Below are 103160 nucleotides of genomic sequence, written 5' to 3'. Positions count from 1 at the left end.
TAAACACATCCGCAATGGTTGCATCAATTTGGAAACGAGTTCCTGGTCCATTTGTTTCAACTTTGGAATTACTTAAAAGAGGACGATGCTTTAATTCATATTCTTTAACACTTTTTCTAAACTGCATATCTTTTTTTTGGGTCTTCGAACTTCTTAAACCAATAGTAAAATTGATCAATTGATCATATGAAGGAATTCGATCTGCATCCCAAATACGATACTGATATTCCCCATTTACTTTGATACGATCAGAATAAAAGTCACGTAATACGAAATGATATACATCTCTTAATGTATAGTTATTGGATTTACGATAATATTTATTGATAGCATGTTCAAATTGAACTTTCACTTCATCCGTTATATTAATACCACTCCGATATTCTCCATCAATAGTTACTCTACGTGGACGTCCAACTTTTTCATTAGAGAGCGTTTTTATTTTCCCTTTACCACCAGATTTTGAATAATCTGGCAACATTGCATTTTTATTCATTCCTCGTTGCCAATAACTGCTAAGTAACTTTTTAATTTTTGTTGGAGTAACATGAAGTTCTTCTGCAATTTCTTTAATTTTTGTTTCTCTACCATTCCTTTGAAGTAAGGTTTTTATATCCTTTAACAAGTAATTCTGAATAAATATCCCAATCCTTGTCCCTCTTTTCAATTTGGGTTTTTGTTAATTCTTTTTCTACAACAACACGGGAAAAAGGATCTGCAATTGGAATCAACTTTTTTTGCTCTATATCTGTTATTAACGTTGAATACAATTCTTTTTGAGGCATAGATGTATTAGCATCAATAATGACTACATATACATAAGGTTCATCAATTTCTACAATACGAATTCGAGTTAAATCTTCCGTTAATTGAAAAACTTGATTAATATAAATCATCCGTACCTCACCTTCTTCATCTTGTCTTCATCAATTGACTGAATAACAAGTGGTTCATCAATATTTATAGGTTCTATTATGTCTATTATCAGAATTTTCTGTACAATTAAATGATAAAATAGGGTTAAACCACTACCCAATGGTAAATGCATATCTTTATCAAATAAAAATGCTGTTTCTCTTACACTATAGTCTCCTTGTATAATTCGTTGTAAAAATGCAATCGCAAAATCTTCAATTTGAGAATCATTCATATTTCGAAAGGCATCAAACTGTGTTAAATCATAATAATTATGGATGTAGCTAATATTCCTTGCTATAGCTTTTGGAATCTCTTCTTCCGTTACAATCCCCCATTCAATACCCCTTCTCTCCCAATAAACTCTTTCAATTTCAAATTTTTCAATAACTCGCTCCTTCAATAGCTCATCTTTCATTTTTATCGTTCTTGCAACATCAATAAATCGATTATCTTTTTCTATTGTTAATAAAAAATCAGTAGTCATTACGACTGGTTCATTCGTTTTTGGATTTGTAGGATGTTTAATACCTAATTCGTTGGCAATAACAATTGTTTCTGATTTAGGCAACAATGGAAATTGTTCTCGAATATCAACTACGCAGTCATAAAATTCAGAAATATAAAAATAGTTTCTTTCTAAGTCCGAAAACATTTCGTGTTGCCTATTTATTTTATTTCCTTTTATTCTTGATACCCTTCCTGATGATGGAACGTCTTGAATTGTTAACCAAGGCTTATAATTAGCACCTCGACCAGAACCTCGCCCTTCACGAATCCATTGCTCTTCTTTAGCTATTCTTTTTCGTTTAGACATAAAAAAACACCCCTTTAGAAAATAATAATCTAAAGAGGTGTAACAGTACAACTTTTTTTTAAACGGTATGACTTTTTTTCAAACAGTACAACTTTTTTTCAAACGGTACGACTTTTTTTCAAATCTACACAAAACCCGTTCTTTTCGTTTTACAGCCCGCATTTTAATTGCGCGCCGCAGTTGTCGCATGTGTTGCATCCGCCGATTTCCTTGACTTTCCCCTTCCGGCAGATTGGGCACGTGTCGCCAATTTCGTTGCCGTATGTGACGCTCGTTGTGCGGAGGTCCTGTATCGTATCGACAAGGACAACATGCTGCTTTTCCGGTTTAACCGTTTTTTCTTCCTCTGGTTCTTCGGCTTTCAACGTTAACACCTGTGAATCGCGGCTGCCGTCCACATATACGGTTCCTCCTTTGGCACCGCCTTTATACAGGCGTTCGTACACTTTTTCGACTTGTTCAACCGTATAGCCGCGCGGGGCGTTGACGGTTTTTGAGATCGAACTGTCGATCCAGCGCTGGATCACGCATTGGACGTCCGCGTGTGCTTCCGGGGAAAGGTCCATTGCCGTGACGAACCAGCTTGGCAAATGGTCCGGATCGGCTTCAGGATGGCGATCCAAATATTCCTGGACGATATCTGCCTTCACTTCGATAAATTTGCCGAGTCGGCCACTTCTGTAGTACGTAAAGGAGAAATACGGCTCAAGCCCCGTTGAGCAGCCGATCATAGTGCCGGTGGATCCGGTTGGTGCAACGGTGAGCAGATGCGAGTTGCGGATGCCAAATTTCAGGATATCCTGCCGGATCTCTTCCGGCATTTTTTTCATATAGCCGGTTTCCGTGAATGCTTTGCGCAACCGCATCGTTTCTTCCCTGGTTTCGCCGGTGAGGAACGGGAAGCTGCCTTTTTCTTTGGCAATCTCTATGGAAGCGCGGTAAGCTTCGGTCGCGATCGTTTCAAATACTTTGTCGATAAGTTTGTTGCCTTCTTCCGATCCGTATTCTTTTTCCGTATAAATCAGCAGATCGGCAAGGCCCATCACGCCGAGCCCGACGCGCCGTTCCCCGAGCGCCTGCTTCTTGTTTTCCTTTAAGAAGTAAGGGGTCACATCAATGACATTGTCCTGCAGGCGGACGCCAATGCGCACGGTTTTTTTCAATTGTTCCCAGCGCACTTCTTTCGTTTCCTTGTCCACCATATTGGCCAGATTGACCGCTGCAAGGTTGCAGACGGAATATGGTGCGAGGGGTTGTTCCCCACACGGGTTCGTTGCGACGACTTTTTGGCCGTAGGCTTTCGCATTTGTCATTTCGTTGGCGTTGTCGATAAAGAATACGCCCGGTTCCGCCGAGTAAGTCGCGCAGATGTTGATTAAATTCCAAAGTTCTTTCGCTTTGATTTTGCGGTAAACGCGCACTTTCCGGCCAAGTTTTTCCCACTCACGGACATCGCCGATCTTGTGCCATTCTTCATTGTAAATGCGCATTTCTTCTTCACTGTAATTTTCAACATCCGGGAATTTTAATTCAAATTCTGCATCCGCTTCAACGGCTTCCATGAATTCTTTTGTCAGGCAGACAGAAATATTGGCTCCTGTTAAAAATTCCGGATTATGGACGGTGTAATGGCCGCCGGTTGCCAGTTTTTCTTCCGCTTCTTTCATGACTTCATCAGTAAAGCCGCCTTGGCCGGGGATATGCTTGTAGTTTACAATCCCTTGATACATCGCCCTTTCCATCTCGGTGAGAGGTGTAAACTTCAATTTGTCATGGGCGAGTTTCCGGATCCATTCATCGTTTGTATTTTCAATCAGGAAGCGCAAAATACGCGGGTTCTGCATTTTTGAGATGATAAATTCAACAATATCTGGATGCCAGACAGCCAGCATGATCATTTGTGCTCCACGCTTATTTGTTACGCTCAAACTTAAGCGGCCGGGTCATTTCTGCCCGGCTCTCACACTTTCATGTGAGAGCAGACTATATCATCAAAGAAGCATCCCTGTCTTCTTTGTCTCGCGCCTGATAACCGCGTTGCCGCCGGTTACCATTTACTTTTTCCATGGCTCCTCTCGCCACACCTGTTGGTAAATTTGGTTATTGTAGAGGGAGCTTTAGGAAATTTCAATAGTCGTTGAACGTTCATCTTCGTTTCCAAAGATGCTTCGCTGCTGATTGCCCAATCTTTCTTCTTTTTAAACGGTCACGCCCACCGTTGCCGGTCACGTTGTCGTGAAGAAAGCTCTAAGGGTGTCCCAGCAATTCGCGAGATTTTAATCCCGCCGTATGGAGAGTTAACGGGATCCGCCTTGTTCGACAAGGTGTGTCAATTTTGCGATATCATCCAGCCATGATACGGATCCGGACGATTTGCCGTTTACGCCTCTGGCAAGCGTATTGCGCGGTCTGAGTGTCGAACCGTTCGTTCCAACCCCGCCGCCGCGGCTCATGATTTCCATTACCTGTTTACGGTGCTCGGAAATGCCTTCGCGCGAGTCCGGGACGTAAGGCATCACGTAACAATTAAAGTAAGTAACTTCGGTCCCCGATCCGGCGCCGTACAGGACGCGCCCCGCCGGAATGAAGTTTAAGTTCACGAGTTCATTGTAAAACTTTTCATACCATTCTTTCCGTTTCTCTTCCGTTTTTTCCACTGCCGCTAAGCCGGTTGCATTCCGCTTTGCGATTTGTTCGTAGTAGACCTCAAGGGGCTTTTCGATGATATCAAGCGGCCTCCTGATGATCCCTGTTTCTTTTTCTTTCGGGTGTTCAAGCGCTGAGCGGTAGTCTTCCTCGATCAAAATTTCCGCTTCGTTTTTCTCCCAGTCGATCTCCTTGATGACGCCAAGCCCTCTTGCCGGAAATTTCGGGTCTTCTTTAATCGTCAGTACAACAAAATCGCCCTTGCCCAACGTGACTTTTTCCGTGTCTTTAAATGCGTATCTGTCAATCATTACAAGCCGAGAAACGCCTTTGTACGTGATTTTCATATCTGGGGTGATCGGGTGGACTTGCGGAAATAAGCGGATATCCTCATTCAGCTTCTCAACATCCCATAATTTTTTTATCGATGCAACAGACATTAACGACAACTCCTTTGATCTATATTTCTCTCTGTTTTTCTCAGCTGTTTTCTTTTTCTACTTTAAAATAGCACATGCCGGACAAAAAATGCAAGCAAAAACACTAGATATTGTGTGAATATTTATTTTTTATACACCATATATTGTGTGTTGATCAAACCGCTTTCTTTTTGTCAAATGGAAAATTTAATAATCAGTGTCGAAAAAACGAGAAATCCACAGAAAAAACCGGATTCTTCCCGGATAATGAAAAAATTCACCGCTTGCATCTGCCCCAGTATGAAAAAAGCGCGCCACAAAAGGAAAAAAGCATCAAATCATGCTTTTCTCCAGAAAAAATTTAATTTTCGTTTATCTCTTAAAATTCCATTCAACCGCCTCATAACGCGTTTTCGCAAGCTCCTGGGTATACGTGAGTTGCTCTTTCGTTAAACTGTATGGTTCCAGGCGGATGCCGAGCCCTTCTTCAAAACCCTTTTTAAAAGCCTTTTTCGCTTCATCATATGTAACCGGATCGCTGCGGATTTCGTTGATCGCAACCGCCTTGTTTTTAAAGGTTCTCTTCATTCTCTCTCTCACTATATCATTTGGGTACTTAAACAGGCTGAACAGCTTGTCTTCATCCAAATCAAGTAAAATTGAGCCGTGCTGCAGGATCACGCCTTTCTGCCTTGTCTGCGCACTGCCGGCCACTTTTCTGCCCTCGACAACAAGCTCATACCAGCTCGGCGTATCGAAGCACACAGAGGTATGCGGATGTTTCAGCGCCTCCCGTTCTTTCTCCGTGCGCGGCACGGCAAAATATGCCTCCAAACCGAGCTCCCGGAAGCCCCTCACAAGTCCTTCCGAAATGACGCGGTACGCTTCCGTGACCGTTTTCGGCATGTCAGGATGCGCTTCCGACACGATCACGCTGTATGTCAGTTCATGCTCGTGGAGAACAGCCCTTCCCCCTGTCGGCCGCCGCACAAAACCGAGCCCGTATTTTTTCACGGCATCGAGATCAATTTCTTTTTCCACCCTTTGAAAATACCCGATCGAAAGCGTCGCCGGATCCCAGCCGTAAAAACGGATAGCCGGTGGAATCTTTCCCTCGCTGTGCCAGTCGAGCAGCGCTTCATCGAGCGCCATATTAAAAGCCGGCGGACAATGACCGGAATCGATAAACAACCAAATTTCTTTTCCCATATGTACCCCTCTTTTAACAAAATTCACTCTACCAGTTTACCAAAAAACATTGAAAACCGGCAAAGAACCGGTTTGTGCAAAAAAAGATTTTGATTAAGAGGTGGAACACGAATATAATAATAGATAGCGCTGGCAGGTAAGAAAGGGGGCATACAGATTGTCGCAATCATGGTTTACAGCCATTATCATCATCGCTGCTGTTGTCGCATACACACTCATCAGCTACTACCGGCAGAAAAAAATCATGAAAAGCTTGACGGAAGAAGAATTTAAGGCAGGGTACCGCAAAGCGCAGTTAATTGATGTCCGCGAGCCGAACGAATTTGCGAACGGGCATATTTTGGGCGCCCGCAATATTCCGTTGTCTCAGCTAAAAATGAGATTAAAAGAAATCCGGACCGACAAACCGGTTTATCTATATTGCCAAAACGGGGCGCGCACCGGCCGCGCTGCACAAATTCTTTACAAATACGGCTGCCGCGACCTTTACCAGTTAAAAGGCGGCTATAAAAATTGGACAGGCAAAATTAAAACAAGCAAGTAAACTGTGTAAAATGCCGCAGCAAGCCACTGCGGCATTTGCTTTTTTATTGTTTTACATAGCGCAAAACCGGTTTGCGCGCCGCCCTTGTTTCATCTAGGCGCTTTACAAGCGTGGTATGAGGGGCTTCCTGGACAATTTCCGGATTTTCCTCCGCTTCTTTTGCGATTTGGATCATCGCATCGATAAACGCATCGAGCGTTTCTTTCGTTTCCGTTTCAGTCGGTTCGATCATCATGCATTCTTCGACATTGAGCGGAAAATAAACGGTCGGCGGATGGAAACCGAAGTCCAGCAGCCGCTTCGCAATGTCGAATGTCCTGACGCCGAGTTTTTTCTGGCGCCTGCCGCTTAAAACGAATTCATGCTTGCAATGGCGGTCATACGGCAAATCGTAATAAGGGGCAAGCCTGCGCATCATATAGTTCGCATTGATGACCGCATTTTCGGTTACCGCGCGCAAACCCTCAGGCCCCATCGAGCGGATGTACGTATAAGCCCGGACATTGATGCTGAAATTACCGTAAAACGGTTTAACCCTTCCGATTGAATGCGGGCGGTCTTCATCAAAGTAGTAGCGATCCCCTTTTTTGGCAACAACCGGCTTCGGTAAAAACGGGATCAACTCTCTTTTTACACCTACAGGGCCGGAACCCGGGCCGCCGCCGCCGTGCGGGCCAGTAAACGTTTTATGGAGATTCAAGTGAACGACATCAAATCCCATGTCACCAGGGCGCGCTTTGGCGAGCACTGCGTTCAAATTGGCGCCGTCGTAATACAGCTTGCCGCCTGCTTCATGGACAATCTCCGCAATTTCGAGGATATGCTCTTCAAACAGCCCGAGCGTATTCGGATTGGTGAGCATGAGCGCGGCCGTATCGTCCCCGGCAATCCTCCTTAAGTCTTCCAAATCAACAAGCCCCTGCCCATTCGATTTGACGGTGACCGTGTCAAAACCGGCAACAGTGGCGGACGCCGGATTTGTGCCGTGCGCGGAATCCGGGATAATCACTTTCGTCCGTTTTGTATCCCCGTTTGCTTCATGGAAAGCGCGGATCAGCATCAGGCCGGTCCATTCCCCGTGCGCCCCGGCAGCCGGCTGCAAGGTGACCTCATCCATGCCGGTAATTTCGATTAAATGCTGCTTTAGGTCATACATTAGCTCAAGTGCTCCCTGCACTGTGCTTTCATCCTGGAGCGGATGGATATGGGCAAAACCTGGGAAGCGCGCCGCTATTTCATTGATTTTCGGGTTGTATTTCATTGTGCACGAGCCGAGCGGATAAAATCCCGAATCGACACCGTGGTTATTTTTCGATAATAATGTGTAATGGCGCATTAAATCCAGTTCCGACACTTCCGGCAATTCTGCATCCTGCTTCCGGATGTATTCGGCCGGAAAAATTTCCGCCGGGTCCGCTTCCGGCACATCCAACTCCGGCAGGCTGTGAGCAATCCGGCCAGGTTTGGAACGTTCGAAAATGAGCGGCATCACTTCATTCGCCATGGCAAAATACCCCCAATTCTTCAGCAAATTGATCAATTTCTGCTTTTGTCCGCATTTCCGTTACCGCAATGAGCATATGTCCGGCGAATTCCGGATAATCCCGGCCCGTATCATATCCCCCGATGATTTTTTTCTTTAACAAGTGGTCATTGGCCGCTTTTACACTTTTCGGCATTTTTAGAAGAAACTCATTGAAAAACGGCGTGCCGAATGCCACCTCAAAACCTTTTTCCTCCAATTTCTTTTTTGCGTACTGCGCTTTGGAAATATTGGCAAGCGCCATTTCTTTCACGCCTTTTTTCCCGAGCGCAGCTATGGCAACCGAAGCGGCGAGCGCATTCAGCGCCTGGTTGGAGCAAATATTGGAAGTGGCTTTGTCGCGGCGGATATGCTGTTCGCGCGCCTGCAGCGTCAGCACATAGCCTCTTTTCCCATTCTCATCAACGGTTTCTCCGACAAGGCGCCCCGGGATTTTCCGCATCAGCTTCGATGTCGCGGCAAAATAACCGCAATGCGGGCCGCCGAATGAAGCCGGAATGCCGAATACCTGGCAGTCGCCGACTGTGATATCCGCCCCGAAATCCCCAGGCGGCGCAAATATTCCAAGGGCAAGCAGATTAGCAGAAACAATGAACATTGCTTTTTCAGCGTGCGCCAGTTCCTCAATCTCTTTTAAAAGTTCAATCGAACCAAAAAAATTCGGATATTGGACGATCACAGTGGCCGTATCCCCGTCAATCGATTTTTTGGCCGCATCAATATCGGTCCGGCCGTCCTTCAGCGGAATTTCTTCCACTGTGATGCCCTGCCCTTTGGCATACGTATGTAAAACGGCGCGGTACTGCGGATGGACAGCTTTAGAAACCAGAATTTTTTTCCTGCGCGTCTGCCCTGAGGCAAGCATCGCCGCTTCGGCCATGGCAGTGCCGCCGTCATACATGGAAGAGTTGGCCACTTCCATGCCCGTTAATTCGCAGATCATCGTCTGGAATTCAAAGATCGCCTGCAGCTCCCCTTGGGATATTTCCGGCTGGTATGGCGTATAGGCGGTATAAAATTCGGATCTTGAAATCACATGGTCCACTACCGCAGGGATATAGTGGTCGTATACCCCCGCCCCTAAAAAGGAGGTATATTGCTTTAAATTTGCATTTTTGTCGGCAAGTGCAGCCAGTTCCTTTAACAACGCGGTCTCCGATTTTGCTTTTTTTATGCGGTAATCGCCTTTGAAACGCACTTTTTCGGGAATATCCGCAAACAGTTCATCCACAGAATCGACGCCGATCACGTCCAGCATCTCCCTGCGGTCTTCCTCTGTCATCGGCAAATAACGGTGCATCATTTTTCTCCTCCCACATTCTGTTGCCGTTTATAAAACGGTGTTTTCACCACTTTGGCTTTTAATTTCTTGGAGCGGATGGCCACTTCCACTTCAGTTCCCGGCGCGTTAAAGGGCACATCCAATAGAGCAAGGCCGATATTTTTCTTGAATGTCGGTGACTGTGTCCCGGTTGTCACAACACCGATTCTCTTTTCCCCGGAAAAAACATCATAGCCGTGGCGCGGGATGCCACGTTCGATCATTTCAATACCGGCAAGCTTCCTTTTCAGGCCCTCCGTTTTCAGTTGCTGAAGCGCCGATTTTCCGATAAAATCCGCTTCCTTGTTGAGTTTCACCGCAAAGCCGATCCCCGCTTCAAGCGGAGAAATGTTTTCCGAAAGTTCCTGGCCGTACAGGCACAGCCCTGCTTCAAAGCGGAGTGTATCCCTGGCGCCAAGCCCGCACGGCAAAACCCCGTCTTCATCTCCCGCCGTCAAAATTTCTTCCCACAGGCGGGCCGCATCTTCATTCCGGCAATAAATTTCAAAACCGTCTTCACCTGTGTAACCGGTTCTTGACAGCAGCACTTTACATCCGGAAAGATCGGCATTTTCGACGAATGAAAAAGGCTTAAATGCAGAAACATCAAGCCCCCGGGCAAGTTTTTGCAAAATCCGCGCCGACAGCGGACCCTGCAGTGCCAGCTGGGCCATTGATGCGCTCATATCGGCAATAGAGATTTCTTCCGTGTTGTGATCCCTCAGCCATTCATAATCTTTTTCGGTGTTGGCGGCGTTCACAACTAACAAGTAACGCTCTTTTCCCAATTGGTAAACCAGCAAATCATCCACCGTGCCGCCGTTTTCGTAACACATGGCCGTGTACTGTGCAGCGCCGGGATGGAGTGTCGACACGTCGTTCGTTGCCATCTTTTGCAAAAAATCAAGGCTTCCTTCCCCCTGAACGAGAATTTCCCCCATATGCGAAACATCAAACAGCCCTGCTTTTGTGCGGACGGCTTCGTGCTCGGCTTTGATGCCCGAAAACTGCACAGGCAGTTCCCAGCCGCCAAAACCGGTTGTTTTGGCCCCGTATTTCCGGTAAACATCAAACAACGGCGTCCGTTTTAAATCCGGCATTTGCTTCCCTCCGTTCTTATCATTCAAAATCCTTGTTTGCCCGAAATTTTGCATAAGGGCAAAAAAACAGGGAATATTCCGTTGTATGATCGGAATATTCCCTGTCCTTGCACCTGAAAGTTTACCGAAACGGTTTTCCTCTTTGGTGGCTTCATATAAAAGAAGCACTCTCCAGAGATGCGTCAAATTAAGAGTCTTTTTGCCTGAGAGATTCGCAAACATTGCTTGCTCCGTCGGCGCTGCATATGCAGTCTCTCCCCTTATTCTCATCCGCCAATATTCAGTTAAAAATCGGGCATACTACAAATATCCTGCCGGGTTGGAATTTCCCCTGCGGCAGAGGTAAAAATGATTGATTCAACTTCATCGTATCATGACTCCATTCTTAAAATCAATTGGATTTTTCAAAATGTATTCAACTGTACGAAAAGAAACCCTTTAAAAAATACATAGGCGGAATTTGAGCAGTTTAAACGCTGATGAAAAGGAGTGCGAGTAGCTTGGAAGTCAACTACGAATTCGACCATTCATGGGAAACGGAATTGATGGACCGCTACGAAAATGACGGACCATGGGGGAAATGGGAACTGTACCAGCTTGCGGTGGAAATGGAAAAGAGGCTCGTCATCCCTGAATTTGAAGGGCTGCAGGCGCCAAAGCACCTGGTCAATGTAAACCCGCTTCCCCATCAGTTGGAGACGGCGCGCCAAGTTGTTGAAAAGATGAACGGAAAAGCGATCTTGGCGGATGAAGTCGGGCTCGGGAAGACGATTGAAGCGGGCCTGATATTAAAAGAATATATGATTCGCGGGCTTGCCAAAAAAGTGCTTATTTTAGTACCCGCATCCCTTGTTTCGCAGTGGGTCGCAGAACTAAACCAAAAATTCCATATTCCGGCGGTCGGACAAAAGAAAAGTTACATGTGGGAGCAGTACGACTGCATCGTATCTTCCATCGATACCGCCAAGCGAAGCCCGCACCGCGACATCATCTACAAACAGCAATACGATATGGTCATCATTGACGAAGCGCATAAGTTAAAAAACCCGAATACAAAAAACTATGAATTTGTCCAGGGATTAAAGAAAAAATTCTGCCTCCTGCTCACTGCGACGCCAATCCAAAACCGGGTAGAAGAAATTTTCCATCTTGTGTCTTTATTAAAACCTGGGCATTTGGGGAGCGAAACAAATTTCAGCAAAAAATATAAAAAAAGGGACAGGCACGTAAAAGAAGACGAACATTTAAAGCAGCTCGTCAATAAAGTCATGATCAGAAACCGCCGCATCAACACAGGTCTAGAATGGACGAAACGGCGCGTGGAAACCGTTTTGATCGATTTCAGCAAAGAAGAGCGCGAAATGTACGATGCCCTAAAGATACTCCGCATCGCCCACGACGGTTACTCCTATGCCGGCTTCTCGCTTTTGACACTGCAACGGGAAGCATGTTCGAGCCGGGAAGCTGTTTTTGTCACGTTGAAAAACTTGCTGAAAAAAGCGGAACAGCCGTCCCCCGCTTTGGAAGAGGCGGTCACTAAGATCATCAAAAAAATCGAAGCCATAAAGACCAACTCAAAAGCCGAAAAAGCGCTTGAACTCATTCAAAGCATTCAAGATAAAGTCATTATCTTCACCGAATACCGGGCAACTCAGCTTTATTTGCAATGGTTTTTGAAACAAAACGGCATCACCTCCGTCCCGTTCCGCGGGGGCTTCAAGCGCGGCAAGAAAGACTGGATGCGCCAGCTTTTCGAAAATCATGCACAGGTGCTCATCGCGACGGAAGCGGGCGGCGAAGGAATTAACCTCCAGTTTTGCCACCATATGATCAATTTTGATCTGCCGTGGAACCCGATGCGGCTTGAGCAAAGGATCGGGCGCGTCCACCGGCTTGGGCAGGAAAAAGACGTCCACATTTATAATTTCGCCACAAAAAAAACGGTGGAAGAACATATTTTGCAGCTGTTGTATGAAAAAATCCATCTGTTTGAACGGGTGATCGGTGAACTCGACGATATTTTGACCTGCCTCGAATTCGGGAAACTGGAAGACCATTTGCTTGACGTATTCCAAAACTCACAGTCGGAAGGCGAAATGAAAATTAAAATGGAGAATCTCACGCAAATGATCGAGTTTGCGGAAACGCTTCGGAAACAGGAGGAGGACGCGGATGCTGCAAGAAGAAATACATCAATATCTTGAGCGCTTTTTTGAGGCAAACGGGTGCACGTTTATTGAAAACGGGCCCGGTTGGATGACCGTCCAGCTGACCGTTGAACTCGACAAAGCGTTAATGAACCGCCCTTTTTACTGGTCTTATCTGGAAAAAACGGGCGGCATCCCGAACCCGATGTCAGTGACATTTATCACGGATAAGGAAAAAGCCCCCGAATCCATTAAAGGCGAGGCCATCCATTTCGGCAGCCCGCGCCTGAACCAAATTTTCCGGACGGCAAAACAATTTGCCCGTTACATCCGGCTGTATGAAGACATCAAACCGCAGCAAAAACAGGCGCCGCTCTACCCGTGGCTTTCCATGAACCTCAAAATTTCTTACCGGTGCGATTTGAAGAAAGATGTATTCCGGTCGATCGGCCTGAATTTGATCCACGGCACTTTGGCAGAAAATTTCCAGGACATACTGGAGCAAAGAAACCTTACGCCGAAAATCCCGGACAATTGTTTTACATTAACACCGATCATTATGCCGAAAAGCGCGGTGAGAAGGATTGAAAACTATGTGCGGCAAGGCTTAGCAAAGGAAACGCACGAGTGGGCGGAAGAAGCGGTAATACGGTGGCAGCAGGATCTAAATCTTTTGGACCACTTTTATGAGGACATGGAGGAACTGCCTGAATCGTATGAAATAGAAAAGCAGGCGCTAAAAGAACAGTACGAACCAAAAATCACGGTTGAAGTCGTTAACGGCGGGCTGTTTTACTTAAAAGATGCCCTTATATAAGCAGGCAGCCTGTTCACGGCTGCCTGTTACGGTTTCCTTTTCAAGAATGAGAAAACATACGGGATAATGCCGAACCATCTTTCCACAAATGGCGGCATCTCTTCTTTCTTTTGGTTTCTTTTTTGCTGCCGCTCGCTTTTTGGCGTGCTGATATGCTGCATAACCGTTTGCGTCATAAATTTTACATAATCATTCGTTGACAATGGCGCCACCTTCCTTCAGGCGCCATTATGCCCGAACAACTCCGGTTTTATACGCCCGGCGATCTCAGTCACAATTTCATCGACCGTTTTGCCTGATGTGTCAACCATTAGATCCGCGCACACCCGGTACAGTGGCAGCCTTTTTTCATAAAGGCTGACAAGTTCCGCTACTGTCCGGCCGGATGCCATCGGCCTTGATGCGTCATTTTGAATACGGGCAACAAGGATGGCAGGGTCGCAATCGAGAAAAACCACCAGCCCGTCCCGTTTCAATAGCCTACGGTTCTCTTCCCGCATGACAATACCCCCGCCTGTCATGATCACGCCTTGCAGCATTTTTGCCCGTTTGAGCATTTCCGTTTCTTTCTTACGGAAATACGCTTCCCCTTTTTCCGCAAAAATTTCAGCAGGCGCCATCCCTTCTTCTTTCTCGATCCAGGCATCCAAATCAATCGCATCCATATGCAGCATGGCCGCCAAAGCATGCCCGACTGTCGTTTTTCCGGCTCCCATAAAGCCGGTTAAATAAATCCTTGTCATTTTTCCACCCACCGGATTACCTTTTTTTCTGCGTGATTATATATTATCTCACTTTTAAACTGTTCACCACTCTCATTTTCCGTCTGCAAGGAAATGGCCGCTTCGTCCCCGTCTTTTTTCACCGTATAGGAAACTATCCCATCTGAAAAACGAAGCACCGCTGCACCGAAATCCCCTTCTTCAATCCGGCGAGCGACCTCCCGGATTGCCATCACGGACATCGTGTTCCGGATATAATATTCCTTTACGAGCACAGCGTACTTTTTTTCTCCCAAAAAAATGTCCACGCTTAAAATGAGCATCGTGCACGCCAAGAGCGCTAAAAACAGCGCCATCGGCAAAATAAAGCCTTTTTCGCCCTTCATGAATGGCGTTCCCCCATTTCATCCAAATTTACAGGATGCGCCTGTGAAAAAGTAAAATCCGCTGTTTCTTCCGTGCCGTCCAGAAATTCCACTTCGAGCTCGATCCCATAAGCAGTTTCGGTGAATTTTACATTTTTCACATTTTGAAGCACAATTTGATGCCCCTCGTCATCCACCCTCCGCCTCAGCAGCGCCCCGTACGGTTCATATACAACCGTTTTCCCGTCCCTGTTGAGCGTGAGCCTATTTTGTCCGGCTTCACAGGCGGTACTCATCCGGATTTCTTTGCGCAGCTGCAAAACGAAAAGATTCCACTCATCATCTTCTTTCGGCCTGAACGCGTCGCCGGCCATCCCAAACATTTTCACAGCAGGCGGGAAGAACGAGAAAATAAAGGACAGAACCATCAGTACGAATATACTTTCGAGCAGCGTAAATCCGTTCTCATTGCTGAACCGTAACGCAAATCTTTTTTTCTTCATAGTCCACACATGCCTTCCTGCCTTGATCTTCAATATGGAATGCCATTTTGGCCCCTTCCAACGTTTTTTCTCTTTCCGGCACATTTCCCGTGAAAACCCATTCCTCTGTTTTTTCGTAAAGAAAACGGGCCGCAGCCATTTGCTGTTTTGATTCCTTTATTTGGCCGAACATATTTACAAGCGGCGGAAACAGGGCTGCGGCCATCATACAAAATACGGCGAACGCTGCCACCGTTTCTGCAAGCGTAAAGCCTTTTTCATTCTTCCACATAAAACCGCCCGCTTCCAATATGTGTCACGAGTTTGATTTTATTTCCACCCGCCTGGAAATAAAGCGTGCCAAACTGACTGACATTCCCATCCGGCCCGATCATACACGAAGAAAGCGTTGAACCGTTGCTCAACATTTTCACATCGTCCGGCAGCTTCCTTTTAGCAAGAAAGGCATTTTGCCTTGATTCATAAATAGTATAAGTATTGTTCGGCTGGTAAAATTTTATATATACATTCGTTTGCCTGGCGATTGCATCTGCCTGCGCAAAATACAAATCTCTTTCAAGCTGATTGATCAACATATTTTTGGCGACGGCATCCTTTACCGGTCCAAACCCGGGAAAAGCGAGGGCGGTCATAACCGAAACAACAAGCAATACCACCAGCATTTCCGGAAATGTAAAACCTGCTTCCCCTTTCCAAGGCATCAATTTGACGCCTCCGTTACTGTTCCGTCTGCCCCGATTTCCACCCCGTTGCCGTTCGGGCAAGTTGTTTTCGAGACATACCCGCTATCTTTCAATTGACTGATGGAAGTTGGAAACTCATGATGGTCCATTTCATATGCCTGCACCTGCCCCTGCACCATTGCAATAAAGGCATCGCACCCTTTATTATTGATGGAATCCGTATGTTTGGAAATATTCGGAATCATTAAAAATAAAAGGACAGTAATGACAAGCAGTACGATCAGCATTTCGATCAGCGTGAATGCTTTTTCATTTTTTAAAACAGCCATCTTCATATCCCCTTTCACAGATATTTTGCTGCTGGCGCCAAAAAGGCACCGGCAGCTAATCAATAAATCCGTCCGGACAGGTTTAAACGACATCAATCATTTGAAACATCGGGAGCATGATCGACAAATAAATTGCCACCAAAAAGATGCCGATCATGACAAAGACAACCGGCTGGATGAGCTGGAACAGATTTTGAATTTTTTCTTCCATCTTTTTCATGCTGATTTGGCTGTAGTAATACAATTCCTGATCCAGGCGCCCGTTTTTTTCTCCGTGCCGTACGAGAACGACCAGTTGGGGCTCAATGTAGGACACGGTGGATAAAGCGTTTGAAAACGTCTGCCCCGCCAAAAGCTTATCACGCAGGAATTTTGCGGTATCCCGCAAGAGCGGCCTGAAATTTTGCGATTCCATCATATGGAGGATTTCATATACCGAAAAGCCGCTTTTCAGCAAAAAACTCCATTCTCTTGCCAAAAACTGGCTGTAATAACTTTTATAGTAAAAGCGGGATACGGGAATGTGCGACAGCCATGCCGCCTGGTCAAGCGGATTTTTCCTTTTTAAATAAAAATGGAGGAAGGATGCGGAAAAAAGTGAGGCCAACACAAAGATGAGCATCCATTTCGGGGCTTGTTCCATGACAGCCAAAAACAGCCGGAGATTTCGCGAAGGTGTGTAATCCAAAGACAGGTACATCTGTTCAAACTGCGGCAGCAGGATGCTCCGTACAAAACCCGCTGCGGCAAAAAGGGCAACGATTAAAACAAGCGGATAGCGGACAAGTTTCCAAAACGTATGGTAGTCTTGATGTTTCTTCAGCAAATAAGCGCCGGCCTCTTTCAGCGCAGGCACCATTTCGCCGTGCCGTTCAGCGAAATAAATTTGCGAGCAGGCATTGGCGTCAAACCGGTGCTTTAACAAGACTTCATGAAGCGGCACACCATTTTGCAGCTGTTTGTTCATCGAACCAACATCCTGTTTCGCATCGGCATATTGGAGAAACGAAATGGCTTCCGAAATCGCAAATCCGTTCTCCAGCATTTCACCGATCCGGATAAGAAACCGGCCTTGCGCTTTGAGGCTCCGCCGCTTCTTCCTCTTCAGCAATCCAGCGATGAAACTCTTCTTCAGAAATGTATCCAAGCGCAATCCCCTTTCGCAGCCATTCTTTTAAAGTTGGATAATGGTACCGGACTACTTCCCCTTTTGCTTCCTGCAGCACTTTTTGCAAATTTTTGCCGTACAAAAGCTCATAAACAGCTGTCTGCCGGTTCTTTCGACTGTGCATGCAAATCGGCGAACAGCGGCTGCCGCAAACCGGGCAAAGCAGCGTAATCAGCCGCTGGGCGCTGACAGCAAGGAGCGTCTGCTCGATTTCATGAAGGCTGATCCCAAACTCCATCAGCCGGTAGATGGCCCCCTTCGCATCGCGCGTATGCATTGTTGTCAGAACCAAATGCCCTGTCAGTGATGCGCGGACCGCAATTCTTGCCGTTTCCGCATCCCGGATTTCCCCGACCAAAATGATATCCGGATCATGGCGCAAGATTGCCTTCAGCCCTGTGCTGTAAGTAATCCCGGCCTTTTCATTCACCTGCACCTGCAAGAATGAATCAGTTTGCTTTTCGACAGGGTCTTCCAATGTGATGACATTGCGTAAAAAATGTTTCGAACAATGTTCGACAAGCGTATACATCGTTGTCGATTTGCCACTTCCGGTCGGCCCGCTGAAAATGAGCATGCCGTGCGAATGGTTCAGAAGTGCCATTAATTTTTTTGCACTGGATGGGAAAAGTGAGATTTGTCCGATTTGGTACCTTTCTTCGTGGGGGAGAATCCGGATCACGAGGCTTTCTTTTGACAGAGAGGTTGGAAGCGTCGAAATTCTTAAGGAGACGGTTTGCTGCAAGATTTTCATCTGGACTGACCCGCTTTGGGGCTTCCTTTTTTCGCTGATATCCATGGATGACATAAATTTCAAGTGGGATATCAGCCTTTCCCCGGCTTTAGCGGAAAGGTTGCGGTGGGGGTACAGCCTTCCATACTGCCGGAACTGTACATGGTAACACTGTTGCCTCGGCACAATGTGGACATCGGTCACTTTGTTCTTGACCGCTTGCCCAACCAGCAGTTCTGCCATTTTTTCAACAGACATATGCCATAACATACCACCTTTCTTTTTGGGTTACTTACTTGTTTCGACGCTGCCGGAAAAATTCCTGCAAAAAAAAATAATTTTTTCGGTTTTTTCTTAGATTCAACATTGTTTTTGTGGAAAAGTAAAGTGTGTGATTTTCGTCACAAATTTTGGCGTATTTATTATTTATAATATAGTTAGTATAAAAATTGTAGAGGTGTTTAATATGGAACCAACATTAAAAGTCATTAACGCGCTTTCAGACCCAACCCGCTATTCTATTTACCAATTTGTGCTCAAAAAAAGAGGGGAAGTCTCCGTCCAGGAAGTGGCGAATAAATTTAACATACACCCGAATGTGGCAAGGTTGCATTTATCCAAACTTGAAGATGTAAAAGTCATCACATCTGAACTGAACAAAACTGGAAAAGGCGGCCGCCCGGCAAGGCTGTATAAAAGTTCCGAACAGGTCGTTGAGCTGACCTTCCCGCACCGTGAATACAAACTGCTATCCAATATTCTGCTTGAAGCACTTAATAAATTGAAGCTGGCAAGCGGAGAACTGCTGCAGGATATCGGCAGACAGTACGGCAAACAAATCATTGAAAATATTTTAAAAAGTATGAACAAAACAAAAGACCAGCTGACTTACGATGAAAAATTGTCCGTTTTGGCAAGCGTGTCGACAATGGACGGCTACTGCATTGAAACTTCGGAGTCGGATGAGGCGAACGAATTGGACTACCATGTATACAACTGCCCGTTCAAAGAATTGATCAACCATTCTACGCAAGTTTGCGAAATGCATATTGCCTATATCCACGGCTTATTCGAAGCGCTGTTTGACGATTTTGAAATGAAGCAGCAGGAAACGATACTCCATGAATGCAGCGAGTGCATCTATCATGTGAAAGTTGCAAAAGTTGCGAATTAATTCCCGATTTTATTTACACCCCTTCCGCATTCCATTATAATAAGGTTGAATGGACATAAAAGAAGGGGTGGTTCATTTGGATCGTATGTATCGCGTACTGGGGTTTTGGACCGGTGTCATGGCGGTCATGTTTTATCTTGGCGACATGAAAGAAACCGCCTTATTGTTCCTTGCGCAAACCGGCTTTTTTGTGCTTGTCAGCTATTTGAAATTGTCCGAACGGATGTATATGTACATTTTCGGTGTGTACTTGACCATTTTCTTCGCCGGTTTTACTTATTACACCACTTTTATGCTCACACTCGGATTCGGCGAATAAAACATTTTTCTATAATATTTTATCGTATCCTAAAAAGATCGGCGGACAGTCCGCCGATTTTTTTTACCGTAAAAAAGGATTCAGCGCCGCTTCCTCCCCAATTGTGGTGGCTGGCCCATGCCCCGGCAGCACAGTAATATCCGTATCCAGCACCAAAAGTTTTGTGCGGATGCTTTCAATCAGCTGGGCATGGTTCCCGCCTGGCAAATCCGTCCGCCCGATGCTGCCGGCAAACAGGGCATCGCCCGAAAAAAGGGCATTTGTTCCGTGCAACCTGTACGAAACGCTTCCAGGCGAATGGCCGGGCGTTTCCAACACACGAAACCGGAACGGCCCGATTTTCAAATCTCCTTCACCTGTGAGCAGTTTTTCCGCAGAGCGCGCCGTCACTTCCCCCATCCGGAACAAATGCGAACCGTTCATTCCCGGGTCAGGAAGCCAATCTGCTTCATTTTCATGGACGTAAGCAGGAATTTGGTAAACGTCCCGCACCGCATCCAACGCACCAATATGGTCGAAATGCGCGTGGGTCAACAGCACCGCCAACGGATGCAGCCCTTTATCATCAATAAAGGCCATTAATTTTTCACTTTCCCCGCCCGGATCAAAAATAATGCAGTCTTTTTCACTATTCCACAGCAAATAGCAGTTTGTCTGGATCGGGCCGAGGGGGAGTTGTTCCCATTCCATTTGCATCCCTCCTTCCTTATTGTAACATGTAATAGCATCGGCAATGAGCGGAATTGTAAATACTCGACAAATTGACGGTCTAGTTGTAAAATAAAAATAATTGGATGCATTTTCATTAAGGGGGGATTTCATGGGAACCGTTATCATTTTCGGTCTTGTTTCCATCCTTTCGCTGATCGGGCTGATTACTGCCGCCAAAAACAAAAACATCCTCGGTTTCGTATTCGGGGCAATTTCTTTTGCCCTTTTCGGCTGGTTCACCATCATGACCGTCATCCATTCGGGCTATCCAACTTTCACGTAACTTTCCAAAAAGGCGGCAACTGCCGCTTTTTTTATGCCTGGCAGTTTCAGCGCGTAAAACGGAACAGATCCCCGTAAATGATTTTATCGAAAATTTGCTGTGGCCGGACTGCTTCAGCAAGCCCGATATTGAGTACGCAAAGCAAACAGGCACCCGACCAATTTGTACCCTGAAACAGCTTGGAGAAGCGCAAACCGTATTTTTTCACTGCCTTCATAGTGGCAAAATAAACGGCGATGTCCAAAAAATAAAGAAGATTCCGCCACCTCATTTCCGACAGGACGCTTTCCTTTAAATCTCTGAAATTGCTCGTTTGAAACAGCAATGGAACCGTTAAATAATCGCTGAAAAAAACGGGAAAACACAATATTGGCGTACAAAATAACGGACAGCACGGCCGCCGCGGCCAGACAGAAACGGATTTGCTTTTTCTTTTCCTTAAACAGGTAAGACAACCCGAAAGCAAAAAATAAAAATACGGCGGGATTGATCAGCAAAAAACAAACCGCTGCAGCGGGCTGCCCACTTCAAGATGGAATTCTTTGAAATAAACGATATCCGTTTTCTCCCACATGAATATAACCGCCATAAGCGGCCAAACAACCATTGTGTTGGCAAAGCTGGACAAAAAAACCCCCTTTTTTCATCATATCGCTGTTCTTTATTAAGCCAAACGTAGGCCGATATCATGAAAAAGGGGAATCGTGTTTAAATCGTATTGCCATTTCCCATATTTTAATTTTTATTCAACACAAGCCAGGCCGCCCCAATCACGCCAGCATCATTGCCTAATGTGGCAAGTTTCAGTTTTGTCGATTTGCCGACCGTTGTAAAGGCATATTTGGAAAAATAAGTGCGTAGCGGATTTAAAAGCGTATCCCCTGCTTTTGATACGCCGCCGCCGAGGATGATTTTTTCCGGATTAAATGTATTGGCGACATTTGCCAGCGCAAGCCCCAAATATTTAGCGGTTTCATCCACGACTTCATTCGCCAGTGCATCGCCTGCCGCCGCTAAATCAAACACATCTTTGGAAGTCACGCTTCCTGCCTGGCTATACAAATCTTTTAACGTGGACGGGCTACTGTATGCAGCGATTTTCTTTTTCGCCGTCCTGACGACGCCTGTAGCGGATGCGACCGTTTCAAGGCAGCCTGTTTTGCCGCAGTTGCATGGGGCGCCGCCATCCGGGATCACGGTGATATGGCCGATTTCGCCTGCCGCCCCTTTAACGCCATGCACGATATCGCCGCCTGTAATAATCCCGCCTCCGACGCCGGTGCCGAGTGTGACAAACACCATGTCATCCGAACCTTCGCCGGCGCCTTTCCACATTTCGCCGAGCGCCGCCACATTGGCATCGTTATCAATTACCACTTTTAACCCGGTTAATTGCTGCAACGTATCCACAACCGGATAGTTCTGCACCCAACCGATGTTCACGGATTCGTAAATGACGCCCGCCTCCATATCAACCGGACCGGGCACACCGATGCCGATGCCGGCAATATCCTTTTTATCCCAGTGAAGTGCTGCCAACTGTCCATCTATCGATTTTGCAATATTCGGGAGAATGGCTTTCCCTTTTTCAGACGTATCTGTTGGAATTTCCCATCTATGAAAAATATCTCCTTTTTCATTTAAAAATGCCAGTTTTGTGGTAGTGCCTCCTAAATCCACACCTGTTACCCATTTTTCAGCCATTTGCATCACCCTCGATTTCTTTTCTCTTTTTCCAGGCGTTTTTCCTGCCTGATGATCAGCATTGCTGTTTCGTATTCCCGATTTTCCAGCACCCTTGCCTGGTACAGCTCCCTCAGCTCCAGTTCCATCAGTTCAAGATCAGCAAGCCGGTCCCCGATATAGACAATGATGCCGAATTTTTTTAAAAGCTGCTGTACATCATAAAGCGTTCTCATTTCGACCCAACTTTCAATTGATAAATATCTGCCCAAGAAAAGTATAGTCGAATGTGCAATTTCTAACAAGCGCCAATTCGAGTGCTGCCCGCATAAAAATGGCCATTGGCGCTTCATTGTGTTTTTAACGGACATACAAAAAGGAGGGGAAAGATGGACACAAAGCAAAAATATTTTTTCGTCATCGCCCCTTGACGTAGCCGTTCAGCCCCATATACAGCAAGGAGACGGCCGCCAAAACCGCAACAATAAAAGCCCCGAACTGCACGCCAACCCGCCTCCGTTTCGGGAAATGGACGATCGCGGCCGCCAAAAATCCACCGAAAAGCCCCCCAAGATGCCCGAAATTATCGACGCCGGATACGGAAAAACCGAAAATCAAATTTATCACGACAAGCATGATGACGCTTGAACCCATCGTCCGGAAAAACAGGTCGCGGTAAGCCGTCCCGATATAAAGCAACGCGCCGAACAGGCCGAAAATTGCACCGCTTGCCCCGGCGGAGATGCTGCTTGAGAACAAGAAACTTGCCAGGCAGCCCGAAAAGCCGGCAAACAAATAGATCCATGCAAAGCGCCATATCCCGTAAATCCTTTCCACAAGTGGGCCGATATAATACAATGACAGCGAGTTCATCAACAGGTGCATGATGCCGATATGAATAAAAACCGGCGTGATCAGCCGCCAATACTGCCCGTCGATAATCAGCGGATTATACTTGGCCCCGAATCGGATAAGGTTTTCCGTATTTTGCGTGCCGCCAAAGAGTGTCATCATGATAAAAACGGCAATCTGTACGGCAAGGAATACATACGTAAAAAACGGCCTGCCTGCATCAAACAGCTGCCGCTCCTGCTCTTCCCGGCGGGCGGCGTGTTCAAGGACAATGCGCTGCAGTGCATAGGTATCTTCCCCGCTTGCGCCGGGTGCGGTTTCAAAATTGCCTCCCGTCAAATTGTTCAGGCGCCTTAGCCCTTCCCCCAAATGCCCGCTTTCCAAAAGAATCGTATGGACTTCCGTTCTGCCCCGGTTCACAAGTAGCGGTTCCGCCAAATACATTTGATATTCATCGACGGGCGCATATTCACTGACGTAGATATTCAGGACACGGAATGCATTCCGGCCTGTCTGCCTGCACAAATCCTCCGCGTGCGCACCCGTATACCGGATATCGCGGTACAACCAACTTCCCCAGTCAAGATCATAACGCAATAGCCGTACAAACGGCATTTTTTTATTCGCAGTATTTTCTAGCCACATTTCATCCCGGCCCCCGCTGAGGTAGATGATCCGGTAGCTGTTTTCCACGACGAAATAGTGGCCTAGTTTCCAAAATAAAAAATCTTCCCTACTGCTCACAATTTCCCCTGCCTTTTCCATTCGGTCTTACCCTAACTATAGCGAAAAAAAGGACGGCGTGTAAAGCGATTGCGCATTACACCTGTCCTTTTTCGTTTTTTTATTGGAAAGCGGACTGGATAAATCGGGAACGAATTCCGGGAATCCTCATTGCCGCCGTTACCGCCCACTTTCTGATGAGACCATACCCAAGCACGGCATTAAAAATCCGGTAACGGTTTCTGTACAACCCCGTTAAGAGCAGCAGCATCGCCAGCCATTTGATCCACCCGTTCATATTCCATTCCCCCCTTAAAAATTTTGCCGGAACTTTTATTAGGTTTCCAAAGGGAGAGGAAAATTATCCTTTGGCGAAAGAAAAAACAGCAGGAATTTCCTGCTGCTTACTTTGTTTCGCGGTGTAAAGTTGCGCGTTTGTCCCGCGGGCAGTATTTTTTCAATTCAATACGGTCCGGGTTCGTACGTTTATTTTTCGTTGTAATATAGTTACGCTCACCGCATTCCGTGCAAGCCAATGTTATATTTACACGCATGTTCATCCCTCCAAACCTAAATCTCATCAACTGTTCATACGACTTATCTATCATAGCATTTTTCCGCCCGAATTGCCAGTATGTTTTTTTCATACGCATAAATTCTTGCGCGCAACACCTGCGCCTTCCGGATTGGCTGTACACAATGCCGCAAAATCATGTTATAAATAGGGTTAGTACCTGATTAAAGGAGAGAAAACCATGGCGATTACCATCATCACCTTATTGGCGCTATCGGCCGTATTGTTTGTCATTTCTTTTTTCCATAAAGACCCTGCCCGCTACCTGGAAAAAGAATTGGAAGATTTATCCTTACAATTTTTCCAGGAGACATACAAAATCAAAAAAAGATTGCAGGTACTGGAAGAAGAATTAATGGCTGGTGACCCTTTTTTGCCGGAAAAGCCGTCGGCGCGCATACAGGTAAATGAAATTGTGAAAAACCAGGTGCTGGCTTTGTTCAAGCAAGGCCTGTCTTTCGAGCAAATCGCGAAACAGTCCGCCCTGCCTGTGCAAGAAGTCCGGCTCATTATTTCCGATTACATGAATTAAGCATAGGATAAAAAACGGATAGCGAGGACACCCCGTTATCCGTTTTTTATTCTTAGCCTGTCCGACGTCAGTTGGATTTCGCCTGGCTTTAATTTTGAACAGTTTGTGAAGCCGTATTGGTTTCACTTCCCGCTTCTTTTTTCTTTAAGTCAAAATAGGCTTTAAATACCTGGTTGGCAATTTTCAAGTTCGTATGCGGATCCGTAGCGTTTCCCATATAGGACCAAGGCACGACAACAGAAATCGCGATTTCCGGATGGTTGTACGGGGCATAGCCGACAAATGTCGAGTTCCATGCCTCATTCCAAATTGCCGGCCGGGCTTTGCCTTCAGCTGCATACTGTTCCACTTTTTCCCCGCCGTATATGGCCTGGGCCGTACCAGTTTTGCCCGCTACTTTTAGACTCGAATCAATTCGTCCGTAAGCGGTCCCGTGTGGCATATTGACGACACGGTAAAAGCCTTCTTTAACACGGTTGATGTATGATGCGCTCATATCAACACGGTTCAGGACGGTTGTGCCGATTACTTTTTCAACAGCGCCGAGCGTTTTTCCATCTTTGCTCGGCTTTCTGATTTCTTTCGCAATATGCGGCTGCACGCGGTAGCCGCCGTTCGCGATCGTCGAAATATATTGGCAGAGCTGGAGCGGCGTATAGGTGTCAAACTGCCCGATCGCAAAGTCAAGCACATTCCCGTTATTCGGCGGTACCGGTGTTTGGTATCCGGTCACTTCGCCCGGAAGATCAATACCCGTTTTGACGCCGAGGCCGAATTCGGCAAAATACTTGCGAAATTCCTTAATGGCTTTCATTTTGTTAATATCCAATGTGCTGTTCGGCACATAGTTCTTCTGCCCGCCGAGGCTCATCGCTAGGCGGAACATATAGACGTTTGAAGAATACTGCAAAGCCGTCAGATCATTAATGGCGCCGAACCCGTTCCCGGCTACCCATGACTTTTTGGTAGGTGTGCCAAGAAAATGGAGCGGCTGGTCAACAAATACCTGGCCCGGCTTAATCGCGCCGGTCTGGTAACCGGTCAGGATCGTTGCGCCTTTTACAGCGGAACCGGATGGATAAGACGTTGTCATATTCCCGAGCGCAAAGTCGGCTATTTTTGCCCTTCCGGTTTTCGTGTCCGTTTGCACCTGTTTACCGGCCATTGCCAAAATTTCACCCGTATAAGGATTCATGACCGTAACAAATGCCCTGTCCACCAGCGGATTGCTTGCCCTTGCCGCCGAAATCTCCTGTGTCAAGATTTTTTCAATCTCTTTCTGCAGTTCGATATCAACTGTCAGGACAAGGTCGCTGCCCGGCTGCCCTTTGCTGATAACGGTCGATTTGATCACATTACCTTCTTTATCCGTCTTTGTTTTGATTTTCTCTTTTTCCCCGCTCAGCACATCTTCGTATTCCTGCTCGAGATAGCTCGTCCCGACGCGGTCATTGCGGCTGTAACCGCGGGCCGTGTAATATTGCTCCTTGTCGGAAGGAAGGCCCTCTTTCTCCGTCGAAACGCCGCCGAGGACAGAACCTAAAACGGAATCGCCGTTTGCTTCTTTAAACACATAATTCCGTTCCCAGTCGGTCGTAATGTCCACGCCCGGCAGAGAAGAAAGATTTTCGCTGACCGTTGCATACTCTTTATCCGTAACGCCCGTATTTTTAATAATTTGCGGTGATAAGGCATAGCCGGACGACATCTTCCTGTAAATCGCCAGCTCATTCAAATCCTGTTGGGAAAAAGAGTCGATATCATTTTTTGTGATACGCTTCAACTGCAATTTATAAATCGCGTCACTGTTGTTTTTCAATTTCTCCTGCTCTTTTTTTGAAACCAGCTGTTTCGCTTCGTTCTGGTGGGTCAGGATCCAAAAATCCTTTTTATCCCGATCCGTAATCTGCTTCAAATCGGAAGGCGATGCTTTCACAATTTTGGCCAAAGCCTTGGCGACCTTCAGCATTTTATCCGTGCTGTCAGCCGTTGTTCTAGTATATGTGATGGCTTTCTCCGCTTTATTTCCAACAATCACCTTATAGTTCCGGTCAAGAATTCTTCCACGGGGAACAGAAGTATTAATCGTCTGGTCCTCCGTCTGTTCCAGTTCTTTTTTATAATCCTGCCCGTAAACAATCTGAACAATGCCCAGACGCACGACTAAGACCGAAAAAAGCACAAAAACAGCAAAGAACAGCATATTCATCCGAAACGGAATATGCGATCTCTTTTTCCGCTTTTTTTTCTTCAAAACTTTTCTGCTCCTTTCGTAAATCGGCTCTACTGTCCATTTTAACGAAAAAAAGCTGCAATGGCTATAAAAAATACCGCCATTTTTGAAAACAGCGGTGCGTTACAGGTCTTCCCGGAGCCGGATGTTCCTTGTAAAAAACGAAATGCATAAATGACCTGCCCCGATCAAAAGCATCAGCACGCGGATGCTCACCTGGTCATTAAAAAAAGTTACAGCCACAATAAACAGCAAGATCGAAGTGATTCTCCCGGAATTGGTAAACATTTCAAGAACGACGATATACTCGATCCGTGCTTCCGCCGCTTTCCATGCCCTCCCGATCACATCATAGGTCATGGAATTATACGGGACGAGCAAAAGCGGATACGCAAGTGCAATCGTTGCCGCATACAAAAGCATTCTTGGATAGGTCACTTCAAAAATGAACAAAAAGACAGCCGCATACAAAAGCAGCCCCCCCAAAAAAATCAAACGCTGGCGGTGTTTGATTTTTACAAATCTGGCGACAAGTGTATATCCCAAAAACTGCAGGAATGAATTGATCAGCCCGAATGTGCCGAGGGAAAGTTCGCTCCCCGTGGAAAGAAACACAAATACGGAGATCATAAAAACAAACGTGCCGTCCCGGAGCCCTTGGACAAAATGCGCGTTTGTGATCCTTTTCCAGTTCGGGTTGTAGCTCCGCTGTTTTAATACGTGTTTAAACAAGTAACGGCCTTGTGCCGGACGAGGTGATATGAAAAAACTAAGCACGACTGCAATGGCAAACAACAGCAAAGATAAAGCAAAAACAACCGTATAGCCGTTTTTCCCGATGGCGGAAATAATCAGTCCGGCTGCAAACGGACCGGCCATGCCGCCGATGGAACTGAAAGCGCCCATAAAGCCGTTAAAAAAATCCCTCGTTTCGGGTTCTGTGATTTCAAACGTCAGCACATTATAGGCAAGCCAGTAGAACCCGTAACCTACCCCGAGCAGCCCCCCGAGCAAAACAATATATTGACTCGCATGCCCGCGGGAAAACAGGACACACAAATAAAACAGCGCCAAAAAAGCCACCCCGATCCGGAACACCAACACTCTGTCCACTTTTTTTGCCCAACGGCCGGCGACAATGAACGTCAGCGGCTGGAGGATGACCACCGATAAATTATAAACCGCCAGATCTATGTACTCTCCTGTTTGTTTCCATAAATAAATGTTGACAAAGGAATTCGACAGGGAAACACTTAAAGAATAAAGCCCCCCGATCGCAAGCAGCAAAACCAAATCCTTTGACAGTTCAATATCTCCAAACCATTTTTGAACTCGCTTCATCAATAAAAACTCCCCTCATTCCCCTATATTGTTTGAAAAAGCGGAGCCTTTATTCATATGGAACAAGCGGGCGGATAAAAAAGAGCGTGCCTGCGAAAACGCGGCACGCTCTTTTTTATCATTATTTTATTTTGTTGCTTCGTACAATTTTGCAACTTCATCCCAGTTGACGACATTCCAGAATGCTGCAATATATTCCGGGCGGCGATTTTGGTATTTCAAATAGTAAGCATGTTCCCACACGTCCAGGCCGAGGATCGGTTTTTTGCCTTCGGAAAGCGGGCTGTCCTGGTTCGGAGTGCTAGTGATTTCCAATTCGCCGTTGTTGACAACAAGCCATGCCCAGCCTGAGCCGAAACGGCCTGCTGCTGCAGCGGAGAATTGTTCTTTAAATTTTTCAAAACTGCCGAATTTGCTGTTGATCGCATCCGCAAGCGCGCCTTTTGGTTCTCCGCCGCCGTTAGGCGAAAGCAGTTTCCAGAACAGCGAGTGGTTCGCATGGCCTCCGCCGTTATTGCGGACAGCCGTACGGATATCTTCCGGAACGGCATCCAAATCCGCGATCAAATCTTCAACTGATTTAGCCGCCAGATCATCATGGCCTTCCAAAGCTTTATTTAGGTTTGTAACATAAGTGTTATGGTGCTTCGTATGATGGATGTTCATTGTTTCCTTGTCGATATAAGGCTCGAGCGCATCGTACGCATACGGCAATTGCGGTAAAGTATAGGTCATTTCTATTCCTCCCCTATGTAATGGTGTGAACTAAAAAGTTCAAAGTTTTGTCATATTTAATGTACCAAAACCCGCTTATTAATGGCAAATTTTATGGCTTGCATTTTTTAAAAACTTGGCGAAGTTCTTGATCAATGTTAATGATCGCGAAATCTGCTTCGCGCCCTGCGTCTGCAAGCCTTATCACTCAATGCCTGTGCACAAGGGGTCTTTTCTTGCTCGTTTATCCCGCAGTAGTCTAAGAAATCAGCGATAATCAACAATAAATTTAACAGAACCAAAAACTTAATCCCCTTTTCCCCGGTTCTGGTTCTATATGGACATCCCTGCACATATACATATAGCACCTTAAAGGAGGGGAATTGTCTCATGTTAAAAAAAATGTTTGCCCTTATCTCAGCCGCCATTATTTCCTACAGCATTTACTACGATATCCACGCCGGCACGATCCCGTCCTATGCGCAGGAAACACCTGAAAAATCCGCTTACCAAAATACAGTACAGCACAAACAGGAACCATTTGCCACGGTCCGGGTCAATCCCGGTGATACTGTCCTTACCATTGTCGAAAAACTTTCCGGCTCTTCCAAAGATCTTTCCATTGAAAAGATCATCCGCGATTTCAGCAGGCTCAATAACGGAATTGCCCCGGAAGATATTCAAATCGGACAGACATACCGTTTCCCAATCTATCATGCCTCCCATTAATTCCTTGTCAATCCATGCAGAAAATTGGTACAATAAAACTTGGCACAATCAGTTTTCACTAGATTGATAGATCATAAAAGGAGCGAATTTCCTTGGGTGAAATCATACATCGTTCAAAAACGCGCCCAGTTAAGGTCGGCAATTTGACGATCGGGGGAAGCAATGAATTATTTATCCAAAGCATGACGACGACAAAAACCCATGATGTGGATGCAACTGTCCGGCAGATCGAACGGTTGGAGGAAGCCGGCTGCCAAATCGTCCGTGTTGCTGTTCCGGATGAAAGGGCAGCCAATGCCATCCCCGAAATAAAAAAGAGAATCCGTATCCCGCTTGTTGCGGATATCCATTTTGATTACCGCCTCGCCTTAAAAGCAATTGAAGGCGGGGTTGATAAAATCCGGATCAATCCGGGCAATATCGGAAAGCGCGAAAAAGTTGAAGCGGTCGTAAAAGCCGCCAAGGAACGCGGCATTCCGATCCGTATCGGGGTCAATGCCGGAAGTCTGGAAAAGCATATTTTGCAAAAATACGGCTACCCGACGGCGGACGGCATGGTCGAAAGCGCCCTGCACCATATTCAAATTTTGGAAGACCTCGATTTCCATGATATCATCGTTTCGATGAAAGCATCGGATGTGCGGCTTGCAATAGAAGCCTATGAAAAAGCGGCAAGAACATTTGACTATCCGCTCCACCTCGGCATTACGGAATCCGGGACACTGTTTTCAGGGACCATCAAAAGCGCGGCCGGGATCGGGACGCTTTTGAACATGGGCATTGGCAATACACTCCGCATTTCGTTGAGCGCGGATCCGGTTGAGGAAGTGAAAGTGGCGCGCGAACTACTGAAAATTTTCGGGCTTGCTTCCAATGCCCCGACGCTCATTTCCTGCCCGACGTGCGGCAGGATCGCGATCGATTTGATCAGCATCGCAAACGAAGTAGAAGAATATTTACAAACCATCAAAGCACCGATTAAAGTGTCTGTGCTCGGCTGCGCGGTAAACGGACCGGGCGAGGCAAGGGAAGCGGATATCGGCATTGCCGGCGCCCGCGGCGAAGGGCTTCTGTTCCGCAAAGGGAAAATCGTGCGGAAAGTACCGGAAGACAAGATGGTGGAAGAACTGAAAAAAGAAATCGACATCCTTGCCGAAGCGTATTATAAAAAACAAGCTGAACAAAATATCAATTTGGTTTAAGAAAACACCGGCTCATTGCTTAGCCGGTGTTTCTTTATGCTGCTATCCAATTTAAAAGAAAGGAAATACAAACAGCCCGAGGATAAGGGATACCGCCCCGATCCCAATGGCCCATGCACCGGTCGTGCCGGCACCTTTGCCGCGGGCGATCAGCCCGAGCACAATGGCCGAAGCGCCCAGCAAAACCGGGAGAAAAAACAGTGAAAGCACAGCGAGAAAGAGCGAAGCCCAACCGTAAAACCGGGAAACCATTCCGTCTTCCGACACCGGCTCCTCCCTCCTGTTTGTATACGCAGGCGCCGAAAGCTCGGCAGCCGTTTCTTCACGATAATCGTGCCCGGCCGTGCCGGAATCGCTTTTCGTCGAAGCCTGTTGCATACGGTCTTCCCTGTCCACGCGCATCCCTCGCTTTCCATGAATAGAAGCACCATTATTTTGCACGCCGGATATCTTTCCATGCTGCCAATTTCCGTTAAAACTTGCTCCATTCCCCTTTTTGCGGGTTTGTGCTACACTGTTAATACTGAAGCAAAGGAGAGGCACCAATGAAAGGGAAAAAACGTTTCGGAATTGATATTGACGGGACTGTAACAAGTCCGGAATCGCTCGTCCCGTTTATCAATGAAGCTTTTCATATTCATTTAAAATATGAAGATTTGACGAAGTATGAAATCACAGATGTAGTCGACATACCGCCGGAAACATTTAACAGGTGGTTCATCCAATCCGAACCGGCCATCTATGAAAAATCGCCGATTGCTGAAGGGGCAAAAGAAGTACTAACCAAATGGGCAGACAGATTTGAGCTATATTTTATCAGTGCGCGTGCATCCCATTTGCTTAAAGTTACCAAAAACTGGTTTTCAAGACAGCAACTGAAATACCACCATATTGAACTGATCGGCACACACCATAAAGTGGAAACGGCCAAAAAATATGATATCGATGTCTTTCTGGAAGACAAGCATGATAACGCGGCCGCGATCGCCGAAGAACTCGGCATCCCCGTCCTTCTGTTCGACACCCCGTATAACCGGGATCCCGTCCCGAAAAATGTATACCGGGTTAAAAATTGGAAGGAAGCCGATGAATGGATCCGCCGCTGGGCCGGAACAACCGGGTAAGCCGTGCGCCTGTAAAAAAACCCTGCTGGGAAAATACAGCAGGGTTTTTTACATGTGCCCTTTCCCATGCGCCATGCATTCCGGGCAGGTGCCGTACACTTCGAATTTATGGCCGGAAATGGCGCAGCCTTCCAGCCCGCTGTGGATCGTCAGCATCGGGCAGTCCGGGATTTCCTTCGTCTTTCCGCACGCCAAACAAATGAAATGGTGGTGATGATGGTCCGTCGAGCATTTGAAACGGAAATGTTTTTCACCCGACAGCTCCGTCACTTCAAGAATCCCGAGTTCCGCAAACAGAGACAAATTCCGGTAAATCGTATCAAAACTCAAGCCCGGGTAATCACTTTTCATCCATTCCAGCACATCTTTCGCCGTTAAATATTTATTTCTTTTGGAAAGCAGGTCAAGCATTTTTTCACGTTTCCCCGTATGTTTATAGCCGTTATCCTTCAATATTTCAATTGCCTCTTCTAAAAGCACTTGACTCACACCTTCTTTTTGCTGAAGCGGATACCGGTCCGAAAACGTTTGATATAGATTGCCATAAGCAAAATAAGGATCGAAATCAGTACAATCGTTCCGCCAGGCGGCAGGTCGAGGTAAAAGGCGCTAACCAGCCCCCCCATCACGGAAATCTCACCGAATAAGACGGAAAACAAAATCGTCTGCTTAAAGCCGCGGCTGATGCGGATGCTTGCGGCGACCGGCAGCGTAATGAGCGCCGAAACGAGCATGATCCCGACAATTCTCATTGCTGCAGATATCACCAATGCAATTAGCACCATAAAAACCAAATGGATCGTTTTCGCCGGAATACCGGAAACTTTGGCGTATTCTTCATCGAAAGAGAGCAAAAATAATTCTTTATACAACAAAATAATAACAGCCGCCACCGCAATACTGATTGCCAATATCAGCCAAAGATCTGTCCGGCTCACCGCACTGACGCTACCGAACAAATAGTTCATTAAATCAACATTATACCCGCCGGCAAGCGAGATAAAAATCAGCCCGATGCCGATCCCGCCGGACATGATGATCGGGATGGCGAGATCCTGGTAATAGCGGTACACGACCCGCAAACGTTCGATCAAAACGGAACCGAGTACGGAAAAACCTGTCCCGATATAAAGCGGATTGAGTCCCGATAATACCGGGAGTTTACTGCTTAAAAACAGGCTGACAGCGATCCCTGACAATGTGACATGGCTGAGCGCGTCCGCAATGAGCGACAAGCGGCGCACGACGATAAAACTCCCGATCAGCGGCGCAATGATGCCGATCATGATGCCGGTAAGAAACGTATTTTGCAAAAATTGATAATGTAAAAGCGCTGTGATCATGCTTTACTCCTTCTCATCCATGTTCATGCGACAAAAGCCGGATATCATGGTGATACCATGAGGACAGTTTCTTATCATCCAGCTTTTCAAACGCTTCCCTGTCGCCGTGGAAATACAAGTGTTTGTTCAGGCAGGCGACATGCGTCACCCTATTTGAAATGGCTCCGATATCGTGGGTAACCAGTATAAGCGTGATCCCAAGCTGTTTATTCAGCCGTTCCAGCATTTCATAAAAAGACTGGACATGGCGCTGGTCAACCCCTACTGTCGGCTCATCCAAAATCAGGATCTCCGGTTTGCTGGCGATTGCCCTTGCGATAAATACACGCTGCTGCTGCCCCCCGCTCAGTTCACCGATATTTTGATGCACATACCCTTCCATCCCAACCGAGCGGATCGCGTCCAATACTTCTTTTTTCGCTTCATTGCCTAAAAAGCGAAACAGTCCCGTTTTTTTCGTCAGCCCGCTTGCCACCACCTCAAAGACGGTCGCAGGATATCCTGTGTTGAACGAGTTTGCTTTTTGCGAAACGAACCCGATCCGGCTCCAATCTTTAAATTTGTTAATTGGCGTGCCGAACAGACGGATTTCCCCTTCCAGCGGCTTTAACAGCCCGAGGATCAGCTTCAACAGCGTCGATTTTCCGGAACCGTTCGGGCCGACGATGCCGAGAAATGCTGCCCTCGGAATCTTCAAATCAATTTGTTCCAGTACATTTCTCCGGTCATACCGGAAAGAAACGCCGGAAACTTCAACAATATAGTCGTTCATAAACAGTCTCCCTCAATCAGAATCATTCCGATTTAAACATTATACACTTGCCACGCCCGATTGTAAAGGCGACAAAGGAACATTTTCCATAAAGGTGCATATACATGAAGCAGGGAGTGTGATGCGCAGTGAAGCTCATTCAAAATATGGTCAATTATAAGGTAAATATGATTACCGGTGAAGAATTATTTAAATATGCCCGGCAGTTTAAAGTGAAAATCAGCCGCGAAGATGCGGAAAAAATTGCGGATTATTTACGCGGAAAGCAGCTGGATATTTTTGAAGACCAGGCCCGCAGCAAAGCCCTGAAAGACATTGCAAAAATCACCAGCCCGGAAACAGCGCGGGAAATCAACCGGGTTTTTGTACTGTTTACGAAATAGTGTGCAACCGTAATCCGGCATTGCAAATGAGCGCAAAATACGTTTGCCCAACAGGTTTCCCACCCCGGAACGTTTTGTGTCAACGGGCCACTTTTTCCGCAGGAGCCCTACAAAACGCACCGATTGGGCCGGATAAAAAACCGGCTTGGAACCCCAAACCGGTTTTTTATCCATTATTCTACTACTCTTCTGACAACGCCGTTAAAGACGCTCTTCCAATAGCCATTGCTCAAACTGTCAACGGAAACGCCGTGGGAACTGTTGTCATCCAAAAATTGCCCGTTTCCGAGATAAATGCCGACATGGCCGTTCGTTTTGTACGTGTCAAAGAAGATCAAGTCTCCCCGTTTCATTTGTGACGGGCTGACTGCACGGCCCAAACCGACGAGCGTATCCGTCGTCGCACCCGCACCGCCTAAATTGACACCAGCCTGCAAATATGCCCAGTGCACAAAAGATGAGCAGTCAAAACGGCGGTTTGCAATATCGGATGCGTTCCTCCCGCCGCCAAATTTATACGGCGAATGCCAGATCAAAGAAGAACCTGCACTGATTGCTTTTTCAATAATTTCCGATGCGCTCTTCGATGTGCTTCCGCTCGACACCGATGTGTTGCCGGATGAAGGGGAAGAACTTGCCCCCACATTTGAACTTAAACCGGAGCCGGAGCTTGAACTTGCCTGGCTGTCCGATCCTGAATTTGTTTTTGCCTTATGCGTATTTGCGCTTGACTTGCTGCCTGAGCCGGATCCGTTTTGTGATGCGGATGCATCATTCGATTGGACGCTTGACGCCGTTGCGGTTTCCGAAGCGGAAGAAGCTTTTGCGGTGGACTGTTCTTTTTCAAGTTCTGCAAGGGCGGCTTTTTCTTGGGCACTTAAAGAAGCAGCCTTGTATTTCAGCTTGGAAATTTCATCCGCAATGGCCTGTTTTTGGTCATCCAGTGCGGCTTCCATGCTTTTCTGGTCTGCCAGCTCGTATTTATTTGCTTCTTTCAGCTCCTGCAAATCGGCCAAATCGGACTGAATTTTAGCTAGTTTTGCCTGCACTTCATCTTTTGACGCTTTTAATTCTTTTTTGTCTTTTTCCTGGGCCTCGAGGATGGACCGGTCAGCGTTGACAAAAGTTGTAACAGCTGCTGCACGGCTGATGAGGTCGCTTAAACTTTTCGATTCGAGAATGACATCCAAATAGCTGACAGAACCGCCGTTTTGCTGTATATCGCGCGCGCGCTCCGCAAGCACCTGGTTACGTTCTTCAATTCTTTTTTGCGTTTCCTTAATTTTCGTGTTCAGTTCGGCCACTTGGGCTTTTGTATTTTGCACTTCCTGGTTTTTTTCAGTGATTTTCCGGTTGGTTTCACTGATTTTACTGGAAATTTTTTTCATGTCATCCTGAAGCTGCTTCTGGTCCGCCAAAATTTTGGCGATTTCATTCTGCTTGCTGGAAATGCTCGATTGGACAAGCGATTCTTGGCTTTTGATACTTTTCGTAGTGCTTTCGGCAAATGCTTTGCTAAAAGGAACAAAAGTACTGCCGGCCCCGATGAAAGCCGCGGCCGTAATCGACAAAAACTTCTTACTCACTTTAACTCCTCCATAGCTATGTATCGTAATCTATCAATCTCGTAATTTACAATTATGTTAAATACCAGTTTTGTTGTTCTTTTTTATATTTAAATTATAGCATCAAAGTTCGACAAAAAGATTACAGTTTCTTTTCATTTTGCAAAAGCATGTCTGAATTTCCAAAAAAATGAAAAAAGCCTGCCGCATAAAGCGGTCAGGCCGTCAGACGGGCTGCTGCATAATTTTCATTAATAAATCTTCATCAAACTGCCGGTTTCTCAGCATTTCAATTTCATATTTGTACGGCGGTTTCCGGTTCTTTTTATCTTCGCCGACATACGGGGTTTCCAAAATTTTCGGGATGTCCTCAAGCTGCGGGTGGTGCACGATATAGTCGAGGGCTTCAAATCCGATATGACCAAAACCGATATTTTCGTGCCTGTCTTTCCGTGCGCCCGCTTCATTTTTGCTGTCATTGACATGCAAAACTTTGAGGCGGCCGATCCCGATGATGCGGTCAAACTCATCCAGCACATCATCGAACCGGTGCTTTATATCATAACCGGCATCATGCGTATGGCAGGTGTCGAAACAAACCGAAAGCTTGTCATTAAATTTGACACCGTCGATGATTTTCGCCAATTCTTCAAACGTCCTTCCGCATTCGGAACCTTTGCCGGCCATCGTTTCCAGCGCAATTTGGACATTTTGGCCCGGTGTGAGCACTTCATTTAAACCTTCAATGATTTTCCGGATGCCTTTTTCCGGCCCCTCACCGACATGGGCGCCCGGGTGGAGGACGATTTGCTTCGCCCCGATCGCTTCCGTCCGTTCGATCTCCGAATTCAAAAAATTGATGCCGAGCTCAAAAGTGGCAGGGTTGGCCGCATTCCCGATATTGATAATATAAGGCGCATGGACGACAATTTCTTTGATGCCGTGCTCTTTCATGTGGGCAAGGCCGGCTTCGATATTTAAGTCTTCGATTTTCTTTCTTCTCGTGTTCTGCGGCGCACCGGTATAAATCATAAAGGTGTTGGCGCCATATGATGCCGCTTCTTCGCTTGCCGCAAGCAGCATTTTTTTGCCGCTCATGGAAACGTGTGAACCGATTTTTAACATCAATGTTTCTCCCCTTTTATTTGCGTTTTTGCATTTTTCTTTGGCGTTTTTTGATTGTCTCGATTTGCCGCTCGATTTTCTTTTTATACCCCGGCTTCACTTTTTTCGGCCTGCCAATTGCCCTTCTCGCCGCTATTTCCATTTCATCTGCCTGCCTTACGCGTTTTTTGCGGCGGTTCCGGTCGTGCCGTTCCACCCATTCCCCGTTTCTCAAGTCGCGGTTTTCAAAAACGATGCCCAATTTTTCAAGTTGTGTAAGGGCATATTCATCAGAAGGCTCGTAGATGGTCGCGCAAATGCCCGAAAGGTTCGCACGTGCAGTCCTGCCGGCTCGGTGGATGTAAAACGTCAAGTCTTTCGGCAGCTCATAGTTGACGACATGGCTGACGCCTTCAATGTCAATGCCTCTCGCCGCCAAATCGGTAGCGACAATATACTGGAAATCAAGGTTTTTAATTTGCTTCATCGTCTTTGCCCTTTCCCGCGGCGTCAAATTCCCGTGGATGCGGGCAGTTTTCATCCCTTTTTCCGCCAGTCGGCCCGATATCTCGTCCACCATCACTTTTGTATTGGCAAACACAATCGCTAAATAAGGATTAAACGCTTTAAGTACATCATACAATACATCGATTTTCTCCCGCGAGCGTTTTGGTATTAAAATATGCTCGATTTTTTCCGCAGAAATTTGCTTCGGCTGCACCTGCTCGAATTTCGGGTTTTCCATATACTTTTTCAAAAACGGCTTTAATTTTTCCGGAATCGTGGCCGAGAATACGAGCATTTGCAGCTCTTTCGGTATCCGTCCGGCAATTTGGTCGACATCTGCAATAAAGCCCATATCAAGCATGATATCCGCTTCATCGACGACCAAAATTTTTGCAGTATGGACAAATAGGGCCTGTTCTTTCACAAGATCATAGATTCTTCCAGGCGTTCCAACAACGATCTGCGGCTGTTTTTTCAGCTTTCCAATATCGCGCTGCTTGTCCGTTCCGCCGATAAAAAGCCGCGCTGTAATGCCGCCTGTTTCATCCCATTTTAAAATATCCAGGACTTCATGATAGATCTGGCTTGCCAGTTCCCTAGTCGGCGCCGTAATGACCGACTGCACTTCATGAAGGCTTGGATCTGTTTTCTGCAAAACCGGCAGCACATAGGCATGCGTTTTGCCCGTGCCGGTTTGTGACTGGCCGATCGCGCTTTCCCCTTTTAGCACGAGCGGGATCATTTTTTTCTGGATTTCCGTCGGTTCAAGAAATCCCTTATTTTCTACAGCCGTTTCGATAAAAGGCTTAAAACCAAAATCTTTCCAATTCGTATTGATCATGTTTCCACTCCTTATCTCACACGCCTAGGAACGTCTTGTTATTATAATCGACATTCGAAAAAAACGCTACTTTCCGGCAAAGATGCTGCCAAGAAACTTTTCTGCATTCCAGACGTTTCCGCCTGCCCTGCATATTGTATAAATGAACGGCGTTAAAGAACAGAAAGGGGGATAAAACAATGCCGCCAAGAAATATGCCGTTTTTCGGGCCACCAAACCAGGGGCTGGGTCGTCCGATTGGCGGAATGCAAAGGAACCCATTTACGTTGAACCGCCCCGGTATGCTTAGGCCTTTCGGTGCCGGTTTTGGGCATAATCCGGTATTCCGCGCCGGGGGCGGACCCGCCTTCCAGGGCCGCGGCGGGCTCTTATCAAGGTTGTTCCAGCGCGGCGGGCAAAATGCAGCCATGAATCCGGCAAACGCCTTCCAAAGAGGAGCCGCCGGGGGAGGCGGATCGCTGCTGAAGTCGATTGCAAATCCGAATTCGATCAGTTCATTTTTAAACAATACACAAAATGTCATTAAAACGGCGCAGCAGGTCGGGCCGATGATCCAACAGTACGGCCCGCTGATTAAAAATTTGCCTGCCATGTGGAAAATGTACCGCGGATTAAAAAATGCGCCGGTTAATGAAGCAGGGGCAGAGGAATCAAGCGGGCAAAACAAAAAACGCACTTCTCCAAGCACCGCCGGCAAAACGGGGCGCGTCACAAAAAGCGCAGACCGCACATCCGCAAGCAGCTCCAGGAAGAAAAAGGAAAAGAAAAAAGAAGAAAACATCCAGGAAAAAGGCGCTTCCGTACCTAAATTATTTATTTAAAAAACAGGACCGTTTGTACCCCGGTACAGGCGGTTTTTTTGCATGATAAGCCTTATGCCCCATTTTGTATTCTGCCTTAAATTCCGATATAATACAATTGTGTTAGAATACAATTTTAAGTCCGGACTTCATATGTTTCCGGAATATTTACTAGGAGGATCGCAATGGAGGTTATTAAAATTTCCCCCCGAGGCTACTGCTACGGCGTTGTCGACGCGATGGTCATCGCCCGCAATGCCGCTTTAGATAAAACATTGCCGCGCCCCATCTACATACTCGGCATGATTGTCCACAACCAGCATGTGACGGACGCCTTTAAAGAAGATGGAATCATCACCCTGGACGGAAAAAACCGGAAAGAAATTTTGGAGAAGATCAATGAAGGCACTGTCATTTTTACCGCGCACGGCGTATCCCCCGAAGTGCGCGAACTCGCCAGGAAAAAAGGGCTGACTGCAATCGATGCCACGTGCCCGGACGTAACGAAAACGCATGACCTGATCCGTGAAAAGGAAAAAGAAGGCTATGATGTCATTTATATCGGTAAAAAGGGGCATCCCGAGCCTGAGGGGGCGGTCGGGGTTGCCCCGGGGATCGTCCACTTGGTTGAGACAAAAGAAGATGTGGAAGCACTCAACATCCGGAATGATAAAATCATCGTGACGAACCAAACGACGATGAGCCAATGGGATGTGGCGGACATCATGGATCTCGTCCAAGAAAAATACCCAACTGCCGAAAAATATAACGAAATTTGCCACGCAACGCAAATTCGCCAGAAAGCCGTTGCGGAACAGGCAAAAGAAGCGGATCTTCTGCTTGTTGTCGGCGACCCGAGAAGCAATAATTCGAACCGCCTGGCGCAAGTATCGGAAGAAATCGCGCATACGAAAGCATACCGCATTGCCGATGTGGAAGAAATCAAACTGGAATGGCTGGACGGCGTCAGCAAAGTAGCCGTAACCGCGGGTGCTTCGACTCCAACGCCGATCGTCCGTGAAGTCATTGCGTTTCTCGAGCAATATGACCCGGAGGATGAATCGACATGGATGCGCGAGCGGAAAGTGCCGTTAAGCAAAATTTTGCCGAAAGTAAAAAATCCCCATCCTACACTGTCCAAAAAAGCATAAATCTTGATGTGGCGGGTTCCCATGGTCACCCGCCGCTTATTTTTACAGAAACCTGAACGGATCCGTATTTACTTTGGACTCAATAAATCGGACATCAAGCCCTTTTTCCCCGCATGCTTTCTGCAAATAATTCGCAACGCCTTTTTTCATCACTTTTTCGACGTTGTGTCCGGGATCAATAACGTTCAGTCCCATCGCCAAAGCATCATGGGCATTATGGTAATAAAAATCCCCGGTTACGAAAACATCGGCGCCTGCCCTTTTGGCCCGCGAAAAATATTTATTGCCGTCACCGCCCAACACTGCCACTTTTTTCACTTTATCTTCCAAGTTTCCAACCACGCGCAAAGCTTTGACATCGAGCGCTTTTTTTACATGTTCGGCAAATTCCCAAAGTGCCATTTCCTTTTCCAGTTCGCCGATCCTGCCGAGTCCGAGCTTTGTGCCTTCATTTTCAACAGGATAAATGTCATAAGCGACCTCCTCATACGGATGCGTACGGAACATCGCCTGCAGCACCTGTTTTTCAATCGAAGCCGTGTATATCGTCTCCACCCTTACTTCTTCAGTTTCTTCAAGTTCCCCAACTTTTCCAAGAAAAGGGTTCGTGCCTTCCCCAGGCAAAAACCGGCCGGTACCGCGGACGGAGAAGGAGCAGTGGCTGTATGCCCCGATGGCACCGGCACCTGCATTTCCGATCGCCGTCCTGACTTTTTCCTCGTGAGATACCGGCACATATACAACCAGTTTCCTCAGCTTGTCTTCATATGTAGGCGATAAAATTTCCGTGCTACAGAGGCCGAGCGCTTCCGCCAGCAAATCATTCACCCCGCCGGGCGCCACATCCAGATTCGTATGGGCCGCATAGACGGCAATTCCGTGGCGGATGCATTTTTCAACCAGCCTGCCCTGCGGGGTATCGGTAGCAACATTTTTCAGCGGCCGGTAAATCGTCGGATGATGGGCTATAATGAGCTGCACATCATTTTCAATCGCTTCATCCACAACGTCTTCAATCACATCAAGCGCGACCAGCACATTTTTTACTGGCCGGTTTAATTGCCCGATCTGAAGGCCGACCGGATCTCCTTCCATCGCATATTTTTTCGGTGCAAACTGTTCAAACAGTTGAATCACTTCGTGTCCGTTGGCGTTTTTCATTTTAAAACCTCCTCTGCCAGAGCAATCAAATGCCTGTAATGGCTTTTCTTCTCTTCAAGCTCCGGGCTTGGTTCGGCTTCTGACATTTTCCTGAGAATATGCTGCCATTTTCTTTTTTCGGACTGCCATTTTTTCCGGAATGCCGCGTTGTTTTCTTTTATCAAAATAGGCCCCATCATGAGTTCTGCTTCAGTCAGATTTTGGGGGCGGGCTTCGGCATCTGCTGCGAGTATTTCATAAATTTTCCCGTCTTCTTCAAGAATCCTTTCACCTATAATTACCCATCCGTTTTCCACGCACCATTTCCGGACAAACAATGATCCGACATTTGGCTGGAGAATCAGCCTTTTTGTTCCAGTAAGTTTTTCTTTTCCCCGTTCCAGTATGGAAGCGATCAAAGCACCGCCCATTCCGGCTATCGTGATGCATTCAGCTTCGCCCGGGGAAAGGACATCCAAACCGTCGCCTTTTCTCACACTGATTTTTCCGGCAAGGCCCAATTGTTCCACTTGCCGGCGCGCGGAACGGTACGGCCCGTCCGCGACTTCGCCCGCAACCGCCTCCCTGGCAATCCCATGTTTTACACAATAGCAAGGGAGATAAGCATGGTCGGAACCGATATCGGCAATTTTCGTGCCATTCGGTATAAAAGCAGCCACTGCCCCAAGCCTTTTCGAAAGTTTTTCGCTGTTCATTTCTTCACCACTTTATACAGGATACTTCTATTGTAGCCACTTTTTGCCATAAAAAAAAGGGCACTGTTTGGCGCCCGCATTTCGTTTATTTTAACTTCGATACCCAATCCGCCATTTCATCGATATGGTCCGCTTCAACAAGCCCTGCCGGCATACCGCCGCTTGTGCCGTTTTTCAGCACATCCTTAATTTTATCTTTGGACAATTTCTTGCCAACCCCATGCAGATTCGGCCCAACCGCTCCCTGCAGATTGTTCCCGTGGCAAGTCGCGCATGTTTTTTTGGCGAAACTTTCCGGGTCAAATTTTCCCGAATCAGCTGTCTGCGTTTGTTTAGGGCTTTCCTTTTCCTTCGCAACTTGTTTTGCATCGCCTATCCCCTTGATGGAAAAGAAAAAGACAAGTGCCAACCCGAATACCATGATCAGCAAATATGGTATGACAGGATTCTTTTTCATTGCGCTCCCCCTTTATTTTACCGCTTTTTCAGCGTGCGTACATTATTTATCTCTTTTATTTTAACTGAAAATTTTTAATAAAGAAAGCCCTAACAACGTTTTTATACGTGAATGGATTTTGGTTGAATGCGCTTACATTTTGTATTATAATAAAAATGATGAAGAATTCAATAAAAATTCACAATTCCAAATCAACAAAGCCGGAAACCGAAAGTTCCAAATTTAAAATATATTCTATATTAGGATAGAAAATACCAAAATGGCAGTCCCAAGAATTCCCGAAACGGTAAAAAACAGCAGTTTGTAGGATTTTCCGACAACAAGCCACAGGGCGCAGTTGGCAAAAAGCAGCAAATACAAGGAATGGCGCTGATTTCCAAATAACTTTTCATTCACGAGCACACTGAGCATCAGCAAAATAAACGCAGCGCCAATAAAGAAAAGTGAAAAAAAGAATTCTTTATTAGCATAACGAATTCCTACAATAAGTAAAAATCCGACAAAAGCTGTCAAAATCACCGTTTGCAAAATAAAATGTAATTCAGTAAAATAAATGACAAATACAGCTATTCCGGCTAAAGCTAAAATGAAAACGGAAAACACCGCGAGCTTTAGGGCAGGCTTTTTCCTGCCGCCGGCATTTTGTTTTTCGCCGGTTCCGCCTTCCGTGCCGCCATTGTAAAGAGCAAGCAGGAAATCGCAATATTCTTGTGGAATCATATGGTTTTCTTTCCACATTTTAATTTCGTTGATGATAATATTTTTCTTAGTATCATCCATATACAGCACATCCCAAATGATATATTCGATAGGCATTCGGATAATCCTTTTTTTGCACGAAAAAGGTTTACTTCCTTACCGGAGTAAATAAAGAATAAGGCGCTTGGCTGAAAAGGTTATGCACAAGCGCCATGCTATCTTGATGTGCGGAAGCGGGGCATATTATTCCAGGAAGTCTTTCAGCCGCTTGCTCCTGCTCGGATGGCGCAGTTTCCGGAGCGCTTTTGCCTCGATTTGGCGAATCCGTTCCCTTGTGACACCGAATACTTTGCCGACTTCTTCAAGCGTACGTGTACGTCCGTCGTCAAGGCCGAAGCGCAGGCGGAGCACATTTTCTTCCCTGTCGGTTAACGTGTCGAGTACATCTTCGAGCTGCTCTTTCAGAAGTTCATAGGCAGCATGGTCTGAAGGGGAAGTGGCTTCCTGGTCTTCGATAAAATCGCCTAAATGCGAATCGTCTTCTTCACCGATCGGTGTTTCAAGTGAGACCGGTTCCTGGGCAATTTTAATGATTTCCCTTACCTTATCCGGGGATATATCCATTTCTTCGGCAATTTCTTCCGGCGTCGGTTCCCTGCCCAGATCCTGGAGCAGCGAACGCTGTACACGGATTAATTTATTGATTGTTTCGACCATATGGACAGGGATGCGGATTGTCCTTGCCTGGTCGGCAATGGCGCGCGTGATGGCCTGGCGGATCCACCATGTAGCATACGTGCTGAATTTATAGCCTTTCCGGTAGTCGAATTTTTCAACCGCTTTGATCAGGCCCATGTTTCCTTCCTGAATCAGGTCAAGGAATTGCATGCCGCGGCCCACATACCTTTTTGCAATGCTGACAACAAGACGCAAGTTTGCTTCCGCAAGCCGGCGTTTCGCTTCTTCGTCGCCGTTTTCGATTCTTTTGGCCAGTTCAATTTCTTCATCTGCGGAAAGAAGGTCGACACGCCCGATTTCTTTTAAATACATGCGGACCGGATCATTGATTTTCACACCCGGGGGAACGCTCAGATCATTCAGGTCAAATTCTTCATCGTTTTCTTTTTCCAAATCAAGATGTGAAGGCGCAGCCTCATCATCGCCGGGATCGTCCATAAGATCGATACCTTGTTCGGTAAGCGATTCATAAAATTCATCCATTTGGTCGGATGTCAAATCAAAGTTGCCAAGCTTCTCGGAAATGGTATCATAGGTAAGAAACCCGCGTTTTTTTCCGCGTTCAACGAGTTGCTCCTTCGCTTTTTCCAATGTAGACTCACTTTCTTCTAATGCTTTGGAACGTGCTGACTTTTCAGCCATATGTTCCCCTCCTTCCAACAATTTCACTCACAATGGTCCAACTGCAGCTTAATCTATTGTGTAAAGCAGAGATTTATGTGATTGACTTCCGCAATGCCAAAATTTCATTTGCCAATTGCAGTGCCTTTTGAAAATCGTTTTGCCGTTCAGCATCTTTTTGCGCCCTTTGTTTTTCTTTAATAAGCAGCAATTTTTGATGTTTTAGCACATACTGCACATAGTCTTCCAACTCGGCTTCCGATAGCTCCTCGTTGACTGTCATCATTTCGATTTCGGCCACAATCCTTTGCAGCTTTGTATCGGGCAAGTAAGAAAGAAAAGCGCTGGCGTCAGGCGGATTCCCTTCTTCATACCAGCCGAGCAGGTAAGTGAAAATCGCCTGGTGCTCATCCACGTAAAAAGTATTACCGTGGAGAAGGTCTTTTACTTTATAGGCGGTCTCCCCGTCTTTCAACATATGTGCCAGTAATCTTCTTTCAGCGGTTATATTGGCGGGAAGCAACGGGCTTTCAGGGCCAGGCGCCGTCTGCAATCCGAGTCCGGTACCATTCCGGCTAGCCCGTTTTCCGGACCAGCGTATACGGAATTGCCGCTCCTGCTCTTTCAGGGCATCCAAAGATAATGAAAACTCTTCGGACAGTTGGCGTAAATAAAGATCTTTCTCAACGGCATTTTCCAATTTTGAAATTTCCTTTATTACTTCTTCTATATACGCCAGCTTTTCTCCTTCATTTTGGAGATTTTTATTCAGGCGGAAATAATTCATTTTGAAAGCCATAAACGTCAGGCTGGCCCCTATTACATCCCGACGGAATTTCTCGCCGCCGTTTTGGTTTATGTAGTCATCAGGGTCCAGTCCTTCAGGCATTTGCGCAACCCGCACTTCACATCCGTTTTCGCTCAGCATCCTGCCGGCCCGGAAAGCAGCTGTAATCCCAGCCTGGTCAGAGTCATAACAAATGACAACATTGTCCGTCAGCCTTTTGATGATTTGGACATGTTCCGGCGTAATGGAAGTGCCCATTGTTGCAATGCCGTTTTGGACGCCTGCTTTGTCTGCGGATATGACATCCGCATAACCTTCAAAAATCACCGCCTGCTGCTTTTTCCGGATTGGTCCCCTTGCCTGGTGCAGGTTGAAAAGAAGCGTGCTTTTGTTAAAAAGGGGCGTTTCAGGGCTGTTCAAATATTTCGGCTGCTCGCCCTTCCGTACCGCTCTTCCTGCAAACGCTATAATCCTTCCTTTTATGTCAATAATTGGGAACATGATCCGATCCCTGAACCGGTCGAAATATTTACCGTCCCGCTCATTTCGGATGATCAGGCCGCCCTTTTCCATGACAGGAAGTGAATATCCCCGCTTATGGAGCATTTTCGCAGCGAAATCCCAGGCCGGAAGCGCATATCCGATCCCGAACTTTTCAAGGCTTTCATCCGTAAAACCGCGCCCCCGCAAATATTCAAGCGCCGGCTGTCCCTCTTTTGTATGGAGGAGCAAATGATGGTATAATTTTTGCAACAATTCGTGCGCTTCCATTATCTGCGACAGCTCCGGATCGATGCTTTTCGACACTTCCGTCTGCAGCCCTATATCCAGTTCAATATGCAATTTTCGCGCAAGCTTCACTGCCGCTTCCTGGAAAGTGATGCCTTCGATATCCATAAGAAAAGTAAAAACATTGCCGCCAGCGCCGCATCCAAAACAATGGAAAATCTGCTTATCGGGCGAAACGGAAAAAGACGGGGTGTTCTCACCGTGGAACGGGCACAGCCCGAAATAGTTACGTCCCTGTTTTTTTAGCTGGACATATTCGCTGACCACATCCACGATATCCGCAGACTGGCGTATTTCATTGATTTTCTCGTTCGGAATTATTCCTGCCACGAAAACATCCCTTCTGCTCCATTTTTGAAAGCATTTCAGCCAGGGCACGGGCAAAATGTTCCCGGTCTTCGGCTGTAAAGCGTTTCGTACCCTTTCCGTACCTGCCCCGACTCCTTTCTTTTGCCGCCAGATAGCGGAGATCAAGCGCCGGGCCGATCGAGCTTTCCGTGTAAATCGTGCCCCTCGGCGTCAGCGCAGATGCCCCTTTCGGCAAAACGAGGCTCGCCAGGCCGATATCCTGCGTAACGACAATATCGCCGGTTTCCGCATGGTTTGCGATATAAATGTCGGCTGATTCCCGGTGCGGGTCGACGTACACCCAATGGCCTTCCTCAGGATCTGCCATCCGGTTTTTGTACGAAGCAACAAAAACAACAGCCGCCCCGTATTCCCGGGCAACAGAAACAATTTCCCCCTTTACCGGACAGGCATCGGCATCCACAAGTACGGTAGCGCCTTTTATCCTAAATATTCTACATCACTCCACAGAATCCTGCTTTATTTGCGTTTCTTCCCATAATTTTTTTCAAAATTGGGCTTGACATTTGCTAATAAATAGTTTATTCCTTTACCGCCCACTCTAAACCTCATTTAAATACATTTTTATCACAATTTTTTATTATAGTATACTTGCTTCATTTTGACTATATATAAATACTGAAAAAAGGAAAGAAATATGCCTGGTTTTCTGCAATGCAACGAAAAAAAGCGGGGAGAAACAACGGCCAATTTCAAAAGGCCGGTTTCCGCCCGTTTTCCCACAATCTCTTCTTTAAATATCATTGCGTGCCGCAGTTCGCTTTTTCGGACGGAGGCCCCTGCTGATCCGCCCTGCCCGTATTAGGGGCTGAACCAGCATTTGCACTCCCCATTTTTATGCAGCCATCATGTAACTGCCTTTTTCACCATTTTCTCATTTCATTCATAATGATATTTGCTGTTTCTTCAACGGCTTTGCTCGTCACATCAATCACTTTGCACCCGAGCCGTTCCGCGACTTTATTGAAATATTCCAATTCATATTTAATCCTTTCAATTGTCGCATAGCTTGCCGTGCCTTGGAGCCCGAGCGTTTTCAGCCGCTCTTTCCGGATATGGTTTAACGTGTCCGGATCAATTTTCAAGCCGAAGCATTTTTCAGCCGGCACCCGGAAAAGCTCTTCAGGGGGATCCACTTCCGGCACAATCGGCACATTCGCAACTTTATAACAGTGGTGCGCCAAATATTGCGACAGAGGAGTTTTCGATGTGCGCGACACGCCGATCAATACGATATCCGCCCGCACAATGCCGCGAGGATCCCGGCCGTCATCATATTTTACGGCAAATTCGACGGCCTCCACCTTTTTAAAATAGGCTTCATCGAGTTTTCTCACGAGCCCTGGTTCATAAAGGGGCTTGCATTCATAAAGATGGAGCAGCTCGTCCATCAGCGGCCCCATTAAATCAACTGCCGCAATTCCGTGTTTTTTTGCTTCTTCATCCATATATTTTCTCATTTCCGGCTTTACAAGCGTATAAACAATCATTCCATAATTCAAGGAGGCGAGCGAAACGACTTCATCGATATGTACGGTGTCTTCCACATAAGGAAAGCGTTTCAGTTCCGCATCATTCTTTTCAAATTGGCTGATCGCCGCTTTTGTCACCAGTTCCGCCGTCTCCCCGACCGAGTCGGAAACGATATAAATATGAGGTTTTACCAAAGATCACCACATCCTTTTCAATCGCCGTCCGCGAGTTCTACAAATGCTTTTGTAATATTGGTTTTTGTAATCCGGCCTACCACTTCAAGGCCTTTTTCTGTTTCTTTTACGATTGGCATTGAATCAATTTGCTTTTCGATCAGTTTTTTCGCCACATCAATCAGCAGATCGTCCTTTTTACAGTAAGTGATGTTTGGCATTCTTGTCATAATGATATGTACGGGAAGCGAGGTTAATTCCTTATTTCCGAGGCTGGCCCGCAATAAGTCTTTCCGCGACAAAACGCCGACAAGATGGGCTTCATTGTCGACGACATAAAGCGTGCCGACGTCTTCGAGAAAAACCGTTACGATCGCATCGTACACAGATACATTCTCATTTACAACGACCGGCAAAGACTGGTAATCTTTCACATAAATATTTTTCAAATTTTCCGTGAGCAGCTGCGTGCTTGTTTTTCCGGTATAAAAATACCCTACACGCGGGCGCGCATCCAAATAGCCCGCCATCGTTAAAATGGCGAGATCCGGCCGCAGCGTTGCCCTCGTCAAATTCAGCTTTTCTGCAATATGCTCCCCTGTGATCGGGCCGCTCGTTTTGACAATTTCCAATATTTGTTCCTGCCTTTTTGTTAATTCGATCGTAATCACCGCCTTATTAAACGCAACCATATGAAAACATAGTATAGCACAATGCTGCCATTCTGTCTTCAAATGCCGTGTGTTGCACATAAAAGCTTCAAATCTTTATTTATATTGTAGGCACAATATGCATATACTGAATAACAGATTATCCTTCATCCGGTTTCAGGCCTTTTTTTAGCTCTTCCATTTGGCTGAGAAAACGTTTCGATTTCAAATGCAGGCCAGAATATTCATCATAGTACATGGAAATGGCCTGCCTTAATTCTTTTTTTGTCGATTCTTTTACGGAAATGGTGCCTAGCCGGTTGATATCCAGAAAATAAAAAATCCGGAGCAGCCTGATGGAGGGCTGGGACAACGGAAGCCGGTACGGGTCGCGGCCAAAACAGCGGTCGCAAAGAAGTCCGTTTTCCCGGATGGAAAATGCAAAGGCCCCTGCCCGGCTTCCGCATACCGCGCACTTGTCCATGGACGGGTACAGCCCGAGCACATTCAGCATTTTCATTTCAAAAATGTTGGTGATGATTTCCGTATCATAGCCTTCATCGATATATTCAAGCGTGCGCAGCAGCAGTTCAAACAAAAAAGGGTTCTTTTTTTTGTCTTCCACCGCCTTATCCAAAAGTTCAATCACATATACGGCATATGCCGTTTTAAAAATATCTTCGCGGATATAGCGCATGGAAGAAACAATTTCGCCCTGTTGGAGTGTGCCGAGACCCCGCGACGGCTGGAAAAGAAAGTTTCCGTATGTAAAGATTTGGGAAACCGCGGCCAAGCGGCTGTTCGGTTTTTTTGCACCGCGTGCCATTACACTCAGTTTCCCAAATTCCCGCGTATAAATATGCAATATTTTATTGGATTCGCCATAATCCGTATTTTTAATGACGATCCCTTCACATTTTTCGAACAACCTTCCCACCTCTTGCTTTTAAAAAGCGGCCGGCCCGGCCTGCCGGCGGGTCATGTTACCGGAAAATCCGCTTCAGCCGGATCTTCTTCGGGTTCCTGCCGTTCTTTTTGCCGATCCCTTTCCAGTTCTTTAAAAAGCAGGTACGTATCAATATTGCCGGTATCCGCAAAGACTTTCCAGGTAAATTCCAACATCTTCACCACGCCTTTCATGTTGTGAGGGTCATGAATTTTTAAAAGCCTTCACTCATAGCTTCACCAGAGCAGATGCAAACATTCGGCGTAAAAATTGTCAATTGGCGCGTGAATTCATCTCTGGGTTAATATTCGTCTTCCCTGAAGCCAAAATCGCGAAGCTGGCTGATTTTATTGCGCCAGTCTTTCTGCACTTTCACCCACAATTCCAAATAGACCTTTGATCCAAGCAAATTTTCGATATCCCCCCTTGCCCTTTTTCCGATTTCCTTTAACATGGCGCCTTGTTTGCCAATCACAATCCCTTTTTGCGACGGCCTTTCCACCACAATGGTGGCCATGACGCGGATGACATCCCGATTTTCCATCCTCTCAATCTTATCGATGACTACCGCGATGGAATGGGGAACTTCTTCTCTTGTCAGATGAAGCACTTTTTCGCGGATCAGTTCCGAAATGATAAAACGTTCAGGGTGGTCCGTCACCTGGTCGGCAGGATAATACTGCGGCCCTTCCGGCAAATACTTCTGGATGGTTTCAAGCAGCCGGTCAATATTGTTTCCGGCAAGCGCGGAAATGGGGACAACTTCCCGGAATGGATACAAATCCTTATACTGTCCAATGATCCCGAGCAGGTCATCCGAATGGACGAGATCAATTTTATTAATGACCAAAAATACGGGCGTACGAATGTTTTTTAACATTTCAATAATATATTCATCGCCGCGGCCGAGTTTTTCTTCGGCATTGACCATAAATAAAATGAGGTCGACTTCTTTCAGCGTGTTCGTTGCCACTTTCATCATGAAATCGCCGAGCTTATGCTTCGGCTTATGGATCCCGGGCGTATCGATAAAAATCATCTGCGCTTCATCCGTTGTATAGACGCCCTGGACTTTATTCCTTGTCGTCTGCGGCTTATCGCTCATAATGGCGATTTTTTGCCCAATGACATGATTCAAAAATGTGGACTTCCCGACATTCGGGCGCCCGATAATCGAGATAAAACCTGATTTATATGCTGAATTATCCATGCAAATCCTCCGCTGAGAAAGCGCCCGGCAACAGCGCTTCAACCGTTGTTTCCATAATATCACCCTTTAAATTGGCCAGTACAATTTTCATGTCTTTCGGGCAAAGCTCCGAGATGACCTGCCTGCACGCGCCGCACGGGGAGCATGGCCGGTCTGTATCCGCAATAACAGCCAGGGCGGTAAAATCCTTGACGCCTTCAGAATAAGCTTTAAAAATGGCCGTCCGTTCCGCGCAATTGCCGACCGAGTACGCCGCATTTTCAATATTGCAGCCGTGGAACATCCTTCCGTCTTTTGCAAGCAGGGCGGCGCCCACCGGAAATTTGGAGTACGGAACATATGCTTTGTTTCGTGCTGACTTCGCTTCTTCGATTAACTGTTTGATCTTCATATGTTTTCCCCTTTAATTGTATTTTACTACAAGTTTGCCTCAAAGTTAAAATGTATTTTTCATTATTTTTGAATATTTTAAGTTTCGTTAAAATTTTGTCGATGTATGGCTGGTTTAATCTTATTTTATCGTAAAGAAAGACGTGTTTCAAACCGCGCCGACCACAGGAAGGTTTAAAGGGCTATTTACAGGATCATGCGGATCAGTGCGAAATTTGCGGGACTCCTGCGGGAAAAGACGGGCCAGGCGAGACCCCGCAGTACGGAACCGTGCGAGGAGGCTCGGCGCGGGCGGAAAGCGGGCGGATTTCGCGCTGATCATTTCGGTTCTTCATAAAAAAAGAAGCCGCATCAAAAAGCCGCTCCTTCGAATAAGTGAAGCAGTTTCGGAAGAAATACGATGCAGCCGATGATGGCGGCGAGCACCGCAGCCATCAGCACCGCTGCCGCTGCCGCATCCTTTGCCTGCTTGGCAAGCGGATGGTACCGGCCATCCGCCAAATCTACCGTCCGCTCAACTGCCGTATTCATCAGTTCCATCGAAAATACGCCGAAGATTGAAAAAAGCACTGCAATCCATTCGGCTTTGGAAAGGGAGAAAAAGAAACCGAGCAAAACGGCGCAAAAAGCCGCAAAAAGATGAAACCGGAAATTCCGTTCCCGCCTGATCGTCTGCCACACTCCTTCCAAAGCCGGCCGGAAAGGGGTACGGTATTTCGGGATATTTTTACCTTTTGAGCCCATATCCGTCTAAAATCTCTTTCTGGCGGCCGAACATTTCCGCTTCATCTTCTTTTGTCATATGGTCGTAACCGAGCAGATGGAGAAACCCGTGAACGGACAAAAAGCCCAGCTCCCTTAAAAACGAGTGCCCGTATTCCCTGGCCTGCTCCCTTGCGCGCGGCACGGAAATGATAATATCCCCGAGCACACGCGGCAATCCCTCACCAATAATTTCGATCTCCCCTTCCCCGGACTCTTCAAGCGCAAAAGAAATGACATCAGTTGGCTGGTCTTTATCACGGTACTCGCGGTTAATTTCGCGGATCCGCTCGTTATCGGTGAAGGTCACCGACAACTCGGTCCCGTCCTCAACCCCTTCTTGTTCAGCCGCATAATTCAACAAATCTTCAACGAGCCGCAGATTTTCTTCTGCCAGCTCATTCGTTTCATCAATCAAATCAATCGATAAGGTCATGTCAGCCATCCTTTTTCTTTATATTATGCAATTGTAATGTTAACAAATATTGATGGTAAACGCGATACACCCACGGCCGTGAAACTACTTCGGATACTGGATCCTTGAATGGAAAATGCCGTTCAGCGTTTCGCAAAGCGTACATTTAACAATCTTCAATTCTTTCATCATAATGTCACATTCATTAAACTGTCCATCCATCATGCGGGCCTGCACAATGCTGTGGACCAAATTTTGAATTTCTTCCGGCGTAGGACGGCCGCTTCAACGCTGTCCGCAATATTGATGACAGCGGCTTCTTTCGTCTGCGGCTTCGGGCCGGAATAGCGGTAATCTTCTTCTTTTACCTCCGAGCTTTTCTTTTTCGCCTTGCTGTAAAAATATTTTAAACATGTCGTCCCGTGGTGCTGTTCGGCAATGTACACCAAAGCTTTCGGCAGCCTATAATTTTTTAGCATTTCCGCCCCGTCTTTTGTATGGGCAAGAATAATGTCCCGGCTTACTTCCGGCTCGAGTCGGTCATGGGGATTGCCGGTATTCATCTGGTTTTCGATAAAAAATTGCGGGCGCTTCGTTTTCCCGATATCATGATAGTAGCTTCCGACACGCGCCAAAAGGCCGTTTGCCCCGATCGCTTCGCACGCCGCTTCGGACAAGTTTGCGACCATCAAACTATGATGATACGTGCCGGGGGCTTCTATCAAGATTTTTTTCAAAAGCGGATGGTTCGGGTTGGACAATTCAATCAGCCGCATCGGGGACAAAATGCCGAACGCCGCTTCAAAAAACGACTGCAGCCCCATGGTCAAGACCGCAGACAAAATGCCGGACAAAAACGCAAACAAAAGGGAATACAAAAAATCCATTTGTGCCATTTGCCCGGGATTCAACAAATAAATAAAACAGACGGCCAGCATATTGAAAAGCGCGACGGATATCCCAGTTTTAAAAAGCCGTGTCCGCTCAAGCCGCGCCAGCAAAAGTAATATGCCGGCAGTACCGCTCAATAACGCATACACGACCATCTCGGCATTAAACATATCGGCTAATTCACCGTGGAATTCAATGCTCGCGCATGCCGCAAGCAGGACACCAAGCAAAAAAGCCGAACGGTCCCTGAGCAGAATCTGGGCAAGCATTGGGGCCATTGCCGCAGGGTAAACATATTCGATCCCGGCAATTTGCAGGTGGATCAATGCGCCGATCAGCTTCATCAATGCAAGCGCGATCAGAAGAATCATGCCTGCCATGACAAGCCGGTTCTGCTTCGTTTCTTCGGGGGCGCGCATATGGCGGACATATAAATACAAAAGGGTGCAGGCAAGCAGGACAAAAACGGCCAATCCGATATACGGTTTGATCGATCCGCTATTTTTTAATAAGCCGAACAGTTCAAGCTGGCGGTATGTTTCGCGGTCGATCAGATGCCCTTCCTGGACAATGACCTGCCCCTGAAGAATTTTAACAGGCTCCACACTATCCATCGCTTGCTTTTTTCTTTTTTCCGTCAGCTTTGCATCATACACATAATTGGGCACAATGGCGTACTTTCCGAGTTCGGCCGCCGCAGTTTTCCTGCTGGCAATGCGGATCTGCTGATTTTCACCGCAACGGCATCCCGGGCATAAGCCACATCGTCTTCTGTGATTTTTTTGCCGAGCGCTTCTTCGGCACTACTGACCACAACGCTTCTAACTGCATCCAAATCATCCGGAGAAGCGGACAAAAGTGCGAGAAAACTGTTGTCGAAAATGGAACCGGCCACATTGCCTGAAACATTTTCAGTAAGGATTTCTTTTAGTTTTGCCAGTTCTTCTTCCTGTAATTTGTTGCTGCTTTTGCCGCTCTCTTTTTGTTTTTCATATTTCCCATTCACTTCTTCCACCACATCAAAGATAGAATTCATAAGGGAAACACGGTTTTGCACCTGGCTAGTTTCATAAGTGTAAGCTTTTGCCACTTCACGGGCCGCTTTCTGCTTTTCTTCGTTCGTCTTCTCTTCATCAATAACTGTTTTCGGGGAGCGGATCGTATTATTCGCAATCGAAAATAATTTAATATCGTATGTTTGTGGCCTGATGTCTGGATAAAAGATACCGAACATAATAAGGGCCAGAGAACACAGGATAACGGATGTAAACCCTTTAAATCCCAGCATCACCCGCAGCCTGCCGATATGCTCATGCAATTTCATCTGCCGTTTGACACCGCCCTTTTAGAATCAGTCTTAACGCTTCCATCATACCAGTTTTCCGCATAAATTGCATGGCAAAATAACCCGGATAAAAGCATTCGGGTTACGCATTCTGGTAGGCCTCGATGATTTTTGCAACCAAAGGATGGCGGACGACATCGCTTTCTTCAAGATACACAAATGCGATGCCTTGTATATTTTCGAGCACCCTTTCCGCTGTCAAAAGCCCCGATTCCACCCCTTTCGGCAGGTCAATCTGCGTCCTGTCGCCGGTAATGACCATTTTAGAATTTAAGCCAAGCCGCGTCAGAAACATTTTCATTTGCGCCTGCGTCGTATTTTGCGCCTCATCCAGGATGACAAACGCATCATCCAGCGTACGCCCGCGCATATAGGCAAGCGGCGCAATTTCAATCGTTTCCCTTTCTATAAGGCGCTGGGTATGTTCCGCGCCCAAAACATCATTTAACGCATCATAAAGGGGGCGCAAATACGGGTCGACTTTTTCTTTCAGGTCACCGGGCAAAAAGCCAAGGCTCTCGCCCGCTTCAACTGCAGGGCGGGTTAATATGATCCTTTTGACCTGCCCGCTTTTTAACGCATTCACCGCCATTACGACCGCCAAATACGTCTTTCCCGTACCGGCCGGGCCGATCCCGAAAACCAGGTCATGGTGCCGGATCGCTTTGATATAGTCTAGTTGCCCCAAAGTTTTGATGCGAATCGCTTTTCCTTTCGCATTGCGGGAGATTTCTTCTTCATACAGGATGGTAAAATAATCAAGGTGCCCCTTTCTTTCCAGTTCAACAGCGTATAGCACATCACGCCCGCTGATATGGATGCCTTTCCGGACAAGATCAAGCAGCTTGGCCATCACCATAATAACCCTTTCGGCAGCCTCTTCTTCCCCGCTTGCCTGGATCGTTTCACCGCGGGTGATGATATGCACCCCGTAGGCATCCTCAAGTAGTTTCAAATGCCTGTCGGAAATCCCGAACAGGAGCACTGCTTCGTTTGTATTTTCCAATTGTAGTTTTGCCGTGCTTTCTTCTGTCATTCTAAGTCTCCTTGAGCAATTGGTTTTGCAATTGCAATATTCTCTATCACTTCGTAATGGATTGCCATTTTTAATGTACCATTCTCCACTTTTTCTTGCAAAACATATTCATCTGTGATTTGCGCATCCTTTTCCAGTTTTTTGCGCAAATCTTGCATGGCCAAAATCTTTGCTTCCTTCACGGCCTCATTTTTTGTGTATACTCTCGGCGCATCTTCTTTTTCCCGTACCGTCTGCCGGATGATGCGGATCGGCGTCTTCCATTTCAGGAATTTCACGCTATCCGCCTCTTCCGACGTATCGGAATACTTGTACGCTTGGTTTTTAAACCCCCATACATGCAGCTTTACGGATCCGATACCGACGTAATATTTGCGGATTTCATTGCCAGTATAGACTTGGAAGCGGGATTTCAGCGGAAGCTCAACAGCAGTTTTATACCATGTTTTTCCATAGATCTTCCCCTTTGCCGCAACCGGATATTTTTCTTTATCATTTCCAATGATGCCCGAAACAAGCAGCTGGCCTTTTTTGACATACTGGTTGATTTTCACAACCGGCTTTCCCTTTTCGACAAACATATTTTCGACGACCGCTTTCTGCGAGGCGACAAGATGCTGCGGCCCCGGATTTTTAACCGGCTTCGGCGTATTTTTCTCTACGACAGTAAAATGGTAGGTTGTCCCCTGCAAATCAACACCGATCCACGTCACGCCGGGAAGCGCGTTTGTCAGCTTATGCTGGACCGTTTCGATGTCATCCAGGAAAAATTGCAAATTCCCTTTCTTAATTCCCAGTTTGTCCAATTGCTTGCGGATTTCATGCTCAGTTTTCGGGGACGCGCCTTTAATTTCCACCCCCCAAACCACATTGGAAAGAAGCGTGATCATGGCCAAAAACAGAAAAAAACCAAACAGGAATCCGGCGTTTTTCAGCGTCCTTTTCCATAAAAAAGGTACGCCCCGGCCACGTAAAAAGCGGATCTCTAAGTCTTGGCCCCTCGCCTGTTTCCGGAGTTTGTGGATATCAGCCAAATGCATCTCGAACGTGACGGTCATCGTTCCCTTCCGCTTTACATTCCATACCACCAAATCGGACCGTGTCAGCTGGTTGATAAAACGTTCAATCCCTTTTCCTTCAATTTTTACGAGCACTGTCCCCTTTATAAATGTTACCCATTGATTTTTCAACCGAAGCCACTCCTATCCGTTCAAATACACAACTTCATCTATTTTGCCTTCCAATAAGATTTCTTCAGGTAAAATCGTTTTGATGACAAACGACTGGCCTTTGATCAATAGCTGCCCGTTTTCGAGGAGCAGCCGGACTTCTTTATCTGTAAATGTCAAAAGGCCGCGGTGGTTTTCAATGTAAATATGGATCTGGCCAATCATCGTGATTCTTGGAAGGTCCATCATCACATCTTGTGGAAGTTCCATTTTATGTGCCATCCAGTTTTGCAATTGCTGCCGCCATTTTTTTGCCATAAAAAAGAACCCCCCTTTCATCTCATATTTATGACACAAAAAAGGGGTTCATCACTGAATTTGCGATTTTCTTGCAGGCACATTCCGGGATTTTATGTAAAATATTCGATCGTCCCGTCCGGAAAATATTTTTCAATGTATGCTTGAAGTTTTTCTTTCAATTCTGTTTCTTGTTCTTTCGGGTAAATTTACTTGCCGATCCCGTACCTTCCTCATTTTACGCAGTGCTTCTCTTCATCTGGAAAGGGGCTGGATGATCAGGGACGGGAGGATGAAAAGATAGGGAATGGGGCAGAGCATTTAAAAAACCGGAAACCCCTCGGATTCCCGGCTTTATTATGCAAAGATCATGATAATTGCTGCTGAACGATATTTCTAACAATCGAACCGTCGGCTTTGCCTTTTACTTTCGGCATGACGGCTCCCATTACTTTGCCAATATCAGCTTTCGAAGCGGCACGCACTTCCTCAATCGTTTGTTGGACAATTTCACGCAATTCATCTTCAGAAAGCTGCTCCGGCAAATATGCGTTCACATAAGTCAATTCATTTTGGATTTTTTCAACAAGGTCGTCACGACCCGCGTTTTTAAATTCCTGGAGGGAGTCTTTGCGTTGCTTTACTTCGCGAGAAAGGACCGTCAACTCTTCATCATTCGTCAAACCGTCTTTTCCGAGCTTGATCGCTTCGTTTTGAACAGCTGCTTTCAGCATACGAATTACGGAGAGTTTCTCTTTTTCTTTGTTCTTCATCGCTTGCTTCATATCGCTATTTAAACGCTCGAGAAGACTCATCATTCCACCCTCTCTTACCACTTACGTTTTCTGGCAGCTTCAGATTTCTTCTTGCGCCTTACGCTTGGTTTTTCATAGAATTCGCGCTTTCTATATTCTTGCAAAGTTCCCGTTTTGGAAACAGAACGTTTGAAGCGACGAAGAGCATCCTCAAGCGATTCGTTTTTCCGAACGATTGTTTTTGACATTTCTCTTTCCCTCCCTCCGAACACAAACGGTTACATGTCAGGCATGGAAACCCATGTACTTTATAAGTATATAATATCCTCCATATTCGGTCAACATCTGCGCTTCCATGTCTTGTTGATACCGGCTCTTTTTTTCTGCTCGCTCAAGTCAGCATATGCGGAATGTGCAGATGTTTACATGCTTTTGCCTCATCAGGGGCGCATATTTTAAAATTTTGTTATAATGGATGTAAAGTTTCTATAAAAGATTGAGGGATTACGATGGAAAAAAACGAAGTGGCACACGTCATTGTTTCCGGCAGAGTACAAGGCGTCGGGTTCCGCTATCATACCCAGTTTCTAGCAAACCAACTGCATATCCGCGGATGGGTCCGAAACAACGATGACGGCAGCGTGGAAGTGATGGCGGAAGGGGAACAAAAGGCGATGGAAAAGTTTATCGCGGGGCTAAAAAAAGGACCTTCCCGTTTTGCAAAAGTAACCGATGTCTATATTGAATATTTGCCAAACCAGGAACATTTCAAGGATTTCCGCGTGCTTTACTGAACGTCAAGCATTGCATCACAGTTGCCGGAGCCAAACAAGAAAAATAAAGCCCGCTTCATAAAACAGGCATGTTCTTCCCTTTCTTTCCATATGATCTTACGGGGGGAAGGACATGCTTTATTCTGTTTGGTTTCTTTTATTGATCATCACATTTTTATTCGGAATCCACAGGCTGCGAACCGGGCTGTTTGAATTGTCCGGCAACCAGGCCGAGCGTTGGCTAAAAAAACTGGCGGGCACACCATTTTCCGGCATGCTGTTTGGAACAGCCATGACGGCGCTTCTGCAAAGCAGCTCCGCTGTCATGGTCATCACGGTCGGGCTTGTTTCCGCCAAAATGTTAACGTTCGCGCAATCGATCGGCATTATTTTAGGCACCAATATTGGCACCACTTTTACGCTGGAAATGCTGACATTTCATTTATCCGAGCTGATCCTGCCATTTTTGGGTGCAGGCGCGGTTTTGATCTTTTTCGGAAACAAGCGTTTAAAAAGCGCGGGGCATATTTTGTTCGGCCTTTCGCTTGTGTTTGCCGCGATGCGCGGTTTTGAGGTGCTTGCCATTCCGCTTTCGAAAACGGCTTTCGTGCAGCATTTGTTTTCCGTTTTGAACACACACGCTATGTCCGCTTTTTTTCTTGGCATTCTCCTTTCCGCCGCCATCCAGTCGAGCACGGTCACGATCGGAATGGCAATGGGCTTTCTCGGATCGGGCGTTTTTCCGCTTGAAACCGGGATTGCTATTATGCTTGGCGCAAATATCGGGACATGCATAACTGGCCTTTTGGCGAGCATCGGCGCAGGTGAAGAAGCAAGGCTCACGGCTTTTACCCATGTTTGGCTGAATATCGGAGGTGCACTTATTTTTTTGCCTTTCCTCCATTTGCTTGCAGACGGGTGCCGGGCGCTTTCGTCCACCCCTGAACAGCAGCTTGCCCATGCAAGCCTTCTATTTAACTTGATCTCTTCCCTTGCCGTGCTGCCTTTTTCCGAAAACTTCGGCCGTTTCATTGTGACTTTCCACGGAAAAAAATAAAACACCCGGGCAGGAAATTTGCCCGGATGTTTTTATCAACCTTTGACAATTTGGGTGCCGGCACTTGTGCCGATTCTTGTGGCGCCGGCTTCCACCATCGCAAGCGCATCTTCGCGCGTACGCACCCCGCCGGAAGCTTTAACGCCGATTTCTTCCCCGACCGTTTTCCGCATCAAGGCGACATCTTCTTTTGTCGCGCCCCCCGTTGAAAATCCGGTGGACGTCTTCACATAATCTGAACCGGCTTTTACCGCAAGTTTACATGCCTCTACTTTCTCTTCGTCTGTCAGCAGGCATGTTTCAATGATCACTTTGACCAATGCCTTTTCCTTCGCTTTTTCGCAAACGGCACGGATGTCTTTTTCAACGAGTTCAAAGTTTTTGCTTTTTAAAGCGCTGATATTAATCACCATATCGACTTCATCTGCGCCGTTTTGGATCGCATTTTCCGCTTCGAACGCCTTAGCTTCAGGAGTAGTGGCGCCAAGCGGGAACCCGATCACCGTGCAGACTTTCACACCGGTTCCGGCCAAAAGCTGGTGCGCATATGCCACCCATGTTGGATTCACACAAACCGATGCAAAGCCGTATTGTTTGGCTTCTTCGCACAGTTTTGTGATCTGCTCCTGTGTGGCTTCCGGTTTTAATAATGTATGGTCAATCATTTTTGCGAGGTCTACAGCCATTTTTTCCGTCTCTCCTTTCACGTTTACATCGCTTCGTTTACAGCCGGAAGCACATCGTCCATTACCCTGACAAATTTAGCTTCATTGTACGGGTAACCGGCTTTTGTAATTTTAACTTTTACCAGCTTGCCGACCATATCCGGCGTTGCCGGGAAGACAACTTTCAGGTAATTGTCCGTATAACCCTCGTAAAGGCCGCTTTCCGGATCTTCTTTATAAGGCTCTTCCGGAATGACTTCGAGCACTTCGTTTTCAAATTTGGACGCATATTCTTTTGCCAGCTGGTCGCTCAACGTGATCATGCGGTGGACGCGTTCATTTTTCGTTTCCTCATCAATCTGGTCCTTCATTCTTGCAGCCGGCGTGCCTGTCCTTGGCGAGTACGGGAAGACATGGAGTTCCGCAAATTTATGTTCTTTGATAAAATGATAGGTTTCCATGAATTCTTCTTCCGTTTCACCCGGGAAGCCGACGATGACATCGGAAGTTAAAGCAAGACCCGGCAGCGCTTCTTTTAATTTCGTAATCCGCTCGGCAAATTGTGCCATCGTGTATTTACGGCGCATTCTTTTCAGCACGCTATCAGAGCCTGACTGGATCGGCACATGCATATGGCGGACGATGACCTTTGAGTTTTTAATGACATCGATCACTTCATCCGTCAATTGGCTTGCTTCAATTGAAGAAATGCGGACGCGTTTTAAACCATGCACTTTTTCTTCCAAATCCCTTAAAAGCATTGCCAAATTATAATCTTTCAAATCTTGCCCGTACCCGCCCGTATGGATGCCGGTTAAAATCAGTTCTTTGTAACCGGCATCGACGAGCTGCTGCGCCTGGCTGATCACTTTTTCAGGATCCCTTGACCGCATCAGGCCGCGGGCCCACGGAATGATGCAAAATGTGCAGAAATTGTTGCAGCCTTCCTGAATTTTTAAAGAAGCGCGGTGGCGATCCGTGAAATAAGGCACATCCATTTCTTCGTACACGCGGTTTTTCATAATATTTTTCACGGCATTGATCGGCTGGCGCTCTTTCCGGTACTGCTCAATGTAATCAAGCATTTTCCCGCGGTCCTGTGTGCCGACGACGACATCGACACCCGGGATCTCAAGAATCTCACCCGGGGACGTCTGCGCATAACAGCCGGTGACGCAGATGACGGCATCCGGGTTTTGGCGCACCGCCCTGCGGATCACCTGGCGGCTTTTTTTATCGCCGGTATTCGTTACCGTACACGTATTGATCACATATACATCGGAATTCGATTCAAAATCGACCCGTTCATAGCCGGCTTTCTTAAACAGCTGCCAAATGGCCTCCGTTTCATAATGGTTCACTTTGCATCCTAACGTATGGAATGCTACAGTTGACATCACATTCACCTCATTAATTCGAAATGGTAAGAAATGGCGGCAAGCGCATATAATGGCGCCGTTTCTGCCCGTAATATACGCGGGCCCAAACCGCAAGTCTCGAATCCCGATTCTTCAAGCAGGCGGACTTCTCCAGGGGACAGTCCCCCTTCAGGTCCGAAAACCATCAGGACATTGTCCCCTTCCGCCATTTTCGACAACGCCTCCGCAAAACGGCGCCGCTCCCCCAGTTTGGCGCTTTCTTCAAACGCAACCAGCTTATGTTTGTATGTACGGCTTTCTTCGAGAAGCTTTTTAAAGGAAACAGGGGAAGATACGTCCGGTAAATGGTTGCGGTGCGACTGTTCCGCGGCTTCCAAAGCGATTTTTTTCCAGCGCTCCCTCTTTTTTGCTTCCTTCTTTGCATCCCATTTTACAACGGATCTTTCGGCAATGAAAGGCAGAAACTGATCGGCGCCAAGTTCTGTCCCCTTTTGGATGACCCACTCCAGCTTGTCAGCTTTCGGGAGGCCGCTTGCAACCGTGATATGCACCGGGAGTTCCTTCTGAGCGTTTTCCCAGCCGACGATTCTTGCAATGACCGTATCGCTTGTGATTTTTTTTATCTCGCATATGCACGCCTTTTCATCCAAAAATACACAATAAAAGCGGCTGCCTTCAGACATCCTCATGACATGGGCGATATGATGGTACACTTCGCCCTGCAGCCGGACTTCCTGTTCCCCGTGATAAAACTGTTTTAGAAAATAACGCTGCATCAAATCACCCGCGCTTTGCGATTAATGCAACCCAGTCTTCCATCACCATCGTTTCCTCAATGGTGAAACCGGAAGACAAAAGCGCATCTTTCACTACATCTTTCTTTTGGCGGATGATGCCGGACGTAATAAACCAGCCGCCCGGTTTCACCGTTTTTGCCGCATCTTCGGTAAACCCGATAATCACTTCGGCAAGGATATTCGCAACGACAACATCCGCCTGCCCATTGATTCCTTTCAGCAAATCATTTTGCTTCACCGTTACACGGTCCTGCATTTTATTGAGTTTGACATTGAGCGTGGCCGCATGGACCGCAACTTCATCCAAATCAAGCGCGGTAACCCGCTCCGCCCCGAGCATGGCCGCAGCAATGCTTAACACGCCGGAACCGGTTCCGACATCGATCACTGTATCGCCCGGTTTCACTGTCCGTTCCAATGCCTGGATGCACATGACCGTCGTCGGATGGGTGCCGGTGCCGAACGCCATGCCGGGATCCAGCTCGATAATCAGTTCGTCGCTTGATACCGGTTCATAGTTTTCCCACGTCGGAACGATCGTAAACTTCTCGGATATTTTGACAGGATTATAGTATTTTTTCCAAGCCGTTGCCCATTCTTCTTCATTGACTTCACTAATCGTCACTTTATTCGGGCCGATATCAATGTCGAAAGTGGCCAAATTGGTAATCGCTTGTTTGATTTCTTCCACTGTTTCGCCTAAAAAACTATTAATGGGCAAATACGCTTTAATGATGACCCCTTCATCCGGAAAATCATCCGGGTCCAATTCGTATATTTCGCCGAACCGGTCCTCATGCTCTTTCAGCAACTCATTCGAATCTTCGATCACAATGCCGCCCGCGCCCGCCTCATATAAAATATTCGAAATCGCCTCAACCGCCTCGTTTGCGGTATGGATCATAATTTCCGACCATTTCATGAAATGACCAACTCCTATTTGTTTAGTCCCCTTTAAAAGCTTTTTTCATTTTGCCAAAAAAATTATTGCTGTGTTCATCCGGGACTTTTCCGCTCGCTTCGGCAAATTCACGCAAAATTTGTTTTTGCCTCTCGGTGAGTTTCGTCGGCGTCACAATTCTTGTAATGACGTGCTGGTCGCCAGTGCCATAGCCGTGGACGTTCGGCACGCCTTTTCCGTGCAGCCTGAATTTCGTACCAGTCTGCGTGCCGGCAGGGATTTTCAATTTTACTTTGCCGTGCAAGGTCGGAACTTCGATTTCATCCCCAAGAGCTGCCTGGGTAAAAGCAATCGGGATTTCGCAGTAAATATCGTCGCCGTCGCGTTCAAACAATTCATGCGGCTTGACGTGAAAAATGATGTACAAATCGCCGGCAGGTCCGCCGTTTACGCCCGGTTCCCCCTGGCCTGCCACACGCAGCTGCTGGCCGTCATCAATGCCGGCAGGGATTTTCACATGAATTTTGCGGCGCTTTTTCACTTTTCCGGTCCCGCCGCAAGTTTTGCATTTTTCTTTAATGATCTTACCGGTTCCGCCGCAGTAATGGCATGTCCTGCGGTTGACAATGCGCCCGAATGCCGTTGTTTGTTCTGTATTTAACGTGCCGGTTCCGTGGCAGTGCGGGCAAGTTTCAGGATGTGTCCCCGGTCTAGCACCCGTCCCGTGGCATGTATCGCATGTTTCCTCGCGCGGTATCCGTATATCCGTTTCCTTCCCGAATACGGCTTCTTCAAATTCGAGCGTCATCGTGTATTGCAAATCGGCACCCTGCCGAGGCGCATTCGGGTCGTTTCTTCTTCCGCCGCCAAAGAAAGTGCTGAAAATATCTTCGAAACCGAAACCGCCGAAATCCGCGCCGCCGAATCCGCCAAAGCCCTGGTTCGGGCCCGCATGGCCGAACTGGTCGTATTGCGCGCGCTTCTGGTCATCGCTTAAAACTTCGTACGCTTCCGAGATTTCCTTGAATTTTTCGGCAGCATCAGGCTCTTTATTGATATCCGGGTGGTATTTTTTTGAAAGCCTGCGGTAAGCTTTTTTAATCTCTTCTTTGGTCGCATCTTTCCCGACGCCCAACACTTCATAGTAATCCCGTTTACTCATTTCTTCTCACTCCCGAAACGTTCACATAGAGGTAATTGTAGCATTGACATATGAAAAAAGTCAAAGCCGAGAATAGACCAGACTTTGACTTTTTCCATGGATATCATGCTGAAATGGGCAACATTGGTTACCAGATTATTTATCGTCGTCGACTTCTTCAAAATCGGCATCAACGACATTGTCATCTTTCTTTCCGCCGCCCTGTGCGCCTTCATTTTGCTGGGATTGTTGCTGTGCCGCCTGTTGGTACAATTTGACGGACAAGTTTTGCACGATTTCCTGCAGAGCATCTTTCTTTTGGCGGATTTCGTTGAGATCATTTTTCTCAATGGCAGATTTCAATTCATCTTTTGCTTTTTGCGCTTTTGAAATTTCGGAAGCATCCACTTTGTCTTCAAGCTCTTTTAGCGTTTTTTCCGCAGTGAAGACGAGCTGGTCTGCCTCATTCCGAAGTTCCGCTTCTTCTTTCCGTTTTTTATCCCTTTCAGCATTTTCTTCCGCTTCTTTTACCATCCGTTCAATTTCTTCATCGGATAATGTCGTGGAAGATTTTATCGTAATGTTTTGCTGTTTGCCGGTGCCCAAATCTTTTGCACTAACATTAACAATCCCGTTTTTATCAATATCAAAAGTAACTTCGATTTGCGGAACGCCGCGCGGTGCAGGCGGAATATCCGTCAATTGGAAACGACCAAGCGTTTTGTTGTCGGCTGCCATCGGGCGTTCCCCTTGCAGCACGTGGATGTCCACTGCTGTTTGGTTATCGGCTGCAGTCGAGAAAATTTGCGATTTCGACGTTGGGATCGTCGTATTGCGCTCGATCAATTTCGTGAACACGCCGCCCATTGTTTCAATGCCGAGCGAGAGTGGAGTAACGTCCAAAAGCACAACGTCTTTTACGTCACCGGTTAACACGCCGCCCTGGATCGCAGCACCCATTGCTACGACTTCATCCGGGTTGACGCCTTTATGCGGCTCTTTGCCGATTTCTTTACGGATCGCTTCCTGTACGGCAGGAATACGGGTCGAACCACCGACTAAGATGACCTTGTCAATATCGGCAGCCGTCAAACCAGCATCTTGCAAAGCCTGGCGGGTCGGACCCAATGTCCGTTCAACAAGGTGGGCTGTCAGTTCGTCGAATTTCGCACGGGTCAATGTCATTTCCAGGTGCAGCGGCCCCGCTTCACCGGCTGTAATAAACGGCAGCGAAATTTGTGTCGAAGTAACCCCGGACAAATCTTTTTTCGCTTTTTCGGCTGCATCTTTTAAACGCTGCAGCGCCATTTTATCCTGGGACAAGTCAATACCATGCTCTTTTTTGAAATTATCGACGAGGTAATCGATGATCGCCTGGTCAAAATCATCACCGCCGAGGTGGTTGTCACCGGCAGTCGCGTGCACTTCGAACACACCATCACCGAGTTCCAAGATGGATACGTCGAATGTACCGCCGCCAAGGTCGAAAACGAGAATCGTTTGGTCTTCATCCGTTTTGTCTAGGCCGTATGCAAGCGCAGCGGCTGTCGGTTCATTGATGATCCGTTCCACTTCAAGCCCGGCAATTTTTCCGGCATCTTTTGTCGCCTGACGCTGGGCATCGTTGAAATAGGCCGGTACGGTGATGACCGCTTTTTCCACTTTCTCTCCAAGGTAATCTTCAGCATAAGATTTCAAATATTGCAGGATCATTGCGGAAATTTCCTGCGGCGTATATTCTTTTCCTTCCACCTTGACTTTATGGGATGTACCCATATGGCGTTTGATGGAAATGATGGTATTCGGGTTCGTGATCGCCTGCCGTTTTGCGACTTCCCCTACTTGGCGTTCCCCGTTTTTAAAAGCGACAACTGAAGGCGTTGTCCTGCCTCCTTCCGGGTTCGGAATGACTTTCGGTTCGCCGCCTTCCAGCACTGCTACACATGAGTTTGTCGTACCTAAGTCAATACCGATAATTTTACTCATGGATAATGCCTCCCTTTTTATTTATGTAAAGCCCGTTACTGATTCACTTTCACCATTGACGGGCGGATGACTCTGTCTTTTAACATATAGCCTTTTTGGAATTCTTCAAGGACTACATTGGACGCAACATCTTCTTCCTGGCCCTGCATGATCGCCTGGTGGAAATGCGGGTCGAATTCCTTGCCAAGCGCTTCAATCGGCTCGGCGCCTTCTTTTTTCAGCGCCTCCAAAATGCTCCGGTACACCATTTCCATGCCGTCCAACAATTGTTTTGTATGATCGTTTTTCTCGGCCATGGAAAGCGCGCGTTCGAAATTGTCAATAGCCGGAAGCAGGTTCGTGATCAATTCTTGCGCCCTGTATTTTTCGGCCGCTTCCCGGTCCAAGTTCACCCTGCGCCGGAAATTCTCAAAATCGGCACGCAGGCGGAGGTAGCGGTTTTCGGCCTGTTCGAGCTCATTTTGCAGTTCTTTTATCGTCTGTTTCGCTTTTTCCAGTTCTTCATTGGCCGGCTGCGCTTCAGACGCGTTTTCTGCCTTCTCCTCTTCAGTTTTCGGCGCTTCCGCTTTTTCGGTTTCAGCGTCTTTGGTTTCCGGAGCCCCTTCCTTTGTTTCGGCGCCGCCGTTTTTTAGCGTATCAGCCGGTTTTTCCGTTTCTTTTTCTTCCTCGAAAACCGCTTCAATTTTTTCCTCTGCGGCTTCATGTGCGTTTTCAGATGGTTTTTTTTGTTCTTCTGCCATTTTTTGTTCACCCCCTTTAAAGTATAAACCGCCGGGCATAAAAAAGCACAATAAGAAGGACTTAAAGCATCCGGCCGCGCTTTAAGCCTTCCTACTTTCCAATATGTCCATATTGCCTATCGGTGATACAGTTTTGTCAAGGCATTGGTCATATCATTGCTTAAGAAATCCACAATACTGATGACTCGTGAATATTCCATACGCGTAGGGCCCAAAATCGCGATCTTGCCGACTGGTTCATCCCCGATTGAATAAGTTGCTGTAATCATGCTGCAGTCTTCCATCTCGGAAATCTTGTTTTCTTTTCCAATTTTCACGTGGATTCCGCTCGGTACTTGTTTTACAATTTCGTAAAAGCTGTCTTCCCGTTCAATCATGTCAAGCAAAGGCCGGACTTTGTCAAGGTCATGGAACTCCGGCTGGTTCAAAATATTGGCTTTTCCGCCGACAAAAATTTTCTCGTGGCGGCCGGCGTTGAACATTTTGATAATCGTATTCAGGATCGATTCATAATTTTCAATATGGCAGCGCAGAATATCCGCCACTTCTTTATGAATTTTATCTTTCAACTCCGAAATCGGCACATTGGCGAGGCGCTCATTAAAAATATTCACCATTTTTTCGAGCTGCCCCGGATGGAACCCTTCCGGTAGCGTAATCGTCTGGTTTTCCACGTGCCCGGTGTCCGTAATCATAATGGCAACAGCTGTTTTATCGTTAATCGGAACAATTTGCATGTTTTTCAGCTTCGTATCTTTCACTTCAGGGCCAAGCAGGATCGCCGTGTAATTGGTCATTTCGGAAAGAATTTGCGCCGATTTTTTTACAAGTCCTTCCATTTCAAAGATTTTTTCAGCGAAAATGGAATGGATTTGCGAAATATCCGCAGGCCCGAGTTTTTGCGGCGATAGAAGATGATCGACATAATAACGGTAGCCTTTTTCGGACGGAACCCTTCCGGAAGAAGTGTGGGTCTTTTCAATAAACCCGAGTTCCTCCAAATCCGCCATCTCATTCCGGATCGTGGCGGAACTGAAAGAGATCCCGCGTTTCTTGGACAGCGTTCTGGAACCTACAGGCTGGGCTGAACGAATAAAGTCATCAATGATCACTTGCAAAATTAACAGCTGACGATCAGTTAACAACTTCCATCACCCCTGTTAGCACTCAATACGAATGAGTGCTAATTTATATAAATAAATTAACAAAATCATGCGCCATTGTCAATATATTTACATGTTTACAGCTGGTCAGCCGAGCAAAAACGCTTCGAATACTTCGTTGCCGAGAAAGCGCCCTTTCCGCGTCAGCCGGATATGCCCGTCCACCTGTTCAAGAAGCCCCTTTTCCTCCATTTCCTTCACTGCATCGGCAAAAATTTCGGATAGATCCACTTGAAATTTTTCACGAAAATGGCGGATGCTAACCCCTTCATTTTTTCTTAAGCCGAGAAACATTTCTTCTTCCATTTTCTCCCGCTTTGTCTCCGGATGCTTCTCGATAACGGGAAGCATGCCGCCCCGAAGCAACTCGATATATTTTTTCAACGCGCCGTAATTCGACATGCGGACCCCGTTTTCATACCCGTGTGCCCCGGCGCCAAAACCGTAATATTCTTCGTTGTTCCAGTAAACGAGATTATGGCGGCTCTCATATCCGGGCAACGTGAAATTGCTGATTTCATATTGGCGGTAGCCGTGCTTTTCCATTTCATCCATTAACAACCCGTACATATCGGCCTCCGCATCCTCAGAAGGCAGATGGAGCTTCCCTTTTCTTTTTAAATGATAAAAAATGGTTTTCGGTTCAATGATCAAGGAATAGCTTGAATAGTGCTGGAGTTGCATGGACAATGCCTCATCCAGCGTATCACGGAAATCCTCCACGGTTTGCCCCGGAAGCCCGAACATTAAATCAAGGCTGATATTGGAAAAGCCAACCTTTACCGCATTTTCAATCGTCCGGTGCACGTCTTCGGCACGGTGCGTCCGCCCGATTTTCTTAAGCAGCCGGTCATTGAACGACTGGACGCCGAAACTTAACCGGTTGACGCCGTATTCGTAAAGGATCCGCAGTTTTCCTTCCGACGTCTCGCCGGGGTTCGCTTCAAACGTAAATTCGCCTTTCCCGTCATACGGCAGGATTTCGCGTATACCCGCCAGCAGGTTTTCAAGCTGGTATTCATTTAAAGCAGTCGGCGTGCCCCCGCCTACAAAAATGGTGTTCAGTTTTTCACATGCCCCGGCCGCCGTTTTCATTTTCATTTCTTTCAGCAGCATCTCGATATATTCATCCACCGGCTGGCCCTTTAATAAAAATTTATTGAAGTCACAGTAATAGCAAATATGTTCGCAAAACGGGATATGGATATATGCAGCTTTCACTTCATCACAACCTTACTTGTCGGCTTTTTGAAAAATCCTTGTTATGCATTATCGGCGGGAATACCCGTGATGCGCGCCGGGATATCCCTTCTTCGAAAAATCCCCGGCTTTCCATCGCCGCCCATATTCAAGCAAAAAAAGAGAACAAAGCAGGAAGGGGCACGGGAATACACCAAAGCTGCCCCTTCCTGCCCCGGGCCGGTCATTTTTTCGAAGTATCGTCCATTTTCAATACTGCCATGAACGCTTCTTGCGGGATTTCTACGGAACCGACCTGCTTCATCCGTTTCTTTCCTTCTTTTTGTTTCTCCAAGAGTTTCCTTTTCCGTGAAATATCGCCGCCGTAACATTTTGCAAGCACGTTTTTGCGCAGCGCCTTAATGTTGGAGCGGGCGATGATTTTCTGCCCGACCGCAGCCTGGACCGGCACTTCAAACTGCTGGCGCGGGATGAGTTCTTTTAACCTTTCCACGATCGCTTTCCCGCGCTCGTACGCAAAATCGCGGTGGACAATGAAGCTTAAGGCGTCCACTTTTTCCCCGTTCAGCAAAATGTCCATCTTCACAAGGTTCGAACGCTTATACCCGATCAGCTCGTAATCGAAAGAAGCGTACCCTTTCGTGCTCGATTTCAGCTGGTCAAAAAAGTCGTATACAATCTCGGCAAGCGGGATTTCGTAAATGACATTGACGCGGATATCATCCAAATACTGCATATCGATAAAATTGCCCCGCTTCGCCTGCGCAATTTCCATGACAGCACCGACATAATCATTCGGCACCATTATGGAGGCGCGAACATACGGCTCTTCGATATATTCGATTTTTTGCGGTTCCGGCAAATTTGTAGGGTTGTCAACAGTCACCTCGCTGCCGTCCGTCAGTTTCGCTTTGTAAATCACGCTCGGGGCAGTTGTAATGAGGTCGATATTGAATTCGCGCTCAAGCCGCTCTTGGATAATTTCCATGTGCAAAAGGCCGAGAAAACCGCAGCGGAAGCCGAAGCCGAGCGCCTGTGATGTTTCCGGCTCATATTGCAGTGAGGAATCGTTTAATTCAAGTTTTTCAAGGGCGTCCCGTAAGTCGTTAAATCTGGCGCTGTCGACCGGATACAGGCCGCAGTAAACCATCGGGTTCATTTTCCGGTAACCCGGAAGCGGCTCTTTCGCAGGGTTTACAGTGCTTGTAATCGTATCCCCGACGCGCGTATCTTTTACATTTTTGATCGATGCAGTCAAAAATCCGACATCACCGACAGTTAATTCGTCGACATATACCGGCTTCGGGGTGCTGACGCCGAGTTCCGTCACTTCAAACTCTTTGCCGGTTGACATCATCCGGATTTTATCGCCGACTTTTACCGACCCCTGCATCACGCGGATATAAGCAATGACGCCTCGGTAGGAATCATACAGCGAATCAAAAATGAGCGCCTGCAGCGGAGCATCAGGGTCACCTTCAGGCGCCGGCACTTTCTCGACGATTTGTTCCAAAATATCTTCAATGCCGATCCCGGCTTTGGCGGATGCAAGCACAGCTTCCGACGTATCAAGGCCGATCACATCCTCAATTTCCTGCTGGACGCGTTCCGGATCGGCGGAAGGCAGGTCAATTTTATTGATGACAGGAATAATTTCAAGATTGTTGTCCAAAGCGAGGTATACATTCGCGAGCGTCTGCGCCTCCACCCCCTGCGCAGCATCCACAACGAGCACCGCACCTTCACAAGCGGCGAGGCTGCGCGACACTTCATATGTAAAGTCGACATGTCCCGGGGTGTCAATTAAATGGAGAATATATTCTTCTCCATCATTTGCTCTATATTTAAGCTGTACGGCGTTTAATTTAATCGTAATGCCGCGCTCGCGTTCCAATTCCATCGAATCAAGGAGCTGGTCTTTCATTTCACGCTGGCTTAACGCATGCGTCTTTTCCAATATGCGGTCGGCCAAAGTCGATTTCCCATGGTCGATATGGGCAATTATGGAAAAGTTTCGGATCCTCCTTTGCCTGTCTAGCTTTTCTTTACGGTTCATCATATCATTCACTCCTGTATTCGGCACATGTACACTATTTTTGATTATATCAGCAGGGAAACGGACATTCAATGAAAAACGACGGCGGGGTAAGCTCACCCGCAATCTGCCGCGGCAACCGCTCCGTACATAGCGCGGCCCTCTTTTCCTGCTATTCGCGACAGCTGCCCATGGAACAAAAGAAAAATCCGCCCATTGCCGGCGGTTAATTTTTCCCTGTTTCTGCAGAACCGGAACCACTCACGCTCTGCGCCTGCCAGTAATATTGGGCAAACACATCGGCAAATACATCCATCGTCCGGTACATCTCTTCAAATGTGTTATCGACGCCCCCGACTTCAATCAAAAAAGAATTCCCCGATAAATCCTGGTTGAATTTTCCGTTTGTGAGCGCGCCTTTTTTCAAGATGACACCCCTTGATAAATTTTTATATTTCTTTTTAATCAGGTTGTGCAAATCCTCGGCAAGCTTTGCATTTTTTTCCCAATTCGGGTTTTCCCCGCCAATAATAAAAGCGATTTTTGCGTAAGATTTTCCGTTTATTTCTACTGTCGTATCTTTTCTTCTTCTTGAGTCGCGGTGGACATCGATAAAATACTGGAGATCGCGGTCATTTTTCATGGCAGCTTCAACTACGGTCCGCGATTCCTGGTAGGACTGGGTATAGTCCATATGGTTCTGGACGAGCAATTTTTGAATATCGGTCGTACTGGAGGTGGCGCCGATCCCTCTGTCCTCCAAGTCCTGTGCCAGCTTTTCACCGACTTTCGTGACGTTGATTTTCGAGTGCTGGGCCAGATTCGGGTTCGTAACGCCTTTTAAATATGGCAAGTAAGATTCATGCGTATGCGTAAAATAGATAAATACTCGCTTTTTTCCGCCGGTTGTCCTTTCGGGAGGCTGCTTGGCTTCATCACTGCTGCTTTTATCATCAATTTGATCCGTGTTTTGCGTTGCCGGGTCTTTTGCTTTCAAAGCACTGTCGGGCGGGACGGATTCGATCGGCACATTTGTATAATTAGCGCCATCGCCGGCCACTAAAATTTTGCTGTCAAAGATTTCAAAGCCGGGCAGCTCGCGCCCAAGAAAACTGCGCGGATCTTCAAAACGGATGTTGGTCAACATTTCAAATACAAGATTGCTGACCGGACGCTCGTCCTGAACCGGAAAGTTGTGCACAAGCAGCTGGCTGTCCGACAGTAAGTACTTGTACAATGTTTTGCTTGAAAAATGTTTTGCCGCTTCATTGACAGCGGAAGACGACACACGGTATCCCGGCTTTAATGACGTCAGCGTGCCGATTAATATAAACACAAGCAACAGGGACATGATGACAATGGAAATCAGGTGAATGATACTTGTCAGATTGAGAATAAAAAAATGGCTGGATTGCCTGCCGAGTTTCATCGTCCCACCCTTTCCAATCAAGTCTATTACTATCTAATAAATCTTATGGCTTTCATAGAAAGAATAGAACGAAGAAATGCGGAGGGCGCTTGATTATCGGCGTTCGGATATTTTAGACTCCTGACTGGGATAAAGGAAACATGGCGAGGTATCGAGCCGATATTGACTAATCGTAGGGAAGCGGCCGGAAAATCCGCCAGCCGATAGCGCCAGCAGCTGGACATCCCGAAATGCGGAGGGCGCTTCTCCGGCATGGGAAAAACGCCCTCTCTTCATCCCGTCTTAAACCCTGTATTTTCTTGGTTGACGGATGAATGCAGGGCCGCATTCAGTCCGCTTGCCAACAGATTTGCCATATCCCCGATAAATACATCGATTTCTTTCGGCGTTACCATCAAATTATGGCCGAGCGGCGCGAGCACTTCATGGATCAGCTTCCGTTTTTCTTCATCTTCCAAATTTCCGACCATCCCCATGAACATTTTCCGCGCCTCACTCCCCGGCATATCCTCTTCCGTCAGGGTCCGCTTCTCACCGAATGTAAGCCCTGCCGGCGCAAGTGCCCGCGACGGCCGCGACGACTCTCTTATTTCTTTCCCGAAATGTTTTAAAAGGAAATCGATCGTATCGCTCGTAATCGTCACAGCGTCGACAACGGTCGGAACGCCAATCGCAATCACGGGCACCCCGAGCGTTTCCTTTGACAGCTCTTTTCTTTTATTGCCGATGCCCGACCCAGGCTGGATGCCTGTATCCGAAATTTGTATGGTGGCATTGACCCTTTCCAGCGAGCGGGACGCCAGTGCATCCACGACAATGATAAAATCCGGCTTCGTTTTTTCACTGACGCCGAAAATAATGTCGCTCGTTTCAATGCCGGTCAGCCCCATCACGCCAGGGGCAAGCGCGCTCACCGGCCTGTAGCCGGATTCAACGCTTTCCGGCTCCAACTTAAACAAATGGCGCGTCACAAGAACTTTTTCGCAAACAAGGGGGCCGAGCGCATCCGGCGTTACATTCCAATTCCCGAGCCCCACGACAAGACAGCTCGCATCTTCCTTGATGTTCAAATTTTTTAAATACCGGTTAAATTCTTCCGCAAATACTTCTTCCACTTTTTGCTGGACTTCCGTATCCCCGTTACGGATGCCCTGCACTTCAATCGTAAGATAATTTCCGGCTTTTTTTCCGAGCACTTTCTCCCCTTTTTTCGATATCTTCACGGTGGTGACTTTCATATCGTTTACAGTCCTTTCTTCCACCGTGACGCCTTCAAGCTCACCGCTTTCTTTATTTTTGATTTTTTCTTCAACGGCCAGATCACGGGCTTCAATCGCTAAATCCGTCCGGACGGAATAAATACTCAAATCCATTCGGTTTCCTCCTTTGGCGCTTCAATGTTTTTACCATTGTTTTTCCCTAATCCGGACAAACCATTCGGAAACCGGCAAATTGTTGTACAATGTATTGCAATATCACTTTCCATTTGTTACAATATCATTTGTTCTATAGTGCATGTGGACGAGTTAAAGATGTTTTTGCTCGCAGGAGGTGAAAGAAATGCCAAACATTAAATCCGCAATCAAACGCGTAAAAGTCAGCGAAAAAAATAATGCACAAAACACAGCGGCAAAATCCGCCATGCGTACTGCAGTGAAAAAATTCGAAGCTGCTGCTGCGAATAACGACGAAAATGCAAAAGAACTTTTAGTGAATGCGATAAAACATCTCGACAAAGCTGCATCTAAAGGTCTTATCCATAAAAATGCCGCAAACCGCAAAAAAGCACGCTTGATGAAAAAATTCTCCGCACAAGCGTAAAAAATAAAAAAGACGCCGATTGCGCGTCTTTTTTATTTTGTTCCTGCCTTCATCCCATGCAGTTTAAACAAAAACATTTCAATAATCATTTCTTTTTTCAGGCCGCTGGATTTCATTTCGTAGTCGCTGTCTGCAAGCAGCGACATAATTTGGTTCAGTTCTTCCTGTGTAAACAGTTTGGCCTGCCCGGCCGCCAATTTTAGCCTGTAAGGATGCACTTTTAAATAGGAAGCGATTTGCTGTTGTCCGTAACCGCGCTTCGCCAGTTCTTTCGTCTGGTAAATCAGCCTGAACTGGCCCGAAATAAGCGCCAAAATTTTTATCGGTTCTTCGTTGAGCTTTAAAAGGTCGTAATAGATCCGGAGCGCCTCATCAATTTTACGCTGGACCACTTTTTCCACAAGTTCAAACACATTTTGCTCAAGCGACCGCGCTGTTAAAGCGGCTACCATATCCAATGATATTTCATTTCCCTTGCCCGCATATAAACACAGCTTCATCATTTCATTGGCAAGGGCACTCATATCCGTGCCGGCAAGCGAAATCAGGAGTTCAGCCGCTTCCTTCCCGATCCGACAGCCTTCTCCGCCGGCGCGGCCAACAAGCCATTCTTTCAGCTCCCTTTCATTTAATTTTTTGGCTTCCCCGACAGTTGCCTGTTTTTTGAGCAGCTTCACCAGTTTTTTCCGCTCATCCAGTTTTTCATAAGGCGCAACCAGCACCAAAATGGAATAAGGAGCCGGCATCTTAACATATGCTTCCAGCTTGTCCAATTGGTGTTCCACTTTCTGCTTCGGCTTTTCGGCGGTTAAAAAGTACGGGTGATGCGCAATCACAATTCTTCTCTCCCCCATAAAAGGGAAAGTTTCAGCATCTTCAACAACCGTTTCGACCGGCGTTTCTTCCAAATCATAGGAAGCATAGTTAAAATCCATTTCTTCCGGGGCAAGGGCATGCCCAATCAATTTATTTTTCGTTTCCTGTATTAAATAATCTTCCGTGCCATACAATAAATAAAGCGGGGAAAATTGCCCCCGTTCGATTTTTTTCCATAACTCGTCCATTCTTCTCGCTCCCAAACTGCTCTACTTCCTATGGTATAAAAACTGGCGCTCCGTTGCAAGGAAAACAAATGAAAAAGGGGATTTGTAAGAAATCCCCTTTATCTATATAAACGCTAATGGAAAAGTCCCAGGATGCTTTCCCATTAACGGTGGACCCCTTTACCTTTATTGTCACCCGAAGGCCCAGGGCTATGATTGACAACTCCTGGCACCCAAAAATTTGTAGAAATGATTCAGAAATTATAATATAATCTAAAAAACAAAGGGGGGATTAGATGAACGAATTCGAGCAGGATGTCCAGTCGAAAACAAATGATGTCGTCGACTCCGCTGCAGGGTTTCTCGTCTCTTTTTTATTTTTTGCCGTTATGTTTATCATTGCCACAGCTGTTGACATCATCGGGAAATAAAACTAAAGGGCCCGGGCGCAATCCGGCAGGGCAAAAGCCGGTTCGGCCGGGTTTTTTTGCGCCATCTTTCTTCTTGAAGCTACTTTATACTATGGAAGGACGGTTAAAAAGGTTCCCCTTTCTTTGAAAAAGCGGTACTGTACCGCTCCGTCTTCATCCGTGCGGAAAATCAACACATGCGCTTTCTTGAGTCTCCGAATTACTTCCTGGTTTGGATGCCCGAAGCGGTTATCTTTCCCTACGGAAATGACCACAACCGAGGGCTTATACTGCCGCAGCAGCGTTTCGCCCGTAGAGGTCTTGCTGCCGTGGTGACCGGCTTTCAGCACATCAATGTGCAATGCCGGATATGCCGCAACCAGCTTTTCCTCCCCCTCCTGTTCAAGATCCCCCGTAAAAAGCCATGTTTTCCCGCCCATTGCGGCGTAAAGCACAAGCGAGCCATTATTGCCTTCATACTTGCTGTCAAACGGCGAGACATATTGGAAAACGCCGAAATTGTTCCGCCATCCATTCCCGTTTTTCATCTCATAAACTGGAATCTTTTTTTGTGCAGCATGAGCGAGCATTTTCCGCATTAACGGCTTTTCCCACGAATGGGGCGAAATATGGATCTCTTTGACGCGCAATGACCGGATAACCGCCGCCGCACCCCCGATATGGTCTTCATCGCTGTGCGTTAAAATCAATTTGTCGATCGTACCAATTCCTTTGCTTTTTAAAAACGGGACAACAATATCTTTACCAACTTCAAACGGATTTTTTCTTTTTTTCCAAGCTGGTTTCTCAAACTGCACAGTTCCCCCTGTATCGATCAAATAGGTTCCCCTCCCCAGCGGAAGCCGGATTAAAATGCTGTCCCCCTGCCCGACATCAATAAATGTAACTTCGCCAAAAAGCGGATGATTTTCGCTTAAGATCAAGCAAAAAATAATAAAAACAAGCGGCAGCACGGAGCGGATGATTTTCTTTCCTCCCTCCATCAAGACAAAGCCATACACAATCGCCGCTGCTATAAGGATCAGCACCCAAAGCGGCGGCTTTCCGGTTAAAACGGTGGACCACCTCGTATCGATCATTTCCCCCATTTTTTCTGAAAGGGCAACCATCCAGTTGAAACATGAAGAAAAAAACGAAAAAAGCGGCGGAGCAAGCCATTCTGAGGCAAACGCCAAAACAGCAAGCGGAAGCAATATATAAGTGTACAATGGAATGTAAACGAGATTGGAAAGCAAGCCGATGGCGGAGAACTCATAAAAAGAATAACAGAGGACCGGCACAGCCGCCAATTGGGAAATGAAAGAAATGGCAAGCCCTTTTTTCAACGCACCCCGCATGTTTTCTAAAATGCCGCCCGAAAGCAAAAGGGCAAGGCAAACGGCAAATGACAGCTGGAAACCGATATTGTAAAGGATAAAAACATCTTTCAGCAAAAATAAAATAAAACAAATCGATAAAGCATCAAGTATGCCGACCGGGAGCTTTTTTTGGGCGGATAAAAGCAAAAGAACCGACATCGCGGCAGACCGTGAAACAGGCGGATTCAACCCGCACAGCACCGCATACACCGGCAGGATCAACATTAAACAGATGGCAGCGCGTTCCCTTGTTATGCCGATCCGGATCAAGAGATAAAAGCATGCGCCCGCTACCAATTGCACGTGCAACCCGGAAATCGCCAGCAGGTGGACGACGCCGAGCCTTTGGTAAAGCTGGTAAACACTGTCGTCAAAATTTTCCTGTTCGCCGAGCAAAAGCGCTTCCGCATAAGGCGCTGTACGTTCCGGGAAAGTATTTTCGATTTGAAGCAGGAGAGTATGGCGAATTTGCTTAAAAACGCTTCTCCATTGATGGGGTGGTTTGCCGCAGGAAAGGATACGGTCCGCTTGAAAAATCCAGTGGATATGCTGATGGGCTAAATATTCGCGGTAATTGAACATAGAGGGGTTGCGGTTCGGCTCCGGGGCTTCCAGTTCCCCTCCAGCCGTGCAAATCGTTCCGGGGGAAATTATGTTTTTTAAGTTTTCCAAATCCGTTTCCTGATTTGCATAATATTGGAATAGGATTTTTTCTTTTCCGGCATCCGCCGTGCCTTTGATATGGTTTCCGTCTATTTTCGGATAATCTTTGAAACGGACGGTCAATTGGGCGCTACCGGCTTGAAGCACTGTATGGGAGGTAGCGGATTGCCAAAAACCGCTAAAAAACCCCAGCCCGTAAAGGGCGGCAGATGCGAGGATAACGGGCCTCTTTTTCAGCATAAAGATGCGAATCCAAACCAAATGGGCGGACAGAACAAGAAGAAGCGGCGCATGAAGGCCTGCGAGCGCCCCGCTTAAAGACGCGAGCGCCGCAAACAGCCATTTTCCTTTCATCCTGCCGTCCGCCCTTACGGTTTTGGAACATGCCGGGTTTCCGCCAAAAATCCGCCCGCAAACAAAGCTTCAGCCTCTTCCCGCAAATTTTTTAATTCTTCGGCATCCGCGCCATGGTCTTTTGCAATCATAAACAACCTTTCAACCAGCTCGGCCTTTTCCTTTGCATGGATATCCAAAGATTCCGGCAGAAACGCCACATGTTCGACATGGACGCCCGCTTTTTCAAACAGTTCCGCAGCATACGGGTGGACCCGGTAATCCTGCGCATAGTAGACGGATTTAATGCCGGCCTGGATAATCGCTTTCGTGCATTGCAGGCACGGATAATGGGTCACATAAATTTCCGCATCTTTTGTCGCCACTCCGAACTTTGCACATTGGAGAATCGCGTTCATTTCGGCATGGATCGTCCGCACACAATGCCCGTCAATCACATAACACCCTTTGTCAATGCAATGTTCATCGCCCGCGATGGAGCCATTGTACCCGCCTGCGATAATCCGTTTGTCCCTGACAATTGTAGCCCCTACAGCCAGCCTTGAACATGTGCTCCGGTATGATAATAAATGGCTTTGCGCCAAAAAATACTGGTTCCAGGAAATCCGGTCCATAGATTTCTACTCCTTTTCACTCATTTTTATTGCAGTGTAATTGAACTTTCAATTTTGGCAAACGTCTGGTCCCCAATCCCTGAGACATTTTTCAAATCTTCTGGTTTTTGGAAAGGCCCGTTTTTCTCGCGGTATTCAATAATCGCACGCGCCTTTGACGGGCCGATGCCGGGCAATGTCTCAAGCTGGGCTTCGTCGGCTGTATTGATATTGATTTTTTCGGCCGCCTCCCCGGGAGTTCCGGAAGCGGCATCAGAAGCAGGCTGCGCTGCAGTGCCGGAAGCCGTTCCCGCCGGCTGGGCCGGAACAGTTTTTTTGCCTTTTTCCGGCACTTGGATCACCATTTCATCCTTCACTCTCTGTGCGAGGTTCACCTGGGACTGGTCGGCATTTTTTTCAAAGCCCCCCGCTTTTTGTATGAGATCGTATACCCGTTCGTCCATATCCGCTTTGTATATGCCGGGATGTTTGACCGCCCCTTTCACATCCACGTAAATTTCATCAGGAACCTGCGCCTCCGCTGCACCGGACTGCGCCCCGGCGGTATCCCCGGCAGACGTTCCGGCCCCGGGCTGCACAGCCGTTTCAGACGGGGTATACTTCTGCTCAGTGCTGTCCATGTTTTTATTTTGGCTAAAATAAAACAATATTGCAATACTGATTGCCGCTAACGCTGCCGTAGCATGCCAGCGGTACTTGGAAAGAAACTCTTTCAAAACGGTTCACCTCTTTTTCATATCCGGTCTTCATTCCACATATATTGTTATGGAATGCTAAAAGAATTAGCAGCTGAAGGAGGGAAAGCCATCATGAACATTGGAGTGATCGGGACGGGTAATATGGGCAGCATTTTAATCGAAGCTTTGATTGATGTCGGTGCCATTACTCCTTCGCAATTATGGATTACGAACAGAACACCTGAAAAAGCCGAATTATTGAAAAATAAATATCCTGGCATTCGGGTTGGAAATATAAAAGATGTCATCCGGAATGGGGAATTGGTTTTACTGTGCGTAAAACCGCTTGATATGCACGGCATTCTGAGCAGGTACGGGGCTGCCTTCCGAAAAGAGCAGTGCCTCGTAAGCATTACGAGCCCGGTTACGGTTGAACAGCTCGCTTCCGTTGTGCCCTGCTCATGCGCAAGAGCGATTCCTAGCATTACGAACAGGGCTTTAGCGGGGGCCGTATTATTGACTTTCGGCAGCCAGTGCACAGATGGATGGCGGAAAAAATTAACCGCATTGTTTTCAAAAATTTCGAAGCCGATTGAAATCGGCCAGCAGATTACGAGGGTTGCCTCCGATCTTGTCAGCTGCGGCCCCGCGTTTTTCAGCTTTTTGGCGCAAAAAATGGTGGAAGGAGCCGTAAATAAAACAAACATCGACAGGGGCACCGCTACGGTACTGACTGCTGAAATGCTGGTTGGGGTGGGGGAGCTGTTAAAACAAAATTTTTACACACTGCCTGCATTGCAGGAAAAGGTGACCGTAAAAGGTGGTATTACCGGGGAAGGCATCAAAGTGCTCGAAAAAGAAACTGATGGCATGTTCGAGAAGCTCTTTGAAGCGACGCACGAAAAATTTAAAGAGGACATGGAAGCAGTTGCCAGGCAATTCGGCATATAATAATGATTCGACATTTTCTTTCATATTCCTGCACATCTTTTTAAATTTTTTTGCAAAAAAGGCATTCTGCCGCAAAACAGAATGCCTTTTTCTACCGTTTGATGCACGTAAAAAAGATCCTTTCGCTCTCAGGCCCCGGCGCTTCCGCTTTAAAATCGGCAGTAGGCGATTTTACTTCAAAGCCGGCTTCTCTAAGCCATTTCCCATATGTTTCAACCGGGAACGTGCGCTGCTTATGCAATTCATCAAACCGTTCATACAGGCCAGTTTTTTCATCAAAAACAAAAAAACTTAACTCATGTTCAACCGAATGCGGGTAGGCGCCGGGAAAACTGTTCCAAATATAGGAGACGTCATCTCCGTTATCGGCAAACGTATGGTTTTGGAACAACCGGTCGATTTTATAAATGGAATGCACGTCAAACAGGAACATTCCGCCAGGCCTGAGTGCCCCATACACATGCCGGAACGTCTCTTTGACTTCGCTTTCCGTTTCCAAATAATTCAGCGAATCACAGAAAACCGCCACGATATCAAAATCATGAAGGCCTTCAAGCATGCACATGTTTTGTTGGAGAAAAACAATGTACAAGCTTTCTACAAGCGCTTTTTCGCTGGCAACAGCGAGCATGTTCTCCGACAAGTCCACACCGGTTACATCGTAGCCTTCCCTGGCGAGGTGCACCGACAATTCGCCTGTCCCGCAGGCAAGGTCAAGGATGCGCCTGCCTGTAATGCCATACTGCTGTTGCTGTGCTTTAATCCACCGCAGCCAATCCGCGTAAGGTGCATCTTCCATTAACACGTCATACACATAGGCGAAATCTTCATAGCTCATGACAGCACGCTCTCAATGCTGACGGATGGCGCGTCTCCCCAAAGCCTTTCCAAATTGTAATAATTCCGTTCATCACGGTTAAAAATATGGGCCACAATATCCCCGAGGTCAATCAGCACCCATTTTCCTTCTTCAAATCCTTCAATCCGTTTAACCATGTGCCCTGCTTCTTCGACTTTTTCTTTTACTTCACGGGCAATGGCCTGGATTTGTTTATCGGAATTGCCGTTGCAAATGAGAAAATAATCGGCAATTAATGATATCCCCCGCATGTCCAGCACGACAATATCTTCCGCGCGTTTATCGTCGCAAGCTTTCACGACTGTTTTTAATAATGCCTGATTGTCCAAATTCATTTCCCTTCTTTCTTCATCGCTAAATCATTGTATAACGCAAAAGTTTCCGGAAAAATGGTCTGGTGTTTGCTGATCAAAAATTCAATCGTATGCCCCGCCGCAAACAACACCGCTTTATCCAAATCTTCATCAGCAAGCCGCCTGGCTTCATCCACCCCCAGGAAATTGCGCCCTGGTTCAATATAATCGGCCAAATACACAATTTTCTCAAGCTTCGTCATGCCTGCCCGTCCGGTTGTATGATATTTTATCGCATCGAGTACTTCCCGATCAGTAATCCCGGCTTCTTTTTCCACCAAATACGCGCCGACCGGGGCATGCCAAAGTTCATGGTGGAAAGCAAGCAGCCGTCCATCCATCTTTTGGTCTATTATGATTCTCTTCATTTCATCCACCGGGCGGAACTTTGCGTAATCATGGAAAATCGCCGCCAGTTCTGCTTTTTTCTCATCTGCATGGTATTTTTTTGCCAGACGGACGGCAGTTTCCACTACACCGAGCGTATGGGCGTAGCGGCGTTCCGTCAGCTGTGCTTTGACAAGTTCCAATGCTTTCTCACGTTCCATATAAATGATGCTCCTTTATATATTCCCACACCGCATCCGGAATTAAATACTTGACCGACCGTTTTTTTTGCAAATGCGCGCGGATAAGCGATGAGGAAATATGGATTTCGGGAATTTCAACAAACTGTACCGGATAAGCGGTTTGATGCGAATGCTCCGGCCGGTTGACGCCGACAAATCGGACGAGCCGGACAAGCGCGTCAATGTTCCGCCATTTCGGCAAATATTCGATCATATCCGCACCGATGATAAAATAAAATTGGGTGTCCGGTTCGCGTTCCTTGAGCAGTACTATCGTATCATACGTATACGAGCGTCCGGGCCTTTCCATTTCAATCGTCTCTATTTTAAAAGCAGGCTGGCCGCTTGTGGCAAGCTCCAGCATATTCAGCCGATCCAGGTCCGTCACGCCGGCGGTTTTTTCTTTATGCGGCGGTTCCTGGTTCGGCATAAACCGCACTTCATCCAATTCCAATTCCTGCAGCACTTCGTTTGCAATAATGAGATGGCCGATATGTGGAGGGTCAAATGTTCCGCCTAAAATTCCCACTCTTTTTTTCATACCTGACCACCTTAAGGCAGAACGATTTCTTTATGATCCTTTGATTCTTTATAGAGGACGATCGTATTGCCGATGATTTGCACGAGCTCCGCCTGCGACCCTTCCGTAAGTTCGGCGGCAACCGTATCTTTATCGTCCTCGCAGTTTTGCAGGACACTGATTTTGATCAGTTCCCGCGCCTCAAGGGCATCGCTGACCTGCTTCACCATATTTTCATTCACCCCGCCTTTTCCGACTTGGAAAATCGGGTTCAAATGGTGCGCTTTAGAACGCAAAAACCGTTTTTGTTTGCCTGTTAACATACATTTCCTCCTAAATGTTTCAACACGATGCTTTTCATTCTTTCCGTATCCGGTTTAATGCCTGTCCATTTTTCAAAAGCGACCGCCCCCTGGTAAATAAACATGCCGAGGCCATTTTGCGTCCGGGCGCCGCGTTTTTTGGCTTCTTTTAAAAATTTCGTTTCAAAAGGATTATAAATGATATCGGAAACAAATGCACCTGGTTGTAAGTTTGCCAAGGAAACTGCCTGCGCATCCGTTTTCGGGTACATGCCGATGGAAGTGGTCTGCACGATGAGTGTATAGCTTCCGAGATTTTTTTCTGCTTCATCCAGCGTAAGCACCTGCGACGGGCACGGGTAAGGATTGGCATTTCGGATGGCTTCAGCTTTTTCTTTTGTGCGGTTCGATAGATCAACTTGCTGCGCCCCTTCACGGCACAGTGAATAATAAATCGCTTTTGCCGCCCCGCCTGCACCGATGACCAACACTTTATCGCCCGCTAAAGGCCGGCCGATTTCTTCCTTTAACGCCTGAAGAAAACCCGGACCATCCGTATTATACCCGATCCATCTGCCGCTACGCCGCACGACCGTATTGACGGCGCCGATCGTTTTTGCGATCGGGTCAATGTCATCGAGATACTGCATAATTGCCGCTTTATGCGGAATGGTCACATTAAAACCGGCCACCCCGATCGCTTTCATGCCTTTTACAGCCGCTTCCAGATTGTCCGGCGTAACATGGAAGGCATGGTAATACGCATCCAATCCGAGTGCCTGGAATGCATCATTGTGCATGGCAGGCGACAAAGAATGGGCAATCGGGTCGCCTATCACCCCATACAGTTCTGCCAAAATTCTCACTCCCTATTGTAACGGAAGAAAGGCAAGACCAACATTCCTGCCTTTTCCATTTTTAAATCAATGAGCGGCGGAGCATGACACGCACGCCTTTTGGCACATACGCAGCCACTACCGCACCCGGTTCATTGACCGTCACCCAGCCGAGCCCGGAAAAAACTATATCCGTTTTCCGCTCTTTAATGGAAAACTCATACCGCACCAGCTCCGGGAATTCGGCCAGCCGCCCTTTTCCCGGCGGCTGCAGCAAATCACCGAGCTGCCGTGCATACAATGCATCCGCATTTTCAAGTTTGGTGCGGTGGATTTTCAAGGCATTCGAAACATAGCAGACAAACGGGCGCCTGCCGCCTTTTATATAATCGAGACGGGAGAGCCCGCCGAAAAACAGCGTTTGTTTTTCGTTTAACTGGTATACCATCGGCTTGATTTCTTTTTTCGGCGTTATCACCTTCAATTCATTTTTGCCGACAAAATGGGCCATTTGGTGGTGATTGATAATGCCCGGCGTATCAAACAGAGAAGTCCCGTCATCAAGCGGGATCCCGATCATATCGAGCGTCGTCCCCGGAAAATAAGAAGTGGTAATCACATCTTTTTCCCCTGTTGCCTGCTTGATCACACGGTTGATAAAGGTGGATTTGCCGGCATTCGTGCAGCCGACAACATACACATCCTTCCCGTTCCGGTAATGGTCGATCGCCGCCATCGCCTCATCAATTGAATGCCCTTTTGCCGCGCTCACAAGCAGCACATCAACCGGTTGCAACCCGAGTTCTTTCGCCTGCTGCTTCATCCAGTTGACCATTTTCGCCCTTTTCACCGATTTCGGCAAAAGGTCTTCTTTATTGCCGATTAAAAGTACCGGGTTTTTCCCGACGAACCGGTGGAGCCCCGGCAGCCAGCTTCCGTTGAAATCAAAAATATCGACAATTTTAACAATCAGCGCGTCCACCTGCCCGAGCCGGTTTAAGATTTTTAGAAAATCATCGTCCGTTAAAGGGACATCCTGCACTTCATTGTAATGTTTCAGCCTGAAACAGCGCTGGCAAATGACCTGTTCTTTTTCCAGCGCAGACTTCGGGGCGTACCCTAAAACATCCGGATCTTCCGTCTGGATTTCCACCCCACAACCGATGCAATGCACTGCCTGTTTTTCCAAATTCAATCCTCCCAAGTTAAATAACCTTTTTTCCTGAACCAGCCCATAATTTGCCGTTCAATCATCCGGTTGAATTTTGTCAAAAATCCATCCGATTGCGCAACCGGAACGACAAGAATGGTATAAAAACCGTTTCTGTTCCCGCCGAGCACATCCGTCAGCAACTGGTCGCCGATCACAACGGTTTCCTCTTTTTTCACACCCATGATGTCAAGCGCCTGTCGGAAAGCTCTGCCACGCGGCTTTCTCGCTTTGTATAAAAACGGGATGCCAAGCGGGTCCGCAAACGTTTTTACCCTTGTTTCATTATTATTGGATACAATCGTTACTTTGATATCATGTTTTTTCATATTCTGGAACCATTGGATGAGTTTCGGAGGGGCGCTTGGCCTGTCCCACTCGACCAATGTGTTGTCCAAATCGGTAATAATGGCTTTAATGCCGTGCTTTTTTAATTCTTCCGGCTTGATCATTAGCACCGATTTCACTTGACGGTTTGGTAAAAAATTTTCCAGTAACAATCCGTGACACTCCATTCATTTTACCGTTCTCCTCATAAGATGCAAGCTTGGGCGCCCGTTTATGAGTATATTGTCCGTTTCCTGTTCATTCAAGTTTCTTTCATCATAACAATTTTAGCGAAAGTTTCAACAAAAAATCCAATTGTTTGCAGTTTTTCAGGCAGGTAAATGACAAATTCCCCGATCAAAAAACCGGCCCATCCCCGGAGCCGGTTTCGGTAAAATTTATCCCTCATATACATACAACGTTTCGATGCCACCAAAGTGACCGCCAAAATTCGTTTGGCTGTTTGAACTATCTTTCCATTCGCTCTCAGGTACTTTTTTGCAATGGGTTTTGATCCAATTCGTCACGCTGCTTTGGCTGCCGCCCATGCGGAAATCGTTACCTGAGATTAAGAAATATTTCACTTTGCCCGACTTCACCATTTTTTCGAGCTTCTCAGGCGTCAATGCCGGGTCGCTGCCGGAAAAGCCGCCCATTGCCATCACAGCATAATCAGTCTTCAACATGTATGCTTCGGCGGTTTGTGCGCTTTCCGTTGCAAGAAAGTACGTTTCACCATTGTAATGCATTTTCAAATAAGAAAGCAGTTTGGTGTTGACCTGTCTTTCGCCAAAATTGCCTTGTTTTGCTTGGGATGCATTCCCTGTTGGCGGCGTCCCCGCATCCTGATTCAGCGAAGAACCGAAATTCGGCGGCTGCATATGGCCGCGGTTACTCATATCACCGTTAAAACTTCCTCCTGCCATGCCGCCGGGCTCCTGCACATTGCCATCCCGAGCCATCGCCATTCCCTTTCCAAATGAAGCGGAGCCCGGCCCGGCTATCGGCGTGGATGCGTTATTCGTTTTGCCAATCGTCAGCACCGTCCAGTAAAACGGCATGGCAAGCATTCCGACAAGGCTGAGCATCCCAAAAATACGGGCGGTTTTCGGCTGGTGCTTCATCGCCAGCAGTACGGCGAGCACGAACCCGGCCATAATTGTACAGAAAATCCAAATTGAATCAATGGAATCTTTATTTTGGTAAAGGATGAGCGCCTCAAAAAGGAACGTTGCAAGCACGCCCGCCGGCAGAAGCCAGTTTTTCCAATCCTTTTCGTTTTGGTAAAAATCCCAAAGCAGTGTCCAGCCGATCCCGACCAATGCTGCAATGGCAGGCCCCATCATGCTTAAATAATACTGATGGAAAAATTGAGCCACAGAGAAAAACGCCATCATCGGCAGGAGCCAGGCGAGCCAGAACAGAGCGAATTTATGCTGCATGGTAAATTTCCTTGTTTTCCGCCAGCTGACAACGAGCGCAACCATAGTCATCAGCACAAACGGCATGAGCCAGCTGATTTGGCCGGATAACTCCGATTGAAAAAGGCGGAAAATGCTCGGCGTGCCTGTCCCAAACATGCCGCCCGTCTGCCCGTTCCGCATTTGTGGCATGTTTCTTTGCGCATTTGTGCCAGAATTTCCGTTTTGCGCGGTACTTGAGGAAGACTGGCTGCTGTTTTGCGCGGATGTTAAAGCTTTATCCGCATTCGCTTTATTTCCTCCGCTTTGGTTTCCGGTCAGCCGCTGGATCCCGTTATACCCGAAAGCAAGTTCCAGCACAGAGTTCGTTTGGCTGCTGCCGATATACGGCCTTTTGCTTGCCGGAATTGAATCGACAACTACCGCCCATGACAGCGACACGACGGCCAAAATGACTGTCGCTGAAGCCAGATGAAGGATTTTTTTCTTCCAATTCACTTTTGCTGCGACCAAGTAAAACAGATAAACCGCAAGAAGAACCATATAGGCCTGCAGCATCTTGATATTAAAACCGACCCCGACCAGCGCCATGCTCAGCAACAAGTAACGGAACTCCGCCTGATCTGCGGCTTTCATCAGTGCCCATGCTGCGATGAGAAGCGTCAAAATCAAAATGCTGTCGACATTGTTTGTACGCACGACCGCGACAAAAATCGGTGAACAGGCGAGCACAAGGCTGGAAACGAGCGCTGCAGTCCGCCCAAACTTTGGCTTGACAATCACATACATCAGCCATACCGAGAGGACGCCTGCCAAAGCTTCCGGAAACAACACGCTCCAGTCGCTCAAGCCGAAAATTTTTGCGCTTAAAACTTGTATCCATAATGCAACCGGCGGCTTATCGACCGTAATAAAACCGGCCGGGTCGAATGAGGCATAAAAGAAAGCGTGGAAACTTTTCATCATGCTTTTGACCGCAACCGTATAATATTCATTTGAACCTGCATTTTGCAGATTGTAAAAATTTAAGACGGCTGAGAAGGCGAGTATTGCTGCCAGCCAGCAATCGATCCGGTTTTTCCATTTGCTTATCATCTTCATTCTCCTGTTTTGCTGTATTTTTTATTGGCTGAAGAGCCCGATGCTTGTGGTTTCGCGTTTCATTTCGCGTATCCCGTATGTGCCGCGGACAATCATGTAGCCTGTCTTTTGTTTCATCCCTGCTGCCGTCATTGACAAAAAAAGTTCATCGTTTGCCGGCCCAGTCCATCACTTTTTTCAAGCGCCGGTTCGTCAATTGAATGACTTCTGCTTCATTGAAAACCGGGACAACGACAGAATACATCACATCTGATTCATCGAACCATCCTTTCTATCCGGGCTTTTCCATTTTAAATGAGTGTAATGGGAAAAGCTTAAGATAATCTTAAAATCCGTTTTAAAAAAAAAGACCCCAGCTTGGCTGGATTCCTGGCACACAACACCGTCGAAACATGATTTAATAGGTCTTCAGATCAAGTGGAATGCTTTTAAAAATTCTTTCGCAATCAAAACGGCCACACCCCATATCACGAGTGCTGAAATTTTGTTGATGCGCACGAGACATTTTCCTGTTGTATCGAGACTTCCCATGACCCTTCCGGCAACGGCGAGGCTGAAAAACCAGATCCATGAAACGGCGATGCAGGCAATGGCAAAAGCCCACCTTGCATTGCCCGTGTAAGCAATCGCGCTCGTGCCGATCACACCGATCGTATCGAGTATTGCATGCGGGTTTAACAGTGAAACCGAGAGAGCAAAGGCGATCTGCTTTTTTGCGGGCAGCGTATGTTCGTGCCCGCTTTCTTTGGCCGGGGATGCCCGCCAAATCGACCACCCCATATAAAGCAGAAAGAAAAAGCCGATGCCGTATAACACGATTTGCAGCCAGGAAAATTCAAGAATCACGACAGATACGCCGAGAATAGCAAGCGAGATCAGCACTGTATCACAAAGCGAGGCAGTCAGGACAACCGGCAGGCTTTTTGTGAAATTAGGCTGCAGCGCCCCCTGGTTAAACACAAATACATTTTGCGGGCCGAGCGGCAAAATCAGCCCGAAAGCAAGGATAAAACCGTGAAGAAAAGTTGCGAACATTTTAAACCCTCCGTATCAAAATTCACATACTCTCATTCTAACAAAACATCCGCCCGCTGAGTACGCATAAGAGGGTTGAATACCATTAAAGCCGGTTCGAATGTCAGTCGATCCGGCTTCCTTAATCAATCGCGATTATTTAATAACTGCCGCCGCTTCAGCTTCAGCCTCCACCGCTTCAAGCAGCAGATCCGCAATATGCACTGCACGCACTTTTCCGGACAAGCCCAACCGTTCAATGCCGAGCTTCATCTGCAGAAGGCAGCCCGGGTTGGCGGTGACAATCGTTTCGGCGTGTGTTGCTTTTGCATTTTCCATTTTATGGTCTAAAATCTGCATTGACATCTCAGATTCTACAATATTGTAAATCCCGGCTGATCCGCAGCAGTGGTCCGCTTCTTTCATTTCCCGGTACTCAACATTTTCGATCGACTTCAGCAAAAGCCGCGGTTCCGAAAAAGTTTTCATCACATTGCGCAAATGGCATGAATCCTGGTACGTCACTACCTGCTCAGGCAAGCTGAGTTTCCGTTTATGGAAGCCCAATTCCACAAGAACAGCCGAAATATCTTTCACTTTACTTGAAAATTCGGCTGCCCGTTCCGCCCATTCCGGGTCATCTTTTAAAAGGTTGCCGTAGTCAATTAAATACGCGCCGCATCCCCCGGCGTTCGTAATAATATAGTCAACATTCAGATCTTCAAAAGCCCGGATATTGCGCTTTGCCAGGTCTTTTGCCATTTCTTTCTCACCGCCGTGCCCGTGCAGCGCGCCGCAGCATTCCTGGTTTTGCGGGATGACAATCTCACAGCCTGCCATCTTGAGCAGTTTCATCGTCGCATCATTCGTTTTCATAAACATCGTATCCATCAGGCAGCCAGTAAAAAAGGCGACGCGTTTTTTCACGTCTTTTTTTGGCATCAAGTGCGACGGGCGATGTTTCATTTCTTTCATCGTCGGGATTTTCGGCAGCACTTTTTCCATGGAAGCAAGGTTTTTCGGCAAAAGCTTCAAGGCGCCGGTTGCATGCGCCACTTTTTGCAGGCCGCTCCGCTGGTAAAACCCGATCAGCCCCGTTAAAAATCGCATCCGGTTCTGATGCAGGAACAGCTCTTCAAAAACCGCTTTGCGGAGCACTTTCACCGGCAGGGACTGCTTCTTTTTCTTGCTCTGTTGGATAATGTCGCGCGCTTCTTCCAGCAAATGCCCATAATTGACGCCGGACGGGCACACAGATTCGCACGCCCGGCATCCGAGGCATAAATTCAATGTGCGTTCGACATCTTCATCCGGTTCAATTATTCCGTCCACCATCGCCTTCATTAATGCAATACGCCCCCGCGGCGAATGGGATTCCTTGAATCCGGATTCAATATACGTCGGGCATGACGGCAGGCAGAAGCCGCATCGCATGCAGTTGAGCAGCTGATCCTGATCCATCCGTTCTTTAAATTTTTTCTGAATTTCCTTTTGTTGTTCTGCTGTAATCATTTCATCATCACCACACGATTTGTTTCTTTTGCAAAGACTTTGCCTGGATTTAAAATATGGTTCGGATCAAGCGCATTTTTAATCGCCTTCATTACTTCAATGCCTGTATGCCCGAGCTTCCATTCCAAATACGGCGCTTTTGCTACGCCGACGCCATGCTCACCGGTAATGGTCCCGCCGAGTTCAATCGCTTTTTGGAAAATTTCCGCAAACGCTTTTTCTACCCGCTCCATTTCATCTTTATCCCGGATATCGGCGAGGCAGGTTGGGTGCAGGTTCCCGTCCCCAGCATGGCCGAATGTCCCGATATTGAGCCCGTATTTTTCGGCAATCCCATTAATCGCGACAACCATTTTTGCAATTTCCGAGCGCGGCACGGTCGCATCTTCCAAAATCGTTGTCGGTTTCAGCCGGGCGAGCGCGGATAAAGCGGTCCTTCTTGCCGTCATCAGCGCTTCCGCATGCTCAGGGGACTTTGCCACCTGGACATCCACCGCCTTTTCTGCGCGGCAGATTTCCGCCATTTTTTCAATATCGCGTTCAACAACTTCTTCCGGCCCATCCTGCTCAATTAAAAGCACAGCTTTTACATTCGTAGGCAGCCCGATGTGCGCAAAAGCTTCCACCGCCTGCAGCGTCGGCTGGTCCAGAAATTCCAGTGTCGCCGGGATGATCCGGCTGGCGATAATATTGGATACCGTTTGCGCGCACGCTTCGATATCCTGATAGAGTGCAAGCATCGTCTTTTTCGTTTCCGGCATCGGCACAAGTTTCAAGGTCGCTTCCGTAAGAATGGCCAAAGTACCTTCCGAGCCGACCAAAAGCCGCGTCAAATCATAACCGGCCACATCTTTTGCCAGCTTGCCCCCGGTGCGGATGATCTCACCGTTTGCGAGCACGGCTTCAAGCGCCAGCACATAATCGCGCGTCACACCGTATTTCAAGCCGCGCAAGCCACCCGAATTTTCATTTATATTGCCGCCGATCGTCGAGATTTTCATGGAACTTGGGTCCGGCGGGTAAAACAGCCCCTTTTCTTCAACCGCTTTGATCATATCAAGCGTAATGACGCCGGGCTGCACCGTCACCGTCAGATTTTCTTCATCAATTTCCAAAATCTTGTTCATATGCTTAAACAACAGCACGATGCCGCCTTCTATCGGGCATGTGCCGGCACAAAGGTTGGAGCCCGACCCGCGCGGCACAATAGGAATCCGGTGTTTGTTGCAAATTTTTACGATTTTCTGCACTTCTTCTTTATTGCGCGGCGCCACGACCGCATCCGGCATTGACTGAAACTGCGGGCTTGCATCATACGAATACACAAGCCTGCCCGCCTTCGAATCATCGTAATTTTCCGGGCCAACAATTTGCTGCAGTTTTTCTTTTATATCGGCTTGAATCATCAAACCTTCCCCCCGTTCTGCAAATTTTCAATATTTTAACGAGAAAAATATTGTTTTGTGCTTCATTTTATGATAAAGCTAAAAGTGCAAGAATGATATAGATAAAAATACAAAGTTTAGCGGTTACTATTGGTTGATTTTTAAATTTATATACAAAGGTGGTCAACATGCTGTTGTTTCCAAAAATTGCCGGAAAAATCGTGAATGAAGTGCAGTCGGTGATGGATGAGGATATTATTGTTGTGGACGAAAACGGGGTGATCATGGCCTCGACGCAAAAAGACCGGATTGGAAACTTCCATATGGGGGCACAGAAAGTTTTTCAAACGAACAAAAAATTGTATATTGATGAAGAAATGGCGGCGCAAATGGAAGGGGTGCGGATGGGGATCAATATGCCGATCCGGTTCGAAGGGAGGACGATTGGCGTTATCGGCGTCACCGGCAATCCGAAAGAAGTCGAACATTATGCGGAGCTGATCCGCCGGCTGACGGAGCTTATTATTCAGGAAACCGTCCATGCTGAACAAGCACAGTCCAAAACGAGGGGGCTCGAGGCATATTTCTACGAATGGGCGACAGTAAAGGCGTATGACCAGCATTTCGTTGAACGGGGACTGATGCTTGGGATTCCGATGCAGGTGCCTCACATCTGCTGTTTTTTAAAAATGGCGGTGCCGCCATCGGGGGAAACAGAAATATTTGAACGGCTGCAATCCTATATTGAAACGGACCGCGACATGATTGTGCACTGGGGTCCGGGGTTGTTTTTGCTGCTGAAAAGCGTGGAAGCGCCGTTTTCAAAAGAACGGTTTTATGGGCAATTGGAAGATTTTAAGCGGCGATTTGCGCCAAATTGCGCAGTCGGGGTCGGAAAAACAGCCGATACATATGTGATCCGCCAGTCGTTCAAAGAAGCACAGAAAGCTTTGAAAGTTGCCGGAAAAAAAGGCGGTATTGTGTTTTATGAAGACCTGCTCCTTGATCTGCTGATAGAAGAAGTGTCGGAAGAGGCGCGCCAGGAGTATTTGCAAAAAACAATCGCGAAACTGCAGGAACATGCGGGCCTCGCAGAAACATTGCAAGCCTATCTTGCAAACAACCTGTCGCTGAAAGAAACAGCCGCTCAGCTCCATGTGCATATTAATACGCTCCATTACAGGCTGAAGCAAATCACCGAAGTCACGGGCATTGATCCGAAAACAGCGGAAGGCATTGCACTGTTTTATTTGGCGGTACATTTGGCGGAGTAGAAGATTTTTCACTGAAAGCGTAACGGAGCTGTCCCAAAAGCCCCATTTAAGTAGGAATTTTGCTCTAACGGTCGTGACACAGCTTCTCAAAGCCGTTTCTCCAGAGATTTTTGCTCTAATGATCCTGACAAAGCTTCTCTGAACCGTTTCCTCGGGAAAATTTTGCTCTAAACAAGAAAACCCTTTGAGAAAAAGTAATTTCTCAACGGGTTTTCTTGTTTAAAAAGGACTTTTGCGAGAACTCCCTTTCTGGCTTATTTCACTTCAAACTGCCCCATCATGCCAAGGTCTTCATGTTCGAGGATATGGCAGTGATACATATAAATGCCTTTAAACGGGAACCGCATTATCACTTTCACCGTATCTCCCGGATTGACGAGCACTGTATCTTTCCAGCCCTGCTCATTTGCAGGCGGCGTTTTGCCGTTTATGCTCAAAATCTGGAACTGGACACCGTGGACATGGAACGGGTGCACCATTTTTTTCGTCCCCATGGAAGTTGAAGCGTTTTTGATTTCCCAAATTTCGATGGAATGCAGTTTCACTGTTTCATCAATGTGGTTCATATCCATTTGCTTGCCGTTGATGCTGACATTCGGGCCCATGCCGCTCATCACAAATTTGCGGGTTTTGACCGCTTTTGAATCCGGGATTTTCTTAATGGTTGCAAGTTTCCTTGGGACGCTGTAAGATTTTGTGTATTTGCCTTTAACTTTAAAATACATCAGCGTTTCTTTTCCGTTTTTCAACTGGAGCATACCGCCGTCTCTTAGCTTGGAAAAATCAACAAGGATTTCCGCGCGCTCTCCGGCTGAAAGTGTCAGTTTTTTCATTTTCACCGGCGATGCAAGGAACCCGCCGTCAGATGCAATTTGCGTAAATGTTTGGTTGCCGCTTAGGTGCAGATTATACGTCCTGCCGTTTGAGCCGTTTAAAATCCGGAGGCGGACAAGACCGCGTTTGACTGTCAATTGCGGCTGGATTACGCCGTTGACGAGTTCGGTCGTGCCCTGAAAGCCGAATACTTGGTCGTTCATGTCCAATTTATAGGACAATTGCCCGTTTTTCGTAAAACGGCGGTCCTGCAGCACGAGCGGAAAATCGTTTTTTCCGTAGTCTTTCGGGATATCTAGTTTCTCCGAATTTTGATCATCGACATAAATCAGCCCGGCCAGGCCTTTATAAACCTGTTCACCCGTCTTTCCCATCGGGTGCGGATGGTACCAAAGCGTGGCTGCCTGCTGGCTTACGGTAAAGCTGACTTTCCACGTTTTGCCCGGCAAAATCGTATTATGTGGGCCTCCGTCTGCGGAACCCGGTACCAGAAGGCCATGCCAGTGTACCGTTGTCACTTCTTTTAAGTCGTTTTTTACTGTCATATTGACCTTTTCGCCTTTTCTCACCCTGATCACAGGACCTAAATAATTGCCGTTATACCCGTATGTCGTTGACGTTTTTCCAGCTATAAATTCTTTTTTGCCATGCTGTGCGGTTAAAGTGAAATCCGCCACATCCGGATCCGGATTGGTGTCTTTAAGCACCGCCGGAATCGGCAGTGCAGGATGCTGCGCGTCTTTTTGCTCCGCGCTCTTTTTCACGTGCCAACTGTAAAAAACGGCACCCCCGATGATCACGATAGCCAATAGGATAATGGCTGTTATCCATACTCTCTTTTTCATATTACCCCTGCTTTTTGTTATTTTTATGTTCGGTATCATCTTAACGTTTTTTTGTGCAGGAGTTCTATTAATAAGTTTTGACGCTTTTGTGAACAAATTTATTTTGAATAGTATCTTTGTTTTAAACCGATTTCAGCAGGGTATAATGATAGTGTAAGTAGAAGGAGGGATTTTGAGATGTTTGATTTAATGCCATTCAGAAGGAATGAAGATGTTTTCGAACGTATGCTTAAGACCTTCAATGATATGTTTGACACAAATGCTTTAACACCGTTCAACGGTAATGCCAACTCGTTCCGGACAGATATTACTGAAAAAGAAGATGCTTATCTCGTTGAAGCGGAATTGCCTGGCTTTTCCAAAGAAGACATTACGATTGATGTGAACAATAACTATTTAACGATCCGCGCAAAACGCGACCAAATGGAAGAAAGCAAAGACGAAAAAAATAAAGTCATTCGGCAGGAACGCCGCTACGGCGAATTCGTCCGGCAGTTCTATGTCGACAATATTAAAGAAGACGAAATCAGCGCCACCCTTGATAACGGCGTCCTGAAAATCAACATCCCGAAGAAAACGAAAGAAGGTTCATCCGGAAAAAGGATTGAAATTCAATAAAAAAGAGCGGGGACTCGAGGGAGAGTCTCCGCTCTTTTTCAAAACGCCAGCGTTACATCCGCATCTTTTGCGTATTCGAGAAAAGTGACAGCGCCGCCGACTTCAGTGCCGTCGATAAAATCTTCTTTCTTCAGGCCCATGACATCCATTGTCATCTGGCAGGCGATGAATTTTACACCCAGGTCTTTTGCTATTTCAACGAGTTCAGGAATAGAAGGGGTGTTGCTTTTCGCAAAACCTTCCGCATAGTTTTCTTTTCCTTCCGGCATCGGCAAATTTTTATGCACTTCTTTATGGATGAGGTTCAATCCTTCAAATGTGAAAAAGATGGCCACCTCCATGTCGGACGCTGCCCCTGCTGTTGCAATGTTAAATACTTTATAGGCATCAAACAATCCGCCGTTGCTTGCAATGATCGCTACTTTTCCCATGTTTCATCTCTCCTCAATTTTGTAATGCCTGCATAATGCCTTCCGGGTCAAAACCGATCACCCATTTGCCGTTGATTTCGGTTTGTGGAACGCCAATCTGCCCGGTTGTTGCGACAAGTTTCCGCATCATCGCAGGGTCCCTTTCCACATTTACTTCTCTGTAAGGAATGTTCTGTCCGTTTAAAAAGTTTTTTAGCATCGCGCAAAACGGGCAATGCGTCGTAGTATAAACTGTTACATTGTTCATCTGTCTTCTCTCCTTTTTGTTTTACAAGGGGTATCTCCAATGCTGTTTCATAAAAAATCAGCGGTTCTCATGCTTTTATCAGCGGTTTTTGGAAAATATCAGCGGAAATTCAATACATATCAGCACTTCTTACCTATTTATCAGTGGACTGCCCGAATTATACAGGGAGGGGTATCTGGCATCCCAAGCTATCTCCACGCTGACATGCCGCCTTTTACATTTGTGATCTGCTTAAATCCCTGTTTCTTTAAAATTTTGCATGCTTTGCTGCTTCTCATCCCGCTTCGGCAGATGACCACCACTTCTTTGTCTTTCGAAAGCTGTGCGGATTTTTCGGCCAGCTGGTGCAAAGGGATGTTTTTAAATTCTTTGATGTGGTTCCCTTTGAACTCTGCAGGCGTTCGCACATCAATAAATTGCTTCCCTTTATCTTTTAATTCATTCTTTAACGTTGCTGTGGTGATCTGCCTGACCCCTTTTGCCGGGATCAGGCGGGGAATCACAAGCAGCACGATCAATACCAGGATGACAATATTTAAGATCGTCATATTGCGCCTCCGCTATTATTTTTTCTGAATCCAGAATTTAATCGTTGGTCCGTCTTGTTCGGTTTTCAAAATTTGATGGCCTGCATTTCTTGACCATGCCGGAAGATCATTGAGCGCGCCTCTGTCTGTTGCATGCAGTTCAAGCACTTCGCCGCTTTTAATTGTTTCGATGCCTTTTTTCAAGCGGATCACCGGCATCGGGCAAACCAGACCGCTCACATCCAGTACTTTATCCGCCTGTACTTCACCTGTAACTTCCGTTTCGCCTCTGTCATTCACAGTCGTTTTGCTGTCATTTTCAATGTTGCTTCCAAACACGCCGGAGTATGTTTTCCATCCACCGTCCACGTTTTTCACGTCAAAACCGTTGTTTTTCAGAATCCTCGTAGCCAAATAGCCGCGCAAACCAACCTGGCAGCTGACATAAACGGTTTTGTCTTTCGGAATTTCATCGAGCCTGTCCCTTAATTCGTTCAGCGGAATATTGATCGATCCTTTGATATGGCCGAATTCGCGTTCTATCGGTTCCCGGACGTCTATCAAAATCCCGTCATCTTCAATGATCTTGTCAATTTCATGCCACTGGACATGTTCGAGTTCCCCGTTCATGAGATTGGTAGCGACATAGCCAGCCATGTTGACCGGGTCTTTCGCAGAAGAATATGGCGGAGCATAGGAAAGTTCCAGGTTCGTCAAATCTTCAACAGTTAAGCCGCCTTTAATGGCCGTCGCAATGACATCGATCCGTTTATCAGCGCCGTCCGTACCGACCGCCTGTGCTCCGAAAATTTTTCCAGTATCTTTGTCAAAAATCAGTTTCAAGGAAATCGGCGTGGCGCCCGGATAATAGCCGGCATGCGAACTCGGATGAATATGGACGACTTCGTATGACACGCCAAGCCGTTTCAGCGTTTTTTCGTTATTGCCGGTTACCGCAACAGAGAGGTCAAATACTTTTGCAATCGAAGTGCCGAGCGTCCCCTCGTATTTTTCCTTTTTGCCCATGATGTTATTGGCGGCAATGCGCCCTTGCCGGTTTGCCGGTCCCGCAAGCGGGATCATTGTCTTGTTTCCGTTGATGTAATCCACAACTTCTACCGCATCACCGACTGCGTAAATATCTTCATTTGAAGTTTGCAAGTATTCGTTAACAACAATGCCGCCGCGCCCGCCCAAAGCAAGGCCCGTATCCTTTGCCAATTGGTTTTCCGGACGGACGCCGATCGCCAAAATCGTCATATCCGTTTCAATTTCTGTCCCGTCTGATAAAATCACTTTTTTTCCTTCATTTGCAAAAGCTTGAAGCCCGTTTTCCAACACAAGGCGGACGCCTTTTTCTTTCAAATGGTTGTGTACAAGGCTCGCCATTTCATAATCGATTGGCGCCATCACTTGGTTTGCCATCTCTACGATTGTCACTTGAATCCCGCGATGTGCAAGGTTTTCCGACATTTCAAGGCCGATAAAACCGCCGCCAATAATCACTGCACGTTCCGGTTTTTCCTGATCCACAAAGTTTTTGATGCGATCCGTATCCGGGATATTGCGAAGCGTAAAGAGCGTTTTGTTTTCTCCCAGCCCCGGAACAGGCGGCACAATCGGGCGTGCACCCGGGGACAAGAGCAGCTTGTCGTACGTTTCTTCGTACACTTCATTGGTCCGCAAGTTTTGTATGGTGACAGCCTTCTTCTCCGGATCAATTTTTGTTACTTCGCTTAAAGTGCGGATATCTATATTGAACCGTTTCGACATGCCCTCAACCGTCTGCACAAGAAGATTGCTGCGGTCCTTGATCGTTTCGCCGATATAGTACGGCAATCCACAGTTTGCGAAAGAGATGTATTCACCGCGTTCCACAAGAACGATTTGGATGTCTTCACTCAGCCTTCTGAGTCTGGCGGCAGCGGTTGCCCCGCCGGCTACACCTCCTACGATGATCACTTTCTTTACAGCCATGATATTTACCTCCTAATGATCTGTCTAAATACCCATATAGGTATATTGGAAACCAAAAAATAATTTGATTTTTATTTAACTTGGTATTTACAAAACTCATTTTATACCCCTATAGGTATATTGTCAATAAAATTTAACGAAAAAGGAGCCAATTGCAGCCCCTTATTCCGCCAAGTCTTTCTTCATTTTCTTAAATTCTTCTTCCGTGATCTCGCCTTTTGCATACCGTTCCCGCAATATTTCCAGGCTACGGTCTTCTTTCGGATGAACCCCGAAATCTTTTTCGCTTACTTTTTTAATGCCAATTACAATCAAATAAATAATTAATATGAAAATCAACAGCTGGACGATCATGCCAATCATCCCGAAAACGCCCATCATGCCGTATCCACCGTACTCATTGTACCACATATGCATAGACAAGCATCCTTTCATTTTTAATTTTCGCTCTCCAAATTATATTTCGATCTTCATACTTAATGTATCACCTTTTTCTAAAAAATTCCTTAAACATGCTTATATTGGCCTGTAATGGCTTCCAACTAATTCTTTGTTTTTCGAGGAATATCCGCAACGTCCAGAACAAGCTGAGAAATGCCGGTTTTCGGTATATCATACTTTGATCACCGTTTGGGGAGTGGGGTATAAGGGGTTGTGGACCCAAAAAGATTTTTTATCTCATAATTAGACAGTGTGGATTACTTCATTTTTTATCATCAATTGTCTCTGTAACAAATTTTTTCTTTACCACTCGTTCCCCGCCTCTATTTTTTAGATATAATATTAGTATAATTTAGTAAAATTGCCATTTTTAAAAAGGAGTTTTATCAATGGAAGACATCATCAACACCTATAAAAATGACCCCGAGTCCGTATACCACACTTGGTTCTTAAATAATGATGATAGATTAAAAGCTTTCCGGTCCATTAGAAAAAGCCTGGCAAAGGTTATAGATGAAATTGAAGAAGGCAAGTTTGGAAATGATTTTAAAGGTTCCAGTTTAGAAACGGTAGTGACGGCGATATCAGAACAGAAACAAATATTTGAAGGCGCCGCCCATGCATTTTTTTGGAAACCAAAACTGCGTATCCCGGATATTTACGAAAATGAGGCAAACAAAAAAGCGTTCGGGCGGTTTTTGAAAGCGTGCCTGAATGCAACAAATGAAAAACAAGTTTTGGATGAAATACGTGAATTGAATGGATACAACATAAAAGGGCTAGGACCGGCTGTTGCAAATATAATCTATTTTTTGCATCCGACTTTATTTCCTCCGTTTAATACAGCCATTGTGAAAGGCTTTAATTTGCTGTTCAGCCAAAAAATTAAACTCGGCTCCTGGCCTGAGTATTTAAAAATGAGGGAGATTATTCTCTTTAAAAATCAGGAATACCGTAACATGCTGTCCAAAGATTTGGGCGCTTTCGCCGGCCTTCTATTTGAAATCGGATCGAACCGTTTAGTCATCGATGAAAATGCAAAACTTGTATTACAAAATGAACTGGATAAGCAGGTAAAAGCAATTGCACGCCGACATAAAGAAGTAGAGAAAGATATGGCGGAGGAAAACTCCCATTCAGAAATGCAATATGATCTTGCCAAATTAGGGCGGGCTTTAGGCTACAAAGTGTGGATAGCACGCAATGACCATAAAAGAAAATGGAACGGTGTAAGTTTAGGTGAGCTCTCCATTAAACACCTGGAGTTAAATCATGTCCCGCCTTCCGTATATGGTACCATTTCCCTTATCGATGTACTTTGGCTGGGCAATGGAAACAATATCGTAAGCGGCTTTGAGGTAGAAAAAAGCACCACCATCTATTCGGGTATTTTAAGACTCAATGATCTCTCCCTTTCTATTGAAAAAGATTGCCGGCTCTATTTAGTGGCCCCGGAAAAAAGAGAAAAAGAAATCCAAGCCCAATTGTTAAGGCCCTCTTTCAAGAAAGCCGACTCTGTACCCATTTCGTATATTTTATTTAAAGATTTAAGATGCGACTGCGACGCCATGTGCAAATTTGGCAATGGCCTGTCTGTATTGGATAAAATCAGCAAATCCGTTTAATATGTCATCCAAAAAAGGGCTTGCCAAACGATAAGCCCTTTCTCATTTTTTCAGGGATAATTCTTCTTCTGTCATCCATTTTTCCTATTCTTTATTCTATATCCGCTGTCAACTCCGCCATCGTTTTTTCATCCATCGGCCCGATGATTTTATGCGTGATGATCCCTTTAAAATCAATAATATAACTGGTAGGAATGGTGAAAGCCTTGTACCGGCTGCTGACGGATCCGTTTAGATCATACAGGATTTGGAAAGTAAGGCCGTTTTTTTTCACGAAATTTAATGGGGCGTTCTCATTGGTTTCCGCATTGGTTAAATTGACAGCCAATATCTCCACATCTTGGTTTTTTTCATAAAACTTCTGCATATCCGGCATCTCGGCTTTACAGGGTGGACACCAGGAAGCCCAAAAATTCAATATTACTTTTTTTCCTTTAAAATCGGACAGCTTTACGGATTGTCCTCGTACATTCGTTAATTCAAAATCCGGCGCCGGCTTTCCTTCTTCTGCTTTCGGGGCAGTGGATACGGTTTGTGCCTTTGTAACGGCATGTTCTTTTTTCTCTGTTGTATTTTTTTCATCGAATGAGAACGGTTTCCGTAAATTCACAAACACAAGGAAAGCTGCTAAAAGCAGAATACCAGTGACCAGCATGATTTTCTTCAAAGTTTCACGCTCCTTTTGTATTCAAAATTTATATCCTAATTTTATTTCTTATCGCATTTCTTCTATTTTTATTCATTGTATTCCTTAAATAGAAGCGCTTATGTTTCAGATTGAAAATACCTGTTTCTCTATTTATTGTTAAAAATTTCATGAGGTTTCCGATATAATAGATTGAAAGGGCACTCAGATGATAATTTTGGAGATTACGGCCCTGAAAAAATTTTATGAAAGGGGATTGAGATGAAAAAAAGTTTAGTCATCCCAACGTTATGCTTTGCCGTTATGTCTACCCCAGCTTTTACGAAAGCTGTCCAGAAACCATCGGGCAATGCGATAACCAAGTTCCTGCATCCGGCTGCAGTTGCTGCCGAAACGGCAACAAAATACGTAAAGGTAGATCAAGGATCCTCACTGCTTTTGCGTTCAAAAGCCTCAACGAAAGGATCCATTTTAGCAAGACTGCCAAGAGGGACGAGTGTTACCGTATACTCAACAGCGAATGGCTGGTCTAAAGTGAGGGCGCTGGGAAAAACAGGCTATGTCAGTGCACAATATTTATCATCAACTAAAATAACCAATGCTTCAACCAAAACCGTTACTAAATATGTCAATGTCGAT

The 103160-nt window shown here is 46.6% G+C and carries 109 protein-coding genes, 4 pseudogenes and 1 riboswitch; of the genes and pseudogenes, 22 read left to right on the top strand and 91 right to left on the bottom strand.

Annotated features, from left to right (window positions below):
- The 6 genes and pseudogenes from GBH70_RS04315 to lipM all read right to left on the bottom strand — a co-directional run.
- A pseudogene (locus GBH70_RS04315) lies at positions 1–625 on the bottom strand (Mu transposase C-terminal domain-containing protein); the annotation flags it as partial.
- The gene (locus GBH70_RS17970) at positions 585–896 is read right to left on the bottom strand and encodes a hypothetical protein (protein ID WP_253718647.1); all 312 of its coding nucleotides are present in this window, start codon (positions 894–896) and stop codon (positions 585–587) included. The gene GBH70_RS17970 and the pseudogene GBH70_RS04315, both read right to left, overlap by 41 nt.
- Complete coding sequence (locus GBH70_RS04310; protein ID WP_151679873.1) at positions 893–1732, bottom strand: TnsA endonuclease N-terminal domain-containing protein; 840 nt, start codon at positions 1730–1732, stop codon at positions 893–895. The genes GBH70_RS17970 and GBH70_RS04310 overlap by 4 nt, the downstream gene beginning before the upstream one ends.
- A 149-nt stretch (positions 1733–1881) precedes the next feature.
- A pseudogene (locus tag GBH70_RS04305) lies at positions 1882–3642 on the bottom strand (vitamin B12-dependent ribonucleotide reductase); the annotation flags it as partial.
- A gap of 390 nt (positions 3643–4032) precedes the next feature.
- Positions 4033–4818, bottom strand: a pseudogene (locus GBH70_RS04300) (ribonucleotide reductase N-terminal alpha domain-containing protein); the annotation flags it as partial.
- Positions 4819–5169: 351 nt separating this feature from the next.
- On the bottom strand, positions 5170–6006 hold the full coding sequence (gene lipM / locus GBH70_RS04295; RefSeq protein WP_151679872.1) for an octanoyltransferase LipM: 837 nt from the start codon (positions 6004–6006) through the stop codon (positions 5170–5172).
- A gap of 157 nt (positions 6007–6163) precedes the next feature.
- Here lipM and GBH70_RS04290 point away from each other — a divergent pair, with 157 nt between their 5' ends.
- Positions 6164–6550, top strand: a complete 387-nt coding sequence (locus tag GBH70_RS04290; protein ID WP_151679871.1) for a rhodanese-like domain-containing protein — start codon at positions 6164–6166, stop codon at positions 6548–6550.
- A 43-nt stretch (positions 6551–6593) separates the two neighbouring features.
- Here the strand turns inward: GBH70_RS04290 and gcvPB are convergent, their stop codons facing one another.
- Genes gcvPB through gcvT form a run of 3 tightly spaced genes read right to left on the bottom strand, consistent with a single transcriptional unit; the run spans position 6594 to position 10514 of the window.
- Positions 6594–8054, bottom strand: coding sequence for an aminomethyl-transferring glycine dehydrogenase subunit GcvPB (gcvPB, locus tag GBH70_RS04285; RefSeq protein ID WP_151679870.1), 1461 nt, complete (start codon positions 8052–8054; stop codon positions 6594–6596).
- Entirely contained in the window at positions 8044–9396 is a 1353-nt protein-coding gene (gene gcvPA, locus GBH70_RS04280) for an aminomethyl-transferring glycine dehydrogenase subunit GcvPA (protein ID WP_151679869.1), read from the bottom strand. Before gcvPA ends, gcvPB begins: the two co-directional genes overlap by 11 nt.
- Positions 9393–10514, bottom strand: coding sequence for a glycine cleavage system aminomethyltransferase GcvT (gene gcvT, locus GBH70_RS04275; RefSeq protein WP_151679868.1), 1122 nt, complete (start codon positions 10512–10514; stop codon positions 9393–9395). The genes gcvPA and gcvT overlap by 4 nt, the downstream gene beginning before the upstream one ends.
- Before the next feature lie 181 nt (positions 10515–10695).
- Positions 10696–10784, bottom strand: a riboswitch (glycine riboswitch).
- Positions 10785–11014: 230 nt separating this feature from the next.
- Here gcvT and GBH70_RS04270 point away from each other — a divergent pair.
- Together GBH70_RS04270 and GBH70_RS04265 are read left to right on the top strand one after the other, a co-directional pair.
- Positions 11015–12718: a DEAD/DEAH box helicase gene (locus tag GBH70_RS04270; protein ID WP_172967556.1), complete on the top strand. Its 1704-nt coding sequence runs from the start codon at positions 11015–11017 to the stop codon at positions 12716–12718.
- Complete coding sequence (locus GBH70_RS04265) at positions 12687–13478, top strand: YqhG family protein (RefSeq protein WP_151679866.1); 792 nt, start codon at positions 12687–12689, stop codon at positions 13476–13478. The genes GBH70_RS04270 and GBH70_RS04265 overlap by 32 nt, the downstream gene beginning before the upstream one ends.
- Before the next feature lie 26 nt (positions 13479–13504).
- Here the strand turns inward: GBH70_RS04265 and GBH70_RS04260 are convergent, their stop codons facing one another.
- The 9 genes from GBH70_RS04260 to comGA form a co-directional block, all read right to left on the bottom strand.
- Positions 13505–13681 carry a YqzE family protein gene (locus GBH70_RS04260; RefSeq protein WP_151679865.1) on the bottom strand — a complete coding sequence of 59 codons (177 nt, stop codon included), beginning with the start codon at positions 13679–13681 and terminating at the stop codon, positions 13505–13507.
- Positions 13682–13696: 15 nt separating this feature from the next.
- Positions 13697–14221, bottom strand: coding sequence for a shikimate kinase (locus tag GBH70_RS04255; RefSeq protein ID WP_253693453.1), 525 nt, complete (start codon positions 14219–14221; stop codon positions 13697–13699).
- Positions 14218–14586: a competence type IV pilus minor pilin ComGG gene (gene comGG / locus GBH70_RS04250; RefSeq protein WP_151679864.1), complete on the bottom strand. Its 369-nt coding sequence runs from the start codon at positions 14584–14586 to the stop codon at positions 14218–14220. The genes GBH70_RS04255 and comGG overlap by 4 nt, the downstream gene beginning before the upstream one ends.
- Positions 14583–15068 carry a competence type IV pilus minor pilin ComGF gene (gene comGF, locus GBH70_RS04245; RefSeq protein ID WP_151679863.1) on the bottom strand — a complete coding sequence of 162 codons (486 nt, stop codon included), beginning with the start codon at positions 15066–15068 and terminating at the stop codon, positions 14583–14585. The genes comGG and comGF overlap by 4 nt, the downstream gene beginning before the upstream one ends.
- Positions 15031–15339: a prepilin-type N-terminal cleavage/methylation domain-containing protein gene (locus GBH70_RS04240; protein ID WP_151679862.1), complete on the bottom strand. Its 309-nt coding sequence runs from the start codon at positions 15337–15339 to the stop codon at positions 15031–15033. The genes comGF and GBH70_RS04240 overlap by 38 nt, the downstream gene beginning before the upstream one ends.
- Positions 15326–15769: a competence type IV pilus minor pilin ComGD gene (comGD, locus tag GBH70_RS04235; protein WP_253693456.1), complete on the bottom strand. Its 444-nt coding sequence runs from the start codon at positions 15767–15769 to the stop codon at positions 15326–15328. The genes GBH70_RS04240 and comGD overlap by 14 nt, the downstream gene beginning before the upstream one ends.
- Positions 15769–16080, bottom strand: a complete 312-nt coding sequence (gene comGC, locus GBH70_RS04230; protein WP_151679860.1) for a competence type IV pilus major pilin ComGC — start codon at positions 16078–16080, stop codon at positions 15769–15771. The genes comGD and comGC overlap by 1 nt, the downstream gene beginning before the upstream one ends.
- Positions 16081–16162: 82 nt before the next feature.
- On the bottom strand, positions 16163–17125 hold the full coding sequence (comGB, locus tag GBH70_RS04225) for a competence type IV pilus assembly protein ComGB (protein ID WP_151679859.1): 963 nt from the start codon (positions 17123–17125) through the stop codon (positions 16163–16165).
- A gap of 1 nt (position 17126) precedes the next feature.
- A complete protein-coding gene (gene comGA, locus GBH70_RS04220; protein ID WP_151679858.1) occupies positions 17127–18239 on the bottom strand; it encodes a competence type IV pilus ATPase ComGA in 1113 nt (370 codons plus the stop codon).
- Positions 18240–18447: 208 nt separating this feature from the next.
- Here comGA and GBH70_RS04215 point away from each other — a divergent pair, with 208 nt between their 5' ends.
- Together GBH70_RS04215 and GBH70_RS04210 are read left to right on the top strand one after the other, a co-directional pair.
- Positions 18448–19155 (top strand): helix-turn-helix transcriptional regulator, encoded by a 708-nt coding sequence (locus tag GBH70_RS04215; protein ID WP_151679857.1) that lies wholly within the window; start codon positions 18448–18450, stop codon positions 19153–19155.
- A 76-nt stretch (positions 19156–19231) separates the two neighbouring features.
- Positions 19232–19474, top strand: a complete 243-nt coding sequence (locus GBH70_RS04210) for a DUF2626 domain-containing protein (protein ID WP_151679856.1) — start codon at positions 19232–19234, stop codon at positions 19472–19474.
- A gap of 63 nt (positions 19475–19537) precedes the next feature.
- Here GBH70_RS04210 and GBH70_RS04205 read toward each other — a convergent pair whose 3' ends face one another.
- Positions 19538–20164 (bottom strand): MBL fold metallo-hydrolase, encoded by a 627-nt coding sequence (locus GBH70_RS04205; RefSeq protein ID WP_151679855.1) that lies wholly within the window; start codon positions 20162–20164, stop codon positions 19538–19540.
- 130 nt (positions 20165–20294) lie between these two features.
- On the opposite strand from GBH70_RS04205, the gene GBH70_RS04200 reads away from it, so the two are divergent.
- On the top strand, positions 20295–20468 hold the full coding sequence (locus tag GBH70_RS04200) for a DUF2759 domain-containing protein (RefSeq protein ID WP_151679854.1): 174 nt from the start codon (positions 20295–20297) through the stop codon (positions 20466–20468).
- Positions 20469–20514: 46 nt separating this feature from the next.
- Here GBH70_RS04200 and GBH70_RS04195 read toward each other — a convergent pair whose 3' ends face one another.
- The 6 genes from GBH70_RS04195 to rpmG all read right to left on the bottom strand — a co-directional run bounded on the left by GBH70_RS04195 (position 20515) and on the right by rpmG (position 24280).
- Complete coding sequence (locus GBH70_RS04195; protein WP_172968272.1) at positions 20515–20793, bottom strand: hypothetical protein; 279 nt, start codon at positions 20791–20793, stop codon at positions 20515–20517.
- A gap of 410 nt (positions 20794–21203) precedes the next feature.
- Positions 21204–22172 carry an ROK family glucokinase gene (locus GBH70_RS04190; RefSeq protein ID WP_151679852.1) on the bottom strand — a complete coding sequence of 323 codons (969 nt, stop codon included), beginning with the start codon at positions 22170–22172 and terminating at the stop codon, positions 21204–21206.
- 5 nt (positions 22173–22177) lie between these two features.
- Positions 22178–22387 carry a YqgQ family protein gene (locus GBH70_RS04185; protein ID WP_151679851.1) on the bottom strand — a complete coding sequence of 70 codons (210 nt, stop codon included), beginning with the start codon at positions 22385–22387 and terminating at the stop codon, positions 22178–22180.
- 181 nt (positions 22388–22568) lie between these two features.
- Positions 22569–23768, bottom strand: coding sequence for a rhomboid family intramembrane serine protease (locus GBH70_RS04180; RefSeq protein WP_253693450.1), 1200 nt, complete (start codon positions 23766–23768; stop codon positions 22569–22571).
- Positions 23769–23847: 79 nt separating this feature from the next.
- Positions 23848–24024 (bottom strand): protein YqgO, encoded by a 177-nt coding sequence (gene yqgO / locus GBH70_RS16640; RefSeq protein ID WP_172967454.1) that lies wholly within the window; start codon positions 24022–24024, stop codon positions 23848–23850.
- Positions 24025–24130: 106 nt separating this feature from the next.
- Complete coding sequence (gene rpmG, locus GBH70_RS04175) at positions 24131–24280, bottom strand: 50S ribosomal protein L33 (RefSeq protein WP_151679850.1); 150 nt, start codon at positions 24278–24280, stop codon at positions 24131–24133.
- 201 nt (positions 24281–24481) lie between these two features.
- On the opposite strand from rpmG, the gene GBH70_RS04170 reads away from it, so the two are divergent.
- Positions 24482–24832, top strand: coding sequence for a hypothetical protein (locus tag GBH70_RS04170; protein ID WP_151679849.1), 351 nt, complete (start codon positions 24482–24484; stop codon positions 24830–24832).
- 88 nt (positions 24833–24920) lie between these two features.
- Here GBH70_RS04170 and GBH70_RS04165 read toward each other — a convergent pair whose 3' ends face one another.
- The 3 genes from GBH70_RS04165 to sodA all read right to left on the bottom strand — a co-directional run bounded on the left by GBH70_RS04165 (position 24921) and on the right by sodA (position 29141).
- On the bottom strand, positions 24921–27086 hold the full coding sequence (locus GBH70_RS04165) for a peptidoglycan D,D-transpeptidase FtsI family protein (protein WP_151679848.1): 2166 nt from the start codon (positions 27084–27086) through the stop codon (positions 24921–24923).
- Between the two features lie 102 nt (positions 27087–27188).
- Complete coding sequence (locus tag GBH70_RS04160; protein WP_151679847.1) at positions 27189–28406, bottom strand: MFS transporter; 1218 nt, start codon at positions 28404–28406, stop codon at positions 27189–27191.
- A gap of 126 nt (positions 28407–28532) precedes the next feature.
- Positions 28533–29141, bottom strand: coding sequence for a superoxide dismutase SodA (gene sodA, locus GBH70_RS04155; RefSeq protein ID WP_151679846.1), 609 nt, complete (start codon positions 29139–29141; stop codon positions 28533–28535).
- A 369-nt stretch (positions 29142–29510) separates the two neighbouring features.
- Here sodA and yqfZ point away from each other — a divergent pair, with 369 nt between their 5' ends.
- Together yqfZ and ispG are read left to right on the top strand one after the other, a co-directional pair.
- Positions 29511–29849, top strand: a complete 339-nt coding sequence (gene yqfZ, locus GBH70_RS04150; RefSeq protein ID WP_151679845.1) for a protein YqfZ — start codon at positions 29511–29513, stop codon at positions 29847–29849.
- Positions 29850–29941: 92 nt separating this feature from the next.
- On the top strand, positions 29942–31051 hold the full coding sequence (gene ispG / locus GBH70_RS04145) for a flavodoxin-dependent (E)-4-hydroxy-3-methylbut-2-enyl-diphosphate synthase (protein ID WP_371862162.1): 1110 nt from the start codon (positions 29942–29944) through the stop codon (positions 31049–31051).
- Positions 31052–31102: 51 nt separating this feature from the next.
- Here the strand turns inward: ispG and GBH70_RS04140 are convergent, their stop codons facing one another.
- Positions 31103–31447, bottom strand: a complete 345-nt coding sequence (locus tag GBH70_RS04140; protein ID WP_172967455.1) for a hypothetical protein — start codon at positions 31445–31447, stop codon at positions 31103–31105.
- Between the two features lie 149 nt (positions 31448–31596).
- Here GBH70_RS04140 and GBH70_RS04135 point away from each other — a divergent pair, with 149 nt between their 5' ends.
- Positions 31597–32175, top strand: a complete 579-nt coding sequence (locus GBH70_RS04135) for a 5' nucleotidase, NT5C type (protein WP_151679843.1) — start codon at positions 31597–31599, stop codon at positions 32173–32175.
- 48 nt (positions 32176–32223) lie between these two features.
- On the opposite strand, the gene GBH70_RS04130 is transcribed toward GBH70_RS04135, so the two are convergent.
- Genes GBH70_RS04130 through GBH70_RS04120 form a run of 3 tightly spaced genes read right to left on the bottom strand, consistent with a single transcriptional unit; the run spans position 32224 to position 34290 of the window.
- Positions 32224–32655 (bottom strand): Fur family transcriptional regulator, encoded by a 432-nt coding sequence (locus GBH70_RS04130; RefSeq protein WP_151679842.1) that lies wholly within the window; start codon positions 32653–32655, stop codon positions 32224–32226.
- 5 nt (positions 32656–32660) lie between these two features.
- Positions 32661–33518, bottom strand: a complete 858-nt coding sequence (locus GBH70_RS04125) for a metal ABC transporter permease (RefSeq protein ID WP_151679841.1) — start codon at positions 33516–33518, stop codon at positions 32661–32663.
- Between the two features lie 13 nt (positions 33519–33531).
- Positions 33532–34290: a metal ABC transporter ATP-binding protein gene (locus tag GBH70_RS04120; protein WP_151679840.1), complete on the bottom strand. Its 759-nt coding sequence runs from the start codon at positions 34288–34290 to the stop codon at positions 33532–33534.
- A 128-nt stretch (positions 34291–34418) separates the two neighbouring features.
- Here GBH70_RS04120 and GBH70_RS04115 point away from each other — a divergent pair, with 128 nt between their 5' ends.
- Positions 34419–34673 (top strand): DUF2624 domain-containing protein, encoded by a 255-nt coding sequence (locus GBH70_RS04115; protein ID WP_151679839.1) that lies wholly within the window; start codon positions 34419–34421, stop codon positions 34671–34673.
- Between the two features lie 173 nt (positions 34674–34846).
- On the opposite strand, the gene GBH70_RS04110 is transcribed toward GBH70_RS04115, so the two are convergent.
- From GBH70_RS04110 to GBH70_RS04100, 3 genes are all read right to left on the bottom strand, one after another.
- A complete protein-coding gene (locus GBH70_RS04110) occupies positions 34847–36259 on the bottom strand; it encodes a C40 family peptidase (protein ID WP_151679838.1) in 1413 nt (470 codons plus the stop codon).
- Between the two features lie 204 nt (positions 36260–36463).
- Positions 36464–37363 carry a deoxyribonuclease IV gene (locus GBH70_RS04105; protein WP_151679837.1) on the bottom strand — a complete coding sequence of 300 codons (900 nt, stop codon included), beginning with the start codon at positions 37361–37363 and terminating at the stop codon, positions 36464–36466.
- A 16-nt stretch (positions 37364–37379) separates the two neighbouring features.
- A complete protein-coding gene (locus GBH70_RS04100) occupies positions 37380–38690 on the bottom strand; it encodes a DEAD/DEAH box helicase (protein WP_151679836.1) in 1311 nt (436 codons plus the stop codon).
- A 179-nt stretch (positions 38691–38869) separates the two neighbouring features.
- Between GBH70_RS04100 and vrrA the strand changes: the two genes are divergently transcribed.
- Positions 38870–39511: a VrrA/YqfQ family protein gene (vrrA, locus tag GBH70_RS04095; protein WP_151679835.1), complete on the top strand. Its 642-nt coding sequence runs from the start codon at positions 38870–38872 to the stop codon at positions 39509–39511.
- Between the two features lie 164 nt (positions 39512–39675).
- Positions 39676–40641 carry a 4-hydroxy-3-methylbut-2-enyl diphosphate reductase gene (locus GBH70_RS04090; protein WP_151679834.1) on the top strand — a complete coding sequence of 322 codons (966 nt, stop codon included), beginning with the start codon at positions 39676–39678 and terminating at the stop codon, positions 40639–40641.
- A gap of 42 nt (positions 40642–40683) precedes the next feature.
- On the opposite strand, the gene GBH70_RS04085 is transcribed toward GBH70_RS04090, so the two are convergent.
- From GBH70_RS04085 to rpsU, 21 genes and pseudogenes are all read right to left on the bottom strand, one after another.
- Positions 40684–41802 (bottom strand): Nif3-like dinuclear metal center hexameric protein, encoded by a 1119-nt coding sequence (locus GBH70_RS04085; protein ID WP_151679833.1) that lies wholly within the window; start codon positions 41800–41802, stop codon positions 40684–40686.
- Positions 41799–42497, bottom strand: coding sequence for a tRNA (adenine(22)-N(1))-methyltransferase (locus tag GBH70_RS04080; RefSeq protein ID WP_151679832.1), 699 nt, complete (start codon positions 42495–42497; stop codon positions 41799–41801). The genes GBH70_RS04085 and GBH70_RS04080 overlap by 4 nt, the downstream gene beginning before the upstream one ends.
- Before the next feature lie 85 nt (positions 42498–42582).
- Positions 42583–42954: a cytochrome c550 gene (cccA, locus tag GBH70_RS04075; RefSeq protein ID WP_151679831.1), complete on the bottom strand. Its 372-nt coding sequence runs from the start codon at positions 42952–42954 to the stop codon at positions 42583–42585.
- A 234-nt stretch (positions 42955–43188) separates the two neighbouring features.
- Entirely contained in the window at positions 43189–43770 is a 582-nt protein-coding gene (locus GBH70_RS04070; protein WP_253693447.1) for a hypothetical protein, read from the bottom strand.
- A 126-nt stretch (positions 43771–43896) separates the two neighbouring features.
- Positions 43897–45033 (bottom strand): RNA polymerase sigma factor RpoD, encoded by a 1137-nt coding sequence (rpoD, locus tag GBH70_RS04065; protein WP_151679830.1) that lies wholly within the window; start codon positions 45031–45033, stop codon positions 43897–43899.
- A gap of 73 nt (positions 45034–45106) precedes the next feature.
- On the bottom strand, positions 45107–46918 hold the full coding sequence (dnaG, locus tag GBH70_RS04060; protein ID WP_151679829.1) for a DNA primase: 1812 nt from the start codon (positions 46916–46918) through the stop codon (positions 45107–45109).
- Complete coding sequence (locus GBH70_RS04055) at positions 46884–47360, bottom strand: YaiI/YqxD family protein (RefSeq protein ID WP_172968271.1); 477 nt, start codon at positions 47358–47360, stop codon at positions 46884–46886. Before GBH70_RS04055 ends, dnaG begins: the two co-directional genes overlap by 35 nt.
- A 460-nt stretch (positions 47361–47820) precedes the next feature.
- Positions 47821–48624: a pyruvate, water dikinase regulatory protein gene (locus GBH70_RS04050; RefSeq protein WP_151679827.1), complete on the bottom strand. Its 804-nt coding sequence runs from the start codon at positions 48622–48624 to the stop codon at positions 47821–47823.
- Positions 48625–48641: 17 nt separating this feature from the next.
- Positions 48642–49295, bottom strand: a complete 654-nt coding sequence (ccpN, locus tag GBH70_RS04045) for a transcriptional regulator CcpN (protein WP_151679826.1) — start codon at positions 49293–49295, stop codon at positions 48642–48644.
- A 118-nt stretch (positions 49296–49413) separates the two neighbouring features.
- Positions 49414–50181, bottom strand: a complete 768-nt coding sequence (gene recO, locus GBH70_RS04040; RefSeq protein WP_151679825.1) for a DNA repair protein RecO — start codon at positions 50179–50181, stop codon at positions 49414–49416.
- Between the two features lie 50 nt (positions 50182–50231).
- Positions 50232–50375: a YqzL family protein gene (locus GBH70_RS04035; RefSeq protein WP_151679824.1), complete on the bottom strand. Its 144-nt coding sequence runs from the start codon at positions 50373–50375 to the stop codon at positions 50232–50234.
- A 125-nt stretch (positions 50376–50500) separates the two neighbouring features.
- Positions 50501–51409, bottom strand: coding sequence for a GTPase Era (era, locus tag GBH70_RS04030; protein WP_151679823.1), 909 nt, complete (start codon positions 51407–51409; stop codon positions 50501–50503).
- Complete coding sequence (locus GBH70_RS04025; RefSeq protein WP_151679822.1) at positions 51402–51800, bottom strand: cytidine deaminase; 399 nt, start codon at positions 51798–51800, stop codon at positions 51402–51404. Before GBH70_RS04025 ends, era begins: the two co-directional genes overlap by 8 nt.
- A 350-nt stretch (positions 51801–52150) precedes the next feature.
- Entirely contained in the window at positions 52151–52543 is a 393-nt protein-coding gene (locus GBH70_RS04020) for a diacylglycerol kinase family protein (RefSeq protein ID WP_151679821.1), read from the bottom strand.
- A complete protein-coding gene (ybeY, locus tag GBH70_RS04015; RefSeq protein ID WP_151679820.1) occupies positions 52527–52997 on the bottom strand; it encodes an rRNA maturation RNase YbeY in 471 nt (156 codons plus the stop codon). The genes GBH70_RS04020 and ybeY overlap by 17 nt, the downstream gene beginning before the upstream one ends.
- Before the next feature lie 84 nt (positions 52998–53081).
- Positions 53082–55191: pseudogene (locus GBH70_RS17920) on the bottom strand (HD family phosphohydrolase).
- Between the two features lie 103 nt (positions 55192–55294).
- A complete protein-coding gene (locus GBH70_RS04005; protein ID WP_151679819.1) occupies positions 55295–56248 on the bottom strand; it encodes a PhoH family protein in 954 nt (317 codons plus the stop codon).
- Positions 56245–57438: a sporulation protein YqfD gene (gene yqfD, locus GBH70_RS04000; RefSeq protein ID WP_151679818.1), complete on the bottom strand. Its 1194-nt coding sequence runs from the start codon at positions 57436–57438 to the stop codon at positions 56245–56247. Before yqfD ends, GBH70_RS04005 begins: the two co-directional genes overlap by 4 nt.
- 12 nt (positions 57439–57450) lie before the next feature.
- Positions 57451–57735, bottom strand: coding sequence for a sporulation protein YqfC (yqfC, locus tag GBH70_RS03995; RefSeq protein WP_151679817.1), 285 nt, complete (start codon positions 57733–57735; stop codon positions 57451–57453).
- Between the two features lie 347 nt (positions 57736–58082).
- Entirely contained in the window at positions 58083–58529 is a 447-nt protein-coding gene (locus GBH70_RS03990) for a GatB/YqeY domain-containing protein (RefSeq protein ID WP_151679816.1), read from the bottom strand.
- Positions 58530–58543: 14 nt separating this feature from the next.
- Positions 58544–58717, bottom strand: coding sequence for a 30S ribosomal protein S21 (gene rpsU / locus GBH70_RS03985; protein ID WP_151679815.1), 174 nt, complete (start codon positions 58715–58717; stop codon positions 58544–58546).
- Positions 58718–58978: 261 nt separating this feature from the next.
- On the opposite strand from rpsU, the gene yccX reads away from it, so the two are divergent.
- Entirely contained in the window at positions 58979–59263 is a 285-nt protein-coding gene (gene yccX / locus GBH70_RS03980) for an acylphosphatase (protein ID WP_151679814.1), read from the top strand.
- Between the two features lie 112 nt (positions 59264–59375).
- Positions 59376–60299, top strand: coding sequence for a Na/Pi symporter (locus GBH70_RS03975; protein WP_151679813.1), 924 nt, complete (start codon positions 59376–59378; stop codon positions 60297–60299).
- Between the two features lie 35 nt (positions 60300–60334).
- Here the strand turns inward: GBH70_RS03975 and deoC are convergent, their stop codons facing one another.
- The 12 genes from deoC to gpr form a co-directional block, all read right to left on the bottom strand.
- Entirely contained in the window at positions 60335–60985 is a 651-nt protein-coding gene (deoC, locus tag GBH70_RS03970) for a deoxyribose-phosphate aldolase (protein WP_151679878.1), read from the bottom strand.
- Positions 60986–61008: 23 nt separating this feature from the next.
- Positions 61009–62361 carry a tRNA (N(6)-L-threonylcarbamoyladenosine(37)-C(2))-methylthiotransferase MtaB gene (gene mtaB, locus GBH70_RS03965; RefSeq protein ID WP_151679812.1) on the bottom strand — a complete coding sequence of 451 codons (1353 nt, stop codon included), beginning with the start codon at positions 62359–62361 and terminating at the stop codon, positions 61009–61011.
- A 5-nt stretch (positions 62362–62366) separates the two neighbouring features.
- The gene (locus tag GBH70_RS03960; protein ID WP_151679811.1) at positions 62367–63119 is read right to left on the bottom strand and encodes a 16S rRNA (uracil(1498)-N(3))-methyltransferase; all 753 of its coding nucleotides are present in this window, start codon (positions 63117–63119) and stop codon (positions 62367–62369) included.
- A 4-nt stretch (positions 63120–63123) separates the two neighbouring features.
- Entirely contained in the window at positions 63124–64062 is a 939-nt protein-coding gene (prmA, locus tag GBH70_RS03955) for a 50S ribosomal protein L11 methyltransferase (protein WP_151679810.1), read from the bottom strand.
- 22 nt (positions 64063–64084) lie between these two features.
- Positions 64085–65203, bottom strand: coding sequence for a molecular chaperone DnaJ (dnaJ, locus tag GBH70_RS03950; protein ID WP_151679809.1), 1119 nt, complete (start codon positions 65201–65203; stop codon positions 64085–64087).
- A gap of 135 nt (positions 65204–65338) precedes the next feature.
- Positions 65339–67168 (bottom strand): molecular chaperone DnaK, encoded by a 1830-nt coding sequence (gene dnaK, locus GBH70_RS03945; RefSeq protein ID WP_151679808.1) that lies wholly within the window; start codon positions 67166–67168, stop codon positions 65339–65341.
- A 35-nt stretch (positions 67169–67203) separates the two neighbouring features.
- A complete protein-coding gene (grpE, locus tag GBH70_RS03940) occupies positions 67204–67908 on the bottom strand; it encodes a nucleotide exchange factor GrpE (protein ID WP_151679807.1) in 705 nt (234 codons plus the stop codon).
- Positions 67909–68024: 116 nt separating this feature from the next.
- The gene (hrcA, locus tag GBH70_RS03935) at positions 68025–69053 is read right to left on the bottom strand and encodes a heat-inducible transcriptional repressor HrcA (protein ID WP_151679806.1); all 1029 of its coding nucleotides are present in this window, start codon (positions 69051–69053) and stop codon (positions 68025–68027) included.
- Positions 69054–69158: 105 nt separating this feature from the next.
- Positions 69159–70292: a radical SAM family heme chaperone HemW gene (gene hemW, locus GBH70_RS03930; protein WP_151679805.1), complete on the bottom strand. Its 1134-nt coding sequence runs from the start codon at positions 70290–70292 to the stop codon at positions 69159–69161.
- A 202-nt stretch (positions 70293–70494) separates the two neighbouring features.
- Positions 70495–72327, bottom strand: a complete 1833-nt coding sequence (lepA, locus tag GBH70_RS03925) for a translation elongation factor 4 (protein ID WP_371862230.1) — start codon at positions 72325–72327, stop codon at positions 70495–70497.
- A 205-nt stretch (positions 72328–72532) separates the two neighbouring features.
- Positions 72533–73735 (bottom strand): stage II sporulation protein P, encoded by a 1203-nt coding sequence (gene spoIIP / locus GBH70_RS03920; protein ID WP_151679803.1) that lies wholly within the window; start codon positions 73733–73735, stop codon positions 72533–72535.
- A gap of 272 nt (positions 73736–74007) precedes the next feature.
- Positions 74008–75108 (bottom strand): GPR endopeptidase, encoded by a 1101-nt coding sequence (gene gpr / locus GBH70_RS03915; protein WP_151679802.1) that lies wholly within the window; start codon positions 75106–75108, stop codon positions 74008–74010.
- Positions 75109–75295: 187 nt separating this feature from the next.
- Here gpr and rpsT point away from each other — a divergent pair, with 187 nt between their 5' ends.
- Complete coding sequence (rpsT, locus tag GBH70_RS03910; RefSeq protein ID WP_151679801.1) at positions 75296–75556, top strand: 30S ribosomal protein S20; 261 nt, start codon at positions 75296–75298, stop codon at positions 75554–75556.
- 32 nt (positions 75557–75588) lie between these two features.
- Here rpsT and holA read toward each other — a convergent pair whose 3' ends face one another.
- Positions 75589–76620, bottom strand: coding sequence for a DNA polymerase III subunit delta (gene holA / locus GBH70_RS03905; protein ID WP_151679800.1), 1032 nt, complete (start codon positions 76618–76620; stop codon positions 75589–75591).
- A 275-nt stretch (positions 76621–76895) separates the two neighbouring features.
- On the opposite strand from holA, the gene GBH70_RS03900 reads away from it, so the two are divergent.
- Positions 76896–77030: a YqzM family protein gene (locus GBH70_RS03900; protein ID WP_151679799.1), complete on the top strand. Its 135-nt coding sequence runs from the start codon at positions 76896–76898 to the stop codon at positions 77028–77030.
- An 89-nt stretch (positions 77031–77119) separates the two neighbouring features.
- Here the strand turns inward: GBH70_RS03900 and GBH70_RS03895 are convergent, their stop codons facing one another.
- From GBH70_RS03895 to GBH70_RS03885, 3 genes are read right to left on the bottom strand one after another with little or no spacing between them, the layout of a single operon-like run.
- Entirely contained in the window at positions 77120–79405 is a 2286-nt protein-coding gene (locus GBH70_RS03895) for a DNA internalization-related competence protein ComEC/Rec2 (protein ID WP_151679798.1), read from the bottom strand.
- Between the two features lie 14 nt (positions 79406–79419).
- Positions 79420–80019 (bottom strand): ComE operon protein 2, encoded by a 600-nt coding sequence (locus tag GBH70_RS03890; RefSeq protein ID WP_151679797.1) that lies wholly within the window; start codon positions 80017–80019, stop codon positions 79420–79422.
- Positions 80020–80045: 26 nt separating this feature from the next.
- Positions 80046–80735: a helix-hairpin-helix domain-containing protein gene (locus tag GBH70_RS03885; RefSeq protein WP_253693437.1), complete on the bottom strand. Its 690-nt coding sequence runs from the start codon at positions 80733–80735 to the stop codon at positions 80046–80048.
- Positions 80736–80828: 93 nt separating this feature from the next.
- Between GBH70_RS03885 and comER the strand changes: the two genes are divergently transcribed.
- Positions 80829–81647, top strand: a complete 819-nt coding sequence (comER, locus tag GBH70_RS03880; protein WP_151679796.1) for a late competence protein ComER — start codon at positions 80829–80831, stop codon at positions 81645–81647.
- Between the two features lie 91 nt (positions 81648–81738).
- Here comER and GBH70_RS03875 read toward each other — a convergent pair whose 3' ends face one another.
- From GBH70_RS03875 to glcD, 12 genes are all read right to left on the bottom strand, one after another.
- The gene (locus GBH70_RS03875; RefSeq protein ID WP_151679795.1) at positions 81739–82485 is read right to left on the bottom strand and encodes a class I SAM-dependent DNA methyltransferase; all 747 of its coding nucleotides are present in this window, start codon (positions 82483–82485) and stop codon (positions 81739–81741) included.
- A complete protein-coding gene (rsfS, locus tag GBH70_RS03870) occupies positions 82482–82835 on the bottom strand; it encodes a ribosome silencing factor (protein ID WP_151679876.1) in 354 nt (117 codons plus the stop codon). The genes GBH70_RS03875 and rsfS overlap by 4 nt, the downstream gene beginning before the upstream one ends.
- A gap of 2 nt (positions 82836–82837) precedes the next feature.
- A complete protein-coding gene (gene yqeK, locus GBH70_RS03865; RefSeq protein ID WP_151679794.1) occupies positions 82838–83407 on the bottom strand; it encodes a bis(5'-nucleosyl)-tetraphosphatase (symmetrical) YqeK in 570 nt (189 codons plus the stop codon).
- On the bottom strand, positions 83397–83969 hold the full coding sequence (locus GBH70_RS03860) for a nicotinate-nucleotide adenylyltransferase (protein ID WP_151679793.1): 573 nt from the start codon (positions 83967–83969) through the stop codon (positions 83397–83399). Before GBH70_RS03860 ends, yqeK begins: the two co-directional genes overlap by 11 nt.
- An 11-nt stretch (positions 83970–83980) precedes the next feature.
- Positions 83981–84271, bottom strand: coding sequence for a ribosome assembly RNA-binding protein YhbY (yhbY, locus tag GBH70_RS03855; RefSeq protein ID WP_151679792.1), 291 nt, complete (start codon positions 84269–84271; stop codon positions 83981–83983).
- A complete protein-coding gene (gene aroE, locus GBH70_RS03850; protein ID WP_151679791.1) occupies positions 84265–85107 on the bottom strand; it encodes a shikimate dehydrogenase in 843 nt (280 codons plus the stop codon). The genes yhbY and aroE overlap by 7 nt, the downstream gene beginning before the upstream one ends.
- A 61-nt stretch (positions 85108–85168) precedes the next feature.
- Positions 85169–86275 carry a ribosome biogenesis GTPase YqeH gene (gene yqeH, locus GBH70_RS03845; protein ID WP_151679790.1) on the bottom strand — a complete coding sequence of 369 codons (1107 nt, stop codon included), beginning with the start codon at positions 86273–86275 and terminating at the stop codon, positions 85169–85171.
- A gap of 2 nt (positions 86276–86277) precedes the next feature.
- Positions 86278–86796, bottom strand: a complete 519-nt coding sequence (locus GBH70_RS03840) for a YqeG family HAD IIIA-type phosphatase (RefSeq protein ID WP_151679789.1) — start codon at positions 86794–86796, stop codon at positions 86278–86280.
- A gap of 225 nt (positions 86797–87021) precedes the next feature.
- Entirely contained in the window at positions 87022–89139 is a 2118-nt protein-coding gene (locus GBH70_RS03835) for a glycosyltransferase family 39 protein (RefSeq protein ID WP_151679788.1), read from the bottom strand.
- Between the two features lie 414 nt (positions 89140–89553).
- Positions 89554–90180, bottom strand: coding sequence for a LysE/ArgO family amino acid transporter (locus GBH70_RS03830; RefSeq protein ID WP_151679787.1), 627 nt, complete (start codon positions 90178–90180; stop codon positions 89554–89556).
- Between the two features lie 135 nt (positions 90181–90315).
- Positions 90316–91671 (bottom strand): (Fe-S)-binding protein, encoded by a 1356-nt coding sequence (locus tag GBH70_RS03825; RefSeq protein ID WP_371862163.1) that lies wholly within the window; start codon positions 91669–91671, stop codon positions 90316–90318.
- Positions 91668–93077, bottom strand: coding sequence for a glycolate oxidase subunit GlcD (glcD, locus tag GBH70_RS03820; protein ID WP_151679786.1), 1410 nt, complete (start codon positions 93075–93077; stop codon positions 91668–91670). Before glcD ends, GBH70_RS03825 begins: the two co-directional genes overlap by 4 nt.
- Positions 93078–93244: 167 nt before the next feature.
- Here glcD and GBH70_RS03815 point away from each other — a divergent pair, with 167 nt between their 5' ends.
- Positions 93245–94330: a CdaR family transcriptional regulator gene (locus GBH70_RS03815; protein WP_151679785.1), complete on the top strand. Its 1086-nt coding sequence runs from the start codon at positions 93245–93247 to the stop codon at positions 94328–94330.
- Between the two features lie 254 nt (positions 94331–94584).
- Here GBH70_RS03815 and GBH70_RS03810 read toward each other — a convergent pair whose 3' ends face one another.
- The gene (locus tag GBH70_RS03810; protein ID WP_014097945.1) at positions 94585–96009 is read right to left on the bottom strand and encodes a multicopper oxidase family protein; all 1425 of its coding nucleotides are present in this window, start codon (positions 96007–96009) and stop codon (positions 94585–94587) included.
- 177 nt (positions 96010–96186) lie between these two features.
- Here GBH70_RS03810 and GBH70_RS03805 point away from each other — a divergent pair, with 177 nt between their 5' ends.
- Positions 96187–96627, top strand: a complete 441-nt coding sequence (locus GBH70_RS03805; RefSeq protein ID WP_013859723.1) for an Hsp20/alpha crystallin family protein — start codon at positions 96187–96189, stop codon at positions 96625–96627.
- 38 nt (positions 96628–96665) lie between these two features.
- Here the strand turns inward: GBH70_RS03805 and GBH70_RS03800 are convergent, their stop codons facing one another.
- From GBH70_RS03800 to GBH70_RS03780, 5 genes are all read right to left on the bottom strand, one after another.
- The gene (locus GBH70_RS03800) at positions 96666–97058 is read right to left on the bottom strand and encodes a DsrE/DsrF/DrsH-like family protein (RefSeq protein ID WP_013859724.1); all 393 of its coding nucleotides are present in this window, start codon (positions 97056–97058) and stop codon (positions 96666–96668) included.
- A gap of 13 nt (positions 97059–97071) precedes the next feature.
- Positions 97072–97305 carry a glutaredoxin family protein gene (locus GBH70_RS03795; RefSeq protein ID WP_013859725.1) on the bottom strand — a complete coding sequence of 78 codons (234 nt, stop codon included), beginning with the start codon at positions 97303–97305 and terminating at the stop codon, positions 97072–97074.
- Between the two features lie 188 nt (positions 97306–97493).
- Positions 97494–97853, bottom strand: coding sequence for a rhodanese-like domain-containing protein (locus tag GBH70_RS03790; RefSeq protein WP_151679784.1), 360 nt, complete (start codon positions 97851–97853; stop codon positions 97494–97496).
- A gap of 15 nt (positions 97854–97868) precedes the next feature.
- Complete coding sequence (locus tag GBH70_RS03785) at positions 97869–99809, bottom strand: CoA-disulfide reductase (protein WP_026683220.1); 1941 nt, start codon at positions 99807–99809, stop codon at positions 97869–97871.
- A gap of 162 nt (positions 99810–99971) precedes the next feature.
- On the bottom strand, positions 99972–100226 hold the full coding sequence (locus GBH70_RS03780) for an SHOCT domain-containing protein (RefSeq protein ID WP_014097942.1): 255 nt from the start codon (positions 100224–100226) through the stop codon (positions 99972–99974).
- Between the two features lie 413 nt (positions 100227–100639).
- Here GBH70_RS03780 and GBH70_RS03775 point away from each other — a divergent pair, with 413 nt between their 5' ends.
- The gene (locus tag GBH70_RS03775; RefSeq protein WP_151679783.1) at positions 100640–101875 is read left to right on the top strand and encodes a type II restriction enzyme NmeDI-related protein; all 1236 of its coding nucleotides are present in this window, start codon (positions 100640–100642) and stop codon (positions 101873–101875) included.
- A 91-nt stretch (positions 101876–101966) separates the two neighbouring features.
- On the opposite strand, the gene GBH70_RS03770 is transcribed toward GBH70_RS03775, so the two are convergent.
- Positions 101967–102542 (bottom strand): peroxiredoxin family protein, encoded by a 576-nt coding sequence (locus GBH70_RS03770; RefSeq protein ID WP_172967456.1) that lies wholly within the window; start codon positions 102540–102542, stop codon positions 101967–101969.
- Between the two features lie 240 nt (positions 102543–102782).
- Here GBH70_RS03770 and GBH70_RS03765 point away from each other — a divergent pair.
- A partial coding sequence (locus tag GBH70_RS03765; RefSeq protein ID WP_151679782.1) for an SH3 domain-containing protein occupies positions 102783–103160 on the top strand: 378 nt, incomplete at its 3' end.

Source organism: Weizmannia acidilactici, assembly GCF_008974225.1.
GTDB lineage: Bacteria > Bacillota > Bacilli > Bacillales > Bacillaceae_C > Weizmannia > Weizmannia acidilactici.
This window is presented reverse-complemented; position numbering and strand designations above follow the sequence as displayed.

Bases quoted from the DNA above. Each gene is read 5' to 3' on its own strand.
- yqfC (WP_151679817.1), bottom strand. From the start codon at position 57,735: ATGGCAAAAAAATGGCGGCAGCAATTGCAAAACTGGATGGCACATAAA.
- GBH70_RS04005 (WP_151679819.1), bottom strand. From the start codon at position 56,248: ATGACAGAAGAAAGCACGGCAAAACTACAATTGGAAAATACAAACGAA.
- yhbY (WP_151679792.1), bottom strand. From the start codon at position 84,271: ATGTTAACAGGCAAACAAAAACGGTTTTTGCGTTCTAAAGCGCACCAT.
- gpr (WP_151679802.1), bottom strand. From the start codon at position 75,108: ATGGATTTGAGTATTTATTCCGTCCGGACGGATTTAGCGATTGAAGCC.
- ybeY (WP_151679820.1), bottom strand. From the start codon at position 52,997: ATGACCTTATCGATTGATTTGATTGATGAAACGAATGAGCTGGCAGAA.
- GBH70_RS03875 (WP_151679795.1), bottom strand. From the start codon at position 82,485: ATGAGCTATGAAGATTTCGCCTATGTGTATGACGTGTTAATGGAAGAT.
- GBH70_RS03795 (WP_013859725.1), bottom strand. From the start codon at position 97,305: ATGAACAATGTAACAGTTTATACTACGACGCATTGCCCGTTTTGCGCG.
- GBH70_RS04190 (WP_151679852.1), bottom strand. From the start codon at position 22,172: ATGGCTGAAAAATGGGTAACAGGTGTGGATTTAGGAGGCACTACCACA.
- comGA (WP_151679858.1), bottom strand. From the start codon at position 18,239: ATGTCTGTTGAAAAAATGGCAGAACTGCTGGTTGGGCAAGCGGTCAAG.
- GBH70_RS03860 (WP_151679793.1), bottom strand. From the start codon at position 83,969: ATGAAAAAAAGAGTGGGAATTTTAGGCGGAACATTTGACCCTCCACAT.
- GBH70_RS04020 (WP_151679821.1), bottom strand. From the start codon at position 52,543: ATGGGCTCAAAAGGTAAAAATATCCCGAAATACCGTACCCCTTTCCGG.
- GBH70_RS03900 (WP_151679799.1), top strand. From the start codon at position 76,896: ATGAACGAATTCGAGCAGGATGTCCAGTCGAAAACAAATGATGTCGTC.
- GBH70_RS03975 (WP_151679813.1), top strand. From the start codon at position 59,376: ATGCTTTATTCTGTTTGGTTTCTTTTATTGATCATCACATTTTTATTC.
- GBH70_RS03990 (WP_151679816.1), bottom strand. From the start codon at position 58,529: ATGAGTCTTCTCGAGCGTTTAAATAGCGATATGAAGCAAGCGATGAAG.
- GBH70_RS04215 (WP_151679857.1), top strand. From the start codon at position 18,448: ATGGAACCAACATTAAAAGTCATTAACGCGCTTTCAGACCCAACCCGC.
- GBH70_RS03815 (WP_151679785.1), top strand. From the start codon at position 93,245: ATGCTGTTGTTTCCAAAAATTGCCGGAAAAATCGTGAATGAAGTGCAG.
- GBH70_RS04070 (WP_253693447.1), bottom strand. From the start codon at position 43,770: ATGCCTATCGAATATATCATTTGGGATGTGCTGTATATGGATGATACT.
- GBH70_RS03895 (WP_151679798.1), bottom strand. From the start codon at position 79,405: ATGAAAGGAAAATGGCTGTTTGCGGCGCTCGCGTCTTTAAGCGGGGCG.
- GBH70_RS03800 (WP_013859724.1), bottom strand. From the start codon at position 97,058: ATGGGAAAAGTAGCGATCATTGCAAGCAACGGCGGATTGTTTGATGCC.
- GBH70_RS04185 (WP_151679851.1), bottom strand. From the start codon at position 22,387: ATGAGAACGCTTTATGATGTACAGCAGCTTTTAAAAAAATTCGGCATC.
- rpsT (WP_151679801.1), top strand. From the start codon at position 75,296: ATGCCAAACATTAAATCCGCAATCAAACGCGTAAAAGTCAGCGAAAAA.
- GBH70_RS03785 (WP_026683220.1), bottom strand. From the start codon at position 99,809: ATGGCTGTAAAGAAAGTGATCATCGTAGGAGGTGTAGCCGGCGGGGCA.
- GBH70_RS04160 (WP_151679847.1), bottom strand. From the start codon at position 28,406: ATGAAGCGAGTTCAAAAATGGTTTGGAGATATTGAACTGTCAAAGGAT.
- GBH70_RS04100 (WP_151679836.1), bottom strand. From the start codon at position 38,690: ATGATCAATACGAATTGGAAAGATTTTGGTTTTAAGCCTTTTATCGAA.
- rpoD (WP_151679830.1), bottom strand. From the start codon at position 45,033: ATGGCTGAAAAGTCAGCACGTTCCAAAGCATTAGAAGAAAGTGAGTCT.
- GBH70_RS04080 (WP_151679832.1), bottom strand. From the start codon at position 42,497: ATGAACAGCGAAAAACTTTCGAAAAGGCTTGGGGCAGTGGCTGCTTTT.
- yqeK (WP_151679794.1), bottom strand. From the start codon at position 83,407: ATGGAACGTGAGAAAGCATTGGAACTTGTCAAAGCACAGCTGACGGAA.
- GBH70_RS04255 (WP_253693453.1), bottom strand. From the start codon at position 14,221: ATGACAAGGATTTATTTAACCGGCTTTATGGGAGCCGGAAAAACGACA.
- GBH70_RS04170 (WP_151679849.1), top strand. From the start codon at position 24,482: ATGGCGATTACCATCATCACCTTATTGGCGCTATCGGCCGTATTGTTT.
- yqgO (WP_172967454.1), bottom strand. From the start codon at position 24,024: ATGAACGGGTGGATCAAATGGCTGGCGATGCTGCTGCTCTTAACGGGG.
- GBH70_RS04180 (WP_253693450.1), bottom strand. From the start codon at position 23,768: ATGGAAAAGGCAGGGGAAATTGTGAGCAGTAGGGAAGATTTTTTATTT.
- dnaK (WP_151679808.1), bottom strand. From the start codon at position 67,168: ATGAGTAAAATTATCGGTATTGACTTAGGTACGACAAACTCATGTGTA.
- GBH70_RS03960 (WP_151679811.1), bottom strand. From the start codon at position 63,119: ATGCAGCGTTATTTTCTAAAACAGTTTTATCACGGGGAACAGGAAGTC.
- rpsU (WP_151679815.1), bottom strand. From the start codon at position 58,717: ATGTCAAAAACAATCGTTCGGAAAAACGAATCGCTTGAGGATGCTCTT.
- comGD (WP_253693456.1), bottom strand. From the start codon at position 15,769: ATGCCTTGGAAAGGGGAAGCAGGTTTTACATTTCCGGAAATGCTGGTG.
- GBH70_RS04240 (WP_151679862.1), bottom strand. From the start codon at position 15,339: ATGTGGAAGAATGAAAAAGGCTTTACGCTTGCAGAAACGGTGGCAGCG.
- dnaJ (WP_151679809.1), bottom strand. From the start codon at position 65,203: ATGAGTAAACGGGATTACTATGAAGTGTTGGGCGTCGGGAAAGATGCG.
- GBH70_RS03805 (WP_013859723.1), top strand. From the start codon at position 96,187: ATGTTTGATTTAATGCCATTCAGAAGGAATGAAGATGTTTTCGAACGT.
- GBH70_RS04310 (WP_151679873.1), bottom strand. From the start codon at position 1,732: ATGTCTAAACGAAAAAGAATAGCTAAAGAAGAGCAATGGATTCGTGAA.
- yccX (WP_151679814.1), top strand. From the start codon at position 58,979: ATGGAAAAAAACGAAGTGGCACACGTCATTGTTTCCGGCAGAGTACAA.
- gcvPA (WP_151679869.1), bottom strand. From the start codon at position 9,396: ATGATGCACCGTTATTTGCCGATGACAGAGGAAGACCGCAGGGAGATG.
- GBH70_RS03835 (WP_151679788.1), bottom strand. From the start codon at position 89,139: ATGATAAGCAAATGGAAAAACCGGATCGATTGCTGGCTGGCAGCAATA.
- GBH70_RS04125 (WP_151679841.1), bottom strand. From the start codon at position 33,518: ATGATCACAGCGCTTTTACATTATCAATTTTTGCAAAATACGTTTCTT.
- comGG (WP_151679864.1), bottom strand. From the start codon at position 14,586: ATGAAGGGCGAAAAAGGCTTTATTTTGCCGATGGCGCTGTTTTTAGCG.
- prmA (WP_151679810.1), bottom strand. From the start codon at position 64,062: ATGAAATGGTCGGAAATTATGATCCATACCGCAAACGAGGCGGTTGAG.
- deoC (WP_151679878.1), bottom strand. From the start codon at position 60,985: ATGGCTGTAGACCTCGCAAAAATGATTGACCATACATTATTAAAACCG.
- spoIIP (WP_151679803.1), bottom strand. From the start codon at position 73,735: ATGAAACTCGGCAGGCAATCCAGCCATTTTTTTATTCTCAATCTGACA.
- GBH70_RS04025 (WP_151679822.1), bottom strand. From the start codon at position 51,800: ATGAAGATCAAACAGTTAATCGAAGAAGCGAAGTCAGCACGAAACAAA.
- era (WP_151679823.1), bottom strand. From the start codon at position 51,409: ATGGATAATTCAGCATATAAATCAGGTTTTATCTCGATTATCGGGCGC.
- glcD (WP_151679786.1), bottom strand. From the start codon at position 93,077: ATGATTCAAGCCGATATAAAAGAAAAACTGCAGCAAATTGTTGGCCCG.
- sodA (WP_151679846.1), bottom strand. From the start codon at position 29,141: ATGACCTATACTTTACCGCAATTGCCGTATGCGTACGATGCGCTCGAG.
- gcvT (WP_151679868.1), bottom strand. From the start codon at position 10,514: ATGCCGGATTTAAAACGGACGCCGTTGTTTGATGTTTACCGGAAATAC.
- GBH70_RS03790 (WP_151679784.1), bottom strand. From the start codon at position 97,853: ATGACGATCTTAAATATTGTCATCCTGGTATTGATCGTGCTGCTTGTG.
- comGF (WP_151679863.1), bottom strand. From the start codon at position 15,068: ATGAAGAAAAAAAGATTTGCGTTACGGTTCAGCAATGAGAACGGATTT.
- GBH70_RS03890 (WP_151679797.1), bottom strand. From the start codon at position 80,019: ATGGACCGGATTTCCTGGAACCAGTATTTTTTGGCGCAAAGCCATTTA.
- GBH70_RS03775 (WP_151679783.1), top strand. From the start codon at position 100,640: ATGGAAGACATCATCAACACCTATAAAAATGACCCCGAGTCCGTATAC.
- cccA (WP_151679831.1), bottom strand. From the start codon at position 42,954: ATGAAAAAGAATCCTGTCATACCATATTTGCTGATCATGGTATTCGGG.
- GBH70_RS04200 (WP_151679854.1), top strand. From the start codon at position 20,295: ATGGGAACCGTTATCATTTTCGGTCTTGTTTCCATCCTTTCGCTGATC.
- holA (WP_151679800.1), bottom strand. From the start codon at position 76,620: ATGGACGAGTTATGGAAAAAAATCGAACGGGGGCAATTTTCCCCGCTT.
- GBH70_RS04120 (WP_151679840.1), bottom strand. From the start codon at position 34,290: ATGAACGACTATATTGTTGAAGTTTCCGGCGTTTCTTTCCGGTATGAC.
- GBH70_RS04035 (WP_151679824.1), bottom strand. From the start codon at position 50,375: ATGTTGGAATTTACCTGGAAAGTCTTTGCGGATACCGGCAATATTGAT.
- comGC (WP_151679860.1), bottom strand. From the start codon at position 16,080: ATGGCTGTTTTAAAAAATGAAAAAGCATTCACGCTGATCGAAATGCTG.
- GBH70_RS17970 (WP_253718647.1), bottom strand. From the start codon at position 896: ATGATTTATATTAATCAAGTTTTTCAATTAACGGAAGATTTAACTCGA.
- GBH70_RS03810 (WP_014097945.1), bottom strand. From the start codon at position 96,009: ATGAAAAAGAGAGTATGGATAACAGCCATTATCCTATTGGCTATCGTG.
- comGB (WP_151679859.1), bottom strand. From the start codon at position 17,125: ATGCTGGAGAACGGATTTGCGATTTCGGAAGCCATTTCGTTTCTCCAA.
- rpmG (WP_151679850.1), bottom strand. From the start codon at position 24,280: ATGCGTGTAAATATAACATTGGCTTGCACGGAATGCGGTGAGCGTAAC.
- GBH70_RS04265 (WP_151679866.1), top strand. From the start codon at position 12,687: ATGCTGCAAGAAGAAATACATCAATATCTTGAGCGCTTTTTTGAGGCA.
- GBH70_RS04205 (WP_151679855.1), bottom strand. From the start codon at position 20,164: ATGGAATGGGAACAACTCCCCCTCGGCCCGATCCAGACAAACTGCTAT.
- GBH70_RS04105 (WP_151679837.1), bottom strand. From the start codon at position 37,363: ATGTTAAAAATCGGTTCACACGTTTCCATGAGCGGCAAAAAAATGCTG.
- GBH70_RS04085 (WP_151679833.1), bottom strand. From the start codon at position 41,802: ATGAAAAACGCCAACGGACACGAAGTGATTCAACTGTTTGAACAGTTT.
- gcvPB (WP_151679870.1), bottom strand. From the start codon at position 8,054: ATGGCGAATGAAGTGATGCCGCTCATTTTCGAACGTTCCAAACCTGGC.
- grpE (WP_151679807.1), bottom strand. From the start codon at position 67,908: ATGGCAGAAGAACAAAAAAAACCATCTGAAAACGCACATGAAGCCGCA.
- GBH70_RS04135 (WP_151679843.1), top strand. From the start codon at position 31,597: ATGAAAGGGAAAAAACGTTTCGGAATTGATATTGACGGGACTGTAACA.
- GBH70_RS04090 (WP_151679834.1), top strand. From the start codon at position 39,676: ATGGAGGTTATTAAAATTTCCCCCCGAGGCTACTGCTACGGCGTTGTC.
- mtaB (WP_151679812.1), bottom strand. From the start codon at position 62,361: ATGTCAACTGTAGCATTCCATACGTTAGGATGCAAAGTGAACCATTAT.
- vrrA (WP_151679835.1), top strand. From the start codon at position 38,870: ATGCCGCCAAGAAATATGCCGTTTTTCGGGCCACCAAACCAGGGGCTG.
- GBH70_RS03780 (WP_014097942.1), bottom strand. From the start codon at position 100,226: ATGCATATGTGGTACAATGAGTACGGTGGATACGGCATGATGGGCGTT.
- comER (WP_151679796.1), top strand. From the start codon at position 80,829: ATGAACATTGGAGTGATCGGGACGGGTAATATGGGCAGCATTTTAATC.
- GBH70_RS03825 (WP_371862163.1), bottom strand. From the start codon at position 91,671: ATGATTACAGCAGAACAACAAAAGGAAATTCAGAAAAAATTTAAAGAA.
- GBH70_RS03830 (WP_151679787.1), bottom strand. From the start codon at position 90,180: ATGTTCGCAACTTTTCTTCACGGTTTTATCCTTGCTTTCGGGCTGATT.
- yqfZ (WP_151679845.1), top strand. From the start codon at position 29,511: ATGTTAAAAAAAATGTTTGCCCTTATCTCAGCCGCCATTATTTCCTAC.
- lipM (WP_151679872.1), bottom strand. From the start codon at position 6,006: ATGGGAAAAGAAATTTGGTTGTTTATCGATTCCGGTCATTGTCCGCCG.
- lepA (WP_371862230.1), bottom strand. From the start codon at position 72,327: ATGAACCGTAAAGAAAAGCTAGACAGGCAAAGGAGGATCCGAAACTTT.
- ccpN (WP_151679826.1), bottom strand. From the start codon at position 49,295: ATGGTTGCGTTTAATAAGGCGGTGATTACGATCGAATTAACAAAAAGG.